This window comes from Massilia sp. W12 (genome assembly GCF_037300705.1).
Classification (GTDB): Bacteria; Pseudomonadota; Gammaproteobacteria; order Burkholderiales; family Burkholderiaceae_D; genus JACPVY01.
Window position 1 is genome coordinate 2,016,159 of sequence record NZ_CP147776.1, and the last position, 115,343, is coordinate 2,131,501.

Annotated in this window: 84 protein-coding genes (2 of these 84 cut by a window edge); 42 read left to right on the top strand and 42 right to left on the bottom strand. The window is 56.9% G+C overall.

Features of this window, described 5'->3' with window-relative positions; genetic code table 11:
• Window positions 1-1,324 carry the 5' portion of a PrkA family serine protein kinase gene (locus V8J88_RS08105; RefSeq protein ID WP_338848891.1) on the bottom strand. It extends 599 nt beyond the left edge of the window, so only the first 1,324 of its 1,923 coding nucleotides appear in the window; the start codon lies at window positions 1,322-1,324; its stop codon lies beyond the left edge, outside the window.
• 424 nt (window positions 1,325-1,748) lie between these two features.
• Between V8J88_RS08105 and V8J88_RS08110 the strand changes: the two genes are divergently transcribed.
• The 4 genes from V8J88_RS08110 (at window position 1,749) to V8J88_RS08125 (ending at window position 4,827) form a co-directional block, all read left to right on the top strand.
• Window positions 1,749-2,768, top strand: coding sequence for an adenosine deaminase (locus tag V8J88_RS08110; RefSeq protein WP_338848892.1), 1,020 nt, complete (start codon window positions 1,749-1,751; stop codon window positions 2,766-2,768).
• A gap of 6 nt (window positions 2,769-2,774) precedes the next feature.
• Window positions 2,775-3,482 (top strand): SOS response-associated peptidase family protein, encoded by a 708-nt coding sequence (locus V8J88_RS08115; RefSeq protein WP_338848893.1) that lies wholly within the window; start codon window positions 2,775-2,777, stop codon window positions 3,480-3,482.
• Window positions 3,483-3,490: 8 nt separating this feature from the next.
• Window positions 3,491-4,462, top strand: a complete 972-nt coding sequence (locus V8J88_RS08120; RefSeq protein ID WP_338848894.1) for a D-glycerate dehydrogenase — start codon at window positions 3,491-3,493, stop codon at window positions 4,460-4,462.
• Window positions 4,463-4,542: 80 nt separating this feature from the next.
• Window positions 4,543-4,827, top strand: a complete 285-nt coding sequence (locus V8J88_RS08125; protein ID WP_338848895.1) for a polyhydroxyalkanoic acid system family protein — start codon at window positions 4,543-4,545, stop codon at window positions 4,825-4,827.
• On the opposite strand, the gene V8J88_RS08130 is transcribed toward V8J88_RS08125, so the two are convergent.
• From V8J88_RS08130 to V8J88_RS08140, 3 genes are read right to left on the bottom strand one after another with little or no spacing between them, the layout of a single operon-like run.
• On the bottom strand, window positions 4,824-6,002 hold the full coding sequence (locus tag V8J88_RS08130) for a GNAT family N-acetyltransferase (protein WP_338848896.1): 1,179 nt from the start codon (window positions 6,000-6,002) through the stop codon (window positions 4,824-4,826). The genes V8J88_RS08125 and V8J88_RS08130 overlap by 4 nt on opposite strands.
• Window positions 5,983-6,408, bottom strand: coding sequence for a hypothetical protein (locus tag V8J88_RS08135; RefSeq protein WP_338848897.1), 426 nt, complete (start codon window positions 6,406-6,408; stop codon window positions 5,983-5,985). Before V8J88_RS08135 ends, V8J88_RS08130 begins: the two co-directional genes overlap by 20 nt.
• 37 nt (window positions 6,409-6,445) lie before the next feature.
• Complete coding sequence (locus tag V8J88_RS08140; protein WP_338848898.1) at window positions 6,446-7,321, bottom strand: universal stress protein; 876 nt, start codon at window positions 7,319-7,321, stop codon at window positions 6,446-6,448.
• Window positions 7,322-7,648: 327 nt separating this feature from the next.
• Between V8J88_RS08140 and V8J88_RS08145 the strand changes: the two genes are divergently transcribed.
• From V8J88_RS08145 to V8J88_RS08175, 7 genes are all read left to right on the top strand, one after another.
• Complete coding sequence (locus tag V8J88_RS08145; RefSeq protein ID WP_338848899.1) at window positions 7,649-8,011, top strand: hypothetical protein; 363 nt, start codon at window positions 7,649-7,651, stop codon at window positions 8,009-8,011.
• Window positions 8,012-8,277: 266 nt separating this feature from the next.
• The gene (locus tag V8J88_RS08150) at window positions 8,278-10,875 is read left to right on the top strand and encodes a hypothetical protein (protein ID WP_338848900.1); all 2,598 of its coding nucleotides are present in this window, start codon (window positions 8,278-8,280) and stop codon (window positions 10,873-10,875) included.
• 3 nt (window positions 10,876-10,878) lie between these two features.
• Window positions 10,879-14,088: a poly-gamma-glutamate biosynthesis protein PgsC/CapC gene (locus tag V8J88_RS08155; protein ID WP_338848901.1), complete on the top strand. Its 3,210-nt coding sequence runs from the start codon at window positions 10,879-10,881 to the stop codon at window positions 14,086-14,088.
• A 1-nt stretch (window position 14,089) separates the two neighbouring features.
• Window positions 14,090-16,606 (top strand): hypothetical protein, encoded by a 2,517-nt coding sequence (locus V8J88_RS08160; RefSeq protein WP_338848902.1) that lies wholly within the window; start codon window positions 14,090-14,092, stop codon window positions 16,604-16,606.
• Window positions 16,587-17,573, top strand: a complete 987-nt coding sequence (locus V8J88_RS08165; RefSeq protein WP_338848903.1) for a hypothetical protein — start codon at window positions 16,587-16,589, stop codon at window positions 17,571-17,573. The genes V8J88_RS08160 and V8J88_RS08165 overlap by 20 nt, the downstream gene beginning before the upstream one ends.
• 8 nt (window positions 17,574-17,581) lie before the next feature.
• A complete protein-coding gene (locus tag V8J88_RS08170) occupies window positions 17,582-23,134 on the top strand; it encodes a hypothetical protein (RefSeq protein ID WP_338848904.1) in 5,553 nt (1,850 codons plus the stop codon).
• A gap of 2 nt (window positions 23,135-23,136) precedes the next feature.
• The gene (locus V8J88_RS08175; RefSeq protein ID WP_338848905.1) at window positions 23,137-27,381 is read left to right on the top strand and encodes a hypothetical protein; all 4,245 of its coding nucleotides are present in this window, start codon (window positions 23,137-23,139) and stop codon (window positions 27,379-27,381) included.
• A 97-nt stretch (window positions 27,382-27,478) separates the two neighbouring features.
• Here the strand turns inward: V8J88_RS08175 and V8J88_RS08180 are convergent, their stop codons facing one another.
• The 8 genes from V8J88_RS08180 to V8J88_RS08215 form a co-directional block, all read right to left on the bottom strand.
• Window positions 27,479-27,700: a hypothetical protein gene (locus V8J88_RS08180; RefSeq protein WP_338848906.1), complete on the bottom strand. Its 222-nt coding sequence runs from the start codon at window positions 27,698-27,700 to the stop codon at window positions 27,479-27,481.
• A 247-nt stretch (window positions 27,701-27,947) separates the two neighbouring features.
• Complete coding sequence (locus V8J88_RS08185) at window positions 27,948-28,664, bottom strand: SprT family zinc-dependent metalloprotease (protein ID WP_338848907.1); 717 nt, start codon at window positions 28,662-28,664, stop codon at window positions 27,948-27,950.
• Entirely contained in the window at window positions 28,664-31,771 is a 3,108-nt protein-coding gene (locus V8J88_RS08190) for an HsdR family type I site-specific deoxyribonuclease (protein ID WP_338848908.1), read from the bottom strand. Before V8J88_RS08190 ends, V8J88_RS08185 begins: the two co-directional genes overlap by 1 nt.
• 2 nt (window positions 31,772-31,773) lie before the next feature.
• Window positions 31,774-33,048 (bottom strand): restriction endonuclease subunit S, encoded by a 1,275-nt coding sequence (locus tag V8J88_RS08195; protein ID WP_338848909.1) that lies wholly within the window; start codon window positions 33,046-33,048, stop codon window positions 31,774-31,776.
• Window positions 33,042-35,750, bottom strand: coding sequence for a type I restriction-modification system subunit M (locus V8J88_RS08200; RefSeq protein WP_338848910.1), 2,709 nt, complete (start codon window positions 35,748-35,750; stop codon window positions 33,042-33,044). Before V8J88_RS08200 ends, V8J88_RS08195 begins: the two co-directional genes overlap by 7 nt.
• A gap of 322 nt (window positions 35,751-36,072) precedes the next feature.
• The gene (locus V8J88_RS08205; protein WP_338848911.1) at window positions 36,073-37,041 is read right to left on the bottom strand and encodes a histone deacetylase; all 969 of its coding nucleotides are present in this window, start codon (window positions 37,039-37,041) and stop codon (window positions 36,073-36,075) included.
• 11 nt (window positions 37,042-37,052) lie between these two features.
• Window positions 37,053-38,006, bottom strand: a complete 954-nt coding sequence (locus tag V8J88_RS08210) for a hypothetical protein (RefSeq protein WP_338848912.1) — start codon at window positions 38,004-38,006, stop codon at window positions 37,053-37,055.
• The gene (locus V8J88_RS08215) at window positions 38,003-38,554 is read right to left on the bottom strand and encodes a hypothetical protein (RefSeq protein WP_338848913.1); all 552 of its coding nucleotides are present in this window, start codon (window positions 38,552-38,554) and stop codon (window positions 38,003-38,005) included. The genes V8J88_RS08210 and V8J88_RS08215 overlap by 4 nt, the downstream gene beginning before the upstream one ends.
• 154 nt (window positions 38,555-38,708) lie before the next feature.
• On the opposite strand from V8J88_RS08215, the gene hmgA reads away from it, so the two are divergent.
• The 3 genes from hmgA (at window position 38,709) to V8J88_RS08230 (ending at window position 42,340) form a co-directional block, all read left to right on the top strand.
• Window positions 38,709-40,007, top strand: coding sequence for a homogentisate 1,2-dioxygenase (hmgA, locus tag V8J88_RS08220; protein ID WP_338848914.1), 1,299 nt, complete (start codon window positions 38,709-38,711; stop codon window positions 40,005-40,007).
• A 4-nt stretch (window positions 40,008-40,011) separates the two neighbouring features.
• Window positions 40,012-41,328: a fumarylacetoacetase gene (fahA, locus tag V8J88_RS08225; RefSeq protein ID WP_338848915.1), complete on the top strand. Its 1,317-nt coding sequence runs from the start codon at window positions 40,012-40,014 to the stop codon at window positions 41,326-41,328.
• A gap of 196 nt (window positions 41,329-41,524) precedes the next feature.
• A complete protein-coding gene (locus tag V8J88_RS08230; RefSeq protein WP_338848916.1) occupies window positions 41,525-42,340 on the top strand; it encodes an isocitrate lyase/phosphoenolpyruvate mutase family protein in 816 nt (271 codons plus the stop codon).
• Between the two features lie 63 nt (window positions 42,341-42,403).
• Here V8J88_RS08230 and V8J88_RS08235 read toward each other — a convergent pair whose 3' ends face one another.
• The 8 genes from V8J88_RS08235 to V8J88_RS08270 form a co-directional block, all read right to left on the bottom strand.
• Complete coding sequence (locus V8J88_RS08235) at window positions 42,404-42,565, bottom strand: hypothetical protein (protein ID WP_338848917.1); 162 nt, start codon at window positions 42,563-42,565, stop codon at window positions 42,404-42,406.
• Between the two features lie 22 nt (window positions 42,566-42,587).
• Complete coding sequence (locus tag V8J88_RS08240; RefSeq protein ID WP_338848918.1) at window positions 42,588-43,943, bottom strand: hypothetical protein; 1,356 nt, start codon at window positions 43,941-43,943, stop codon at window positions 42,588-42,590.
• Window positions 43,940-44,821, bottom strand: a complete 882-nt coding sequence (locus V8J88_RS08245) for an ABC transporter ATP-binding protein (protein ID WP_338848919.1) — start codon at window positions 44,819-44,821, stop codon at window positions 43,940-43,942. The genes V8J88_RS08240 and V8J88_RS08245 overlap by 4 nt, the downstream gene beginning before the upstream one ends.
• A complete protein-coding gene (locus V8J88_RS08250) occupies window positions 44,818-45,210 on the bottom strand; it encodes a GntR family transcriptional regulator (protein ID WP_338848920.1) in 393 nt (130 codons plus the stop codon). The genes V8J88_RS08245 and V8J88_RS08250 overlap by 4 nt, the downstream gene beginning before the upstream one ends.
• A 234-nt stretch (window positions 45,211-45,444) precedes the next feature.
• Entirely contained in the window at window positions 45,445-45,879 is a 435-nt protein-coding gene (locus V8J88_RS08255) for a hypothetical protein (protein WP_338848921.1), read from the bottom strand.
• Between the two features lie 309 nt (window positions 45,880-46,188).
• Window positions 46,189-48,267, bottom strand: a complete 2,079-nt coding sequence (locus V8J88_RS08260; protein ID WP_338848922.1) for a DUF4214 domain-containing protein — start codon at window positions 48,265-48,267, stop codon at window positions 46,189-46,191.
• A 240-nt stretch (window positions 48,268-48,507) separates the two neighbouring features.
• Entirely contained in the window at window positions 48,508-49,092 is a 585-nt protein-coding gene (locus V8J88_RS08265) for a hypothetical protein (protein WP_338848923.1), read from the bottom strand.
• Between the two features lie 82 nt (window positions 49,093-49,174).
• On the bottom strand, window positions 49,175-49,453 hold the full coding sequence (locus V8J88_RS08270; protein WP_338848924.1) for a hypothetical protein: 279 nt from the start codon (window positions 49,451-49,453) through the stop codon (window positions 49,175-49,177).
• Window positions 49,454-49,719: 266 nt separating this feature from the next.
• On the opposite strand from V8J88_RS08270, the gene V8J88_RS08275 reads away from it, so the two are divergent.
• Window positions 49,720-50,406, top strand: coding sequence for a hypothetical protein (locus tag V8J88_RS08275; protein WP_338848925.1), 687 nt, complete (start codon window positions 49,720-49,722; stop codon window positions 50,404-50,406).
• A 3-nt stretch (window positions 50,407-50,409) separates the two neighbouring features.
• A complete protein-coding gene (locus tag V8J88_RS08280) occupies window positions 50,410-51,321 on the top strand; it encodes a hypothetical protein (RefSeq protein ID WP_338848926.1) in 912 nt (303 codons plus the stop codon).
• A gap of 51 nt (window positions 51,322-51,372) precedes the next feature.
• On the opposite strand, the gene V8J88_RS08285 is transcribed toward V8J88_RS08280, so the two are convergent.
• Window positions 51,373-52,380 (bottom strand): hypothetical protein, encoded by a 1,008-nt coding sequence (locus tag V8J88_RS08285; protein ID WP_338848927.1) that lies wholly within the window; start codon window positions 52,378-52,380, stop codon window positions 51,373-51,375.
• Window positions 52,381-52,543: 163 nt separating this feature from the next.
• The gene (locus V8J88_RS08290; protein WP_338848928.1) at window positions 52,544-53,230 is read right to left on the bottom strand and encodes a hypothetical protein; all 687 of its coding nucleotides are present in this window, start codon (window positions 53,228-53,230) and stop codon (window positions 52,544-52,546) included.
• Window positions 53,231-53,250: 20 nt separating this feature from the next.
• Between V8J88_RS08290 and V8J88_RS08295 the strand changes: the two genes are divergently transcribed.
• From V8J88_RS08295 to V8J88_RS08310, 4 genes are all read left to right on the top strand, one after another.
• On the top strand, window positions 53,251-53,793 hold the full coding sequence (locus tag V8J88_RS08295) for a hypothetical protein (RefSeq protein ID WP_338848929.1): 543 nt from the start codon (window positions 53,251-53,253) through the stop codon (window positions 53,791-53,793).
• A 194-nt stretch (window positions 53,794-53,987) separates the two neighbouring features.
• Entirely contained in the window at window positions 53,988-60,029 is a 6,042-nt protein-coding gene (locus tag V8J88_RS08300) for an alpha-2-macroglobulin (protein WP_338848930.1), read from the top strand.
• Window positions 60,026-62,431 (top strand): penicillin-binding protein 1C, encoded by a 2,406-nt coding sequence (gene pbpC / locus V8J88_RS08305; protein ID WP_338848931.1) that lies wholly within the window; start codon window positions 60,026-60,028, stop codon window positions 62,429-62,431. Before V8J88_RS08300 ends, pbpC begins: the two co-directional genes overlap by 4 nt.
• A gap of 120 nt (window positions 62,432-62,551) precedes the next feature.
• Window positions 62,552-62,839 (top strand): KTSC domain-containing protein, encoded by a 288-nt coding sequence (locus V8J88_RS08310; RefSeq protein ID WP_338848932.1) that lies wholly within the window; start codon window positions 62,552-62,554, stop codon window positions 62,837-62,839.
• A 336-nt stretch (window positions 62,840-63,175) separates the two neighbouring features.
• Here the strand turns inward: V8J88_RS08310 and V8J88_RS08315 are convergent, their stop codons facing one another.
• Complete coding sequence (locus V8J88_RS08315; protein WP_338848933.1) at window positions 63,176-63,412, bottom strand: hypothetical protein; 237 nt, start codon at window positions 63,410-63,412, stop codon at window positions 63,176-63,178.
• Between the two features lie 194 nt (window positions 63,413-63,606).
• Here V8J88_RS08315 and V8J88_RS08320 point away from each other — a divergent pair, with 194 nt between their 5' ends.
• From V8J88_RS08320 to V8J88_RS08360, 9 genes are all read left to right on the top strand, one after another.
• A complete protein-coding gene (locus V8J88_RS08320; protein WP_338848934.1) occupies window positions 63,607-63,882 on the top strand; it encodes a hypothetical protein in 276 nt (91 codons plus the stop codon).
• Between the two features lie 464 nt (window positions 63,883-64,346).
• The gene (locus V8J88_RS08325) at window positions 64,347-64,643 is read left to right on the top strand and encodes a hypothetical protein (RefSeq protein ID WP_338848935.1); all 297 of its coding nucleotides are present in this window, start codon (window positions 64,347-64,349) and stop codon (window positions 64,641-64,643) included.
• A 113-nt stretch (window positions 64,644-64,756) separates the two neighbouring features.
• Window positions 64,757-74,083: an amino acid adenylation domain-containing protein gene (locus V8J88_RS08330; protein WP_338848936.1), complete on the top strand. Its 9,327-nt coding sequence runs from the start codon at window positions 64,757-64,759 to the stop codon at window positions 74,081-74,083.
• 420 nt (window positions 74,084-74,503) lie between these two features.
• Entirely contained in the window at window positions 74,504-75,733 is a 1,230-nt protein-coding gene (locus tag V8J88_RS08335; protein WP_338848937.1) for an MFS transporter, read from the top strand.
• A gap of 98 nt (window positions 75,734-75,831) precedes the next feature.
• Entirely contained in the window at window positions 75,832-77,523 is a 1,692-nt protein-coding gene (locus tag V8J88_RS08340) for an NAD(P)/FAD-dependent oxidoreductase (RefSeq protein ID WP_338848938.1), read from the top strand.
• A 94-nt stretch (window positions 77,524-77,617) separates the two neighbouring features.
• Window positions 77,618-79,333: an NAD(P)/FAD-dependent oxidoreductase gene (locus V8J88_RS08345; RefSeq protein ID WP_338848939.1), complete on the top strand. Its 1,716-nt coding sequence runs from the start codon at window positions 77,618-77,620 to the stop codon at window positions 79,331-79,333.
• Window positions 79,334-80,024: 691 nt separating this feature from the next.
• Window positions 80,025-80,519 (top strand): hypothetical protein, encoded by a 495-nt coding sequence (locus V8J88_RS08350; protein ID WP_338848940.1) that lies wholly within the window; start codon window positions 80,025-80,027, stop codon window positions 80,517-80,519.
• 13 nt (window positions 80,520-80,532) lie between these two features.
• Window positions 80,533-81,150: a hypothetical protein gene (locus V8J88_RS08355; RefSeq protein WP_338848941.1), complete on the top strand. Its 618-nt coding sequence runs from the start codon at window positions 80,533-80,535 to the stop codon at window positions 81,148-81,150.
• 11 nt (window positions 81,151-81,161) lie between these two features.
• Window positions 81,162-84,437: a hypothetical protein gene (locus tag V8J88_RS08360; RefSeq protein WP_338848942.1), complete on the top strand. Its 3,276-nt coding sequence runs from the start codon at window positions 81,162-81,164 to the stop codon at window positions 84,435-84,437.
• A gap of 51 nt (window positions 84,438-84,488) precedes the next feature.
• Here V8J88_RS08360 and V8J88_RS08365 read toward each other — a convergent pair whose 3' ends face one another.
• On the bottom strand, window positions 84,489-84,884 hold the full coding sequence (locus V8J88_RS08365) for a hypothetical protein (protein WP_338848943.1): 396 nt from the start codon (window positions 84,882-84,884) through the stop codon (window positions 84,489-84,491).
• A 135-nt stretch (window positions 84,885-85,019) separates the two neighbouring features.
• Here V8J88_RS08365 and V8J88_RS08370 point away from each other — a divergent pair, with 135 nt between their 5' ends.
• A complete protein-coding gene (locus V8J88_RS08370; RefSeq protein ID WP_338848944.1) occupies window positions 85,020-85,310 on the top strand; it encodes a putative quinol monooxygenase in 291 nt (96 codons plus the stop codon).
• Window positions 85,311-85,341: 31 nt separating this feature from the next.
• Here V8J88_RS08370 and bamE read toward each other — a convergent pair whose 3' ends face one another.
• Window positions 85,342-85,866: an outer membrane protein assembly factor BamE gene (gene bamE / locus V8J88_RS08375; protein ID WP_338848945.1), complete on the bottom strand. Its 525-nt coding sequence runs from the start codon at window positions 85,864-85,866 to the stop codon at window positions 85,342-85,344.
• On the opposite strand from bamE, the gene V8J88_RS08380 reads away from it, so the two are divergent.
• From V8J88_RS08380 to V8J88_RS08395, 4 genes are all read left to right on the top strand, one after another.
• A complete protein-coding gene (locus tag V8J88_RS08380) occupies window positions 85,865-86,080 on the top strand; it encodes a hypothetical protein (RefSeq protein ID WP_338848946.1) in 216 nt (71 codons plus the stop codon). The two genes, bamE and V8J88_RS08380, sit on opposite strands and share 2 nt — an antisense overlap.
• Before the next feature lie 45 nt (window positions 86,081-86,125).
• Complete coding sequence (rpsO, locus tag V8J88_RS08385) at window positions 86,126-86,395, top strand: 30S ribosomal protein S15 (protein ID WP_338848947.1); 270 nt, start codon at window positions 86,126-86,128, stop codon at window positions 86,393-86,395.
• Window positions 86,396-86,614: 219 nt separating this feature from the next.
• Window positions 86,615-88,714, top strand: coding sequence for a polyribonucleotide nucleotidyltransferase (pnp, locus tag V8J88_RS08390; protein WP_338848948.1), 2,100 nt, complete (start codon window positions 86,615-86,617; stop codon window positions 88,712-88,714).
• 78 nt (window positions 88,715-88,792) lie between these two features.
• Entirely contained in the window at window positions 88,793-89,386 is a 594-nt protein-coding gene (locus V8J88_RS08395) for a thermonuclease family protein (protein WP_338848949.1), read from the top strand.
• 5 nt (window positions 89,387-89,391) lie between these two features.
• On the opposite strand, the gene V8J88_RS08400 is transcribed toward V8J88_RS08395, so the two are convergent.
• The 4 genes from V8J88_RS08400 to V8J88_RS08415 all read right to left on the bottom strand — a co-directional run bounded on the left by V8J88_RS08400 (window position 89,392) and on the right by V8J88_RS08415 (window position 93,201).
• Window positions 89,392-90,648, bottom strand: a complete 1,257-nt coding sequence (locus V8J88_RS08400; RefSeq protein WP_338848950.1) for a glycerate kinase — start codon at window positions 90,646-90,648, stop codon at window positions 89,392-89,394.
• A gap of 183 nt (window positions 90,649-90,831) precedes the next feature.
• On the bottom strand, window positions 90,832-91,383 hold the full coding sequence (locus tag V8J88_RS08405) for a hypothetical protein (RefSeq protein ID WP_338848951.1): 552 nt from the start codon (window positions 91,381-91,383) through the stop codon (window positions 90,832-90,834).
• Between the two features lie 7 nt (window positions 91,384-91,390).
• On the bottom strand, window positions 91,391-91,987 hold the full coding sequence (locus V8J88_RS08410) for an AHH domain-containing protein (RefSeq protein WP_338848952.1): 597 nt from the start codon (window positions 91,985-91,987) through the stop codon (window positions 91,391-91,393).
• A 476-nt stretch (window positions 91,988-92,463) separates the two neighbouring features.
• Window positions 92,464-93,201 carry a hypothetical protein gene (locus V8J88_RS08415; RefSeq protein ID WP_338848953.1) on the bottom strand — a complete coding sequence of 246 codons (738 nt, stop codon included), beginning with the start codon at window positions 93,199-93,201 and terminating at the stop codon, window positions 92,464-92,466.
• Between the two features lie 780 nt (window positions 93,202-93,981).
• Between V8J88_RS08415 and V8J88_RS08420 the strand changes: the two genes are divergently transcribed.
• The 3 genes from V8J88_RS08420 to V8J88_RS08430 all read left to right on the top strand — a co-directional run bounded on the left by V8J88_RS08420 (window position 93,982) and on the right by V8J88_RS08430 (window position 96,862).
• Window positions 93,982-95,463, top strand: coding sequence for a hypothetical protein (locus V8J88_RS08420; protein WP_338848954.1), 1,482 nt, complete (start codon window positions 93,982-93,984; stop codon window positions 95,461-95,463).
• Window positions 95,464-95,553: 90 nt separating this feature from the next.
• A complete protein-coding gene (dcd, locus tag V8J88_RS08425) occupies window positions 95,554-96,120 on the top strand; it encodes a dCTP deaminase (protein WP_338848955.1) in 567 nt (188 codons plus the stop codon).
• Between the two features lies 1 nt (window position 96,121).
• Complete coding sequence (locus V8J88_RS08430) at window positions 96,122-96,862, top strand: YoaK family protein (RefSeq protein WP_338848956.1); 741 nt, start codon at window positions 96,122-96,124, stop codon at window positions 96,860-96,862.
• On the opposite strand, the gene V8J88_RS08435 is transcribed toward V8J88_RS08430, so the two are convergent.
• Window positions 96,753-97,889, bottom strand: a complete 1,137-nt coding sequence (locus V8J88_RS08435; protein WP_338848957.1) for a histidine kinase — start codon at window positions 97,887-97,889, stop codon at window positions 96,753-96,755. The genes V8J88_RS08430 and V8J88_RS08435 overlap by 110 nt on opposite strands.
• On the bottom strand, window positions 97,886-98,041 hold the full coding sequence (locus V8J88_RS08440) for a hypothetical protein (protein WP_338848959.1): 156 nt from the start codon (window positions 98,039-98,041) through the stop codon (window positions 97,886-97,888). The genes V8J88_RS08435 and V8J88_RS08440 overlap by 4 nt, the downstream gene beginning before the upstream one ends.
• A gap of 210 nt (window positions 98,042-98,251) precedes the next feature.
• Here V8J88_RS08440 and V8J88_RS08445 point away from each other — a divergent pair, with 210 nt between their 5' ends.
• The 3 genes from V8J88_RS08445 to V8J88_RS08455 all read left to right on the top strand — a co-directional run bounded on the left by V8J88_RS08445 (window position 98,252) and on the right by V8J88_RS08455 (window position 100,326).
• The gene (locus V8J88_RS08445; RefSeq protein ID WP_338848960.1) at window positions 98,252-99,190 is read left to right on the top strand and encodes a glutaminase; all 939 of its coding nucleotides are present in this window, start codon (window positions 98,252-98,254) and stop codon (window positions 99,188-99,190) included.
• Between the two features lie 3 nt (window positions 99,191-99,193).
• A complete protein-coding gene (locus tag V8J88_RS08450) occupies window positions 99,194-99,868 on the top strand; it encodes an HAD family phosphatase (protein WP_338848961.1) in 675 nt (224 codons plus the stop codon).
• A gap of 203 nt (window positions 99,869-100,071) precedes the next feature.
• Entirely contained in the window at window positions 100,072-100,326 is a 255-nt protein-coding gene (locus tag V8J88_RS08455) for a hypothetical protein (RefSeq protein WP_338848962.1), read from the top strand.
• A 64-nt stretch (window positions 100,327-100,390) separates the two neighbouring features.
• Here the strand turns inward: V8J88_RS08455 and V8J88_RS08460 are convergent, their stop codons facing one another.
• The 11 genes from V8J88_RS08460 to V8J88_RS08510 form a co-directional block, all read right to left on the bottom strand.
• Entirely contained in the window at window positions 100,391-101,812 is a 1,422-nt protein-coding gene (locus V8J88_RS08460; protein ID WP_338848963.1) for a DUF1501 domain-containing protein, read from the bottom strand.
• A 37-nt stretch (window positions 101,813-101,849) separates the two neighbouring features.
• Window positions 101,850-103,604: a DUF1800 domain-containing protein gene (locus V8J88_RS08465; RefSeq protein WP_338848964.1), complete on the bottom strand. Its 1,755-nt coding sequence runs from the start codon at window positions 103,602-103,604 to the stop codon at window positions 101,850-101,852.
• 456 nt (window positions 103,605-104,060) lie between these two features.
• On the bottom strand, window positions 104,061-104,537 hold the full coding sequence (locus V8J88_RS08470) for a cache domain-containing protein (RefSeq protein WP_338848965.1): 477 nt from the start codon (window positions 104,535-104,537) through the stop codon (window positions 104,061-104,063).
• Between the two features lie 249 nt (window positions 104,538-104,786).
• Complete coding sequence (locus V8J88_RS08475) at window positions 104,787-107,039, bottom strand: arginine/lysine/ornithine decarboxylase (protein ID WP_338848966.1); 2,253 nt, start codon at window positions 107,037-107,039, stop codon at window positions 104,787-104,789.
• 170 nt (window positions 107,040-107,209) lie between these two features.
• Window positions 107,210-108,040 carry a hypothetical protein gene (locus V8J88_RS08480; protein ID WP_338848967.1) on the bottom strand — a complete coding sequence of 277 codons (831 nt, stop codon included), beginning with the start codon at window positions 108,038-108,040 and terminating at the stop codon, window positions 107,210-107,212.
• A 103-nt stretch (window positions 108,041-108,143) separates the two neighbouring features.
• Window positions 108,144-108,758: a DUF4337 domain-containing protein gene (locus tag V8J88_RS08485; protein ID WP_338848969.1), complete on the bottom strand. Its 615-nt coding sequence runs from the start codon at window positions 108,756-108,758 to the stop codon at window positions 108,144-108,146.
• A gap of 32 nt (window positions 108,759-108,790) precedes the next feature.
• Window positions 108,791-109,282: a dihydrofolate reductase gene (locus V8J88_RS08490; RefSeq protein WP_338848970.1), complete on the bottom strand. Its 492-nt coding sequence runs from the start codon at window positions 109,280-109,282 to the stop codon at window positions 108,791-108,793.
• A gap of 5 nt (window positions 109,283-109,287) precedes the next feature.
• Complete coding sequence (locus V8J88_RS08495) at window positions 109,288-110,082, bottom strand: thymidylate synthase (RefSeq protein WP_338848972.1); 795 nt, start codon at window positions 110,080-110,082, stop codon at window positions 109,288-109,290.
• 258 nt (window positions 110,083-110,340) lie between these two features.
• Entirely contained in the window at window positions 110,341-111,081 is a 741-nt protein-coding gene (locus V8J88_RS08500) for a GntR family transcriptional regulator (RefSeq protein WP_338848973.1), read from the bottom strand.
• Window positions 111,078-111,233, bottom strand: a complete 156-nt coding sequence (locus V8J88_RS08505; protein ID WP_338848975.1) for a hypothetical protein — start codon at window positions 111,231-111,233, stop codon at window positions 111,078-111,080. Before V8J88_RS08505 ends, V8J88_RS08500 begins: the two co-directional genes overlap by 4 nt.
• Window positions 111,223-111,351, bottom strand: coding sequence for a hypothetical protein (locus V8J88_RS08510; protein WP_338848977.1), 129 nt, complete (start codon window positions 111,349-111,351; stop codon window positions 111,223-111,225). The genes V8J88_RS08505 and V8J88_RS08510 overlap by 11 nt, the downstream gene beginning before the upstream one ends.
• Window positions 111,352-111,701: 350 nt before the next feature.
• On the opposite strand from V8J88_RS08510, the gene V8J88_RS08515 reads away from it, so the two are divergent.
• Together V8J88_RS08515 and V8J88_RS08520 are read left to right on the top strand one after the other, a co-directional pair.
• Window positions 111,702-114,407: a TonB-dependent receptor gene (locus V8J88_RS08515; protein ID WP_338848978.1), complete on the top strand. Its 2,706-nt coding sequence runs from the start codon at window positions 111,702-111,704 to the stop codon at window positions 114,405-114,407.
• A gap of 194 nt (window positions 114,408-114,601) precedes the next feature.
• On the top strand, window positions 114,602-115,343 hold the 5' portion of the coding sequence (locus tag V8J88_RS08520; RefSeq protein WP_338848980.1) for a heparan-alpha-glucosaminide N-acetyltransferase domain-containing protein. It continues 389 nt past the right edge of the window; 742 of the gene's 1,131 nt are visible here — the first part of the coding sequence; its start codon is at window positions 114,602-114,604; its stop codon lies beyond the right edge, outside the window.

The window sequence follows — 115,343 nt, forward strand, 5'->3', positions numbered from 1 at the left end:
GATGCACCGGATTGGCTGCGACTTCAGTGGTGTCGAAGTTGAACACTTTCGACAAAATCTTGAAGGCGAAGCGGGTCGATAAGCCATTCATACCCTCATCCACCCCGGCGTAATCCATATATTCATGGATGGATTTGGCCTTGGGGTCGGTGTCTTTCAGGTTTTCCCCGTCATACACCTGCATTTTTGAGAACAGGCTGGAGTTTTCCGGCTCTTTCAAGCGTGACAGCACAGCAAACTGCGCCATCATCTTCAGCGTGCCCGGGGCGCATGGCGCTTGCGAGAGTGAGGAATTGCGCAGAAGCTTGTCATAAATCTTGACTTCATCGCCCACCCGCAGGCAGTACGGCACTTTGACGATGTAGATACGGTCAAGAAAAGCTTCGTTATTGCGATTGTTTTTAAACGACTTCCATTCCGACTCATTCGAGTGGGCCAGAATCACGCCTTCAAACGGAATTGCGCCAAAGCCCTCGGTGCCTTTGTAATTGCCTTCCTGGGTCGCCGTCAGCAAGGGGTGCAAGACCTTGATCGGCGCCTTGAACATTTCGACAAATTCCATCAAGCCCTGATTGGCCAGACACAGGCCGCCGGAATAGCTGTAAGCATCCGGGTCATCCTGGGCATACTCTTCCAGCTTGCGGATATCGACCTTGCCCACCAGCGAGGAAATATCCTGATTGTTTTCATCGCCCGGCTCAGTCTTGGAAATGCCGATTTGCTTGAGCACGGAGGGATAGCGTTTGACCACCCGGAAGCGGTTGATATCGCCATTGAATTCATGCAAACGCTTCACCGCCCATGGGCTGGGGATGGTGCGCAGATAGCGGCGCGGGATGCCGAAATCCTCTTCCAGAATAGGCCCATCCTCATCTTCATTAAACAGGCCCAGCGGCGACTCATTCACCGGCGAGCCTTTGAGACAGTAAAACGGCACATGCTCCATGAGGAGCTTGAGTTTTTCCGCAATGGAGGATTTGCCGCCGCCCACCGGCCCCAACAGATACAGAATCTGTTTGCGCTCTTCCAGGCCTTGCGCGGCATGGCGGAAATACGACACCACCTGCTCAATCACTTCCTCCATGCCGTAAAACTCACGGAAGGCCGGATAGATTTTGATGACTTTATTGGAAAAAATGCGGGAGAGGCGGGGATCGTGCCGGGTATCGACAATTTCCGGTTCCCCGATCGCCGCCAGCATGCGTTCTGCTGCGCTGGCGTAGGTGAGTTTGTCACGCCGGCACATCTCCAGATATTCCTGCATCGAGTATTCTTCTTCCCGGGTGCGTTCATACCGTGCCGCGTAGTTTTCAAAAATGCTCATATACTTGTCCTTTGAAGTGAAGCCAAGTTCTGGCGCCGCCGTCACGCTGTGCGCAACGATCCTGCAAGCATTCTTTTTGTTTTCCGCCTGATTGCATCTTGAACCCGGCGCGCCGTGCTGGCAAGGCTTTTCTGCCGCCAGTGCGGCAGCCGTCTCATACCGGCAACTTGGCGCAGACATGTCCCGATGACAGCTTGCGTTTGACTTCACTATATACCTTTTGCGCTTTCTCCGTGCGTGATCTGTGTTGCGTGAACAGATTTTTCATTGTGCAATGCGCAATCTTTCATCCGCGATGCGCAAACCTGCACGCACTGTGCGCACAAGCGCAAATGATGTCAAAATAACCGCCCCCCGCATGCTTGCGTTATGCTTTACCGATCGCGCAAGTCATGGCTTTTGCCAGCAACACAAAGGAATTCAAATGAGCGTCCCCAGCCAAATGCAAGATATCCTCTGCCGCATGCCCAAGGCAGAGCTGCACATTCATATTGAAGGTTCGCTCGAACCGGAACGTATTTTCGCGCTGGCCCGGCGCAATGGCGTCACGCTGCCGTATGCTGATGTGGAAAGCCTGCGCCGCGCCTACGCCTTCACCGATTTGCAATCTTTCCTCGATATTTATTATGCCGGCGCCAGCGTTTTGCTGACTGAGCAGGATTTTTACGACATGACGCGCGATTACCTGGAACGCGCGCTGGCCGATAATGTGCGCCACACCGAAATCTTTTTTGATCCGCAAACCCATACTGCACGCGGCGTGCCGTTTGGCGTGGTGATTGATGGCATTTTGCGCGCCTGCCAGGACATGCAAGGGCAGATTTCCAGCAGCCTGATCATGTGCTTTTTGCGGCATTTGAGTGAAGAAGACGCCTTTCTCACCTTGGATGCCGCTATGCCGCATCTGGCAAAAATCATCGGCGTCGGACTTGATTCATCAGAACGCGGCCACCCGCCGGAAAAATTCGCGCGCGTGTTCGCCCGCTGCCGTGAGCTGGGCTTGCGCATCGTCGCCCACGCCGGCGAAGAAGGCCCGCCGGAATACATCCGCAATGCGCTGGATATTTTGCATGCCGAGCGCATCGACCATGGCGTGCGTTGCCTGGAAGACGCCGAACTTACTGCAAGATTGGCGCGGGAGCAGATCCCGCTCACGGTCTGCCCGCTGTCGAATCTGAAATTATGCGTGGTCAAGGATATGGCGCAGCATAATTTGCCGCAATTGCTCGACGCCGGGCTGTTGGCCATGGTCAACTCAGATGACCCGGCGTATTTCGGCGGCTATCTGAACCAAAACTTCCTGGCGCTGTTTGCCGCTTTGCCGCTGGAAATCAGGCATGCGCAGGTATTGGCGCGCAACAGTTTCGCCGCCAGCTTTTTGCCGGCGGCGCGCAAACAAGCTTTGCTCGACGAAGTGGATGCTTTTTTCGCCAAGATCGCCTGATACATCATGTGCGCAAATTTTCAGGCCAGCCGCTTAGTCCGTCTGGCGGAATGGATGGAAGCCATGGGCTGGGCCGATCCGCCTGACGATGGCGCATATTTGGCTGATATTTACCCCGGCGACGCGGCCCCGGTCTTGGCCGGCGAACCATTCGGGCGCCGCGAGCCGGTGTGGCGCTTTGCCGATTTTGGCATGGCCCCGGACTGGGCCAAGCCTGAGATTGTGCGCCACACCTACAATGCGCGCAGTGAAACCGTGGCGCAAAAACCGAGTTTTCGCCAAGCCTGGCGCAAACGCCAATTCGGCCTGGTGTTCGCCGATGCTTTTTTCGAGCCGCGCTACACAGATCAGGGCATTGAGCGCTGCAGAATTGAAGCGGCGGATGGCCAGCCGCTGGCCCTGGCCGCGCTGTGGGATTACGCGCCCAGCCGGCGCCAGCATTCATTTACCCTGTTGACGGTCAACGCCGACCAGCATGCCGTGATGCAGCAATTTCATGCGCCGCAGGATGAAAAGCGCATGCCGCTGTTATTGCCGCAAGATGCCTGGCAAGACTGGCTGCAGGCCAGCCCGCAGCAAGCGCAAGACATGTTGCAAACCGCATTTGACTGGCCTGTGATGCAAGTCTGCGTACAGCCGCGCGCGGCGCGCCGCAAACCGGCCCAAGCCGACGCCGCAGCCCCCGATTTGCCCCAACAAGCCTCACTGTTTTAGGACGCCCCATGTCACAACCTCCCCGCCTGTTTTTTACGCGCGCCTGTTTTCCTGAAATCGCCAATTATTTGCGCAGCGCATTTGAGGTGACAGAAAACCCGGCAGACCGCATCCTGAGTCGCGCCGAATTGGCCGCCAGACTGGATGAATACGATGCCGTGTTCGCCATGCCTTCTGACCAGTTCGACGCAGAACTTTTACAACAGTCCAAGCGCTTGCGCATGCTGGGCTTGATGGCGGTCGGTTTTAATAATGTCGATCTGGCAGCGGCCAATGCGCGCCGCATCATGGTCAGCAACACGCCGGATGTCTTGACCGAAACCACCGCCGACTTTGGCTTTGCGCTCTTGCTGGCGGCCGCGCGCCATGTGACGCGCGCAGAACACTGGCTGCGCGCCGGCAAATGGCAACGCTGGGCGTATGATGGTTTTTTAGGGATGGACGTGCATCACAGCACCCTGGGCATTATCGGCATGGGACGCATAGGCCAGGCCTTGGCGCGCCGCGCCGCCGGCTTTTCCATGCGCGTGGTGTACTGCAACCGGCGTCGCCTGGCGCCGCAGGTGGAGCAGGCCTGCGGCGCCAGCTATCTCAGTCAGGCCGAATTGCTGGCGCAAGCCGATCACCTCATTTTGACGGTGCCGTATGAGGCGCAAACCCGGCACTTGATCGGTGCGGCGGAACTGGCGCAAATGAAGCCCGGCGCCGTCCTGGTGAATCTGGCGCGCGGCGGCGTGGTGGATGACGCCGCGCTGGCGCAAGCGCTGCAAAGCGGCCATCTCGGCGCCGCCGGCCTGGATGTGTTTGAAAACGAGCCGGCCTTGCATCCGGCCTTGTTGGAATTGGAGAATGTGGTGCTGACACCGCATATCGCCAGCGCTTCAAACGCCACCCGGCGCGCCATGGCCAAGCGTGCGGCGGATAATCTTTTGGCCATGGCGCAAGGGCGGCCGCTGGATTGGGTCAATCCCTGGGAATGATGCAGCGCGCCGATTTTGCGCGATAATGGCGGCCTTGCCGCGCATGGGTTGCGCGGCGCGCATTGAATAAAGGAAAAACCATGGCTGACATCAGCTACACCGTCGATCACACGCTTTCCCATGATGAAGCGCTCAAAGCCGCGCAAAAAGTCGCTGACGATCTGGCGCGCGAATATGAATTGAGCTGTGAATGGGATGGCGATGTGCTCAACTTCTCACGCAGCGGCGTCAAGGGCAATCTGACCGTCACCCCGGATCAGGCCTGTATCGAAATCAAGCTCGGCTTTTTGCTTTCGGCCTTCTCCGGCAAAATCGAAGAGCAAGTCAGCAAAAATATGCGCAAAGTGTTTTGCGGCGAGGCTTAAGCCCCGCTCTTGGGCTGTTTGAAAGGCTGATGCGCTTGCAAATAGCCGGCATATTCCGCCATCCTGTGCTGTTCATGCTGCAAAGATTGTTCAACTGCGGCGAAAAAACCGGGATGGCGCAAATCATGCGCAGACCAGGTGGTGTGCGGCAAAAAGCCGCGCGCCAATTTGTGTTCGCCTTGCGCCCCGCCTTCAAAGCGGCGCAGTCCATGCGCGATGCAAAATTCCAAGGCTTGATAATAAGCCGTCTCAAAATGCAGGCAGGCAATCTGCCGCACACATCCCCAATAGCGCCCATAGATTACGCCATTTGCATGCAACAACAGCGAAGCGGCGACATCTTCGCCATCCTGGCTGGCGATAATCAATAACAATTGCTGCGGCATTCCCTGCGCCAGACGCAAAAAGAAATCCAGATTCAGATAGGGACTGGAATGATGTGAGGCATAGGTGGCTTGATAGCAGCGCGTGAAAAAACGCCAATCCGCTTCATGAGCGCTGTTTCCATCCAGCCAGCGGAAAAGCACGCCCGCCTGACGCACCCGGCGCCGTTCAGCAGCGATATTTTTGCGCTTTTTTTGTTCCAAACTGCGCATAAAATCATCAAACGAGGCATAACCGGGGTTATCCCAATGGAATTGCAAGCCCTGGCGCAATAACATGCCCTGGGTTTGCATCAGCTGCGCCTCCTCTTCGCGCAAAAACAGAATATGGCTGGAAGAAATGCCTTGCTCTTGCTGCATCTGCTTGCGCCAGTCATGCCAGGCGGCGTGCAGGGCTTGCAGACTGGCTTCATCACGCGCCAGAAAGCGCCGCCCGGCCACCGGCGTAAAGGGCAGGGCGGATAAGAGTTTCGGGTAGTAGTGCAAGCCGTGCCGCGCATAGGCTTCCGCCCAGCCCCAGTCAAACACATATTCGCCATAGGAATGCGACTTTAAAAACAGCGGCATCAATGCCTGCAATGTGTCATCGCGCCACAAGCTCAAATGACAAGCCTGCCAGCCGCTCTCAGCGCAGGCCGCGCCGCTGTCTTGCAGCGCGCGCAAGTAGCACAAACTGTGAAACGGCGTATCGCGGCTGCCCTGCAGCGCATCCCACTGGTCTGGCGCAATCTCATGCAAATCGTGCAGGATGCGGCGCTGCCAGGGGCCGGACTCAGTCGGCGGAAGTGACATAATCGGTGATAATGACTTGATTGACTTTGACTTGCGGGAATTTTTCATTCACCGCTTGCGTCAGCATGCCTTGCATCTTGGTGAATTTGGCCACATCCGGTGAATTCAGTGTGGCCGGATCATAATTTTCCAGCGTCTGTTGCAGAAAATTCGACAGCGCATTGCGCATTTTGCCGATTTGCTCGCTGTCCTTGGCCTCAATTTTCAGCGAAAAGCTGGCGCGCATCGTGAATTCGCGCGATTGCAGGCTGATCGGGCCGATATGCGAGTAGCGCGCCGCCAGGGCGGCTTCGAGCGCCGGGTCAAGCGGCGGCTTGGCGAAACGCCAGGCCAACACCAGACCCAACACCAGTAATGCCGCCAAACTCACTGCAATTGCAACGCTATTGTCGTTATCTGTTTTCATCGCCATCCTGCCAAAAGGCACTGACAGGAGGCGCAGATCAATGCGCCATCAGCACCGGGATTGTCATCGATTCAAGAATGGTCTTGGTGACGCCGCCCAAAAAGGTTTCGCGCCAGCGCGAATGCCCATACGCGCCCATCACCAGCATATCCGAGCCGAAATCATTGGCCAGCGACAAGAGCGCATTGCCGACATCAAGCTTGCGTTTTTCGACCCGGTCTTCATCCGTATAGTGTACCGAGGCTTCCGCTTTTACGCCATGGCGCGCCAGATACAGCGCAATATCCGCGCCCGGCTCATCGCCATGGATGCCCGGCTTCTCATCCGGATCAAACACCGCGATTTGCACCAGCTCCGCCTGCTGCAAGATCGGCAGCGCATAGGTCACGGCGCGCACCGCTTCTTTGCCGCCATTCCAGGCCAGCAAAATGCGCTTGCCGATTGGATGTTGCGCTGTATCAAATTCGCCCACATAAGGCAGCACCAGCACCGGACGTTGCGCATGCAACACCACTTGTTGCGGGAAGTCGGGCAGCACCGAAGGACTGACTTCATCCAGATCGGTCTGGCCGATGATCACCAGATCGGCATAGCGCGCATGCAGGCACAAACCGGCGCCGGCTTCGTCATCGACGATATGGGTTTCCACCGAATCCACCCCCAGGGCGCGCATTTCCGGCTCAAACGCCGCCAGCGCTTTTTTGGCGCGTTCGCGTAAAAAGTCCAGATGCAAAGACAGGTTGGGATCGCAATCCTCAAAGCGCGCATTTTGATAGATGAAGCGTGAAATACCCGTCATCGCCACCCCAACCACATGCGCCTGCTCACGCTGCGCCATATGCGCCGCCAGCGCCAGCCGCGCCTTGCAGCGCTTGGTTTCATCGACGTGCACCAGAATTGTTTTGTAAGACATGATGATCTCCGCTGAGATAGGGGGATGCCTGTTGAGGCAAGCTGATTTCTGCTACACGCATTATAGCTGCCCCGGGGGACAGTGAGGGGCTGCAATGGCAGGAGTGGGGGTAGTTCTGATGGGGGGTGTTGCTCTGCCGCTGGCGATGCGGAAAAGGATGTCAGGCAGACGGGGCCATGTTGTTGGCCGCCGCTTCTTTGCGCTGATGCAGTCTGGATGTTCCCGGCCCTGAGCCGGCGCAAGAGGGGCGCGCGATTGAACTCGCGTTTGGATGAAACCAGCTGCAGGCGCTGGCAATGCGCTTGAGCCAGACGTTCTGCGCCAAACATGGCCACAGGCAATAAAACATTTGTAATCTTTTTGTCTGGAAACAATGTGCAAAAGGAAGGTATGTTGCAGCGCACCGTCAACAAACAAAACGATCTTCCGTCAATTCCACATAAAACCAAGCATCATTTGCCATCCTGCCTTGTCGGCTCGCAAATCTTCCAAAGATTGCCATATGGCATCCGGCGGCTTCTTGCTGAAAATCAAGATGATGCTGTTTTCGCCGAAAATGTTGGAAAATGTCGTATGATTCATGTAATATGCGCGAAGTTTGCAAGATGTCGCAATAACTCTGCGCATTTTGACAAATTCAGCAATCGCACCCACCAGGCGCGCGGCCCCCGTTGCGCAGACCTGGCATAAGGCCACAGGCAGGCCGCATCTGCGCCGCCGCAAGATTGTCTTTGTGTCTGCTATACAGCATGCAAGCTTGGCAATGTTTCAATTTCTTACGCATTGCAGTCTATTCAATACTGCCTGGAAAATATTAAAATAATAAAATTCCACGCATAAATATGTATTTTTTCTCATCTCTGAGCCATTGCCTTATGGGCTGCTCAGATCAGCCAGCGCTTTTCTGCGCCTGCCACTGAACAAATGCTGTAAATCGCGACCACAGGGAGACCCGCATGAGCACGATGACCTCGCGCGCCGCCGGCGCGCATGCTGCGCCAAGGCAGGCCACGCCACAGCGGCCTGGGCGTGTCCCTGCTATGCGGGCGCTGCGGGCGTTGGGCTTGATGCCCGGAAGCCGGGCGGTATTGCTGTGCGCGTTGCTGCTCTGGCTGGCGCACAGCCTGCAAGCCTTGCAAGCCGCCGACGCCTGGTTGCAGCACGTGATCTGGCGCCTGGCGCCGCAGGCCCATCGCAGCCCGCAAGTACTCTTGATTGAAATTCCTTACGCGCAATTGCATGCCAGTCTGCCCGCCTTGCCGGCCTTGAGCGCGCAATGGCGCCAGGCGGGGGCGCGGGCGGTGGCGGCGGATCTGCCGGCGCCGGTGACAGGCGATATCATCCAAGCCGGCGGCGCGGCCGGCAGCCATGCAAGCACCCGGCAATGGTTGGCGCAATTGGCCGGAGTGAGCCAGCAGCAAGCCCATTTTTTACCCGACCATGCCTACCGCAGCGATGAATTGCCGCGCATCGCCTTGGCGCGCGCGCAGCAAGAAGGAATTCCGTCTGCGCTGCTGCGTGATCGCGTGGTGCTGCTCGGCTTGCAAGGCGAAGCCGTCTTGCGCAGCTATGCCTTGCCGGGACAAAGCGCTGCCGTCTCAGCCCTGCAATATCAGGGATTTCTGCTCGATTCATTGTTGCAACACGGGCGCATCGCGCCAACCGGGGTGTGGGCCAGCGGCGCACTCTTGCTGCTGTGCGGCTTACTCTGCTGCCTGGTGCTGCAAGGCGTCAGCCTGCGTCTGGCCGGCTGGCTGACCTTGTGCAGCCTGCCATTCTGGCTCGCGCTGGGCGCGCTGCTCTTACTCTGCGCCAAAACCTGGCTGCCTTTGAGCGCCCTGATTCTGCTGGGTTTTGCCACATCTTTTTGCGTACTGCAAGCGCGCAACCGGCGCGCTGAAATCCATACCCAAAGCCTGATCGCCAATCTGTCCGGCAAATTGCAAAGAATGAGCATGCCGCCGGCCCTGATTGAAAGCGATGAGCACTGGCAGTTTTTATTGCGCCTGCTCGATCAAACCTTGCATGTGCAATGCGCGATTTTGCTGGAAGCCCCGGCCAAGGGCTGGCATCTGCGCGAAGTGCAGGCGCAGGGCTGCGCCCTGGGGGCGATTTCAGAATTGCGGCGCGATTACCGCCGCCAGCCTTATGCGCAAGCGCTGCAAAGCGGCGCTTTGCACGAAGTGCGCGATTTCCTGGGCGGCGATTGCGCATCCGCGCGCCAGTTTGTGTACGCCTTGCAAAATAATGGCGTGGTGCAAGGCTTTCTGGTGTTTGGCGTCGCTGCGCAGCAAGAGCAGCATTTTTTATCGCAGCAGGATGCGCTGCAGGCGATTGCCGCGCAAATTGCCGTTTTGCTGTCGCAGCGGCGCGCCTGGCTGGCGCAGCAGGCGCGCGCGAATGCGCCCTGGCGCCAATGGTTTGCCGATGCGCGCCAGGGCGCCTTGCAGCAATTGCAGCAAGCCGTGGCCGATATGCAAGCGCGCGCCCAGGTATTGGAGCAAAGCCTGCAACAAGCCAGCCACGCCAGTATTTTGTTTGATGTGTTTGGCCGCGTGCTGTTGATCAATCAAGCCATGCGCGCCCATCTGCAAGAACAAGGCTTGAGTCCGCAAGGGCAGGGCGCCAGCGGCCTGTTGACCCAATTGGCCGGCAAGAGCCGCGAAGAAGTGCGGCTGGCGATGCAGGATTTGATTTTAGCCCGGCGCGAACTGTTGTGGCCGCTGGCGGGGCGGCGCAGCCAGGTCTTGCGCGCCAGCGCCTTGCATGCGGCCAAGGCGCGCGCCGATATGCCGTTTGCCCTGGTCGGCATTCAGCTTGAAATTCTCGATGTCAGCGAATTGGCGTTGCAGCAAGACGCCAGCGCCGAAATCCGGCGCCAGATGTTGCAGCTGCTGCATGACGATCTGCGCAAACTGCCGGCCTTGGCGCGCAGCGCCATCAGCGCCTTGCAAAGCGGGCAGGGCGCAGCGCGCCAGCTGCAGCTGTGGCAATGGCTGCAGCACAAAACCGAAAATCTTGCGCGCCTGGAACAGCGTTCGCAATTGCTGCTGGCCTCGGTCGAGCAGGGCGCGTATATCTGCTATCCGCTCGACCTGGCCTTGCAATGCCGCCAGACACTACACAATCTGGCCCCGCAACTGCAAGCGCGCAGCTTGACATACGCCATCAAACAGAGCGCTCCGGTGTATGGCTTTGCCCTGCCGCCAGCCTTGCAAACCTGCTTGCACGCCATGCTCCTGGCCTTGATTGCCGATGCGGCGGAAGAATCGGCATTGCAGATTGAGATCATCAGCGAAGGCGGGCGCGCCGGGCTGCATTTGCACAACCAGGGTTTTGGCATGCGCAGCAGCCGCTTGCAGCAGGGCATGCAGGGCAATGATCCGGCCTTCGCCGCCCTGCGCAGCGCGCGCGACCAGCTGGCGCAGTGGGATGGCGCGCTCGAACTCGATTCCGCCCCCGGCAAAGGCAGCCGCGCCAGCCTGTACTTGCAAGCCTTTGATTGGCTGGGCGAGGATGCCGACAGCCTGTTGGCGCAGATGGCGAAGGCATAAGAGATGGATTTCGCCGCCGCTTGGCTCCCCCTGCAGATTTTCCCGCCCGGCGGCCTGGCCAGCTCGGTGGTGACCACCGTCTGGCTCGGGGTGTGGGTGGTGGCGCTGCTGAATTTGCGTCTGGGCTGGGTCATGTCCGGGCTGATTGTGCCGGGCTATCTCGTGCCGCTGATGTTGATCAAGCCGCAAGCTGCGCTGGTGGTTTTGCTTGAAGGCGTGCTTACTTATTGGCTGGTGTGGCTGTATTCCGAATGGTTTGCCATGCGCGTCGGCATGGCGCGCTTTTTTGGGCGCGACCGTTTTTTTGCCCTGGTCTTAATCAGCGTCGCGGTGCGGGTTGTGATGGATGGCTGGCTGTTGCCCATGTTTGGCGCCTGGCTTAACCGCCAGCCCGGCTGGGAATTTGATTATCAAAACAATTTGCACAGCTTCGGCCTGATCATCTCCGCCCTGGTGGCCAATAATTTCTGGAAAACCGGCCTGCGGCGCGGCGCTTTGATGATGTGCGTCACCATCGGCGTCACCTGGTTGCTGGTGCGCTTTGTTTTGCTTGAATACAGCAATTTCTCCCTGGGCAGCGTGGGCTTTTTATATGAAGACATCGCCAGCTCATTTTTGGCCAGTCCCAAGTCGTATATTATTTTGCTGATCACCGCCTATCTGGCCTCGCGCATGAATTTGCATTATGGCTGGGACTTCAGCGGTATTTTGATTCCCTCCCTGCTTGCGCTGCAGTGGTTTGAACCGCTCAAAATTCTCACATCCTTTATTGAAGCCGCCTGTATTTTGCTGCTCGCCGAGCTGGTCTTGCGCCTGCCTGTGTTTCAGCGCATCACCATCGAAGGCGCGCGCAAAGTCTTATTGTTTTTCAATCTGAGTTTTCTCTACAAGCTGGCGCTGGGCTGGGCCGTGGCCTGGCAGTGGCCGCACTTGCAAGTCAGCGATTACTATGGCTTTGGCTATCTGCTGCCGACCCTGGTGGCGATCAAAATGCATGATAAAAAAATCGTCGCCCGCATGTCGGTGGCGATTGTGCAAACTTCGCTGCTGGCCTCCCTGCTTGCCGCCGTCACCGGCTTTGCGCTCACCTTGCTGCCATTGAGCGGCGGCTACACTGAGCACAGCGCCGCCATCAGCGCGCCGGCGCGCATCCTGCCGCTGGCCGGCGATGTGCGGCAAGCGTTGTGGCAGGAAAAGCAGGCCGCTTATCAAAGTCTGATCGCAGAGGGCGGCGCAGCCTGGCGCGCGCCGGATGCGGCGCATATGCAAGCCTTTGCGCAAGGCCTGCGCCTGTTGCAATCGGCCACGGCAAACAGCAGCGATGCGCAACTCTTGCCCGCCGCCAAACACTTGCAACAAGCGCGCTATACGGTGCGGCGCCAGGGCGCTTATCTGCTGTTGACCGAACAAAGCCCGCGCCAATACTGGGGCGCGTATCTGCTGCGGCTTGATGCGCCGGGACAAACCATGATCCAAGTCCCGCTCACGGTGGATGAAGCGCCCGCGCTGGAAGCCGGTCTGCACCTGTTCCAACTGCAGCAGGCGCGCTATCTGGCCATCGGCGGCAGCGCGCGCCAGGCCGGCGCAGACGGGCGCGCCAATCCGCTGCAAGCCGCCAATACCCTGTTCCAAGTCTTTCACCGCACCCTGTCCGGCAATGACACCCTGCAAGTGCGCAGTCAGGCATCAGCGCAAGCCGGCTTGTGGATCAAGGGCGAACTGCCGCAAGGCGTGCAACTCGGCCTGCTGCAACACGATGCGCCCGGCCTGCCGGTATGGTGGCGCGCACGCCCAGAGAGCCGCATCAATTTGCAGCGCGACACCATGCACAGCGGCTTTGCCGAATTGCATGTCAGCGCACCGCACCTGCAGCGCTTGCGCGAACGCGCGCTGGCGGCGCAGCACCCCTTAGGCGCGCTGGCCCCGCTGCTGCAAGTGGAAAGCGGCTTGCCGCCGGAATTGCGCCTGCCGCCGGCCAGCGCAATTGCCGCCAGCGGCAGCAATGCCTACCGCGCGCCGGGCAGCGCTGAATTGATTTTCCTCGACCGCGAAGTGCTCACCCCGCTGGTGCAATTAGCGCGCAGCGGCCAGCCGCAAGCCGCGGATGGCGCTTTTGCGCTGCGCCTGCAAAGCGTGCAACAGGCCGCCTGGAGCATGGGTTACCGGGTGCGCTGGCTGCAAGACGGCGCGCAACATTATCTGGCGCTGCAAGAGCAGGCCGGCGCCGCGCGCTACTGGGGCGGCATACTGCTGCGCGTGCAATCCGGCCAGCCCTGGCGCAATGTGCTGCTGCAGGCCCCGCGTCCCTATTTTGAAGCCAACAGCCTGGAGCTGGCGGCGCAACTGTTTCACAGCCTGCAGGCCGGCGGCCTGATCATCGCCGGCGCCAGTCCGCTGGCGAATCAGGATTACAGCGCGGATCTCTTGCTGCCGGCGAATAAGGCGAATCTGATGAATTTGCTGACCCAGGTGTTTTTGCGCGAACAGGACAAACAAAACTGGCTCTTGCTGCAGGTGCGCGCGCTGAGTGCGCAACCCGGCCAGCAGCTGCCGCCGGCCGATATGGTGCTGGCCTTGGCTGATGGGGCCAACGCCAGCGCGCAATTAAGCCCGCTGGCGCAAACCGTGCGCCAGGTTTTACAGCAACAGGGACGCAGCGTGCACCTGGCCGGGGCCGGGGCGCAAGACCTCGCGTTCACGCCCCCGGCCAGCAGCCAGAATCTGTATTTAAGCACGCGCCAGAATAAGGAACTGGCCTTGCTCTGGGCCACCCCGCAAGCCGGGACCGGCTTGCGCCAGCGCGAAGAGGGCGATTCGCAACATGCGCAAATGCAAGCCCTGGGCATAGCCAGCCGCAACGCCGATCTGCGCCAACTGCTTGAGACCATGCCGCACGCCAGCCAGGCCCTGCCGGCAGAATTCAAGCGCCAGCTCGACGCCTGGCTGCAAACGCGCGATGTGGTGCGCCTGCATCAAGCCATGCGCCAGCAGCCCGATTTGCGCCTGCAATATGTGCTCGACCAGCCCAGCCAGCGCGCGTATCTGCTGATCAGCCGGCAAACCGAGGCGGGTGAGGCCTGGCTGGCGCTGCTGGATGTGGCCGCGAGCGACCCGCAGCGGGTGCAAATCTATGCGCCGGGACAAAGCATGGCGAGCCAGACGCACAGATTTGTGACACACCACAACAGCTGGTGGCTGGCAAGGAGCGAATGAGATGCGCATCACAAAAATCATCGGCTGGCTGATGTGCGGCAGCGCGCTGGCGCTGCTGGCTGTGGCCGGCGCCCAATACGCCGCACAAGGCGCACAGCAGCGCCAGGCCGCCGCCAGCGCGCTCGACCCGGCCCGCCTGAAACTGGCGCAACACGCCAAACCGGGACAAGCCTTTATCCTGGCCGATAGCCGCAAGCTGGAATTTGCGGTGCAGCCGGCCCCCTTGCGCCTGGTGACGAATGCGAATGTGCGCGACTTGCAGCCGATCCGCCAGGCGCTGCAAGCCGACCCCAGGCGGCGTTGGGAATACAGCTTGCAGCTGGAATTGCTGGACGCCGCCGGGCGCGTGCTGGAAAGCCGCGCATTGCATATGCAAGCCGGCTTGCAGGAAGTCAAACGGGCTGATGGCAGCATAGGCGGGGCCGCGTTTTATCTGGAAAAAGAGCGTTTTCCGCTGAGTGCGCAAAGCCTGAATCTGGCGCTGCAAGCCTGGCCGCAAGTCAGCAAACTGCGTCTGCGTTTGAGCGGCCTCGAACCTGAATTGGCCGATATCGCCTTGCGCCTGTACCAGGCGCGCGCAGACAGCCTGAGCGGCATGGAACAACGCTGGCGCCGCTTATCGGCGCAGCAAAAAGAAGAGCTGGCGCGCGGCAGCGTGCACCACCAAGCCTTGTTAGAGGAAGAAGAAAAACAAAATCTGCTGCGCAACGCGCATCAAGCCATCGGGCCGCAGGGACAGCCCGGGCGCGACTACCAGCTGCGCAATATCTACTTGCTGCACGAAAACGAGGGCGAATTGCAAGCCGCCCCGGCGCTGCCGCCCGGCATGCCGTTTGATGCGCGCCAATATGTCACCGTCCCCACGCCGGCGCAGGGCGGCGCACTGCGCCTGGAACTGCAAGCCAATCCGCGCGCGCCGCACAATACAGATACGCGCATCCTGTGGCGCTGGCGCGGCCCCGGCCTGTATCAGCAAAAACAGGGCGCGCTGGATTGGCCGGCGGCGCACAGCCGGATGCAAGCCAGCCTGCAGCTGGAAGGCGGTTTGCTGGAACTGCAGATTCCGCGCGCCGGCCTGCTGCGCGTCTGGCATCAAGCGCCGGGACAGTCCGGCGAGCAGGAAATCACGCCGCCGCACACCTGGCAGCGCGCGTATCTGGCGCAAGAGGGACGCAGCCTGACGTTTCCGCTGGCCGAATCTGAACAGCACAGCGGTTTGCGGCTCTCGCTCTACAGCCTGCAGCAAGGCGCGGGCGCAGCGCAAAGCGCGCATTACGCCATTCTCGACGCCAGCGGCGCCGAATTGGCGCAAGGCGGCTTGACGCTGTCCGCCGCACCCGAACATTACGCCGCCATACCCGCTGACTTGAGCGCGGCGCAGCAAGGGCGCTATCTGGGCGAACTACAGCAACGTTATTTGCTCTTGCCGCCGCGCGCGGCCAGCGTGCGCATCAGCGCCGGCCCCGCCTCCAGCATACTGGCGGCGGCGCACAGCCGGCCCTATGCGCTGGCGCGCGAAGTGCGGGCCCCGGATGATTACTACAGCTTCGACGCCAAGGGCAAACGGATTCCCGGCTGGTTTGCCCTGACCCCGCAAGACAGCGCCAGCCTGATCGCGCAAGACCGCAGCCGCAGCCTGCTGCTGCAAACCCGTCCCGCTGAGGTGCGCGAAGACCAGGCGCAAATCCTGGCCGGCGACTACGACTGGCAGGAAGTGCGCCCGCAAGGGGCCTGGCTGGCGCGCCCGATTCTGGCCGCGCGCGAGCCGGGCAGCCCGTTCCGCCCGGAAATGCTGCCCGTCACCTTCACCCCGCTGGCAGGCGCAGTGCGCCAGACCATCATCGTGCCGGCATGGCAGGGCCGCCAGCAATTGCAAGCCAGCCTGCTGTGGCTGGGACAGGGCGGCAGCGACATCCGGATCGAGCTTAATGGCCAGCCTTTCTACTCAGGCCGCCTGCATGGCCCGATGGCCGAACAAGTCTTGCCGCCGATCAGCGCAGGCCGGCACACTCTGCGCGTGCACAGCAGCAACGGCGGGCAGTTTTTGCTCAACCACATTCAACCCGGCCCGGGCGCCCTGGTGCGCCGCTTGGCGCAGCGTTTTCAGGGGCAGATCGTGTTTGATTACCAGCGCAGCCAGGCGGTGGCCGAAACCTTGAGCTTGCGCGTGTACCAGACTCCCGGCGGACAGGCTGATTTGCGCCTGCGCATCGAAGGCCCGCCCTTGCCGGTCGGCAAACCGCTGGCGGCCTGGCTGTTTGCCGAACGGGTGGCGCAGATCAAACCCGGGGCCGGGCCGCGCGCGCGCATTTTGGGTGCGGCTGACGAATTAAGCGATGGCGGCCAGAGCCTGTATCTGCCATTTCCCGCCGAGGCCCCGGCCGGACGCTATCGCATCCACATCAGCGGCAGCAGCCAAACGCGCTACCTGGCTTTATCACGCCTCAGCGCAGGACGCCAGGCGCGCACCGATTTTCATTTTCAAGCCGAATCCAGCCATGAACAACATGCACAATAAAACCCCCATGCTGATTTGCTTTGCCTTGTGCCCGGCATTGCTCGCGCCCCTCTCCGCAGCTTTGGCCGCGCCACTTGCCGCCCCTCTTGCCGCGCCAAGCCAGAGCGCGCCTGGCGCCGCCAGCGCCAGCGCCAGCGCGCCGGCCCTGTTGCGCCAGATCAAACAAGCCAGCCAGGCGCGCCATTTCAGCGCGCCCGACGCACAGGAAATGGCGCAGGCCGAACGCCTGTTCGCCCAGCTGTTCGCAGGCGCCGCCTTCAAGCAGGTGCAAAACACAGCGCAAGCCCTGCAAATGGAACTCACGCAGCAGGGCGATTTATGGTTGCTGCAAGAAGCCGCCGAGGCCCGGCGCGGACGCGGTTTTTACGCATTCCGCAGCAGCGGCCAGACCATCTTGCAAATGCCGCACAGCTTTAAAGATGAAATGACGCGCGAGATCGGCGTGCAATTATGCATAGAAGCCGGCGCGGCAGTGCGCGCCGCCGCCTGGAACAGCGTACCGCGCCGCTTTGAAGCCGAAGACGGGACACAAATCAATGCCGACCTGGCGCATTTGCCGCACAGCTGGCTGATCGCCTTCACCCGCGCCGCCGCCGCCAGCGGCAAAGCGCAGCGCATCTTGCAACTGCACGGTTTTGAACAAGGCAAGCGCAAACAAAGCGCGCTGCAAGACGCGGACATGATTTTAAGCGCCGGCCATGCCGCCCCGCCGCCAGCCTTGCGCCAGGCGCGCGCGGAACTGGCCAAACGCCTGCAGCGCAAGATAGCCCTGTATGGCGAAGATGCGCACGAACTGGGCGCCACCACCAATCAGCAAGCCGCCGCGCTGCGCGCCCAGCCTGGCTTTGCCGCGCAAATGCAATTTGTGCACATCGAAATGAGCCGCGAATTGCGCGCCGATTTACAAGCGCAAGCCGGATTGCGCGCGCACTGGCTGGCGGCTTTGCTGGCGCAAGGGGGACAATGATGGCGCGCATGCACTACCGCCGCCGCGTTGCGCGCATTCATAGCGCACACGCCGGCAGCGCGCCGGCCCGCCGGCATGGCCCGGCGCTGCAAGCATTCAGCGCGCTGAGCGCCTTGTGCGCGCTGCCGGCCCAGGCCCAGGTCGGCCTCGCCGACAGCCGCATGTTGAGCGGAATTGATGCGCGCGCGCTGGAGGCGGCGGCGCAATTGCCGCTGCCGCAGCAGCTTGAGCGCGTGCATCCCGGTGCACCGTTTTGGCGCGGCCATAGCGCCGGCGTGCAATGGACGCAACAACACATCCAGATCGCAGCGGGACACCAGCTGTGGCTTTTAGTGCCCGCCGGGGCCGCCTTGCACATAGAGCAGGCGCAGCCCGGCAGCGCGCTGCAATTCTGGCGCAGCAATGGCAGCGGCTTGCTGCTGGCCCAGCAGATCGCCGCCGTCCCCGGCGGCGGCTGGCGCCTGCAGGAAGCGGGACAAAGCGATGACAGCATGCAGCAAGCCCGCTTGTATCTGGTGGAATTGCCCGCCAGCGCGCCGCAGGCCGAATCGCTCAGCTTAGCGCTGCGCCGGCCACAAGCCTTCGCCAATCTGGCGCTGTACCCGGAATTAGTGGCCGCCGCCAGTCCCTCGCGCGTCCTGCGCATGGAGCAGGAAGCCGTGGCCCAATCGTATTGGCAAGTCGGGCCGGAACAGCGCCAGGAATTCATGGTGCAAGGCCCGGCCCGCCTGGCGGTGCGCAGCCGCGCCCTGTTTGGCGCGCCAGCCGTGGCCAGCGCGCAGGCGGAGTGGCAATTGCAGGTGCAATTGGCCGACGCCGCCGCGCCGCTCTCCGGCCCGCTCTGGCAGGCCAGGGCGGAAAGCCGGCAAATGCTGTATCTGGATGAACAGCCGGCCTTGCTGTCCGAAGCGCGCCAGGCCTGGCTTGATCTGCCCGCCGGCGCACACCGCCTGCAATTGCGCGCCAGCCAGCCGGCCTTGCTGCAAATCTGGAAAAGCCGGGCCGAACCTTATTTGCATGCCGCCAATGCCGGCCACCGCTTGCCGCAAGACGATGCGGCGCAAGCCCGGTTTGTCACTGATCCCTGGACGCTCGATGAAGCCAAGCTGGAACAAGCCGCGCAGGCCGGTCTGGCCGCCTGGGCGCACGCCGCCCCCAGATTGGCGCAGGATATGCGACGGCGCGGCAGCAGCAGCGCCGCCGCTGCGATTTGGCGCAGCCTGGGCGCGGCGCGTCCCGATGTTCCCGCCGCACAACAGGCCGCGCGCGAAGCAGCGCAGGAATTGGGCTTTTGGCGCGACCTCCTGCCGCACAATAAACCGCTGCCGCAGGCCGAACGCTATGCCTGGTTTTTGCAACAGCGCTTGCGCGAACCGGGCGAGCGCGAGTGGGGCCGCATCATCGCCAGCGCACATGAACAAGCCTGGCTGGATGGCTTGCAAGGAGTGCGTCTGGCGGCGCTGGGCGTGGGGCAGGAACAGGCCTTGCGCTACCACTTGCCGGCGCGCGAAGCCGCCAGCAGCCTGCGTCTGGCGCTGCCGGCGGGACAAGCCGGGGCCGGCCACAAACTGTGGCTGCAATTTGATCAGCAGCCCCCGTTCGTCCTGCAGTTGCAAGACAGCGCGCCCGCCCAGCACTTTGCGCCGGACGCCGTGGCCGCCGCCTTGCAGGCGCAAGCCCTGCGGCTGGGACAGGACGGCGCGCCGGCCCCAGCGCTGCAAGCCGGCAGCACCTGGTCGGCCCTGTTTGCGCATGGCGGCGCACAGCCGCGCGAAAGCGCTGCGCTGATACAGGCGCAACATCTGGACATCGCGCTGCCGGCGCAAGTGCGCGAAGTGCGCCTGTGGCGTGAGCAAGCCGCCGCGCAAAACAGCCCCGCCGTGTTGTACGCCGGCGTGCAATGGCGCGCCGGACGCCAGTGGCGCATGCAGGAAAGCGACTGGCTGGCCGCCTGGCAAGCCGGCGACAGCGAGCAGGGCTTGCATGATTTGCAACAGGCCTTGCGCGGCCAGGTCCCGCACGGGCCGGCGGCGCAACGCGACAGCCAATTGCAAGAATTGGCGCGCCTGATCGGCAGTGAAAACAATCTCTTCAGTCAAAGCGTGAGTCCGCCCCCGGTCACGCCAGAAATCAAACCGCAGCATGTGCAAAAACTGGCGCAGGCGCGCAGCCTGCTGGCGCAACAGCAATGGCTGCCGGCGCTGGAATTGTGGAGTCCGCTGACGCATCACCCGGAGCCTGGCTTGCAGCTGGAGGCGCGCGCGGCGCAATGGCAAGCCATGCTGGCCTTGGGCGAACTCAACCTGGCCGAACAGCTGGCGCGGCAGCGTCTTTTATATGACACGCAGGGGGCCGCACGCGAACAGGCGCGCGCCCACTTGCAGCAGCTGTATGCATTCCGTCAGGATGCGCCGGCCCGGCTCACCTTGGCGGCGGTGGCGCTGGCGCAGTTGCGCCGCGCCGATGGCGCCAGCGATCCGCGCCTGCTGCAGGAATTCGTGCACGCCCTGCAGGCCAATGATCAGAGCGAATCCGCGCTGCAAGCCGCCAGCCTGCTGCCGCGCGCATGGCAACCCCATAATCTGCTGCTCGGCTGGTGTCTGGAGCGCCAATGGCAAGCAGCGTTTGAGGTACTGCAAAGCAAGCAAAAACACGCCGCCGCACGCGAATATTGGCAAGCCTTGGCGCATGCGCGCAACGCACAGTGGCAGGCCGCCATGCAAGGTTTTTCTCTGGCGCACGATCTGGCCGCGCTGCACCCCGGCGCGCTGGAGCCTGCATATGGCGAACCCGCCGCCTGGCGCGACTGGCTGCGCGAGGGTTTGCAGCTGCAACAATCCTTGCAAGCCGCACGCGCCGACGCCGCCGCGCTGCGCGACTTGCGCCGCGCCTGGGGCGCATGGCAGGACAAGGCGCCCGGCCCCTGGCGCTGGCGCGATGCGCCGGGCTTGCTGCAAGACCATGACGGCGCGCAAACCCTGTACGCCAGCCAGCGCGACCATTACCAATACGCCTGGCGCAGCACAGCGCAACGGGCGCTGCAGCTCAAGGTGCACGGCCCGGTGCGCCTGCGCATCAGCGCGCGCGCCCTGCATGCCCAGCCTGAGCGCCAGCAAGCATTGCAAGCCTGGTTCAAGCTGCATGTGCACAGCCTGCACGAGGGCGAACAGCAACGCGCCCTGTACACCCTGCCGCTGCGCCATGACCGCGCCTTGCCGCAATGGCGCCTGGCAGGCGAGGAGGGCCTGGGCGTGGGACAGGCCGTGTGGCGTGAACTGGAATTGGGCGCGGGCGAACATCGCCTGGAATTGAGCGGGCAGGGCGCGGATGTGCTGTGGCAGGTGCAGCAAGCCAGACCGCAAATCGAAGTTCCGCTCTTACCCTGGTTGCAAGCCGATACGCCGCTGGCCCCGGCGCCGCTGTTTGACCCCCAGACATTTTCACTGGTGCGCGAAGCCGGCTGGTTTGGCTGCCGCACCTGTCACCAGATCTTGCAGCCGCAAGGCGCCGGCGCGGCAGGCGCGCGCGCCCTGCTGCAAGCGGCCTGGCCGCGCAGCGCCGGCTTGCCGGCCACACCGCCGCCGCCGTCGCCAGCGCAGCCGACCCCACTGGCGCAAGGGCGCAGCGCACCGCAACTGCTGGCGCGCGGCGCAGACATCGCGGCAATCGCCGCCTTGCCGGCGCCAGCCGAACGCAACGCCGCGCGCGATTGGCTGCAAGCCCTGCTGTGGCGGCTGGAGCAGGGCGACAGCCTGCCCAAAAGCCTGCTGGCCAAAGCCTTCGCCTTGCAGCAAGCCCATCCGGATTGGCTGGAACTGGGCGCCCTGGTTGACGCGCTGACCCATAACAGCGACTGGGAATTGCAAACCAGCGTGCAGGGCAGCGCCGGCATGCGCAGCCGCGCCCTGACCCATTGGCAGCCGGAAGCGCCCGCCATGCGCGTGCGCCGCGCCTTGCTGGGCCAGAGCGTGGACGGCGAATACCTGCTCAGCGGCGATACGCGCCTGCTCTTGAATCTGGAGAGCCGCGCCGCGCAAACCATGGAATTGCTCTTGCAACAGCGCGATGTGGCGCGCCAGCCGGCGCAAGCCCTGCGCGCCGCCATGCAAATCGGCAATGGCGAAGTGCGCGAATTTGTCTTGCAAGCCGGCGCGCCGCAACGCATCAGCCTGGCGCTGACACGCGGCCAGCAAGTGCTCAAGCTGTGGCTCAAACAAGGCTGGGCCAATCAATTTTTATCCGTGCGCGCAATCCACCATCCCGGACTCGGGGTGCAAGCCGAAAACGAACGCTTTTATCATGTCGCCAGCGCGCGCGAACCGCTGCGCCTGCTGCTGCCCGGCCCGGCCTGGGTGCGCCTGGACAGCTGGCGCGAGGGCCAGACCCACAGCCAATACCTGTTATTGAACGAAGCTGAAAACAAACTCAAACTCGGCCCGCCGCCCGGCGAAAAAGAAGGCTTGTACCGCGTCTTTGTGCGCCAGGCTGGCGCGCCGCGCATGCCGGCCACGCCGCGTCCGCAAACGGCGCAATTGCTGGCCGCGCCAGCGCCCATGTTCAGCGCGGCCTGGCTGGCGCAACTGGACGCCGGCGCCCGGGCCGCAGCGGCCCCGGACAGCGCGCCGGCCCCGCTCAGCGCGCAAGCGGGGCCTCATCTGGCCCCGGCCTTATCCCATCGCGCCGTCACACGCGGCACCGGCAGCCTGTACGCCAGCCTGCTGCCGCGCCAGGGCCAGCCGCTGTCATTTGAGAGCGGCGCCAGCTATCGCTATTTTGATGAAGACGGTCACAACTGGTATCGCGCCGAACTGTTTGCCCGGCGCGACAACGCAGCAAGCGGGGCCAGCCAGGCGCGCGCCCATCTGCTCGGCTTGCAGGGACACTATCTGCATGATCCGGGCTGGCGCGGCTGGCAGTGGGGCGCCCAGGCCGCGCTCTTATGGCGGCAGGAAAACGGCAGCCAAAAACTGCAAGGCGGCGCGCAAGCCTTTGTGCGCCAAAGCCGGGTCTTGCACCCGGATTGGATGCATCAACCCCAGGCGCGCATCTTCATCCGCCAGAGCGCCAGCGCGCAAGACGCCGCGCTGCTGGGCGGCGACGCCACGCAAAGCAGCACGCCAGCGCGCAATCTGGGCTTGGAAATCAGCGATAAATTGAGCTACCGCCCCTGGCAGGACGCCATCGCCAGCGCCCAGCTGCGTTTGCAAAGCGGGGCCAGCCTGCTGCCCGACACCGCCCATGTGCAAGCGCAATGGCAGCAAATGCGCGGCGCCCACCGCTTCGGCCTGCGCTACGACAGCAGCCTGCTGCGCGAAGGCGGGCGCTTGCGCAACAGCAATCACAGCGTGCGCATGCAACTCAATAGCGAACATTGGCTGGCGCAACAGCAGCGCCTCGAATTGGGCGTGTTTGTGCAGCGCGACTTGAGCCGGCGCGCCTGGTCTGCCGGCATCGGTCTGACCCTGCACTTAAACGGCGGACGCGATTTGCGCGACTTCAGCCCGGATGAACTGGCCTGGCGCGAATTGCGCCGGCGCCGCCAAGTCAGCAGTGGAGAATGAGCATGGCAAGGATGCGTCAAGCAGTGGATGACAGTCTGTTCAGCGCCGGCCTGGCTGCGCATGAATTGCGGATTGAGGCGCAGCGTTTAGCGCAGATCGGCCAAGCCTGGCGCGTCTGGCGCGCGCAACAAAGCGCCTGGGACGCCGGGGATGCCGATTTGCCCTGTCACTTCATGCGCGAATTCTGTTTGCAATGCCTGCAGCAATGGCAAGCGATGGCCGCCGCGCACAGCGAATTCACACAAGCCCTGCAAGCATGTGACAGTCCCGCCGCGCAAAAACGCCTGATGTTGGACTACGCCGCGCAACTCGGGGCCAGCCCGGCCCGGCTGCGCGGCGATGCGCGCGCCTTTGCGCGCTGGTTTGGCCCGGATGCGCTGGAAGACCGCTACCAGCGCGCGCAGGGTTTGCAAGAACGCCTCTTGCGCCTGGCATTGCGCCAATGCGGCCAGCTGGCGGCCTGGCGCTTGCAGCAGGAAACCGCAGCGGCAGATCAGGCGCTGGCATGCTGGCGCCGCCTGCGTCTGGAAGATTGCCTGCATGCGCTGCTGCAAGCCGGGGCCAACCAGACCTTGCGCAGCCTGGCCCTGCAAGCGCTGGCCACAGCCGGCAGCGCGCTGGCGCCGCAGTTGCAAGAAGACATCTTGCAGACACCCAGCTTGCAATTCGTGTATCAAAGCGCAGCCAATGCGCGCCTTGACGCCTGGTTGCAAATTCACGCCCTGGAATTGCTCTTGCGCATGGCGCCGGCCTCGTTTGTCGAGCTGGCCGCAGTGCGCCTGCGCAGCGCGCAAAGCCTGCAGCGCGCGCGCGCACAAAGCGGGGAGGGCGCGCCGGACCCGCGCGACGCTGATTTATTCGTGCGCCGCCGCATCGTTGACGCCTGCGCCAAACTCACGCGCAGCGCGCGCGCCTATCTGGCGCGCATCGCCGCCGCCGATCCCAGCCCCTGGGTGCGCCAGGGACTGGCGATCTTACTCAGTGAACAAGCATGCGCCGGGCAAAACGGCTTGATCCAGGAATTGTTTTTCCCGCTCTTGCAAAACGATGTCGAAAGCAAGGTGCGCGCGCAGGCCGCCTGCCAGCTGCCGGCCTTGCTCAGCTTGCAGCTGCGCCAGACCGGCCCGTCCCTGCCGCTGCAACGCTGGCTGGCGCAAGCGCTCAGCACCGAGCGCCAGGAATTTGTCTTGCGCTGCCTGCTGGCGGCGCTGGAACAATGCGTGCAAATCCTGGCGCAGGCCGGCAGCGCGCACGCCGCCAGCCTGCCGCGCTGGCTGGAAGCGGTCAACCCGGCGCTGGATGTGCTGCATTGCGAAGCCGGCTATAAAGTGCGGCGCTGGGCCGCGCACTGCGCCGAAACCCTCTGGCTGTACGCCGACGCGCGCCAGGCCGCCTTGCTGCCGGACTTGCAAAGCGCCATCGCCGCCTGCGCGCCCGGCCACGCAGTGCTGCTGCCGGCGCACTTTGGCGAATTGTCCGCCGCGCGCCTGGCGCGCATGCTGGCCTTGCTCACGCGCCAGGATTTCGGGCTGTCGCTGGAAAAAACCGCATCCGGCTGGCGCTTGTGGCGCGGCGAGCGTTTCGCCTTTCGCCTGTGGCGCTGGCTGCATGAAATGCGCCACCCCTCGCCCGACAAACGGCAAGCTTTCCGTCACACCGTGGGCCGGGTCTTCAAAGGCGAATTGCGCATCCCCTCGCCGATTCTGGCGGAAATGTCCGAAACCAAGGTGCCGGGCGAACCGCTGCAAATCGACAGCGAAGGCGGCTGGCGCCCCTATCTGCCCTTGGCCGACGAATTGCTGTCCCTGCTTGATCAAGACGCCGCCTCAGAAGCGCTGCGCATCGTCAGCAGCGAAGGCGTGACCGAATTGCGGCCGCCGCGCGGAGCCTGGGCGCGCATCAAAGCGCGGCTGTGGCTGAGCCGCAATTTCGCCACCATCGCACGCCTGCGCAACTGGCGCGAAGACAGCCAGGCCAGCCCGAACAGCTATTTGCAACAAATCCGCGCGCTGGGCTTTTCAGTCAAATTCCACGCCCACCGCTACGCCAAAAACTGGCAATGGCGGATTGATCCGGCGGTCAGCCGCTTTTTCGCCTTCGCCGCCGTGCCCTGGAGCATCAGCGCAGATTTGCCCAGCCCGCAAGATTTGTACTTGCGCTTTTCCAATTACTTCTTTTCCGCCTACGACAATTCGCTGCTGGATCTGGCCTTGTTCACCGCCGCCGCGATGGCCTTTTTCTTTGGCAACCACATCTGGCAAAACCGCCTGATGCAACAAGCGCGCCGCCGCGTGCCGCTGGTGGTGGGCGGCTGGGGCACGCGCGGCAAATCCGGCACCGAACGCATCAAAGCCGCACTCTTCAATGGCCTGGGCTATACCGTGGTCAGCAAAACCACCGGCTGCGAAGCCATGTTTTTATATGGCCACCCGCTGCAGCGCCTGCGCGAAATGTTTTTATTCCGTCCCTACGACAAAGCGACGATCTGGGAGCAGCAACATTTAGTGCGCCTCTCCACCCGCCTGGGCTGTGAAGTGTTTCTATGGGAATGCATGGCCTTGACGCCCGACTTTGTGCAACTCTTGCAACGCAGTTGGATGCGCGATGATATTTCCACCATCACCAACACCTTCCCAGACCATGAAGACTTGCAAGGCCCGGCCGGCATCAATATTCCGCAAGTGATGTGCAATTTCATTCCCAAAGGCGGGGTCTTGCTCACCAGCGAAGAACAAATGCGGCCGATTTTGCAGCAAGCCGCGCAGCAGCTGGGGACACGCATGAGCGGCGTCGGCTGGCGCGAATCGGGCTTGCTGCCGCCCGATGTGCTAGCCCGTTTTCCCTACCAGGAACACCCGGACAATATCGCCTTGGTGCTGGCCTTGGCGCGCGAACTGGGCGTGGCGCCCGATTTCGCCTTGAAAGAAATGGCCGACCGCGTGGTGGCCGATCTGGGCGTGCTGAAAACCTATCCCTATGCCAGCGTGGCCGGACGGCGTTTGATGTTTGTGAATGGCATGTCAGCCAATGAGCGCTTCGGCTGCCTGGGCAATTGGACCCGCCTGGGCTTTGACAAAATGGAGCCGGACGCGCTGCCCGGCGTGTTTTTGAGCACCGTGGTCAACAACCGTGGCGACCGCATTGCCCGCTCGCGCGTATTCGCCAACATCCTGGTGGAAGACTTGCGCGCCGATTTCCATGTGCTGATCGGCTCCAATCTGGCCGGCCTGCAAGGCTATATCCGCGCAGCCTGGGATGCCCAAGCCGCCAAAATCACCCTCTGGCCGGAGCAGGGCGAGGCGCTGCAAGTCTTGCAGCAATTCGCGCGCCATCTGCGCATCTGCCACAGCGCGGCGCAATTGCAAGCGCGCCTGCAAGCCAGCTGGCAGGGCATGGGCTTGCCGGCGACCGGCTGCAACTGGGCCGAACTGGCCGCCAATCCGGCCGCGCTGCAAGCTGCGCTGGAGGCGCTGCACTGTCCCCACAGCCAGGCGCTGTTGCAGGCCATGCAAGCGCAGCGGCAAAGCCTGCAAGAATATGAGGACTTCGCGCGCCGCCTGCAGCAAAGCGCAGACCAAGCCACGCTGGACGCTGAATTCCGCGCGCTGTTATGGCAATGGTTTGCGCGCAAGCTGATTGTGGTGGAAGACTATTACGCCAGCGGCGACAGCATCATCCAACGCTTAGCCGAACTGATCCCGCCCGGCTGTGAAAACCGCGTGATGGGAATTCAAAACATCAAGGGCACAGGCTTGGGCTTTATTTATTGCTGGCAAGCCTGGGACGCCTGCTGGCAAGCCTGCCGCGACTTGCTCGCACGCGATGGACAAAGCCAGGAACAGGGGTTGCAAGACTTGCTGCAGATGCAGGATTTCGGCGTGTTATCAGAACAGCATCTGCGCCACACATTGGAGCAGGCGCGCGCCCAGCCCGCGATGCAAACTGACGCCCGCCGCGCCGCCCTGGCGCGCATCGAACAGCAACTCAATGTGCGCATGCAGGAAGTGCGCGCCGCGATGGGCGCACAGGCCGCCGCCTCCTGGCAGGAAACGCTGTGCGCCTGGCTCGAATCCTGGCTGGACGCGCCCGACGCCATCCTGCGCCGCCGCCGCGCCAACCGCATCTACACCGACCTCGCGGCAGAGCGCATCAGCCACGCCCGCGCCGCGCGTGAATTGCAAGACTTGACGCAAAGACAAAAGGGCGGCTGGTTATATCAGCACTGGAAGCGCTGGCGCGCGGGGTGAGGGGGGGGACTGGTTGATTGAAATGCAAAAATGGCAGGGATTCTTGCGAATCACCTGCCATTTTTTCGTTTCTGAACGCGAAGTTCAGAAGCGGGAATTACTTGGAAGCGGAAGCAGAAGCTGCAGCAGCGGAAGCCGATGCGGAAGCGGAAGCTTCTTTCTTAGCTTTCTTGGCTTTTTTCGGCTTGGCGGAAGCGTCAGCGGAAGCAGCGGCGGAAGCCATTGCGGAAGCGGAAGCGGAAGCAGCCGGAGCGGAAGCGCTGGCGAAAGCGGACACGGAGAACAGGGTGGCTACCAGAGCGGCGATCAGTTTGGACATGTTAAAACTCCTCAAGGTTAGACAGATATACTGTGTTGTAAGTCCACTCATGCGAGTGCAGACCTGTCCGTAACGCGATGCTTTGCAAGCCGGTTGACAGCATTTGCATAAATTTTTTTCAGGCCGATGACAGACGGCAAATTCATCCTGAAAACAGCTGCAGGCATAGGCAAGCGCAGCTATCGGGCGGATGAAGTTTATTTACGCAGGCGCCATCTGCGGTGCGCCGGACAAGCATGATTGCGATTCAATAATCCCAATCCTCATGCCGAACCGGCAGGCGGTTTAACTCCTGCCGCACATGTTTCCAGTTTGGCAAAAACTGATCCATCAGCCGCACAAAGCGCGTGTTGTGGGTTGGCTCGATCAAATGCGCCAATTCATGCACCACAATGTATTCGAGGCACTCAGGCGGTTTTTTTGCCAGTTCCGAATTCAAGCGGATGTAAGCTGCAGCCGGGTTGCAACTGCCCCATTTCGTCTTCATGTGCTGTACAAAGACGCGCGCCGCTTGCACCCCCATCAATGGCTGCCACTTTTGCAATAAGCCGGGTATTTCAGCCTTAATCAGCTCGCGATACCAGCCGTTGAGCAATTCTTCCTTGCGCGCTTCCGGGGTGTCGGGGCGCCAGCGCAGCAGTAAATGGCTGTGTTGCAACTCCAGCGCCGGCGCTGCATCATGCTCTTGCACGCGCAGCAAGTAGCGCTTACCCCAGACATAATGGCTTTCGCGCTCCAGAAATTCATGCGGGGCTTCACGCACCTGGTCCAGAATTTTGCGTTGTTCACGCTTAATCCAATCCAATTTGCTGATGACAAACAGCCGGATCGTTTCCAACTCCATATACAGCGGCGCGGCAATGCGCACCCGGCCCAGCGGCGGATAGACACTCAGGTGGATGTTTTTAATATTCTTTTTGACCACCTCAATCGACAAATCACCAAGCGCGATATGGGTTTGCATCAGTATTCAGGATCGCCTTTGAGGATCAAAAAAATCTGGTTCAATTCATTTTCGTCAGAAAACAATTCCGCCAGCGTTGCTTTGATCACATTTTCCTTGGCAGGTGAGTCGCGCCAGCTATCGGGGCGGCGCTCTTTTACCAAGCGGTCAATGCGCAATGCCCGCAACATCGCCGGATCATCAAACGCCACTTCGTCTTGCGCCAGTATGCCCTCGGTCGCCGGGGGCGCTTTCATGTTCTGCAAGGCTTGGTACAGCTTGCGCTTGCCGGGAGTGTCGAGCAGTTTTGGCAAATCATTGTCCTGCCCGGCCTGCACCAGGCTGGCCAGTGCAGCGATGCGCGCCAGATAATCTTCATACTCAATCGCCTTTTCCCGGCGCAGCGCGATAATTTCACTCAGCAGCGCCGACATGCGGGCAAAATAAGCCGGGTCGGTCAGACTTTCGCGGATGATGGTGCTGCGCACATTGTTTTCAATCGCCTCGGCAATCGCGGCCCGGTTGCCGTTCATATTGCTTAACTTTGCGGCGATGGCGTCAGCAATGCCGGTGTTGACGATGACTTCCAGCAAGCCCATGCCGTCAAAATCGGAAATCGTGCGCGGCTCCTCAGCTTCGATATAGGTGTCGATTAAATACCGCATACCCGCTTCAAACGGTTTTAAATCCAGCGTCTCATTGCTGGCCTGGCGGATCAGCTCGCGCAACTTCACATAGTGCGCCAATTGTGCGCGCATCTGCAGCACATCGCCTTCGCTGTAGCCAGCCGACTGGGCCTCATCGGCAATATTGCCCCAGGCGCGCAACAGCGCCACCACCGCCCGGTACAAGGCGATGCGGCGCGGCGCATGGTCTTCCAGATCGGTGGGAATTTCGGTATTGCCGCAAAAATAGTGAATGTGCGCCAACTCATCCTTGGGCGGGGCCACCGGCTCACACAGCAGGGCCAGCGCCATCAGCGCATTATCCAGGCGCTCACGGCCAATACTGAGCCGGTTATGCATTAAGACCTGCGGATTGGCCACTACGCTTTGATCAAGTTCGGTGGTGTACACCGCAATCGCCTTTTCCACCTTTTTAAACAAATCCTTGAAATCGACAATGTAGCCAAATTGCTTGTCTTCGCCATCGAGCCGGTTGGTGCGGCAAATCGCTTGAAACAGTCCATGATCCTGCATCGTTTTGTCGATATACAAATAGGTGCAGGAAGGCGCGTCAAAGCCGGTCAGCAGCTTGTCCACCACAATCAAGAGCTTCATCAAACCCGGCTCTTTGACAAAGCGGCGCTTGGCCAGTGCTTCATAGCTCTCGGTTTTGCTTTGCCCGGGGCGCGCTTCCACCTCTTTTAACAGTGTGTTGTAAGTGTTGTAGATGAATTGTTTTTCGGTTTCGGTGTTATCGCCAATTTCTTCCAGCGTCACATCGCGCGCCTGCGGATTGTAGGAAGTGATCAGGGCGCAGCGATCACGGAAGATGGTTTGCTGAAAAAGGCCAAAATATTTGCACGCCTCATAGATGCTGGAGGCGACCAGAATGGCATTGCCGCGCCCGTTTTTCAGGCGCTCCACCAGCTCAAAATCGAAGATGATGTTTTCCACCACCCTATCCATGCGCGACTTGGAGCTGAGCACTTTTTGCAGCGTGCCCCATTGTTTTTTCAGCTCATCTTTTTGCCATGCATTCAAGCCCTGGGTGCGCGACTCGAACCAGCGGTCGATTTTGTCGGTTGAGCCAAGGCGCTGGTCAATATCGCGCGCTTCATAGATCAGATCGAGCACCACCCCGTCCGCCACCGCTTCGGGGAAGATATAAGTGTGGATGTAGCTGCCAAAGGTTTCGACCGAGCTGGCCTTGTCAGCCTTGTACAGCGGCGTGCCGGTAAAGCCGATGAAGACGGCATTCGGCAAAATCGCCTTCATGATCTGGTTGAACTTGCCGCTTTGGGTGCGGTGGCACTCATCCACAAACACAAAAATCTCGCCCGAGGTGCGGCTGGGCTGTGCCCGCAAGTCTTTGAGGAAGGCTTCAAAATCATCCACGCCACGGCGGCCAAATTTATGCACCAGCGAGCACAGCAGGCGCGGCGCGGGTTGCGCCAGGCGGGCCAGCAAATCGCGTCCGCTGCTGGTGCGGTACAGGTCTTCACCGGCATCGCTAAACACATCTTTGATTTGCGCATCGAGTTCGCTGCGGTCGGTGATAATGGCCACACGCGCTTGCGGCAGGTTTTCCAAAATCCACTTGGCCAACCATACCATCATCAAGCTTTTGCCTGCCCCCTGGGTGTGCCAGATGATGCCGCCCTGGCGCTTCATCACATGCGCTTGCGCCGCCTTGATGCCGAAATACTGGTGCGGCCTGGGCAGTTTCTTGATGCCGCCATCAAACAGCACAAAATCGTGCAGCAATTCGATCAGGCGCGTCTTATTGCACAACTTGAGCAGATATTTATCCAGTTTGTAGCGGCTGTTGTCGGCTTCGTCTTCTTTCCAGCTCAGAAAGAATTTCTCTTCGGTTTTGATCGTGCCATAGCGCAAGCCCTGGGTATCATTGCCGGCTAACACCAGTTGCACGGTGCTGAAAAAATCGGCGTGAAATTCTGCGCGTTGGTTGGACAGATTTTGCCGTATGCCTTCGCCTATCTCGGTGGTGCTCTTTTTCAGTTCCAGCACGCCGATGGCGATGCCATTCACATACAAGACCAGATCAGGGCGGCGCTCGTGCTTGCCGCGCAGGGTGACTTCTTCGGCAATCGCGAAATCATTCGCCTGTGGATTGTCCCAGTCGATCAGGCGCAGCGTGATGTCCTTGCTGCTTTTGCCGGTGGCGACCGTGACGCCATAGCGCAGCAAGCCATACACGGCTTTATTGTTATCGTATAACTCACCCTGTTTATTGGCGGCTTGCCGCAGTTGCAACAGCGCCGCGCTGATGTGTTCCGGCGCATAGCCGCTGCGGCTTAAAAAGTCGTTTAGCAAGCCGGCTTCGATATTGCTATTGTCGCGGCGCTCAGACCAGTCACCCAAAAAGGTGTAGCCCAATTCATCATGAAACAGCTTGATCACACGCGCTTGCGTGATGTGCTCCGGCTTGCCGATATGGCTCATGGTTACGCTTCCTCTGTGTTTGGTGGGACGAGGCGGATTTGGCCCGTCAGCAGTTTTTGCATCATGGCTTGCTTTAGTTGGCGGGCTTTGCTGAGTTTGGCTTCGAGGGCGGTGATTTCGGTGTCCATGTTAAACAAGATCTTAGCTATTGCAGCTTGTTCGCCGCTATTGACCGGGAAATTTAACAATGTCGAATTAATTAACACAGTGTTTAGATTCATTTGCGATCCAGTTTGACCATGCTTCGACCATTCTGATTCTAATGCTTGCAATTTATAGTAAAGGAAATATTGATCAATCTTTAAATTTTCAAAAACTACAAAACCGTCATGAATACATGTTTCAATTCGTGTGATAATCGCTCGCCCTACGGTTGCGCAAATACTCATAATAAGGCTTCCAGCGGCAACAGGTCGGCTATACTTAACACCAAATTGAGATAGATGCTGAGTAGTATCATCTAAATACATGCCTGATTTAGTTACATCGCTGATGCGAACCCACCCGATTGGTGAGTTTTCATCAAACCAAATCGGGTCATCAATCGGGCGGGGAGATGCGCCACGCTGAATTGTTGCGATTTCGCTTATTTTGAGCACTTTCCATTGATCTTCCGCATTAGACAGGCGCTTCTTTCCTGTTAGCAAATTTTGCATTGCGCCTTGCTTAATTTGCCGTTTTTTTGCGAGAAGTTGCTCCAACGCACCTACGAGTGCATCTGCATCGGACAAGGCCTCTGCAATAGCTTCTTGCTCTAGCAAGGTTGGTGGACATGGTAAGTGGATTGTTTTTAACGCATTTGCGCTAATGTGAACAACGGCATCGCCTTGTCCCATGCTTGACTTTTGCTTATTTGTAGTTGGTGAGTTTAATGCGTACCCCAGGAATGTGGAATTATAGTTTTCAGGACGCAAAATAATAATATCGCTGCCAGCATATGTCTCGTTAGTCGCAAGGAATGAGGCACATTTGCCAATATCTTGTTTTGTTTCACCCGAGCACGCAAACAAAATATCGCCTTGCTTGAGTTGTTTGCTCCTCTTTGCCACATCTTCCGAGATGTAACTGTGAAAAAAGCGGATTATATTATGATGATGTGTGTATATCTCACCGTATCTTATACATGGTATCGATCCGCTATTTGCTTCAGCCTTAAGAATTCCTGCGCCTTTGCTAAAAGGCCCAATTTTCGCCAACGGAATCACCTGCCAATCTATTGGGATGAGTCCAAATTCTGTTTGACGGACAAGTGACAATCTGGCCTCTGTTATCACCATACAAACCCCATCTTCGCCAAATGTGCATTCACCTGCGCTTCCATCTCCGCCACCTGCGCATTAATTTCCGGCAAGCTCGTCCCATAGCGCTGCGCCAATTCCTTGACCCGTTGCGCCAGCGCCTGACTCACCCTGTCCATTTCCCCATGAATATCACGATCCAACTGCGCCAGCCATTTGTCGCGCACGACCAAATCTTTGATGTCGTCTTCAGTCAGATCGGCATATTTGTCATGCGCCAGCTTATCCAGCGCCTTATCCTTGTCCTTGATCTGCTTTTTCAGGTGCGCAATCTCGTCCTGCAAATGCAAATACGTATTCAGCGCTTGCAATTCGCGCAGGTCTTCGTGTTCCGGCTCCTGCGCGATGCGGATAGAGGCATGGTTGCGCGCGCGGGACAGGCCATCGGCCAATTTTTCGCGCAGCAGTTTGATTGCCGCCAGATTGGCGCGCCAGGTTTCCAGTGCGCTGCGTTCTTCATCCCCTATGTTTTTACACAGGCGTTCTGAAACGGCAGCCTGGGAAATCCGCCCCAGCCTTTGCATAGCCGGGCCGGCTTCCAGCGCGCTTTGCGCGTCCTGCAAGGTCTCCAGTTGCATCTGTGCGCTGGCATAGGCCATGAAGCCTGCGCCATCTGCCTGCCGCCACAAAGCCAGCACCGCCTCTTGTTGCGCCTTGCTCGCGTCGGCGCGGTTTTCCACATCCTGCAAGGCGCCGCCTTCGCTGCTGTGTTCATCAATCAACTCAGTCAGCGCCGCTTCGTGTTCTTCCTGTTTTGCCGCCAAAGCGTCGATTTCACGCTGCTTGGCGGCAAAGTAACGCGCCACAATCAAGGGCTTGGGCAAGAGATCGCAGGCCCAGCCCCGGTCGATTTGCTTACTTTCTTTGCCATCCTTGCTTTTTTTACTTTCAAACACGCGCTGCGGCTTGGCCACCCAGCCTTCCGCCGCAATCTGGTAGCAATCATCCTGCATGGTTTCGGCCCAGTAATCGAGCAAATGCTGGTACACGTCATAGGCATTGATCAAGGGCCGATCTGCATAATGCGCGAGCAAGCCCTCGGCCACTTCCACAATCAGCGCCTTGGGCTTGAAGCCGGCTTGCAGGGATTTGAGGCGGATTTCCGCCGTCTGGCGCCAGTGCTCAAAATGCGTATTCATGCCAGCAATATAGGCGGCAAATTCGGGATGGTGATAGATGCCGGGCTTGATCTGGGCAATTTCGAGCGCCAGATCAAAATAGCCCTCGCGCCTGGGCGCAAATAAAGTCGCTTGCAACTGCGGGCACACATCCCAATAGGCTTGTAAAGCCTGAATGTCGGCTGCGGGAATGCCGCCTTGCAGATGGCCGGCAATGTCTTGCACATCTTCCGCCTTGGCCGAGTCGATGTAGCGCGGCAGGTTCAAATTGAAATCGTTTTTTTCGATTTCATCCAAGCTCACGCGGCGCGCATAGCTCGGGTCGGATTCATCTTGCCGGGTGAATACATCCACAATTTTGTGCAAATCCTGCTCGCGCAAGCGGTTTTTCGGGCCATCTTTCATGAAGCCGGCACTGGCGTCGATCATAAAAATGCTTTTGCGCGCCTGCGCGTCTTCTTTATCGAGCACGATGATGCAGGCCGGGATGCCGGTGCCGAAAAACAGATTGGCAGGCAAGCCGATAATGCCCTTGATCAAGCCGCGCCGGATCAGGTTTTTGCGGATATCGGCCTCGGCATTGCCGCGAAACAAGACCCCGTGCGGCAAAATGCAGGCGCCTTTGCCGTTTGGCTTGAGCGAACGCACGATGTGCAGCAGATAGGCAAAATCACCCTGTTTGGCGGGCGGGATGCCAAAGGCGGAAAAACGGTCGAATTCGTCATTTTCCGCGTGCATGCCATTGCTCCATGCTTTGTCAGAAAAGGGCGGATTGGCCACCACATAATCAAAGGTTTTGAGGCTGCCGTTTTCTTTGAAAAGGGGCGTCGTCAGGGTATTGCCCTGCACAATGGTGGCGGTGGGCATATTGTGCAACACCATATTCATATAGGCTAAGCCGCTGGTGGCTTCGTCCTTTTCCTGCCCGTACAGCGAAACCGGGGTTGGCGCTTCGTCGGCCACTTTCAACAATAATGAGCCGGAACCGCAGGTGGGGTCGTACACGGTGGTGCTGCTGCTGGTGCGTGCGCTGCCAATGCCAATCACCTTGGCCATGATGCGGCTGACTTCGGCAGGGGTGTAAAACTGGCCCTTGCTTTTGCCGCTATCTTTGGCGAAATGCTGCATCAGATATTCGTAGGCGTCGCCCAAAATATCGTCGCCTTCGGCGCGGTTTTTGCTGAAATCGAGTTCCGGACGCTCAAAAATGGCGACCAATTTGGTGAGACGGTCAATTTTTTCCTTGCCGTCGCCCAGCAATTCGGACTTATTGAAGTCGGCCTTGATGCTTATCCGGTTGGCTTTTTCCAGTGGCGCGATAACTTTGGTGTTGATGTATTCGCCAATGTGCGGGCTGCCCTTGAGCGCAACCATGTCCTTGAAGTTGGCCCCTTCGGGCACGATGACGCTGGCATAGCGCTGCCCGGCGTATTTGTCGCTGACGTATTTGATAAACAGCAGGGCCAGCACATAGTCTTTGTACTGGCTGGCATCCATGCCGCCGCGCAATTCATCGCAGGAAGCCCACAGCGAGGAATACAGTTCTGATTTTTTAATCGCCATGGTGCGTGACTCCAGGTAAGAAGCGCAGAATGGCGCAGCTTGCGCGCAGTGCAGGGGAAGTGAAGATCATAAAAACGGACAGCAAGAAATGAATAAGGCGAAAGTATGCCGCATTTCCTTGTGGAATTTGCTGATGACGTAAAGAAATCAAAGCATCAGTCCGATACGGGAAAGCAGTCATATGCGGCGCGCTTTCGTACCCAAAAAAAGCAATTTTACCTTGCCAATGACGTCTGAACAGATACCAACAACATAAAGGAGCAACATCAGTCGCGATAATCGGCGGATGATATGGCTCCGCGCCGCGCCGCGCCGTTCGCGGCTAAAGCCGCTCCAAGGAACGCGCCCCCGCCACCTCTTGCTCCAGCCTGTACAGCGCGCGCAATGCGCCGGCGATGGTTTGCGCGCTCTGTTTGCCATAGCCGCCGCCGCCCAGCCATACGGCAGGCACTTGCATGCAGTGCAGGCAGCGCCAGATGCGTTCTTCCCGCGCGATGCAGTCTTGTATGGTCAAGGCCATGCCGCCCAGTGGGTCGCTTTCCAGCACATCGCTGCCGGCGATCACAAAGGCGAGCGCAAACGGGCGGCTGGCGTGTTGCGCCGGCAGTTGCGCCAAGGCCTGGTCGAGCGCGCGCAGGTAGTCGCCGCCATCCACCCCGCTGCGCAGCGGCACGGCCAGATCAAGCCGTTGGCGCGAGCGTTCGCCATAGGGGTAGATCTGGCTGTTGAACTGGTCGAGAATAAACACGCTGCGGTCAGTTTCAAACGCTTCCGCATTGCCATTACCGTGGTGCGCATCCACATCAATCAATAACACGCGCTGTTGCTGGCCCAGACTGCCGGCGCCGCGCAGCTCTTGCAGCGCAGTGTAAATATCGTTGTAAACGCAAAAACCTTCGCTGTTGAGTGCGCTGGCGTGGTGGTAGCCGCCCGCCAGATTCCAATAAGACTGTCCCTGCAATGCGCCTTGCGCGGCATACAGGGTGGCGGCGCAGGCGCGCCGCATCGGTAAGAGAATTTTGCGGTCTATCCAGGAAAAGGGCAGCGGCAGGGCTGGCAGTTCGAGCGCGCGCAAAATGTATTCTTTTTGCGTGCATTGCGCGGCATGGCGCGCGCCCATATGCGCTTGCAGGCGCGCCAGCTCCAGGGCTGGCGGCGGGGTTTGAAAACTGGCAGACGGTAAATCCGCCAACATGCGCCGCACTTTGCGGAATTTACAGCCATCAAAGGGGTGTAAATAATTCAGCAAACCGAAATCGATATTCAAGCCTTCGTCGTACAAAATATGCATGGCGCCCTCGTTCAGTGTGCAGCCGGCGTCAGCAGGCGGCGTATGCTGGCGGCCTGGGCTTGCGCGGCTTCCGGGCCATAGCCGCCACCGCCTAAAAACACAGCGGGAATTTGTGCTTGCTTTAACATGGCGTGGATGCGCCAATCGCGCTCCGCACAGTCTTGCACTTCCAGCGCCAGCCGCGCATAGCGGTCACTCGCTAACACATTCGCACCGGCGATCACAAACGCCAGTTTGAAAGCGCCATGCGCGGCGATGCGGGCGCGCAATTGCGCTAAACCGCTCTCCAGCAGGGACAGGTAGGCGGGGCCTTCGCTGCCGCTGGGGAGGGGCAGGGCGATATCGATGCGCTTCTTGGAATATCTATCAATGGGATAGATGCCATCATTGTATAAATCCAGAATCGTCACGCGCTCATCCTCAAAAAAATCATAGGCAATGCCATTGCCATGGCAGGCATCGACGTCAATGATCAAAATCCTGTCATTTTCAGATAACTTCCCATCGGCGCGCAGCGAAAAAACTGCAGTTGAAATGTCGTTGTAAATGCAAAAACCTTCGCATGATGTGCTGCTGGCGTGATGGTAGCCGCCGCTTGTGTTCCATGCAGATTCTCCTTGCAGCGCTGCGCTTGCTGCCTGCAATGTCGCCGCGCAAGCCCAGCGCATAGGCAACAGAAAATGCTGATCCAGCCAGGAAAGTGACAGAAACGGGAGGTTGGGCAGGCCCAAGGCGCGGGTGATCCATGTCTTGCTGCGCGATTTGGCGCGTCCCTGCAACATCATTGGCTCTTGCAAGACATCAAGTGAAAGTGCTTGTGCTGGCGCAACATATTCTATTGCGCTCAAATCAGCTAACAATTCTTTTGTGTGGCGGAATTTGGCGTAATCAAAGCGGTACCAATCCGCTAATTTGCTGGCCATGCCCAAGTCAAAATTGTATTGCGCGGAATAATAAATTTTCATAGGTACTTAAGTTCGTTGGCAAACTTCAAGATTTGATCTGGCGTCCAGACCCCTATCCCTAAAATCCGCGCCAAGTTGCCATAGTGACCAGCGTTCGGCGTGAAGCTTGGTTTGCGTCCGCCAGCCATGAGGCAATTTGCCACCACATGAGAGCAGTTATTTCTCACTATTTGATAGCGTGGCTGCATTTGCACATAGTCGTTATAGAAAGACAGAACGGCTTCTTCATCCAGATTGTATAGCTCAATCACTTCGGGTTGCCTTCCTCCCTCACTGTGGATGTCTTTGCCCAAACTGGCGACCCAAGCCCCGGTTTGGCTGCGCTTGGTTTTGATATCTTTCGCGTCGGCGCCGCCCTCCGGCCAAAAGCTGATATATTGCCCACGCACCAACAAAGCAGTATGCCCCACCATTTGCTCATGCGGCAGCCAAATAAATACTTTTATCATGACGCTTCCTATTTCTTTTTGGAAATAATCTTGGTAAATTACTACTCGCAAAGCGCGCATCTTAGCACGCGCTCTGGCGCTTTGGCTTGAAATATTCATATGATTCTGTGCTGGCAAGCCGGCCCCTTCTTATCAGATTCTGTCTCACCGTATTCCCCATCCCCCCGCAAAATCCGCTACCATGTCGCGCCATAGAGCGCCGCCTCTAAACAGCAGGCGGCCTTGGCAAACGCACACCACAAGAGGAGTTTTCATGTCCGAATTGCAATATATGAGCGGCTTTGGCAATGAGTTCGCCACCGAGGCGCTGCCGGGCGCTTTGCCGCAGGGGCAAAATTCGCCGCAGAAATGCGCCTATGGCTTGTATGCCGAGCAGATTTCCGGCACCGCTTTCACCGCGCCGCGCGCGCATAACCGCCGCACCTGGATGTATCGCATCCGTCCGGCGGTGGTGCATGGGCGTTTTGCGCGTATCGATAACGGCAAGATGCTGTCCCATTTTGACGCGATTGAGGCAAATCCCAATCAAATGCGCTGGAGTCCGCAGCCTATGCCGGCTGAGGCCACCGACTTTATTGCCGGCTGGACCACCATGGCCGGCAATGGCTCGCCGGAGTCGCAAACCGGGCTGGCGGTGCATCTGTATGCGGCGAATGCCGATATGGGACAGCGCTTTTTTTATAACGCCGATGGCGAACTGTTGATTGTGCCGCAGGCCGGGCGCTTGCATATCGCCACTGAATTGGGGCGTCTGGACGTGGCGCCGCAGGAAATCTGTGTGATTCCGCGCGGCGTGCGTTTTCAAGTCAGCCTGCCGGATGGCCAGGCGCGCGGCTATATCTGCGAAAACTTTGGCGCTCATTTGCGTCTGCCTGATCTGGGTGTGATCGGCTCGAATGGCCTGGCCAATCCGCGCGATTTTCAAACTCCGGTGGCGGCCTGGGAAGACCGCGCGGGCGATTTCACCCTGGTCGCCAAAATGGGCGGCAATCTGTGGGCTGCGTCTATCGGCCACAGCCCGCTGGATGTGGTGGCCTGGCATGGCAATATGGCGCCGTATAAATATGATTTGCGCCACTTCAACACCATCGGCTCGATCAGCTATGACCATCCTGACCCGTCGATTTTCCTGGTGCTGCAATCGCCCTCGAATACGCCGGGCGTCGATGTGATTGATTTTGTGATTTTCCCGCCGCGCTGGTTAGCCGCTGAAAACACCTTCCGCCCGCCCTGGTTCCATCGCAATATCGCTGCCGAATTTATGGGGCTGATCCATGGCGAATACGACGCCAAGGCGGATGGTTTTGTACCGGGCGGGGCCAGTCTGCATAACACCATGAGCGGCCACGGGCCGGATGCGGCGACCTTTGAAAAAGCCTCGAATATCAGCACCGCCACCCCGCATAAAGTGGCTGACACCATGGCGTTTATGTTTGAGTCTTGCAATATGATGAAGGCCACGCCGCACGCCACCCAATCGGCGCAGTTGCAGGCGGACTATGCGCAATGCTGGCAGAGCATACAAAAACATTTCAACCCGGATCAGGCATAAAAATATGAGCGCACATTTGCAAGCGGCCCTGGCCGCCAACCCGACTTTACACCCGTCCCTGCGTTCCTGGCTGGCTTGCGCCAATGAGCCGGGCTGCGATTTTCCGATTCAAAACCTGCCGTTTGGCGTGTTCGCGCCAGCCGATGGCGCGCCGCGCGTGGGCGTGGCGATTGGCAATCTGGTGCTGGATTTGGCGGCGCTGCAGGCTGCTGGCCTGTTGTCCGTCCCTGGACTGGAAGCCGGCGTATTTGCGCAAGCTTCTTTGAATGCTTTCATCGGCCTGGGGCCGCAAGTCTGGCGCGCGCTGCGCTCGCAACTCTCGGCTTTGCTTGCGCAAGATACGCCGACCCTGCGCGATGATGCCGCGCTGCGGGCGCAAGCCTTGCATGCGCAAAACGCGGTGCGCATGCTGCTGCCGGTGGAAATTCCGGGCTATACCGATTTCTATTCCTCCAAAGAGCATGCCACCAATGTCGGCTGTATGTTCCGCGACCCGAAAAACGCGCTGTTGCCGAATTGGCTGGAAATTCCGATTGGCTACAATGGCCGCGCTTCTTCGGTGGTGGTGTCAGGTACGCCGATTCATCGCCCGATGGGACAGATTAAAGGCCCGACCATGGAACGCCCGGTGTTGGCGCCGTGCGGCAAACTGGATTTTGAGCTGGAAACCGGCTTCATCATTGGCCGCGCCACCGCTTTGGGCGACGCCGTGCCGCTGGCCCGGGCGGAAGAGCATATTTTCGGCATGGTGCTGCTGAATGACTGGAGCGCGCGCGATATTCAAGCCTGGGAATATGTGCCGCTGGGGCCTTTTAACGCTAAAACCTTCGGCACCACGATTTCGCCCTGGGTGGTGACGATGGAAGCGCTGGAGCCTTTCCGCGTTATGCAACCGCAGCAGGAGCCGCAGCCGCTGGCGTATTTGCACGATGGCGCGGCGCATGGTTTTGATATTGCGCTGGAAGTCGATTTGCAGCCGGGCTATGGAGCGGGACACACGATTTGCCGCACCAATTTCAAGCATATGTATTGGAGCATGGCGCAGCAGCTCACCCATCACACGGTGTCGGGTTGCAATCTGAAAGTGGGCGATTTGATGGGTTCCGGCACCATCAGCGGGCCTGATAAAGATGCTTTCGGCTCGCTCTTGGAATTGACTTGGAACGGCGCCAATCCCTTGCGTTGGGGGCAGGGCGATGGCGTGATTGAGCGCAAATTCCTGGAAGATGGCGACACCCTGATCATGCGCGGCTGGTGCGATGCGGGCGCGTTCCGCATCGGTTTTGGCGAGTGCAGCGGGCAAGTCTTGCCGGTGAAATAAGCCGGCGTGCGGGCGCCGCTGTGATTGCGGCGCCCGCCAATGGCGTTTCATGCGGCCACATCGAACACCCTGTCCAAAAAAGAATCCGGACATCACACAAGATGATGATGTCCGGATTCAGCCAGACAACGCGCCTTGCTGGCATGCATACTGCTGTTTTTACGCACATCCGATCGCCAAACACAGGAGAAAATGCATGCCACACGCCCTTTTGCAATCCAATATCGCCACCTTCAAAGCCTTGCATCAGCAAGGCCGCCTCTTATTGCCGAATGCATGGGACGGCATGAGCGTGCGCATGGCGCAGCAATGCGGCGCGCAGGCGCTTGCCACCACCAGCGCCGGGATTGCCTGGGCGCTTGGCATGCAAGATGGGCATCGCGCGCGGCGCAAGCAGATCATGCAATATCTGCACATTATTTTGAGCGGCTGCGCTTTGCCTGTGAGCGTTGATATCGAAGATGGTTTGTTGCAAGAGGGGGAAAGCATGGCCGATCTGGCCGCCGATCTGCTGGCCTTGTCTTGCGCCGGCGTGAATCTGGAAGATAGCCGGCAGGGGCGTTCGCTGCCGCTGGAAGAAGGAGCGGCGCGGATTGCGGCTTTGCGTGCAGCGGTCGGTGCGCTGGATTATCCGCTGTTTATCAATGCCAGAATTGACGCCTGGCTGCGCGGCGAAACACGCGCGGCGCAAGATTTGATTGCGCGCGCGAATGCATATTTTGCCGCTGGCGCGGATTGTGTTTTTATGCCGGGCTTGCTGGATCTGGACGTGATCCGCACGGTGGCGGCGAGTATCGACGGGCCTTTGAGTGTGATGGCGCGCCCCGGCGGGCCGGATGCGGCAGCCTTGTTTGCCGCCGGCGCCTGCCGCGTCAGCGCCGGTTCCTTTTTCCCCGAGCAGGCATACAGCATGACGCAGCGTGAAATGGCAGACTTTATGCGCGATGGCAGCTTGCAAGCGCAGTTTGCGCCGGCCATTTCGTATGCCGATTTGAATGCCGTGCTGGCTTGATCGGCCCCTTGTTTGATCATGGCGGCGCTGACGCCGCCTTGCATTGACAGCGCTGCGCCGCCATCAAGCCTGGAACACCTCGTAAGGCACGCCGCCTTGTATCACGCCGACTAAGGCGGCTTTGTTTTCAGCGCTCTCGGCAAAGACTGCCAACACGCTGGCGGGTGTGCCTTTTTGCTGATTTCTGCCGCGTCTGGAAAATGCGGCGCAGGTATCGGGACGCATCAGCACCGTTCAAACCCGCGCCTTAAACCCGAGCGCCTGATGCAAACTGGCGGCGTCCCCACCAGTAGCGCAAGCCTCCCAGAAGCAGCCCAATCATAATCATCAGGCTGATGCTTAAGTTTTCATCCGCCAGGTACAGATGCAGCAGATAAAACAGCAGGCATAAGATTAAAGGCTGTAAGCCGATCAATACTTTTCCGACAAAGCCCGGGCCGGTATTGCGCCAAAAGTGGTACAGCGAAAACCAATGCATTTGCATCATGGCGAAAAAAAGCAGGGACGACTTTTCCATCACCAGCAAGCCTATGACCAAGCTGCACAACCAGATACTGACGAAGCCCCGCATGCCATAATGCGCCAGCTCTGCCTTTATATTGTTGTTTGCGCCCGGCAAGAGATGGAAAAATTTTTGTTCCTCCCGGCTTGCATCCAAACTGCCCAGAAAGCGCACTATATATGCAGTGGGCAGGAGTAAGCTGAACGACATGGTAAAGCCGATCAAGCCCGCTTGGCCTGTATAGAAATAGTGAAGTATGTCAGCTACGACGCCAAGGCATAAATAAAACGCGGTTTGCAACCAATTGATTTCGGGCGGCAGCCCTGCGCACATGCGGTTTGCGAAGTGCTTGCTTTGTAATTGTCTTTTGAAGCCTGCGGTTTGCGGAGTGTCGAGATCAAAATACACTTGCCGGTTTTCCCATTTTTTGGGGCCTGCCTTCATTCCTTCTATGTCTTTTTTGAAATTCTGGATGATCCTCACTAAAGAATAGTGATGCATGCCTCCACGCGGAAATTGATGCCAGATCAATAATATTGCGCACAGCAGGATAATTCCCAGCCCAAGCGCTATATTTGTTGCTGTTTGCGGCAAAGCGCTCACAAAATCGATGAGCATTTGGATCTTAATTTTGCCAAGAAAATTAAGCAGGGCAAGAGTCAAAATAAAGCCAGTCAGCCATTTGGATGTAAATGCTGCAGGGACTGCCAAAATCATTAAAAAGATTGCCGCAATACATAACATCGCATGCATAAAACTTCCGATGGCAGCGCTCAGCAATAAAACGCACGGCAGTTGCAGGGTGATAAATCCAAGAAGGGCGACTCGCCTGACTGCTGGATTCAAGCCCGGTAGCAGACATGCGGCTATCGGGTTATTTTGCTGATGTAATTGTATTATCAGATAAATCCAATAGCATAAACTGAGAAAAGGCATCACTATACATAGCATCAGCAGAGCCGTTATATGCAATCCTTCTTTGAATCCATAGGTGATGCTGAAAACAGGGATGCACAGAGCTGCCAGCAGCATAACTCCCAGCAAGATCGATTTTTTGCGTGCAGCCCAGACCTGAAGCAGAATGGCGCTGTATTGTTTCATGCCGTCACCTCAATAAAAAAATCTTCCAGCGTAATGTTTTCCAGGTGCAAATGGGGAAATTTGCTGCGCGCAGACTGCATTTGTCCGTGCTCAAACCACAGCAATGCGCGCATGCCGGTGCTTGTAATCTGGCTCTGCTTTAATAATCGCACCCCGATTCCCTGCAGAGCTTGTGCTTCGCTCTGACTCAGATTGACGTGAAAAACCTGTTCATGAAGCGCATCCAAGGGAGCTTGCAACTGAATTTTTCCATGCGCCATAAAAGCACAATCCATCGCCACCCGTTCCAAATCTGACAAAATATGAGTGGAATATAGCAACGTGGTTTCCTGTTGCGTCAAAATATCAACAATTTCACGCAAAAATTCACGTCGCGCGCCTGGGTCTAAACTGGCTGCGGGTTCATCCAGAATCAATAACTCAGGATCATGCGCTACCGCGCGGATGATTGATAAACGCTGTTTTTGCCCTGGCGATAAGGTGCAGATCAAGCGCTCGCCAATATCATGCAAATCCCAACGATGCAATAAACTCTCGACTCTGTTGCGATTCCAGCGCGGATAAAAATTCTCAAAATATTGCAACATCATGCGCGGACTGAGCCAGCCATATAAGTCAGGGTTTTGCGGCACAAAGCCGATTTTGGCGCGTGTCGCATCCGACATTTTCTTGATATCTTCGCCAAATATACGCACCTGTCCGCCATCTGCGTCTTGCAAACCCAGTATGGTTTCAAACAACGTCGATTTACCTGCGCCATTGCGTGCTAATAATCCAATTGCCTGCCCGGCCTGAATATTCCAATTCAGGTTTTTCAATATCTGAGTCGGGCCATATGATTTTTGCAGCCCTTGAATTTCAATCACATCATGTTTCATGGATTTTCCTTGAGGATTTGAGCAAACAGTGTCAGTGCTTCACTGTCTGTAAGTTCGAGTTGTCGGACTTCTTGCGCCGCCCTTTGCAAAGTGGGGCGCAATAAGTGGCCGCGCTCAGGGGTTTGCATATGCGAATGTTGCGCCACGCTCATGCCTTGACCACGGCGGCGCACAATCAACCCTTCCATTTCCAGCAAATTCCAGGCCTTGGAAACGGTCATGGGATTGACTGCCAGAAATTGCGCCAGCTCACGGACCGAAGGCATGTCTGCTCCTGGAGGCAGCTGACCGCTGGCGATCAGGCGGCGTACTTGATCCATCAATTGACGATAGATGGGATCTGCGCTGCCTGTCGCTATCGAGTACAGCGAAAGGTTTTTATCAGTCATATTGCGCTGCTTCGCATACGGGTTGGGCAGGTTATCTGCACTGGTGTATTAGTTACGTAATACAGTATAGTTTGATAAAGTCGGCTTGGCAAGCATGCTTGCCAATTTTTTTGCATCATAGTTAGCGTTGGTTGGAGGAGGAGTGAAGCGGGAGGGATTTGGCGCAGCCGGACAGGGGCAAAAAAAACGGCGCGCTCATCAAGAGCGCGCCGCTGATGTCAGCTCAGGCTGGACTTAGAAGTAATAGCTGGCGAACAGGCCGGCATGGTTGCCGCTGAAGCTCGCATTGCTGTTTTCCAGGGTGTACTTCTCGTTCACCAGGCGGAAAGACACGCCCCAGTTTTTCGCGCCCATGTATTCCACCGCCAGCACGCCGCCGGTGGTGTTGCCGTAGTTGCCGTTCAGATTCGCCGCTGCGCCGCTGCCGCTCAAGCGGGCAACATGGTAGCCAACGGTGGCTTGCAGCGACACTTGCGGTGCAACGCGGTATTCCACGCCGCCCTTGAGATCCAGACCGGAGCCGGCGCGGATGTTGACCGAGCTGCAGTCAGTGTATTCCGCGGTGGCCAGTGTGTCGCCGCCATAGGTGGCGCTTACGTGCAATACCGGACGCCGAGCGCCAGTGTTTGCGGCGCCGGCCAACAGCGTCTGATACCGGTGGCGCTTCAAAGGAGTTGCAGCGGGCTGATCTTAGCCCGGTGGACACACTAAGCAAGCGGCGTGTGCGCATCCGCCCCAAGAGCAAGAACAATGACGGCGCCACGCAAGCTTTGATGTTCGAATCCGGCCAGACTCCGCGAACAGGCATCCAGCATGACAAGGCGTGAAATGGCAGACTTTATGCGCGATGGCAGCTTGCAAGCGCAGTTTGCGCCGGCCATTTCGTATGCCGATTTGAATGCCGTGCTGGCTTGATCGGCGCCTTGTTTGATCATGGCGGCGCTGACGCCGCCTTGCATTGACAGCGCTGCGCCGCCATCAAGCCTGGAACACCTCGTAAGGCACGCCGGCTTGTATCACGCCGACTAAGGCGGCTTGGTTTTCCGCGCTCTCGGCAAAGGCTGCCAACACGCTGGCGGGTGTGCCTTTTTGCTGATCCAGGATATCCAGCCAAAACGCGCGCCCGCCGGCGTCCGGCGCACGGTGTAATACATTTTGGTAAAACTGATCCACCATTGCAGCATTGCCGGGCGCATCGCCATACATAGATTTAAATTCGGCGGATTGCATAAATCCCTGCGCCACCTGTTCCACACTTACGCCTTGATCAAAGCGGCTGATCCAATACCCCAGACCGCCGGCATCCGGCGCGCGGTTAAATGCGGCTTGATAAATGCGAAAGGCTTGCTCAGCGTGCGTGTCGCCCGGGAGGAAAAACCCTTTTTTGTCGCCTTCCACCCTTTCCACATTCACAAAGCTGAGCGTGGAGCCATGTCCGGTAGCGGCGTTGAAACGGCCATTGGCAAAACTGACTTTGCCATCAAACAATCTGCCGGCTTTGATGATGTCAAAGCCATTGCCGCCATCAACAAAATCATTGCCGCTGTTGAGATAGAGCATATCGTCAATCCTGACATGCATGATGTCATCGCCATCCGCGCCATATAAGTGATCATCCTGCGAGCTGCCGGTGATCTGATTATTCAGCGCATTGCCGCGCCCGATATGCAGATTGCGTTCTGCCAGCCCTTGTCCGGCAGGGTTGCCTTTTAGCAGCATGATCAGATTTTCCACATTCCCGGGCAGCGTGTAATCGCTCAGAGAGGTATACACGCTGTCTGTTCCGGCTGCCGGATCTTCCTGCACAATGCTGCCTGCTGCTTCAAGCCAGTAATGATCATTGCCCGCACCGCCGGCCAGGGTGGCGGCTTGCATCATGTCGCTCAAAGTGTTGGCGCCATCAAGATTCAGCCCGCCATCCAGAGATAGCACATGCAAATATTCCGGCCAGGGGCCATGTTGGTAGGGCTTGGCCAGACTGGCCCAGAATTCTGCATAGGAGCTGGTTTTCAGCAGAACTTGCTTGCCATCGCTGCTAAATCCGGAGAATCTCAGATAGCTTGATGCGTCTGCCGAATAGGGGGTAATTTGACGGGTTGCGCCGCTTTGCATGTCCCTGATGTAAGCAACATCTTGCTCCGGACCGTCGCTATATAACAGGTGGCGCCCATCCGCACTGATATAATGCAATTTTACATAGCTGAATTCGCTGTCCGAGCCGCGCAAGACTTCCTTGAGTTCGCCGCTGATCAAGTCTTTTTCCATGATCAGGGGGTAGTAGCGATTGCTGCCGGTGTAAGATGATTGGAAGAAAACCTTGCTGCCATCCGCAGTCATCACGACGCGTTCAATATGAGTGTAAATTTTGCCATTGGCGTCAATATCAAGATATTGCATATCCCCGCTCTTGAGATTTTTCGCCACCAGGCGCGCCTGGGATATTGGCTTGTTCTGGCTTGGAGGCAGCAGATTACTGGCGTAGCTGGAAAATACGATGATGTTGCCATCCACGCTAAGTTGTTCTTCATATGAATCTTCATCGCCAGCGACGCCGGCGCTGGTTTGCGATACCAGAGTCATCGCGCCGCTTAAGGTGTCTTTGATATATACATCCATTTTGCCGTTTTGATCATTTGGCGCCCAGCCATCTGTTTTCAAATTCAAGCTCAGATAGCGTCCGTCCTGGCTCACGACCGGCATTTGAAGGGTAGGGGAGGCGTTTTTTTCTTGCCAAATCAGCTTGGATGAACCTTGCTTGATGTCGTACATCATCAGGTCGCTGCTTACTGATTGCTCCGTATTTGAATGTGTAACATAAGAAAACAGCAATTTGCTGCTGTCTGGGGAGAATTTCAAAAAATTGGTGTAATAGTTCCCTTCAGCCAGCTTGCGCGTGTCACCTGTTTGCAGATCTTTTAATAACAGTTGATAAGGTGGGTCGCCAGTCAGCAGGGAGCTTTGAATGTAGCGGAATATCGCCAGATATCTTCCATCCGGGGACATGCTTGTAGTATCGCCATTGACGTGGCTCAAAATTTCCTGGGTAATAACGGACATGGTATTTTTATATTGAAATAGTTAAATTTTCTGTATTTCCTGAAATAGTATGCGTGAATTTAACATAAAGCAGGGATGAAACACGCTTTACGCCAGACTGGAATAAGCAATCCAATCGTAGAGCCTCATCATGCCTTGGCTGGAGGAGGCGTGAAGCGGGAGGGATTTGGCGCAGCCGGACAGGGGCAAAAAACGGCGCGCTCATCAAGAGCGCGCCGCTGATGTCAGCTCAGGCTGGACTTAGAAGTAATAGCTGGCGAACAGGCCGGCATGGTTGCCGCTGAAGCTCGCATTGCTGTTTTCCAGGGTGTACTTCTCGTTCACCAGGCGGAAAGACACGCCCCAGTTTTTCGCACCCATGTATTCCACCGCCAGCACGCCGCCGGTGGTGTTGCCGTAGTTGCCGTTCAGATTCGCCGCTGCGCCGCTGCCGCTCAAGCGGGCATTGCGCACGAAACGCACGCCGCCGCCGACGCGCCATTGTTCATTGATGTGGTAAAACGCCAGCAATTCGATAGGGATACGGTTGAAGTTGGCGTCGCCATTCGAGGCTTCCGGCGTGAAGTGGACATGGTAGCCAACAGTGGCTTGCAGGGACACTTGCGGCGCAACGCGATATTCCACGCCACCTTTCATATCCAGGCCGGAACCGGCGCGGATGTTGACCGAGCTGCCGTCAGTGTATTTGGCGGTGGCCAGTGTGTCGCCGCCATAGGTGACGCCTACGCTCAACACCGGACGCAGGGCTCCAGTGTTTGCATCAGCAGCCTGGGCGGCGCCCATCAGGGACAGGGGCAGGGCGAGGGCAAGAAGAATTTTTTTCATAATGCTTAATGGTCAGTGTGTTGTGTCAAAAAATATTGGAGCGCAATTGTACAGCATACTTATTAAAAACCTGGCCTTCAGATCAAAAAAATTTCCTGATGGAAAAATAACAGGGCGCAGCGCAGACCGGTGCGCCCTGTGTATGGTGAAGCGGGCATGGCATGCGCCAGGATGATGGCGCGCCGTCCCAGATGATGTCGGCCGCCGCAAACTGGCAGCCGACAGACTGCCATCCACGCCCAAGATTTGGAATACATCCTGGATCGATTGCATCGCCATTAAATTGCCGGCCGATTGTGATTGAAATCGCGACCATACCCGATTCGTCATTGCGCACCAGGGCATAGACCTTGGCAGCCACTGCCTGCCATCACATTCCAATAAACCTTGTTGTGACAGGGCTTCATCATGTGCAGAGCGCCAGAAATTCATAAAATCGCTTTGATTTACTTGGATGAAGCATTTATGTGTATAAAAACCGCATAAAAATGATCTTGCCACAGCGAATATTCATTGTGTTTATTGTTTCCAGATGGCAAGATTGCGCCGTTTTCGCAAGTGATCTGACGCAACCCGCGCCTGACCGCTGCAATGCTTATCCCTTACTATTGATTATTGGAGAACCACATGAGTTTTACCCGCCTTGCTTCCATCAGCGCCATTGCCATGGTTTTGAGCGCCTGCGCCACTGGCCCGAAAGGCCCGATTGCATTGGAAAAGGACGCATTGGCGCCTGGTAAAAACGTTGGTGTGGCGATGTCCGCCTTGCCGACCCCTGACACCTATTTCCCCGGCGCTGACTGTCTGTTGTGTTATGCCGCCGCCAGCGTCATGCACACCAATCTGACGGCGCATACCAAGACCTTGAAGGTGGATGAGCTGGCAGGCGTGAAGGCGCAAGTCATGGATAAACTGCGCAAGCGCGGTTTGAATGTGGTGGATATCGCCCAGCCGATTGACCTCAAAGAACTGCCTGATTTCTCCGGCAATGAAAATCAGCCGCGCAAAGATTTCAGCAGTTTAAAGGCGAAATACAATATTGATAAACTGGTGATGCTGGATTTGAAGCTGGCCGGTTTTTCGCGCGGTTTTGCTGCCTATGTGCCAGTGGCGGAACCCAAGGCCATCGTTGGCGGCGTGGGCTATCTGCTTGATTTGCAAAGCAATACTTATCAATGGTACAAGCCTTTGAGCGTGATGAAGGCTGCGCAGGGCAGCTGGGATGAGCCGCCGCAATACCCCGGTCTGACCAATGCGTATTACCAGGCGCTGGAAATCAGCAAAGACGAACTGAGCATGCCGCTGGCGCAATAAATCATGCTGGCAGCGCGTTTTCTGACTGTGGCCATACTGCTCGCGTATGGCGTCGCGCAGGCGCGGGAAGTGGCGACCATCGCTGAACCGCAAGCGCAGCCGGCCGCGCCGGCGCAAGCGTCTGCGCAGGCTTTAAGCAGCGGTAAATGGGTGTTGTCCCTGCCCAGCGAAGGGACGGTTCCTTTTGATGGCATTGTCACCTTTGACCATTATGGCAATAACAAGGGTGAACATGTGCAGGTGACGGCGCCGAATATCGCCACCGGGATCGCCGGTCTGATCCTTGGCGGTTTGCTGGTCAAAGGCATTTCTGACGCCGGCAAAGAGAAGGTGCGTGAGGAGGCCAATCTGGTCTTGCAGCCGTTTCGTCCGGTATTGGATAAATTCAATTATGCGCGCTTGACTGCGCCGCTGGAGCAGCCGGGCGCATCCGCCAAATTGCGCTTAGCCAGCGGGGCCCAGGCCGGCATAGATGAATTGGTGATGGAGTCGCGTCCGCTGTTTTCATTGACGCAGGATAAGCGCAGTCTGGTCTTATCGAATCTGGTGCAAATCCAAAGCGCGGGCCGGCTGCTGTGGGAAAATCAGGTGCGCGTGGTGTCCCCGGTGTTTGCGGCAGAAGATATGAATGCGTTTTGGAATGAGCAGGAAGGCCGTAAATTGCTCGATGAAAGCCAGCGTTTGTATCTGCAATCGGTGCAAGCTGTGATGGCGCACTGGCGCACCAGCCAAACTACTGACAGCGCGCAATTCAAAACTGTGCGTTATCAAGAGGGTGGGGTGGAGCAATTTGAGCGCGCCCTGGTCTTACAGGAACATTGCGACCGGCGCATTTTCAAAAATCTGCGCGGCCAATGGCTGATTTTGCCTGCCAGTCCCGGCGCCGATGCGGCAGCTTGCAAGCCGGCTGCATAAATAGTGTCCCTCAACCCCGTTTTTGGGCGCTCTGCCTGAAAACGGGGTTTTTTACGCCTTGGCCGGACGCGCATCCGTCGTGCTGGCGGAGAGCATGAAAAACAGCAGCAGCGGCAACAGCGCAATATACATGCGACTTTCATTGACCAGGCCGAAAATCAGAATATTCAACATGATGCCCAGATAAATCAGCATGCCTTTGAATTGGGCCTGGCTGTAGTGCTTGCAGCGCGCCAGTAAAAACGCGCAGGAGCCGAGCACAAAAGCGCTGTTGAGCACATCGGTCGAAGTGAAATTCTGATACAGCAGGTTTTTCAGGTTGTCCACGAAATACACATGATTGCCAAGCGTGCGATGCGCGCTGTCATCGCCGCCATTAATCGTGCTGATGAATAAATAACTGCGTATCCATTTGGTGTACAAGGCGCCGCCAATCAAGAGCAGGATGCCGCACAGCAGGCGGGTGCGCGATTCCAGCCGCAGGCGCAATGTGCTCAGATCAAAGGTGAATGCATCCAGCACAATGTATAAGGCGATGAACAGGGCGGCTTCACGGTTGATGATTTCCACCGCATACAAGGCCAGGAAAAAACCGATCGGCTTGGCTTGCAGCACGCCATACGCAAACAGGGTGAAGATCAGGGCGTCGATGCAATCCCAGGGGTAAAACCAGTAATGCTGCAGCAGTAAAAATCCGAGCAGATACAGGCCCAGCCAGCGCAGTGCGGCAGCGGCCCCGGTCTGTTTTTGCAACAGGGCAAACAAAACAAAGCTTTGCGCTTGCAACATCAGGAATATAAACAGCTTGTAAGCGGCGCCCCAGTCCAGCCCGAAACAGCTGATCAGCTTGATCAGGGCCGGCCCCAGCAAGCGGTTTTGATACGCCAGCCAATGCGGTTTGCGCTCAAACACCGCCTGTGCGGCTTGTGTGAGTTCGGCAAAATGCGCGCCGTGAATTTGCAAGAGGACTTTGTATACCGCCAGCGCCAGGAAAAAAATCAGCGCGCCATATTGGCATTTGGCAGACAGGGACAGTCGCGGCGCTGTGTGCGGGATCATAGCGGACAACCTTTCACAAACAGCTGGCATGCCGGCGCCGCGAAGCGCCAGATGCGGCCAGCGCATCGCCTGGCCGCAAGGGGGAGGAGGTCAAACATACTCAAATCAATCAATTTCGCGCCCGGCTTGCCAGGCTGCGCCTGTGCGCAGTCCGGCGCAGCGCTCAGTTCTCAGGCTCCACCACTTGCTGCAGCAATTTGGTGGTTTTGGCCAGGATAGGCCCGGCAATCACATCCTGTTGCAGCGTGGCGAAGGCGCCCTGGCCGAAATACAGGCCGTCGGACACCACAAAGGTGATGCGGATATTGCCCGGCGGCGGCGGGGCCAGACGCGGCCTGTGCCAGGGGCCAAGTTTGTTGAGCAGGGTTTGCGCGGCGCCGACCAGGTCTTTGGCCTGCACTTCGAGCGGATTGCCGGGGCCGTCAAAAATCGAGACTTTGCCGCTTTGGCTCAGATAGCGCACGCCGCCGTCAGCAAATGCGGCCAGCACGTCCAGCCCGTGTTGCATTTGCGCTTCGACGATCACGCCTAATAAGAGTTTGCGCGGGGTTGGCGCGCCGATCTCGCGCAAACGGTGGCAAGCCAGCGCGCGCAGCCGGCCATCTTCTGCCGCGTCTTGCGCAATCTGGTTGAGCATGCTGCGTTTGGGCGCATGCGCGGTCAATTCATGCCAAAGCGGGTGGTCTTCTTGCGGCGGCTGCTCAGCAAACAGCGCATAGTTATCGCAAAACAGCAGATTGTAGTGCGCGTTGACATGCGCTTGCGCATAAGGCTGGTGAAAAACCGGCTCAGCCGGCGCGGCCGGGGGCGGCGACTTGCGGCCCAGCGCCGCCATGATTTTGCCTAACATGCTTATCAGTGCCCGATCAGATGGTGAAAGGCGTCGTGCGCTTTGGAAAATGCCTGATCAGCTTGCTCCGGTTTGTCCTGGCATGTGCTTTTGAAGGTTTGCAAGGCTTGCGTGAGTTGCTCTGCGGACTGGCTCTTGATTTGTGCGGCGGCGTTGAGCAGCGCATCGCTTTGGGCGCAGGCTTTGCCGGCGCGTTCTGCTTTGGCGCTATGCCACAAGGGGGAAAGCACTTGGTGGAAGGCTTTGACATCTTCAGCCATTTTGTGCTTGTGGCCGTGCTTTTGCCCGTGTTTGTGTTCATCGGCAAAAGCCGTTGCGTTGACACAGAGGGTGGCAAGGGCAAAGCAGGTGCAAAGCAGGGTTTTCATTATTTTCCTTTCAAGCAAAACATCATGATATCACCAGCGCAGTATGCACAGCACAGTCACGGGTTCTGCAAAGCATGGCGCAATCTGCTGCGCAAGACGCAAGGCGCATGCCGCTTTGGGCGGCAGATGTGGTTTTTTTGTCGTGAACCTTTCTTCACAGGGCGCCATCCTGGCGCCGTTTTGCGCCCGCTATAGACACAGGGGCAGCGCTATGCTCACATTGATTCAGATGGCGCGGCGTCGCTTCATATAATACAAACACATCAGCCGCAAGCTGCAGCATGGCGTCAGTAAGCGGGGCGTCAGAGCGCACGCTCCGGCGGCTGAATTTTTGAATCAGGCAGGCTGTTTTGCGCCGCAGTCCGGCGCGCTAACTTGGAAAGCGCAAGATGGACAGATTACATGCTTTAGTCGCCAATTGTGTGCGCATGCCCTGGCGCTTTTTTTATGCGTGCAGCCGCATCCTGCTCATGCCCTTTGCCTGGCTCGTGCGCATCTTGTTGGGCAGCTGGCAGGCGCCGCCCTGGCATGGCTGGCTGGCGCTTCGTATGCAGCGCGCTGGCGAGTGGGCCGCCCTGCGCGCGGCTTGGGTGGCCCTGTTTGTCATCGGCGGCGCAGGCTTGGCGGCGGCGCCGCATCTGAAAAAAGCCGATTGGCAGGAATGGTTTGACCGTTATCGCGATGTGCGTCCCGACCGTCCGGGCAAGGCGCAGGCGCTGCAAGGCGGGATTCAAATCAGCGCGCCGACGGCGATGAATCTGGAGCATGACAGCAAGCCGCGTCCGCTGGTTTTGCAATTCGCGCAGTCCGTTGCGCCATTGAGCGCTGCCGGCGCGGAAGGCGGCGACCTGAAGCTCACGCCCGCCTTGCCCGGCAAATGGATCTGGAAAGACGCCAGACAGCTGGAATTTCATCCACAGCAGGAATGGCCCATCGATGTCGCGTATCGCGTCAGCTTCGGCCCAAAAGCCCTGGCGCCGCATATTCAAACCCCGCCCGAACTCAGCTTTCATTCACCACGGTTTGTGATCCAGGCCCAAGACGGCGGTTTTTATCAAGATCCTGAGCAATACAGCTTGCGCAAAGCGGTGTTCGAGCTGCATTTTTCCCATCCGGTGGAGCCGGCGGCGCTTGAGAAAAAGCTGCAACTCAGTTTTGACGGCAGCGAAAGCGCCTTGTTTGTGCATCCGGGCGCGGCCAGAAAATTCAATGTGATTTGGGATAAATATAAAACCCGCGCCGCGATTCACTCTGAAGCGCTGAAAATTCCGGCGCAAAGTCTGGCGCTGAATTTGCAGATTGAGGCCGGCCTGCAGGCGGCGCGCGGCGGCAACCGGATTGAGGAAAAAATCAGCAAAGCCGTGCAAATCCCCGGCTTGTACAGCCTGGATATCAGCGAGGTCAAGTATGCCGTGGTCAGCAATAATCTGGGCGAGCCGGAAAACGTTTTATTGATCACGGCGGGCATGGCGGTGCATGAAAAAGAAATCAAGCGCGCGCTGCAAGCCTGGCTGCTGCCGGAGCGCGGCAAACAGGATGAAGCCTGGAGCGATGTCGATGCCGTGCGCGAGGAGGATTTGAAAGCTGGCGGCGCGCTGAAATTGGAGCTGTTGCCGGCAGAGCGGGATAACGGGCAAACCCACCGTTTCAAATTCCAGGCAGAAGCCGGCCGCCAGGTGTTTATCCGTGTGCAAAAAGGCTTGAAGTCGCTTGGCGGCTATCAATTGGGACAGGAGCGCAAAGACATTTTGCGCATCAAACATTCCGCCCCGGAATTGGCGATTATGAGCCGTGGTTCCTTGATGGCGCTGTCAGGCGATAAAAAATTGCCCTTGCTGGTGCGCGATTTGCCGGCGGTGCGGGTCGAAATCGGGCGTTTGCTGCCGCAGCAATTGCAACATCTGGTTGCGTTGAGTCAGGGCGATATGAGCAAGCCCGAGTTTTATCACGGTATGAATCAGGACAGCTTGAGCGAGCGCTTTGTGAAAGATTTCACCTTCGCCAAAAAGCGCGGCAAAACCCGTTATGAAAGTGTGGATTTTTCACAATATCTGCATAGCGATGAAAAAGACAGGCGCGGCGTGTTTTTGCTAACCGTGCAAGGCTATGACCCGGCGGCCAAGCCTGATCAAGCGGCTTATTTGCAGCCCGATTTTGCGCTGCAGCCGCACGAAGCGGACAGCGGCGAGCACGGCGGCGAGGACGGCGCGCAAGATGAAGAGCAAATCAATTGGGCGCGCATGCGCGACCGCCGCCTGGTGCTGGTGACGGATATGGCGCTGCTGGCCAAGCGCGCCGCCGATGGCAGCCAGGATGTGTTTGTGCAATCGATTCAAAGCGGGCAGCCGGTGGCCGGCGCGCAGATTGAAGTCTGGGGCAGAAACGGTCAGGTGTTGCAAAGCCAGCAAAGCAATGCCCAGGGGCATGTGCGCCTGCCTTCTACCGAAGGTTTTAAGCGCGAAAAAGCGCCGGCTGTGCTGGTCGCCAAAAAAGGCGGCGATTTGAGTTTTCTGCCGCTGGGCGGCAATCAACGGAATTTGGATTTATCGCGCTTTGATGTCGGCGGCGTGCAAATGGCGGCCTTGCCGAATCAAATCCAGGCCATGCTGTTTTCTGATCGCGGCATGTACCGTCCCGGCGACACAATGCATATCGGCATCATCGCCAAAGCCGCCGGCTGGAACCAGAAATTGAACGATTTGCCGGTTGAGGCGGAAGTGATTGATGCGCGCGGCCTGACTGTGAAAAAACAAAAATTCAAACTCGGCGCGGGCGGCATGGCGGAATTTTCCTACGCCACTCAAGACAGTTCGCCTACCGGCAACTACACCATCAAATTGAATCTGGCGCATGACAATGGCAGTGCGGACCCGGCAGCGCCTGACAGCAATGCCCTGCAATTGGGCAGCGTCACGGTCAAAGTGCAGGAATTCATGCCCGATCGCAGCAAGCTGGCGCTGCGTTTGTCGAAATCGGCAGAGCAGGGCTGGATCAGCCCGCAAGACCTTAAGCTGTTGATCAATGTGCAAAATCTGTTCGGCGCGCCGGGACAGAACCGCCGCGTCAGCGGCAAACTGACCTTGACCCCGGCCTGGCCTGCATTTGACAAATTCCCGGAATACACCTTTACCGATCCAGGCCGCAAAAAAGAGCAGCGCCAGGAAGATCTGGCCGAGACCAAAACCGATCAGGACGGCAATGCGCAAATCGAACTGCCGCTGCAGCAATATGAGGGTGCGGTGTACCGTTTGCATGCCTTGGTCAAAGCGTTTGAGCCGGAAGGCGGGCGCAGCGTCGCCGCCGAAGTCGCAACCCTGGTTTCTGAGCGCCCCTTCATGCTGGGCTGGAAGGCGGATGGCGATTTGAGCTATGTCAAACGGAATGCGGTGCGCAATTTGTCCTGGCTGGCGCTGAAAGCCAATTTGCAAAAAGTGGCGGCCAAAGATTTACGTCTGCAGCGCATCGAACGCAATGTCTTATCGGTGCTGGTCAAGCAAAGCAATGGCACGCTCAAATATGAGTCGCGCGCCAGTGAGAAAGTGCTGAGTGAGACGCCGTTTGCGCTAGCTGCTGACGGCGCCAAACACATTCTGGCCAGTCACACCCCGGGCAATTTCGCGTATGTGATCCGGGATCAGGCCGGGCTGGAATTGGCGCGCGTCTTATACAGCGTGGCGGGGGAGGCGAATGTGGCGCGCGAACTCGACCGCAATGCCGAGCTGCAACTGAGCTTGAACAAAAAGGATTACAACCCCGGCGAAGAAATTGAAATCAGCCTGCGTGCGCCCTACAAAGGCATGGGCTTGATCACGATTGAACGCGACAAAGTGTATGCGCATAAATGGTTCAGCGCGGACACCAGCGCCTCGCTGCAAAAAATCACACTGCCGAAAGATTTTGACGGCAATGGCTATGTTTCGGTGCAATTCGCGCGCGATTTGGCTTCCGATGAAATCTATATGAGTCCACTGAGTTATGGCGTGGCGCCATTTGCCGTCAATCTGGCGCGCCGCAGCAACAGCATCAAGCTCAGTTCCACAGAAAAACTGCAGCCGGGACAGAACGTTAAAATCAGGCTGGAACTCAAGCAGCCGGGACGGGCCTTTGTATTTGCGGTGGATGAGGGGATTTTGCAGGTGGCGCGCTATCAAACGCCAGATCCTTTGAAGTTCTTTTTCCAAAAGCGCGCACTGGAAGTCAGCACCAATCAATCGCTGGATTTGATCTTGCCTGAATTTAAGAAATTGATGGCGGCGGCAGCGCCCGGCGGCGACGCCGAAGGCGCTTTGGGCAAGCATTTGAATCCTTTTAAGCGCAAAACCGATAAGCCGGTGGTGTTCTGGTCAGGCTTGATCGATGTCGCCGGCAGCAAGGAATTGAGCTATACCGTGCCGGACTATTTCAATGGCGCCTTGCGCGTGATGGCGGTGGTGGTGAATGATGACACGGTGGCCTCAGCCGCCAGCACCAGCCTGGTGCGCGGCGATTTGATCTTGCAGCCGAATGCGCCGCTGGCCTTAAGTCCGGGCGATCAGGTTGAGGTCGGCGTGGGCGTCTCCAACAATCTGGCCGGCAGCGGCAAACAAGCGCCGGTGCTGCTGAACTTGCAGGTCGCGCCAGGGCTTGAGGTGGTAGGCGCGGCGCAGCAAACAATCAAGGTGAATGAAGCGGGTGAAGCCAGCACAAAATTCATCGTCAAAGCGCGCGCCGGGGCGCAAGCCCGCCTGGGTTCGGCTGCGCTGGTGTTTTCGGCCCAACTAAAAGGGGCCAAAGCGCGCCATGCCAGCGAAATTTCAGTGCGTCCCGCCTCTGCGCATGTGACGCTGGTGCAAAGCGGGCGCTTTAAAGGCAGCGGTGAGATTGCCGCGCAGGGCAACTTCTACGCCACCCTGCACAGCAGTGAAATCGCGATTTCCAGCACGCCCTGGGCCATCAGCTCCGCTCTGCTGCAATACCTTAACGCCTATCCTTATGGCTGCACGGAGCAGATCAGCAGCCAGGCGGCGCCGGCGATTTTGCTTGGCGCGCGCGCCGATTTGCTCAAGCAATTGCAGCAATACAGCAAAGGCCAGACGATAGAGCCGAAAAAGACCGTCGAGCGCTGGTTGGGACAGGTGCGCGCGCGCCAGAGCGCGGATGGCGGGATTGGCATGTGGCCGGGCGCGCAGCCGGATTTATTCGCCACCGCCTATGTCACCCATCTGGCGCTGGAAGCAAAAGAGCGCGGCATCGCCACAGCCAATGATCTGCTGCAAAAAAGCAATGCCTGGCTGCTGCGCGATCTGGCCAACAGCCGCAGCGATAAAGCGCATTGGCGCATGCAAACTTACGCCGCCTATCTGCTGACGCGGCAGGGCGTGAATGTGCAGGCCGCCTTGATGAATTTGCGCCAGACCCATGCGCACTTGATCAAGCAGGAAAAAGACAGCGCCCGGCGTCTGCAGATCACGCGCGATCTCGGCGCGGTGTATCTGGCCGCCGCCTTGCAAATCCAAAAACAGGACGCCGCCGCACTCGACTTGCTGAAACCGGCTTTGGATGGTTTGCAAGAATCTGCCGACGAAAAGAAAAACTGGTATTGGGAATATTATGCCGACCCCATGATTAACAGCAGTATGACAGTGGCCATCATCGGCAAGCATTTCCCGCAACGCATCAAAGAGGCGCCGCCCCAGTTCTGGGACGCGATGAGTCGCAAGATCCAGGATGGCTATTACCAAACCCACAGTTCAGCGGCGCTGATGCTGGCGATTGATGCGATGTCGCAAGCGGCCCAGACTTCCGCCAGCGGCAAGCTGGGAGTGAGCGCGGTCGATGCGCGCGGCGTCGCCAGCGTGCTGGATATACCGAAACAGCTCAGCCTGTTTGCGCTCGCGGTACCGGCGCAAAGCAAAAAATTGCGCCTGCAAAATGGCGGCGATTTGCCCATGTTTTACGCCTGGAGCGAATCCGGCTACGAGAGCGCAGCGCCGCAAGAAGCGATTCATTCCGGCCTGGAAATCATGCATGAATATCTGGATGAAAAAGGCAATCGCATTAATCAAGCCGAAATCGGCCAGGAAGTGACGGTGCGCTTGCGCCTGCGCGCCACCCGGAAATATCTGCCCCAGGTCGCGCTGGTCGATTTACTGCCCGGCGGCTTAGAGCCGGTCTTGAATACGCCGGCGGACGACGCCGACCCCGCAACGCCGCTCTGGCGCCAGCGCCTGGGACAGAGTAAAAACGCCTGGAATATTCACTATGCCGACATACGCGAAGACCGGGTGATTTTGTATGGCGATGTCAGCACAACGATGACCGAAATCAGCTACAAAGCGCGGGCCGCCAACGCCGGTAAATTTGTGGTTCCGCCCGCGTATGGCGAGGCGATGTATGAACGGCGCATTTTTGGCCGCTCCGCCGCCGACAGCTTTGAGGTCAAGGCCAAATGAGTGCGCACAGCCGTCTGCGCCGCAGCATGCAGGCGGCATGGCGCGCCGGCATGTATGGCGCGGCGCGTTTGACTGCGCGCCGCCGTCCGCCGGCGCCGCGCGTGCGGCCATACCGGCGCGCGATACTGGTTTTTGCGCTGTTTGTGCTGAGCCTGGCCGGCTTGCGTCTGTGGCCGCATGCGCCGCTGGCTGACCATTTCGCCTCTTCGCGCAGCGTGTTGGCCGCCGATGGCCGTTTATTGCGCCTGAGTCTGGCGGCAGATGGCCAATACCGGCTCTGGACGCCGTTGCCGCAGATTGCGCCATCCGTGCGCGAAGCGGTCTTGCTGTATGAAGACCGCTGGTTTGACTGGCATCCCGGCGTCAATCCGCTCGCCCTGGCGCGCGCAGCCTATAGCAGCGTCAGCGGCGGGCGGCGCATGGGGGCGTCCACCATCAGCATGCAATTGGCGCGCCGTCTGTATGGCATCGACAGCCGCAGCCTGCACGGCAAGCTGTGGCAAATCGGCGCGGCTTTGTGGCTGGAGGCGCGCTATGCCAAGCGCGAGATTCTGGAAGCTTATCTCAACAGTGCGCCCTATGGCGGCAATGTGGAAGGGGTGGCGGCGGCGGCGCTGATTTACTGGAATACGCCGGCGCATGCCTTGAATCTGGCGCAAGCGCTGAATCTGGCGGTGATTCCACAAAATCCGAATAAACGCCAGGGGCAAGCGCAAAGGCAAAGCAATCCGGCGCTGCAACAGGCGCGCCAACGGCTGGCGCAGCGCTGGCGCAGCCTTCATCCGCAAGATGCCGCCTGGCTCACGCCGGCCAGCCTGGAATTGCCATTCGCGCGCCGCAACAGCCTGCCTTTTCTGGCCCCGCATCTGAGCGATATGCTGTTGCGCGGCAATCCGGGACGCGTTTTGCACAGCACCATACAGCCGCAGCGCCAAGCCTTGTTGGAGCGCATCATGCGCGAGTATCTGAAAAGCCGCCGCAGCGACGGTTTGCGCAACGCCAGCGCGCTTTTGCTTGACGCCGCCACGATGCAAGTGCAAGCGCTGGTCGGCTCAAATGACTGGTTCGACCCGCATATCGAAGGGCAGGTGAATGGCGTGTTGGCGAAACGCTCGCCCGGCTCCACCTTAAAGCCTTTTATTTATGGGCTGGCGCTGGATCAGGGCATCATTCATGCCGGCAGCGTATTGAAAGACGCGCCGCGCCATTTCGGCGCATTCGCGCCGGAAAATTTTGATGGCCGCTACGCCGGCCCGCTGCCCGCCGGGCAAGCCCTGATCCGCAGCCGCAATGTGCCGGCGGTGGCGCTGGCGGCGCGCTTGCAGCAACCCGGTCTGTATCAGTTTCTGCGCATGGCCGGGGTGCGGAATATGCAAAGCGAAGCGCATTACGGCCTCGCGCTGGCGCTGGGCGGCGGCGATCTGAGCATGGAGGAATTGGCCGGCTTGTACGCCATGTTGTACAACCAGGGCCGCTGGCAAGCGCTGCGTTATTTGCAAGATGGTGGGGACAGGGCGCAGGCTTTGCCCTTGCTGTCAGCGGAAGCGGCGTATATCGTGCTCGATATGCTGCGGCAAACCCCGCGCCCGGACAGTTTTGCGCCGGCGCGCCCGGCGATTGCCTGGAAAACCGGCACCTCCTGGGGCTTTCATGACGCCTGGACGGCGGGCGTTTTCGGGCGCTATGTGCTGGTGGTGTGGGTCGGCAATTTTGATAATACGCCCAATCCGGCCCTGATCGGGGTGGAGGCGGCCGCGCCCCTGTTTTTGCGCATGGTGGACGCGCTGCGTGCGGAAAAACTCGATTCCGGCGAGCAAGCCTTCAGCCTGCCGCCGCGTCTGCAAAAAATCAGGGTGTGCAGCGCCAGCGGCGATTTGCCGGATCAAGACTGTCCAGCCACCAGCGAAGTGTGGAGCATCGCCGGCGTTTCGCCCATGCAGCAAAGCCGTTTGCACCGCCGCGTCTTGCTCGATATGCGCAGCGGGCAGCAGGTATGCGCTCCCTCGGCGCATACCCGCAGCGTGCTGCTGGAAAACTGGGGCACGGAAATGGCCAAGGTGTATCGTGACGCCGGCTTGCCGCTGCGCGCCGCCGCCGCGCCGGCCAGTCCCTGTCAAAACAGCGCCGCCACACCCGCCGTGGCGCCGGAAATCACCAGCCCGATACGCGGCGTCAGTCATATTTTGCGCAGCCGGCAAAGCAATGCGCCGCTGCAACTGCGCGCCGAAGCCAGTCCCGGGACAGAACTGCTGTGGTTTGCCGACGCCGCCTTGCTCGGACGCAGCAAGGCCGGGGCCAGTCTGGCATGGACGCCGCCGCAAGCCGGGCGCTATATTTTGCGGGTGCTGGATGAAAACGGGATGGCTGACAGCCGCGAGCTGGTGGTGGAGCAGATGGAATAGCTGCGCAAATTGGCTCAAGCCAGCGCACAGCCGGCCATACGTAAAAGAACAGGCCTGCAGCCGCCGTCAAATATGCCACAATGCCGCAGACATTCATTAAATAGGGACACTGCAATGGAAATGAAAAAAATCAACTCAGGCAAATTACGCGCAATCGGCTACGACCAAGGTCAGCGCATATTGCGGGTGGAATTGGAAAACGGCACAGCCTTGGAATACAGCGGCGTCGGCCTGGATTTGTGGCGGCGCTTTTCCAACAGCGGCGTGGCCTGGAGTTTTTACCGCGACAATATTGAAGAAGAATTCCCCGCCAAACGCGGCCCCGCCCGCCCGGCCTCATCCGCACAGCGCGCCGCCTTGGACGATTTGTTTGGCGGCGGCGAGAAAAAAGAGGATGGCGGGGAATAAAGCATTTTTGATGGCGCAGTCTGCTGCGCCGGGCGGATGGCATGTCAAACGCTATTCCGCTTGAATTACGCTGCGCCACGTTTATGGCAAGTGCTTTTCAACAAAACAGAGCCAAGGATGCTGACTGTTTTTTAGACAATATATTGCTGAAAAAACACTGTTTTTGCGGCGGTGAATTCAGAATTTGACTAAAATATTAATATTGTCTTAATTGGTATATTCATATCGCTTATGTGCATTATATGGATGACTCGTACCTGTTAACTTCTGCAATTTGCCATTTAAGCATAATATATTGCCATGCCAAAGTCTTGCACTGGTGAAAATTTGACGTTATTATGGCAACTGTTGTGCTGAACAAGATTCTTCAGTGCAAGCAATGTTGCTCTTGAGAAGCTTGGTTGCAATAAATATAAAGGCGCAAGATGCAGCAAAAATATCCGGACGTTTGCTCGGGAAGTAGGCAGCGTCTGCTTGTCGTTGTTGCATGAATGGCATCGATGTTAAAATAGCCAACTGCAATGGAGCGCCAAGCGACATCAATTGTGGATAATGCGGAGTTCTTGCCGTCATGCTTCCGTGTATCATCACCGCTGTATTGCCTCAGTATGCAGATAGTGTGGCGTTATAAGCGGCTTGGTTTATCCCGGTCTGATAAAAACCCCATGAAATAGCCATGTCTTTTTGATATGGATCAATGAGTTGTAATATGGTTTCACTGATAGCTGTTGTGCGCCCGGCTTGGAGCAGTCGGGAGTGGAATATGCTTGAGTGATGAAGCCGTCTATAATTCTGCGCCGCTGTATGTTGGAAAAATTCATTTGACAAGGAATTCTACTGACTTGCATTTTTGCAACGGGCAGCTTATTTCTCCACGGGCAAGAAATTGCTTGTGCCAAAAAGACAATTCAAAATTGCAGCCAGAGGAAACGGCGATTCGTCGTTGCTATCTTTCTGCGCCTTGTTTGCATATATTGATGCAAAATGGGCTTGCTTTTGCTCTTTTTGGTATGGGAATGGCATTTGTCCCGCTGCATGGTTAAGCATGGTGTTTGAAAAGCGCAGCGCTTGATTGGTTTTGCAATGCTTATCATTGCGTATTGTGCGCAGGATGTGGGTTGATTGGCATTGTGCAGTTTGGCATGCTGCTTGTAATATGCTGTATTTTTATTCCCGCTGCCTGGCTGGCGTATATTGATCGCCTGCCATAATCTGCTGCGCGCTTGAGATATTTATTGGCAATATTTGCAAAATACAGGCCGCTTCGCCGCGCGGGATAAAGTGTGATCAGTTTGCTTGCAGGTTTTATTTGATTTCGCTGTATTGATGATATATAGCTATGCTTATTGCATAGCTGGCTTGAACTGCATGCCGGAGCTGAGGCGCAGAATCAAGTGGTGGATGTTTTTTCATAATTCCGCTCAATCGTCCGGATAATTGCCGGGATGGCGGAGCATTGCTTACATTGGTTTTTTATCACGCTGCAAGAGTATGTGCGCATGTGAATATGCATTGGTGGAATTGCCAATGGTGTCGCAACTGCTTGCATTACAACCATTCGTTGCAGGAGGTCTGGCATTTCAGCACTGATATCACCTTGAAGGACGTTGTATTTGGAAGTTTTGTCTGGCGCTCTGCCGCAGTGACGCCGGCTGGAGGTTTGTTTCAACAGGAATTTTTCCGCGTGCTGGAAAATTCTGATCAATCCCATACATCAAAGGCGCAAATTACCCCACACCCCGGTATGCGCGCCGCCGTTTGTGTAACTCCCCCCATGTTTTTAAAAACACACAAACATAACTGATTGGGCAAGCTTAATTCACTGCCTGATTGATCCTGGGTCTGACATTCAAACGCGCTGTTCATCTTGCATGGACGGTGTGAGCATTTGCACTCTCACAGTATAGAAAGAAGAAGATGGAACACTGCAATCAACAAGAAAAAATCGCCATTATCGGCATTGGCTGTCGCTTTCCCGGCAGCGCGAATGATTATTCCCAATTCTGGGAAAATCTGGTGGGCGGCAAAGATTGCCTGGAACCGACGCCGGCTAACCGTTATAACGCGGCCAGTCTGTACAGTAAAGACAAGGCCAAGCCGGGCCGTCTGACTGGCGGGCGCGGCGGTTATATCGACGGTTTTGACGAGTTTGATCCAGCCTTCTTCGGCATTGGCCCGCGTGAAGCCGAATATATGGACCCGCAGCAGCGCAAATTGCTGGAAGTGGCCTGGGAAGCGCTGGAAGACGGCGGCCAGCGTCCTTATCAAATGGCGGGCAAAAATGTCGGCGTGTTCATCGGCGCCTTCACCCTCGATTACAAAATTGTGCAATTTGCCGACTTGGGCTTTAATGGTCTGGCTGCGCATACCGCAACCGGCACCATGATGACCATGGTTTCCAATCGTCTTTCATACAGCTTTGACTATGTTGGCCCGAGTATGTCGATTGACACCGCTTGCAGCTCTTCGCTGGTGGCGGTGCATCTGGCGTGCCAGAGCCTGCAGAGCGGCGAGAGCAGCCTGGCGCTGGCCGGCGGCGTGCTTTTGCATATGACGCCGCAATACACCATTACCGAATCCAAGGGCGGCTTTTTGTCGCCTGAAGGCTTGTCGCGCACCTATGACTCGGCAGCGAATGGTTATGTGCGCTCGGAAGGCGTGGGCGTGGTGGCCTTAAAACGTTTGTCCGATGCGCTGCGCGATGGCGACCGGATTCATGCTGTGATCATCGGTTCCGGCGTGAATCAGGATGGCCGCACCAATGGCATCACCGTGCCCAGCGGCGAAGCGCAGCAGCGCTTGATCCGTCAGGTGTGCGCGCAAGCCGGCGTGACGCCGGGCAGTTTGCAATATATCGAAGCGCATGGCACTTCAACTCCGGTGGGCGATCCGATTGAGGCGAATGCTTTGGGCCAGATCCTGGCCGATGGCCGTCAGCCCGGCAGCGCTTGCTATATCGGTTCGGTGAAAACGAATATCGGCCACACCGAAGCTGCGGCTGGCGTGGCGGGCCTGATCAAGACCACTCTGGCCTTGAAACACAAGCTGATTCCGCCTCATATCAATCTGCGCGAAGTCAATCCCAAGCTCAATCTGGACGATCAGCCGTTCGATATTCCGCGCCAGCCCACGGCCTGGCCGGAACATGAAGGCCCGGCGCGCGCTGGCGTTAATTCCTTTGGTTTTGGCGGCACCAATGCCCACGTACTGCTGGAAGAAGCCCCGGCCGCCGTGGCGCCGCAGGCGCCGGCGCAACATGCCGCGCGCGCTTTCATGCCGCTCACCACACGCGATGCAGCCGATATGCCGGCGCTGGTGGAAAAAATGCGCGCCCATTTGCAACAGCAGGAAGACAGCCCGCAAGTGCTGCGCAACATCGGTCACACGCTGGCCACGCGCCGTCAGCCGCTCGAAGCGCGTCTGGCGCTGGCCTATGCTGACCGCGCCAGCCTGCTGCAGCGTATGGATGATTATCTGGCCGGCGTGAGCCACCCCGATATCATCGCCGGCAGCCAGCTGGCGCCCGAACAGCGCCGCCTGGTGTGGGTGTTTACCGGCATGGGGCCGCAATGGTGGGGCATGGGGCGTCAGCTGTATCAGAGCGCGCCGGTGTTCTCCGCCATCATCGACGCCTGCGATGCGGAAATGCGCAAGCATGCCGACTGGTCGCTGGTGCAAGAATTGATGCGTGATGAAGCGCAATCGCAGATGGATCAAACCTGGCTGGCGCAACCGGCCAACTTCGCTTTGCAAATCGCCCTGGCGGCGCTGTGGCGCTCGTATGGCGTGACACCGGCGGCCATCGTCGGCCATAGCGCTGGCGAAGCGGCGGCGTTCTATGAAGCAGGGGTCTATAGTTTGCAGGATGCGGTGACGGTGATCATGCACCGCAGCCGCCTGCAACAATTACTGACCGGCACTGGCGCCATGCTCGCCGTCAGCCTGTCAGAAGCGGAGGCCTTAAAGCGCATTGCTGCGTATGACGGCAAGATTTCGATTGCCGCGATTAACAGTCCGACTGCGATGACGCTGGCGGGCGAAGAAGCCGCATTGCAGGATCTGGCCGGGCGTTTGAAGCAAGAACAGGTTTTTGCCAAATTCCTCGCTGTCAGCGTGCCGTATCACAGCGTGATGATGGAGCCGATTAAGGAAGAGTTGCTGCAAACGCTGTCTGGCATCACGCCGCAATGCGCGCGTTTGCCGCTGTATTTGACCGGGCGCGACGCTATGGCGCAGGGGCCGGAATTGGATGCCCATTACTGGTGGGACAATGTGCGCGACAGCGTGCGCTTCCACGCCGCCAGCTGTCGTCTGGCCGCTGATGGCTATCAATTATTCCTTGAAATCGGCCCGCATCCGGTGTTGGCGCACTCGATCAAGGAAAGTTTCACTTCGCTGGGCTTGAATGCGCAAGTGCTGCCTTCTATCCGCCGTCTGGAAGATGAGATGGCGCGCTTTACCCAATCGCTGGCCGCTTTGCACAATGCCGGCCTGGATTTGGATTGGACGCCGCTGTTTGGCGGCGGGGTGCAAGTCACGCTGCCGGCTTATCCGTGGAAGAAAACCCGTTATTGGGCCGAATCCAAGGCGGTGCAGCAAATCCGTCTGGGGCTGGTCGATCACGCCCTGCTGGGCCGCCGTTTGCCCAATAGCGAGCCGTCCTGGGAAGCTTTGCTGGATATTGAACACCAGCCATGGCTGGCCGATCACCGGATTGAGGGCAATGTGCTGTTCCCGGCTGCCGGCTATCTGGAAATGGCGGCGCAGGCTGTGCGCGCGCTCGGCGGCCCGTCGTATGTGCATCTGGCCGACATCCAATTGCGCAAAGCGCTGTATCTGCCGGATGGCGAAGCCAAGCCGGTGCAATGCAAGCTGGATGCGGAAAGCGCCGCCTTCCATGTCGCCACCCTGGGGGCGGATGGGCAGGAAGCGGCAATCCACGCCAGCGGCGTGGTGCGCGCCAGTCAGCCGCGCCGCCTGGCCGCGCTGGACCGCGCCGCAGTGCAAGCGCGTTGCCAGCGCATGCTCGATGGCCAATCCTGCTATGCAGTGTTGGCGAAAATGGGTTATCACTATGGCCCGGCGTTCCAACCGATTCAACAGATGTGGATTGGCGATGGCGAAACCCTGACCTGGATCGAACCCGGCGCAGCGCTGTTGGCCGGCAGTGAGGAATGGCATTTCCACCCGGCCTTGCTGGACGCCTGCTTCCAGACCATTCTCGGCGCCGAAATTCCTCACGCTGAGCAAGCCGGCAGCGCGATCCGTCTGCCTTTGACGATTGGCGCTTTGCGCAGCGCCGGCGTGGGTTGCCGTGGCATTTGGGCGCATGCCCGCATCACCAAGCGCGATAGCGATCAAATCACTGGCGATATCTATGTGTATGCCGAAGATGGCGCTGCGCTTGGCGTGATTGAAGCGTTCCATGCCGGCAATGTCGAAAAAGCCGCCAGCAAGGTCAGCTTGAATACGATTGACAGCTGGCTGACTGAAATCCAATGGCAAGCCAGCCCGCTGCCGCAAGCCGATGACGCCGAGGCGCTGCAGCCTGGGGCGGCATTGAGCAAGGGCGCCTGCTGCCTGGTGTTTGCCAATGCGGAAACCGAATTGAGCGAGCAGGTGGCGCAGCAACTGGCCGCGCAACACCATCATTACTACCTGGTGACGCCGGGTTCTGACTTCGCGTTTGACGCCAGCGCCCGTCTGGCCACCGTGGCCCCGGGTAAGCGCGAACATCTGCGCCAGTTGTTTGCCGCACTCAAAACCCATGCGCCGCAAATTAATTCGGTGCTGTATCTGTGGCATCTGGATGCCCCGGTGTTTGAAGACAGCGCGGCGGAAGATCTGTGCGCCAGCGGCAGCCATGCCGCCTATCCGCTGATCTGCCTGGGTCAGCAATTGCTCGAAGAGCGCAGTCATGCCCGTCTGCTGTTGGCCACCCGTGGCGCGCAGGCAGTGGGCGCGGACGATAGCGCCGAGCCGATGCAGGCCACGGTGTGGGGTGTGGGCCGCGTGTTGTGGCGTCAGGAATTGCCGGATTGCGTGGGCAAGCTGCTCGACCTGGATCCGCAAGCGCACGACGCCGCCAGCGAAGCAGCCTGTCTGTTGCAGGAATTGGCGCTGGAAGATGAAGATGAAATCGCCTGGCGCAATGGTCAGCGCTACACCAGCCGCTTGCAGCAAGCCGCCAATCTGAGCCGCCCGCTGCCCTTGCGTCTGCGCGCTGATGGCTGCTATCTGGTGACCGGCGCCATGGGCGCGCTGGGCCGCCTGGTGTGCCGCACGCTGGCCAAACGCGGCGCCCGCCGCATCATCCTGATGGGCCGCAGCCGTTTGCCGGCGCGTCAGGATTGGGCTGCGCTGGATCCGGCTTCCAACGCCGGACGCCAGGTCGCCTTCATTCGCGAACTCGAAGCGATGGGCGTGGATGCGATTCTGGCTTCGGTGGACGTGGCTGATGAAGCCGGCATGCGCGCCTGGCTGGCTGCGTTTGAACAAAAAGCGCTGCCGCCTATCCGTGGCGTGTTCCATCTGGCCGGTCAAGTCAAAGACACGCTGCTGGCGGAAATGCAAGCCGATGCGTTTGACGCGGCTTACCGTCCGAAAGTGATTGGCGGCTGGCTCTTGCACCACCTGCTGCAACAGCATCCGCTCGAACATTTTGTCATGTTCGCTTCGGTGGCCTCGATTTTGACCACCGCCGGACAAACCAACTACGCTGCCGGGAATGCCTTCCTGGATGCGCTGGCGCACCATCGCCGCGCACGCGGCTTGCCGGCATTGTCGATTGACTGGGGGCCATGGGCCACTGGCATGATCGAAGAACTCGGTTTGATCGAGCACTATCGCAACAGCCGTGGCATGAATTCACTTGCAGCCGACGCCGGCATGGACGTGATGGAACGCGTAATGGGCCAGGACAAGGCGCAGCTGGTGGTTTCCACTGTGGTTGATTGGCCGCAATTTATCGCCTGGTACCCCAGCATGCCGCCGCTGGTGCAGGCGCTTGCCGCCAGCCAGCGCAGCAATAATCGCGAAGAAGAGCATGGCAGCTTCTTTGAACGCTACAAAGGCGCTGACGAAGCCGCCCGCGCTCAGCTCTTGCAAGGACATTTCGTGCATGTGGTCAGCGATGTGCTGCGCATGCAGGGCGGGGCGTTTGAAACCAGCCGCAGCCTGAACGAACTCGGCCTGGATTCGCTGCTGGCGATTGAGTTGCGCGCCCGCATTCAGCGTGAATTGCGCGTCGCGCTGCCCGTGGTGACACTGCTCTCCGGGGCCAGCGTCGAAGAGTTGCTGCAACAAGCCGGCGACGATCTGGCGCGCCAGCTGGAACAAGACGGCGGCGCAGCGCAGGAAAGCAATGTGACGCTGTTCAATAATGAAAATGAATACCCGCTCACCCGCAATCAAAGCGCACTCTGGTTCTTGAAGCATTTGAATCCGGATGGCTTTGCCTACAACATCGGCGGCGCCGTGCATATCCGCACCCGCTTGCAGCCGGAATTGATGATGGATGCGGTGCGCACCCTGGTGCTGCGTCATCCCCAATTGCGCGCCAACTTCATGCAAGGCGCACAAGGCGCGCAGCAACGCATCCGCCCGGACGGACAAGCCGATCTGGCCATTGTGGATGTCAGCGGCCAGGCGTGGGAACAGGTGTATCAGACCATTATTGATGAATATCGCCGTCCGTATGATCTGGCGCATGACTCGCTGCTGCGGGTGCGTCTGTACCGCTTCGCCGATGATCACTGGGTGTTGATGAAGGCGGTGCATCACATCATTTCCGATGCTATCTCCACCTTCACCTTTATTGATGAGCTGTTAAAGTTGTACGAGAGCATGAAGCGCGGTGAAAATCTGCAATTGGCGCCGACTGCGGCGCGCTATCTGGATTTCCTGAATTGGCAAAACCGCTTCCTGGCCAGCGCGCAAGCGCAGAAAATGCAGGATTACTGGTTAAACCACCTGCCCAAGGAAATTCCGGCGCTCAATCTGCCCACCGATAAACCGCGTCCGGCAGTGCAGACCAATAACGGCGCTTCGCACTTCTTTGTGCTGGATCAGAACCTCAGCCAGGGCGTGCATCAGCTGGCCAAGCAGCAGGGCGCGACGGTGTTCATGGTCTTGCTCTCGGCTTACTATGTGCTGTTGCACCGTTACAGCGGGCAAAACAATATCATCGTCGGCAGCCCGGTGACCGGTCGCACGCAGCAGGAATTCGCTCAGGTGTATGGCTATTTCGTCAACCCCTTGCCGCTGCACGCTGATTTGTCCGGCGCCCCTGACACCCTGACCCTGTTGCAAAAAGTGCAGGAAATCGTGCTCAATGGTTTGGACAATCAGGAATATCCGCTGGTGTCGCTGGTGGAAAAACTGGGCATGAAACACGACCCGAGCCGCTCCGCGATTTTCCAGGCGATGTTTATTTTGCTGGCGCACAAAATCGCCACTGAGCAATATGGCTATCGTTTGGAATATATCGAGTTGCCGGAAGAAGAAGGCCAGTTCGATATCCTGCTCTCGGCATACGAAGAAGCGGAAGAAGGTCAGTTCCACTGCGTCTTCAAGTACAACACCGATCTGTTCCTGCCGGCCACCATGGCGCGTATGGCGGGGCACTATCAAAACCTGCTGCGCGCCATGATCGCCGCGCCGAATACGCCGGTGACGCAGCTCAATATGCTTGAGGCGGCGGAACAAAGCAGCCTGCTGCAAGACTGGAGCGGAGCGCAGCGCCGTCTGCCGCTGCAAGGCAATGTGCTGCAGATGATGGCCGCCAACGCCAAACCCGCCGATGTGGCGCTGGTAATGCCGCAAGCGGATGGCGCACGCCGCAGCATGACGCATGGCGAACTGGCCAGCGCCGCCGCCAACTTCGGCGCCAATCTGCGCGCCATGGGCGTGCAGCGCGGCGATGTGGTGGCCTTGTGTCTGCCCAAATCGATTGAGCTGGTGGTGGCCTTGCTGGGCGTGATGCATGCCGGCGCGACCTATTTGCCGCTTGATCCGGCCTACCCGCAAGAGCGTCTGCACTATATGTTAAGCCACGCCAAAGTGCGCTTGGCGCTGGCTGACGCCGAAGCGATGCCGCAATTGGAAAGCTGGCGCGCAGAGCAGGGCGAATGCCTGCTGCTGGATGATGCGCGGCTGTGGCAAGCCGCCAGCCCGCTCGGCGATGCCGGCCCGGCCAGCCTGGACGACCTGGCCTACATCATCTATACCTCGGGTTCGACCGGCAAACCGAAGGCGGTGCAAGTCAGCCACCGCAATCTGGCGGCGGTGTATCTGGGCTGGGAACAGGAATACGATTTGCGCGGCCAGATCCGCGTGCACGGCCAGCTCGCCAGCTTCGCCTTTGACGTGTTCGGCGGCGATATGCTGCGCGCCCTGTGCTCGGGCGGCGCCCTGGTCTTGATCGGGCGCGACATCCTGTTTAACAGCGCGCAACTGTACCGCACGCTCAAAGAAGAGCAGGTCGATTGCGTGGAATTTGTGCCGGCGCTGGTGCGCACAGTGCAGCGTTACTGTGAAGAACACCACTGCCGCCTGGACTTCCTGCGCATGCTGATCGTCGGTTCCGACGTCTGGAAAGTGGAAGAAATCGAGCGTCTGCGCCAACTCTGCCACCCTGCGCACCGTCTGATCAATTCCTATGGTTTGAGCGAAGCCACGATTGACTCGACCTGGTTTGAAGGCGATGTCAGCGCGCTGGAGCCGGGCCGTATGACGCCGATTGGCCGTCCTTTCCCCAACAGCGCAGCCTATGTGCTGGACGCGCACCAGCAGCCGGTTCCGGTTGGCGTGCCGGGCGAGCTGTGGATTGGCGGCGACGGTGTGGCGCAAGGTTATCTGGGCGCGCCTGAATTGACCCGTCAGCGCTTTGTTGAACTGACGCTGGGCGGCCAGAATCTGCGTCTGTACCGCACCGGCGATATGGGCTACTGGGATAGCAAGGGCGTCTTGCACCTGCTGGGCCGGGCGGATAATCAGATCAAGATCCGTGGTCACCGGATTGAGAGCGGGGAAATTGAAAGCCGCCTCAAATCCATGGCCGGCGTGCGCCATGCCGTGGTGGCCCCGCGTCAGGACAAACAGGGCGAATATCAGCTGTGCGCCTGGTATCAGGCCGATGCTGAATTGGATGTGAAAGAGATCCGCCAATTCTTAGGCGCCTGTTTGCCGACCTATATGCTGCCGACCTGGTTTGTGCAACTGCAAGCCATGCCGCTCTCGCCGAATGGCAAAGTGGATATGCAAGCCTTGCCGGCCCCGGCTCTGGAACAGGTGCAATTGCTGGAAGCGCCGCACACCCTGTATCAGCAGCGCATGGCCGCGCATTGGCAGGAATTGCTGGGCGCCGAGCAAATCGGTTTGCAGCATGACTTCTTTGAACTGGGCGGCAGCTCGATCAAATTGATCGAATTGATTTACCGCTTGCAAAGTGAGTTCAATGTTTCGCTGGCTGTGAATCAGCTCTTCAAATTCACGACCCTGTACGGCATGGCCAAGTCGCTCGAAGATGTGATCATCGGCCGCAGCAGCGGGGCGCAACCGTGGATGGAATTTAACCGTGAGCAAAGCACGCAAATCTTCTGTCTGCCGCCTGCCGGCGGCCACGGGCTGGTGTATCGCAAGCTGGCTGAAGTCATGCCGCAATATCGCCTGCTGGCCTTTAACTACATCACCGGCGAAGACAAGGTGGCGCAATATGCCGATTTGATGATCAGCTTGCGCAACAGCGATGCGCCATTGCTCTTGCTGGGCTACTCGCTGGGCGGCAATCTGGCCTTTGAAATCGCCAAAGTGCTGGAAGCGCGCGGCGTGCCGGTGGCGCAAGTGATCATCATTGACAGCTATCGCACGTCGAGCACCTTTGAATTGCAGCCGCAGCACTGGGCTGAGTTTGAGGCGGAATTGCAAGGCCACTTGAAGACCCATACCGGCTCGGACATGGTGGCGCAGGAAATCATGACGCAAGCGCGTGAGTATGTGATTTTCAACAGCCGCACCATCAATTCCGGCAAGATCAAGGCGCAATTGAATGTGCTGGCCGACAGCCACAAGCTGGCCTTCTATGCTTCCGGCCAGAGCGGTTCCTGGCACGGAGCTTCGACCAGCGCAACCCACTTGCTGCAGGGTTCGGGCGAGCATGCCGACATGCTCTCGAACGAGGCCGATGTGGCGCAAAACGCGGCCTTGATCATGCAAGTCCTGCAAAGCGGAACGGTGGATGCCTGAACGCGGCGCACCTGCTGTCCGTCCCGCCCTGATGAGGGCGGGGGCGGGCGGCGGGCGCGCATCAGATGAGCGGGCTTGCGCCCGCATCATTGCGTTCCGCCCTGCGCTGGAATCCAGGCGCGCATGCGCAAAGCCGGTTTGACGGTATCCGTACTGCCAGCCGGCTGGCCGGACTGTGTTTGCACAGGCGCAGCCCGCTTGTGCTTGCCGGGCGCGGCTGGCCAGTGTCCCCATCCCGCATATTTGCAAATCAAGGCCTGCAGATGGCAAACCATGCGGGCAAGCTGATTTTCTGCTGCAACGCCGCGCATTGCATGCCTGTCGTGCGCTATGCGCACAACAGGCGTCCTCATGCTTTCTGAGGGTGGCAAGCAGCCAGGCCGTCCGCAGCAATCGTTTCAGCCAACATTGGAATCATTCATGAATAAAGCAAGTACGGCAGAGTCAGTCAAACATGCCGATTTTTCCCCGCGCACCCATGCCAATGGCTTACGCATCGTCTTTTTTATTCTGGTGCTGGACGTTTTGGGCATCAGCTTGTTGTGGCCTGTCACTGCCTTCATTGTGCAGCGCTACAGCACCGATGCAGTGACGCTGACAATTCTCACTTCGCTGTATTCTTGCGCACAGTTTTTCGCCGCGCCGCTGTTGGGCAAAGTGAGCGACCGCCATGGCCGCCGCCCGGTGTTAATCATCAGCTTGCTGGGAAGTTGCATCGGCTATGTGATGTTTGGTGTGGGCGGCGCCTTGTGGGTGCTGCTGTTATCGCGCCTGATTGATGGCGTCACCGCCGGCAATCACGCCGTCGCGGCATCGTTTCTGGCCGATGTTTCCACGCCGGAAACGCGCACCAAAAATTTCAGTCTGTTTGGCATTGCCTGGGGCATCGGCCTGATTCTTGGCCCCGCCTTGGGGGCGGCGTCAGGACAAATTGATTTGTCTGCGCCGGCCTGGTTGGCCGCTGCGCTGTCACTCACGGCAATGGTGTTGGGGATTTTCTTTTTGCCGGAATCATTGCCAAAAGAAAAGCGCCAGAAAAGCGCGCTGACAGCGGCCGATTTCAACCCCTTTATCAGTATTTGGCAGATCATCCGCCAACCGGCATTGGGCGGTCTGTTCTTGATCATTGCCACCTACAACTTTGTTTACCATGGCTTTGCCAGCACCGAAGCGCTGTATCTGTTGCAAAAATTCGGCGCCCAGCCCTGGCAAATCGGCGTCATGCTGGCCGTTGGCGGCTTTCTCATGGTCGCCAGCTTCAAATTGCTGCCGGTGCTGACCGTGCGCTTCGGCGCGCGCAAGGTCATGATGGGCTGTCTGTTGGGCGTGGCCGGCACGATGCTGGCGTTCACCCTGGCCCCGGCCTTTAACTGGCTGTACCCTGTGGTGGGATTGCGCACCATTGCCGGCGCATTTTTATTTCCGACCATCGGCGCCTTGCTGGCGGCCAATGTCGATCCGCAGGAACAAGGCGCCATGATGGGCGTAAACACCGCTTTGCAAAGCGCGATGTGCGTGTTTGGCCCGCTCTGGGCCGGCATGCTGTATGACCACGTTACCCCCGACGCGGCATATTGGATGGGCGCACTGTTTCTGCTGTTTGCGGCGCTGTATGGCAAATCTCTGCGCATGAATGCGCAGACCCGATAAGCCGCCGCCATCGCACTTCTTATTTTGGGCCTGGATGTTTTACCCCTCTTGATACGACAGCATACCTGGCCCGTGATTTCAATTTGAAAGTGAATTTTATGTCAACCCAGAAACAATCCGTTATTATCATCGGTGCGGGAATGTCCGGTCTTTCCACGGGCGTCTATGCGCAGATGAATAACTACCAATGTTCGATTTACGAACTGCATGACCGCCCGGGCGGATGTTGCACGGCCTGGGATCAAAACGAATATATCTTCGATCCTTGCATCACCTGGCTCAATGGCTGCGGCGGCAATGGCGATGATGAAATGAGCCAGATCTGGCTGGAACTCAATGCATTGGATGGTAAAAAAATCACCCATGCCAAAGTCTTTAACACCTGCTATGGATTAAACGGCGAAGTTATCCGGTTTTATACCGACCCGGATCGCCTGCAACAGCACCTGATCGAATTTTCACCGGAAGATGAAAAGGAAATCAAAGACTTTTGCAAAATCATCCGTCATCTGCAAAAAGCGGCCAGACATTATCCGTTTTTAAAATCCCCCGGTCTGCAAAGCAAGACCGAGAAGGCATTGATGATCCTTAAGCTGCTGCCCTATATGCGCACGCTGATCAAAGCCTTGTCCAATAATCTGCATGATTATTCGCGACGTTTCCGCCATCCATTTTTGCGCGAAGCGATTAATTATGTGATGTATGACAAGCATGATAATTTCCCGGTTTTCCCCAGCTGCTTCTCACTGGCCTGCGCCGGCGCGGGCAATGCCGGGGTGCCGGAAGGCGGTTCGATGGGTCTGGTGCGCAGCATTGAACAGCGCTTTATTGAGCTGGGCGGACGCGTCTATTACGACAAAAAAGTGGCGGGGCTGATTATCAAAGAACACCGCGTTGTCGGCGTCAGAATGTGGGATGGGCAAGAGCATTATGCCGATAAAGTCGTCAATGCTGCCGATGGCTACAATCTGCTGTACAACATGCTCGAAGGCAAATACATTCCGCCCAAAGTCGCACAGTTATATGAAGCTGTGAAATCACAGCCGGAAGAAGTATTGTTCCCCAGTCTGGTGATGATGTTTTTGGGAGTGAACGCCGATTACAGCGAACTGCCGACTTCGGCCACCATTTTCCTGACGGAAGAAGAAAAGGCGCAACTCACCGGCCTGCAACACGATGTCATCAACATCCAGATCCGCAGCCAACCCTATCCGGAACTGGCGCCACAAGGTAAATCAGTGTTGTACGTCGAATATTTCAGCGACCGCGCCGTGTGGCAAGAGCTTGATGCGCGTGACAATGAGAATGTGGCTTGGCGCTCGGACAGCAATCACATCAGCCGCAAACGCTCCGCCGCATACAAGGCGGAGAAAAAGCGCCTGCGCGATGTTTTGATCGACATTATGGATAAATATTATCCCGGGCTGAAAGCCAACCTGGAAAAAACCGATGTCTCCACACCGCTTTCCTTTGAGCGTTACACCCAGAATCATCAAGGCACGATTTATGGCTGGAATCCATTCCACGAATTGATCAAGGAAATGGAAGACGAAACCGCAGTAACCGGGCCGAAATTGCCGGGGTTGCAAGGTTTATATATGGCCGGACACTGGACCCGCCAGGGCGGCGGTTTGATCAATGCCGCCGCCAGTGGCCGTCATGCCGTGCAATACATGTGCCGGGACGATGGCGTGAAATTCAAAGTGACATCACGTCAGAACGAGGATTTCAAGCACCGCTGGATCGACGAAACGCCGGCCATTCTGGGCAATGGGCTGAGATCGGTTTGAGCGCCGTCAGCGCCTTATGCGATGCGCACAGGGCGGGTGAACTCAATTGGCATAAAGACAAATGATGCGGCGCAAGCCGCTTGAATGGAAGAATATGAGCAATCGACAAACAATGTTAATCATCGGCGGCGGATTGGGGGGCTTATCCACCGGCTGCTATGCACAGATGAACGGCTATCAAAGCCATATCGTGGAAATGCACGAAATTCCGGGCGGCTGTTGCACCGCCTGGGAAAAGGGCGATTTCTGGTTTGACTGGTGCGTCAGCTGGCTCTTGGGCAGCGGCCCGGGTAATGAAATGCATCAAATCTGGCGCGAAATCGGCGCACTCGACGGCAAGGAAGTGCGCCACCCGGAAGTCTTTAACATCGTCACCTGCGCGGATGGGCGTTCGGTGCGCTTTTATTCCGACCCCGACCGCCTGCAAGCGCATTTGATCGAGCTGGCGCCGGAAGATGTGCGCCAGATCCGCCAATTTTGCCAGGGCTTGCGTCAGTTCATCAAAGCCTTGAAGGTCTATCCCTTCCTGCGTCCGGTGGGTTTGATGAGCACCTGGGAAAAAGTGCGCATGATGGCCTCATTTATTCCGCACTTTAATTTGATCCGCAAAACCATCACCGTCTTGATGCGCGACTATTCGGACAAATTCAAATCGCCCTTGCTGCGTGAAGCCTTCAATTTCATCTTGTATGAAAAGCACCCGAATTTTCCGGTGCTGCCGTTTTACTTCCAGCTCGCCGCCCACGCCATGCACTCCGCCGGCGTGCCGGAAGGTGGTTCGCTTGGCCTGGCCAGGTCGATTGAGGCGCGTTATCAAAAGCTCGGCGGGCAAGTCAGCTACAACGCCAAAGTGGAAGAGATTCTGGTGGAAAATGATTGCGCAGTCGGCGTGCGTTTAAGCGATGGGCGTGAATTGCGCGCCGATATCGTGGTTGGCGCCTGCGATGGTTATTCGGCGGTGATGAAAATGCTCAAGGGCCGTTATTTAAATGACACCTGGCGCAAGCTCTACACCGAAACCATCAAAAAACCGGAAATGGTGTTCCCCGGCTATTTCACCCTGTTTTTGGGCTTGAACCATGAATTCCCGCAGGCCGAATATTGCACCACCTATTTGCTGCCGGAAGAATTGATGGCCAAACTGCCCGGCATGCGTCATCCCAGCATCAATGTGCAAGTGCGCAATGCGCTCTACCCGGAACTGGCGCCGCCTGGCAAAACCATGCTGTACATCAGTTATTTCTGCGATATCGCGCCGTGGCGTGAATTAAGCCAGGGGCCGGAGCAGGCCAGCCGTATGGAAAAAGGGGTAGAAGTGCATACCCTGCCGGTGCGCCGTGGCCGCGCCTATCAATCGGCCAAGCGTGAAGCCAGTGACGCCTTGATCGACTTTTTAGAGCAAAAAATGCCGGGCTTGCGCGACGCCATCACCGTGCATGACGCCGCCACCCCGCTGACCCAGGTGCGCTACACCGACAATTATGACGGCTCGGTGTTGGGCTGGCAGCCTTTTGTGGAGAGCGGCGAAACATTGGAGGAGGAAGTCAAGCGCGGCGGTCCGGGTTTGCCGGGATTGAAGAATTTCTATTTCTCAGGCGTATGGATCACCACCGGCGGCTTGATCCGCGCCGCCACCGCCGGGCGGCATGTGATGCAATTCATTTGCAAAGACGATGGCAAAACCTTCCAGGCCCATGTTGACCCCGAAGCCAAAGCGCCAACCCACCGCGTGCTGCGTGAACGCAACCCGCACCGCAGCCACGGCGCCACGCCGGATGTGGTGTGGCAACCGGGCGGCAGCACGGTGTAAGCGGTTTGCGCAGGCGCAACTGAGCTTGCGCCTGCGCAACCCGTAAGTGAAATCGGATGCCGGCCTTGTGCTTGATCTCTTTAAAGCTCCGGGCTTTTCTCTTCATTACCTTCCCATTAGGTAGCCACATCTTCTCCCAGAATGTGTCTGCTGGTGACGTTTGCTATTCAAAAGCAGGTTTTAAGCACGAGCAGATTATCTACATGAAAATCACTTGCCAATACATCAATGGATTCTCATTTCACTTACCATATATCCTACATGTAAGTAACTCAACCACTTCAGATACTATTTAAAATTATTTTTTTAGCAATATTCACGAGTGAGATCTGCAATATTCCCTGCCATCTCTGATCGATAGCTTTTGCACTTAATTGAAGTTTGAATTTCATCGTCAATTAAACACAACATTTCCAGCATGAAATTCTTTCAATAGAATTTCCTTATTGAAACATTCAGGCAGAAAATATTTGTTAAAAACAATCTCCGAACTATCAAGGAGATACACTCGACTGTATGATCTGATTGAAAAAGCAACTGATTTGTTGATTTTAAAATGAAATGTTTCCTTTATGAAACCAAAGAGGAAGTAATACTTCACGAGTTCATGGTTTTGAAAGAAATTGCCTTACACTATGGCTGTTTTTTATTGTTACTTTGTTGAATATCTGATTTTCATGAAAGGGACAGTATGAGCAGCATTCATCTCAAAGACATGACAGGGACCGCTTTGGCGGCTGCTACTTTGTCGCCAGATAGCAATGAGCTTTCCATTATCTTTAAGCAAGCCGAATGCATCAATGACGCAAAAGACCAGCCGGGGCGGATTGAGTCTCTCGATATTCATCTTCATCTGGAATTACAGCTGGATGCGCCCAGCCTTGTGAAATGCGATGCGCGCGGCGCTTTCATCAATCTGGGACATGACAGCTGGTCTCAACTCAGCATTAATATGGCCGGGCGGCGTAAGCAAGAGCATGGCGGTGAAGAAAGCCGGAATTTTTCTGAAAGCCTGACTGTGGAAGTCAAGCACAGTTGTGTCTTGTACGTACGTATTCTGGCGCAAAGTTTGCGTGATGCAAGCGATGCGCAAGCCGTGGCCAGCGTGTACCTCGACACTCTGGACTTTGCCATTTTCCCAATACCGCAGCGCAAGTTGGCTGGAAAAAACTATCCCGGGCTTTAAGCTGGAGGTGCTTATGAATATTCGTATTTTCACAATAAGCGCATTGACGCTATCACTTAGCGCATGTTCGAGTTTAACCGTGGTTCAACGTAATAGCGCTATCGGCGCCGGCGTAGGCACTGTTGGCACGTTTGTGCCAGGCAGCAAAATGGAGCAAACCTATTATTTGGGCGTGTTTGATCCGCTTGAGCAATTGCCGCCCACTATTTATCGGGTGCGTGTCAAAGGCCAGTCAAGCTTTTGGAATCTGACCCGTTATGCCTCAGGCTGGGTGGCGGCGGAAGTGATTGATTCACTCACCAGCAATATCAGCTTCAATAGTAAAAATGGCAATATCAACTTGGAAAAGAATGAACCGCTCAGCAGAAATGCGCTGAATGGTCGTGGCCTGGTGCTATTTGGCCCGGAAGGCTTCCGTGAAGCGCCGCGCAACCACCGTCTGGTGATTACCATGGGAGCCAGTCCGGAGAAATTTTTTAATATCGCCAATGAGGCGATGGGTCTGGTCGCGGCTGCTAAGCAAGGTCAAGGCAGCATTGAATTGGAAAGGAATATGTTCAAAGAAATCCAATTGCTGCAGGCTGAACAGGATATTTTGGATAACATTTATTTTCCAAGCGATAAAGAATAAAACTATAGAGGATGATGATGAATTCTAAGAAAAGTATCTGGGCGGTGGCCGCAGCCTCATTATTGAGCGCTTGTTCTGCTTTGCAAGTGGATGTGGATGTTTATAAAGGACCTTTAAGCAATCAACAAGAGGTGGAGTATAAGCAATTTGCTGTGATGGCGATTGCGGCCAAACCCCTGATTGCCCATGTGTTGGAAACGGTCAGATTATCTTCAACCAACAAGAAAGATATGAATCTGAATTTTGTTTTTTTGAAAGGGATTTTGGAGCTTTACAATGATAATTGCCAGAGACATTTTGATAATGTTGACGGGTGCAATAATGATAAAAAGGTTGATGTTGAAAACTTCAAGAAAAATTACCAATCTCTGATTGAAGTTTTTAATCGGGAGTGTGGTGGTGCTGGAATTGTAAAAAATGGATGTAATATTGATCAGTATGCCAGAGAGAAGCTTTCGGTCATCATTCGATATGAGCAAATTCCTGTAAGTGATGAAAATCGGATTTATGATTTATTTTCTAAGAGGCTTCAGTTGTGTAAGGAGGAAGGCGCAAATAAAAATGCTTGCATTAGGATTGATGAGGAAATTCAGAAAGTAGTTTTCTTTTATAATAGTAATGCGTACTTTGATGTTCGGAGTCAGCATGGATTAGATAAATTGGTTAAAGTGTTGATACAGCATTGTGCTGCTGATATGGGGGCGAGAAATAAATTGGATATTGATGGTGAGAAGTTTAGCTGTGCGGATGTTAAATTAAGACTGGAAGATGCGCTGCTGATGTTTGCAGAAAAAATATTGTATATTGTAAATAATAAAGATTTGACTGAAATCGGGAATGTGTTGAACGAAAAGGAGAAGGCAAGCTTTGCCCAAAGCATGGCATTTTTGCAATCGCTTGGCAATAATCTGATGTTGCTGATTGATGATCTGAAGCGCCAGGAAAAATATTTGGAGAAGCAAAAAAATGCTGGCGCTGTAGAGAGGAATGCTTATAAGAGCGTGTTCGCCAGCGTCAGTTCTGTGCAGCTTTTTAATAATGTCAAAAACAAATTGCAAGGTAATCTGGAAAGATTAAATGCAAGATTGGAGGCTGATACAGGTGAAGATGCAGAGGGCAAGCTTGGCGCTACACAGGCTGACCTTGATAAAGAAAGCGAGCAGCTGGTGAATGCAAATAAAAATCTTGTGCTCGCATATAAAACAATCTCTGGTAATTTAAAAAATTTAAAAGGGCAGAGCGAATTGCTCGGTCAATTCGATTCAAGTGTGATCTCTGATTGGAAGGTTTTGGATAAGCTTGTTAAAGCTATGCCAAAGGATAAGGCTTATGCGGATTTTTTGAGCGAGATGAGTAATAAATTATCCCTGCTGAATCAAGGTGGCGGCGTGTCGACGATGGTGCGTGAACGTCGCCAAGCCTCTATTGATTTTCTGGCATTGAATGAAACCAAGGAATTGGCTATCGAAGGGCCCCCGACGGGGATGCTGCGTGCTCTGGCGCGCGAGTGGGAAAGGAAATTGGAAATAGATTTATTCAATCCTTATGCGGAAATTCAAAAAAAGAAAAAAGAAATGCTGGCGGTGAAAAATAGTGTAAATAAAAAGAAACATTCGAAGGAGGATATGAAGAGGGAAATTGCAAGCTATAATGAAGCGCTGACATTATTGCAAGCGCTTCATGTAAATGCACTGAGTAAAGAAAAAGAATTGAAATTTGAGAGTAAAGATGGTGTCTCACGGTATAAAGAGCAATTGACGGCTGACTTAAATGCGCTGCCTGAAGCTAAGACTGCAGGCGCAGGGTTGAATTTGCTGTTGGGGGAAATTAAGAACGTTAATTTGATTTTCTCTGATGTGGATACTTCATTGATAAAAAAACAAGGCGAGACAGGGAGGGAAGTATTTGATTTGGTCATAGCGCAATTGCGCTATCAATTACTGGATGCGACGCGGCGAGGGAATGGAGCGGAAGCGGATTTTTTGCAAAAGGCATTAACATTGGCGCAAGAGCAGCAGGCGAATATGGGTTTTTTACGTCCAGCCAGCAGCTACTTGCGCAATGCATTTGCAAATACGGCAATTCAAGGCAATAATCAAATGCCAAACAATCTTCTGTTTAAGTCAATGTTAAGCGGAATTGGTAAGTCTTACGATGATAAATTCTTTGAAACCAAGTTGGAGATGGATAAACAATACTGGCAAAATATCAACCAGATCAAGGTGGATGGTGGGGTTGCCAGTAATTTTGCCTTGGTCAAAGATGATGTTGGCAACTGGTACGTAAAAGGGTTATCCTCTGATCCGGAGGAAATGTTCAGAAGCGCACAAAGTTTAGCCATGTTTAATCTTGGCGGGAAGTTGGATTTGAATTTATTGGGGAATTTGGAGGATAGACGTAAATTAAACGATCCAGATTTATCCAGCACTGAGCGTCGGGAATTACAAGACAGGATAGATAAACGCCATGGCAGCAGCGGCGCGGCGACAGCCGGGATTGCGCGCGTTCATGAGCAGTATAAAAAAGAATATTTGGACGACACTGAGAAAAATCGAAGCAATTTTTTGCTTGCGCTCGCAGGCTTGTCTGAAAAAATCAGTAACCGCCATAGGAAATTGAGTTTCAGTAAAGATGTGGGTGAGAATCAGGCCAGCCAGAGTGCGTTGAAAGAAGATGCTACGGTAGAATCAAGGCGTTTTGAGCAGGTTTTGACTGATGCCGCGCCAGTGAAAAACAAGGCGAATTCCACCAAGCCGATTGATGATTTCAAGTTTGCACAAGAGCAGGGTAAGGCCATAATTGGCGTACTGCGCGAGTTGAAGATTGCCCGCCACAGCATCGCGCAGAAGGTGATGCGCGATGAGCGATTGACTGAACCACAGCTCAAAAAGGTTGAGGAGAACCAAAAAACATTGATCGCGGCCATGGAAAAACAAAAAAAATTGGATATTGACCTTGAAATCGCCAGGAAAACCGTTGAGATAAAAAAGGGATTGCAAAAAGAGGGTGAACCGGCAAGTAAAGAACTGCTTGATGCAGAAAAAGTATATGTCGATGCAAAAAACACGAGCAACATTAATGAGGGCGAAATCAATAAGATCAAGGAAGCGCTAAGCGCTGCTCAGGACAACCTGAGATTGGCGCAAAGGAGTCAGAATCAGGCGGCTGAAATCGTCAAAGAAGAGTTTGATGCCTTGATCCGTAAGCAACTGGCAGATCGGCGGGACGTGGTCAAAGCATTTTTATCCGCTGCCACCAAGCTTGGCGCAGCAGCAGCCAATCAGTAAAGCTTTAGCGATCCGGCCTTAAGACAGGCCCGGCGGAAGCGTTTGGAATCCTTAACCGGCTTGAAAAACAGCGCTCCCGCCAGGCGTCAACACCCCGCCAAACGCCAGCCGTCCCCCGGCTGGCGGCGCGTATTCCACATGCACCCGCGTCTCATCACAGCCCATGCCGGCGGCTACGCATGCGCTGATGGCTTGCGCCTGTTTGGCGCGCGTGGCCTCATCCGGCCAGACTCTGAGCAAAACGGTGACAAACACCGGCCATTGCGCCGGCGTCAGATTGACCTCATTTTCGGCATAGCAATCTGCAGGCAGGGCGCGCAAGCGCAGCCAGGTGTGGCCGGGCGCGCTGCCAAGCAGGGTGCCGAGGGCGTCGGCCAAGGCTTGGGCGTTGGCCGGCGGGGCGGCGTCGGCGCTGGCGGCGATCCATTCAATATCGATGATAGGCATGGTTGTGCATGGGCAGAGTGGGTGGTGATTGCGCCGAGCATACTGCATCCATGCGCAGCGGCAAAGCCCTTGCCAATCCGGCATTGCGCCCAGCTTCTGCTATGCTGTGCACAGCGTCACATCAAGGAGCCTGAGATGACTGTTCATGTGGTTGCACGGATTATCGCCCGTCCCGGCGCGCAAGATGCGCTCAAGCAGATTTTGCAAAGCTTGCTCGAACCCAGCCGTCAGGACGCTGGTTGCCTGTCTTATCATTTGCATGTGAATAAGGAAAATCCTTGCGAATTCGTGATGCTGGAAGAATGGCGCGATGATGTCGCAATTGATGCGCATTTCGGCACCCCGCATATTCAGTCCGCCTTGGCGCGGACGCAGGGCTTGCTGGCGGCGGCGCCTGAGATTTTGCGCTACCAGCGCTTGGGTTGAGCCGCGCAATATGCGGCGTGCGGCGCCTGTTTTAAGGCCGCATCAAACGGCGCATCATTCTCTCCTGGCGTTCGATGCGGTCGTCCGGGCCGTTTTCCATGCGCTGTAAGATTCCCTGTTTGTCAAAATACAAGTGCATCATGTTGTCCCACACCCCGCTTTCGCGATAGGGGTATGACCAGACTTCTTTATCAATCAGCGGCAGGCGGCTGACTTCATATGGCTGCCCCAGCAGGCGCAAGACCTGCTCCTGCCGGCTGTGGCCGATGTGCAAGCGGCTGAATTGCTCTGTGCTCAGGCTTTGTGTGAAGGAGAGCAGCACGCCGCCGGCGCCAAGGTGCGCCATCCAGGTTTGCTGCCCATGCGGCCAGCTGTTGTATTCCAGAATTTTTTGATTCTCAAAAGCGTAAATTGCACTGGGCTGACCGAGTCGCGCCAGCACCTCGCGCTCACTCGCGCCGGGCGGCAAGGCGGGCGGCTGGGCGCAGCCGGCCAGCAGGCAGAGCGCTGTGAGGCACAGGGCAAGGGGGCGGAAAGCGGCGGATGGCAGTCTCATGGCGCTGGAAAAAGCAGAAGATGACAGCGGCAGCTTACCATGGCGGCGTGGCGTTTTTACGATGCTATGCGCACATTGCGCCAAGCGGGATGGATTTTTTTTACACAAATTGCTGCTGCGCGCAGACACTTCGGTTATACTTGCGCGTCCGGTTTTTGAACCGGATTTTTTTAAACAGATAAACACGGCAACCCCGGTCGCATCGGCTGCTTGAAAAGCGATGCAAATGACTGGATTTGCCGCATGTGAAAGGTAAATCATGACTGTAGAAAACATCAACAAGGCCGCCATCATTGCCGACAATGCCCGTGGCGCCAACGACACCGGTTCTCCGGAAGTGCAAGTGGCCCTGCTGACCGCCCGCATCAACGAGCTCAACACCCACTTCAAGGCCCACACCAAAGATCATCATTCCCGCCGTGGTCTGATCATGATGGTTAACCGCCGTAAGAGCCTGTTGGCTTACCTGAAGAACAAGGATGCGACCCGTTATCGCGATCTGATTGCCAAGCTGGGCCTGCGTAAGTAATCCGCACTCCCGGTTGCAAGTGAACACAATGCCTGCGCCAGTCCTGCTGCCGCAGGCATTGTCACATCTGCGCGGCCCTGCGCGCAGGCGGTTTTGACCGCGAAGGCAGGGCAGGCCGGCTGGCTGCACCCGCGCCGGCAGAGTTGATCGCTTGCGGTCAGTGGTGAGGCGAACGACAGCGCCTGGAATTCTGTCGGCAAAATGAGAAAAGGAATACTTATGTTTAATAAAGTGACGAAGACTTTCCAATATGGCCAACATCAGGTCACCTTGGAAACCGGCGAAATTGCCCGCCAGGCATCCGGCGCAGTGATGGTCTCGGTGGAGGATACGGTGGTGTTGGCGACTGTGGTCGCCAAGAGTGACGTCAAACCGGGTCAGGATTTTTTCCCCCTGACCGTGGATTATGTTGAAAAAGCATATGCGGCTGGCCGCATCCCGGGCGGTTTCTTCAAGCGCGAAGGCCGTCCTTCGGAAAAAGAAACCCTGACTTCGCGCCTGATCGACCGTCCGATCCGCCCGCTGTTCCCCGAAGGTTATTTCAATGAAGTGCAAGTCATCGTGCACGTTTTGTCGGTCAATCCGGAAATCGATCCGGACATCGCCTCCATGATCGGCGCTTCCGCCGCCTTGTGCGTGGCCGGCATTCCTTTCAATGGCCCGCTGGGCGCTGCGCGCGTGGGCTATATCGATGGCCAATACATCCTCAACCCGACCATCAGCCAGCTGAAAACCTCGCAAATGGATCTGGTGGTGGCCGGCACCGAAAGCGCGGTCTTGATGGTGGAATCGGAAGCGCAGCAATTGTCCGAAGAAGTCATGCTGGGCGCAGTGGTGTATGGTCACGAGCAAATGCGCGTGGTGATCGATGCGATTCACGATCTGGTGCGCGACGGCGGCAAGCCGGAACAGCAATGGAGCCCGCCGGCCAAGAATGAAGCGCTGATCGCGCGCATTACCGATCTGGCCGAAGCCAATCTGCGCCAGGCCTATGGCATCAAAGACAAGCAAGCGCGCACCGTGCGTTTGAATGAAGTGTCGTCCGCTGTGATGGCCACGCTGCAAAGCGAAAATCCGGATATCGACAGTGTGGAAGTCGGCTCCATCATGTTTGATCTGGAAGCCAAAATCGTGCGTTCGCAAATTCTGGATGGCGAACCGCGCATCGACGGGCGCGACACGCAAACCGTGCGCCCCATCGAAATCCGCACCAGCGTTCTGCCGCGCACCCACGGTTCGGCCCTGTTCACCCGTGGCGAAACCCAGGCTTTGGTGATCGCCACGCTGGGCACCACGCGCGATTCGCAAAAAATCGACGCCCTGACCGGTGAGTACAGCGAAGGCTTCATGCTGCACTACAATATGCCGCCGTTCGCCACCGGCGAAACCGGCCGCGTCGGTTCGCCCAAGCGCCGCGAAATCGGCCATGGCCGTCTGGCCAAGCGCGCCCTGGTGGCCGCACTGCCGACCAGCGAAGAATTCTCCTACTCGGTGCGTCTGGTGTCGGAAATCACCGAATCCAATGGTTCTTCTTCCATGGCCTCGGTGTGCGGCGGCTGCCTGGCATTGATGGACGCCGGCGTGCCGATGAAGGCGCATGTGGCCGGCATCGCCATGGGCTTGATCAAGGAAGGCAATAAATTCGCCGTTCTGACCGACATCCTGGGCGATGAAGATCACCTGGGCGATATGGACTTCAAAGTGGCCGGCACCGCCAACGGCATCACCGCGCTGCAAATGGATATCAAGATCCAGGGCATCACCAAGGAAATCATGCAAGTGGCGCTGGCGCAAGCCAAAGATGGCCGTCTGCACATCCTGGAAAAGATGAAAGCCGCGATGCCGGAAGTCAAGACCGAGCTGTCTGACTTTGCGCCGCGTCTGATCACGATCAAGATCAATCCGGAGAAAATCCGTGACGTGATCGGCAAGGGCGGCGCAGTGATCCGCGCGCTGACCGAAGAAACCGGCACCCAGATCGACATCAGCGACGAAGGCGTGGTGACCATCGCTTCGGTGGACGCGGCTTGCGGCCAGGAAGCCAAACGCCGCATCGAAGAGCTGACCGCTTCGGTTGAAATCGGCAAGATCTACGAAGGCACCGTCCTCAAGCTGCTGGACTTCGGCGCCATCGTGCAAGTGCTGCCGGGCAAAGATGGCCTGCTGCACATCAGCCAGATCGCCAATGAGCGCGTGAATGCGGTCGCTGACTACCTCAAAGAAGGTCAGCAAGTGCGCGTTAAAGTGCTCGAAGCCGATGACCGTGGCCGTCTCAAGCTGTCGATGAAAGCCGCTGCTGCGGAAGAGGCTGCAGCGTAATTCTGCATCCTGTAAGATAAAAAACGCCGCATGCGCGCATGCGGCGTTTTTGCTTTTATCAACTCAAGAAGTGGAATCATGCGAGTCACAAAATCACAACAGCGCGCTTTACAGCAAGTGTTTACCGCTAAATCCTGGAGCGTGCGCGTCGGCGCCATTCTGGTGCTGCTGATTGCCGCCTTTGGCTGGTGGCAACAAAACCAGGTCAAACCCGGCCAGTTAAGCCGGGGCGGCCTGTTGCAAGGCGAGGTGGTGCAAGTCGCCGACGGCGACACCATCACCCTGCGCGATCAGGAGCGCAAGGAATACCGTTTGCGGCTGGCGTATATCGATGCGCCGGAAAAAGCCATGAGCGGCGGCTCTGCCGCGAAAAATCATCTGCAGGAATTGGTTTTAAACCAGCAGGTGCAGGCCAGGGTGGATGATGTTGACCGTTATGGGCGCGGCGTGGCGCGGATTGAGCGCGGCGGCCAGGATATCAATCTGGCGCAATTGCAAAGCGGGCACGCCTGGCACTATGCGCAATACGCCAAAAAGAGCCAGAGCGGGACAGAGTTTTCGCGCTACCAGCAGGCGCAACAACAGGCGCGCAAGCAAAAGAGCGGCTTGTGGCGCGAATCCAGCCCGACCCCGCCCTGGGAATGGCGCGCAGCGCGGCGCGAGCAGGAATAAGCGTTTTATAAAATCAAAATCGCGCGGAAATCATTCACATTGGTCAGACTCGGGCCGGTCACAATCAAATCGCCCAGGGCGCTGAAAAAGCCGTATGCGTCATGATTATTCAGATGCGCCAGGCCATTGATGCCCAGCGCCCTGGCGCGCGTCAGCGTGTCGGGGTGGCAGCCGGCCCCGGCGTTCTGCTCGGAGCCGTCAATGCCGTCGGTGTCGCAGGCGATGCCGTACACCGGCGCGCCTTCCGGCAGGGCCAGCGCAAGCGCCAATAAAAATTCGGTATTGCGCCCGCCGCGCCCATTGCCCTCCAGCGTAACCGTGGTTTCGCCGCCGGACAGCAAGAGGCAAGGGCGCTGGAAAGGGCAAAACGGATCATTGCGCAGGGCTTGCATGACCAGCGCGGCATGGATTTTGGCGACCTCGCGCGCTTCGCCTTCAAACGCATCCGACAAAATATAGGGCCGCACCCCGAATTGCTGCGCCACGCTGGCAGCAGCGTGCAAAGCATGCTGATTGCTGGCGATGATTTTCGCGCTGTGCTGCGGCGGCAATTGCTTGACGCTCTCATTTTGCGCCAGCACGCTTTGCACATGCGGCGGCAGCGGACACTTCCAGCGTTCACAAATCGCCAGCGCCTGGGCGCAGGTGGAGGCGTCGGCCAGGGTGGGGCCGCTGGCCACCATGGCCGGATCATCGCCCGGCACATCGGAAATAATCAGGGTCAATACTTGCGCGCCCCCGGCGGCCTGGGCCAGCCGCCCGCCCTTGATCGCCGATAAATGCTTGCGCACCACATTGATTTCAGCAATCGGCGCCCCGCATGAGAGTAAATGCCGGGTGATGGCTTGCTTATCCGCCAGCGTGATGCCGGCAGCCGGCAGGGGCAACAGGGCCGAGCCGCCGCCGGAAATCAGACACAGCAACAAATCGTCTTCGCCCAACTCCTGCGCCAGCGCCAGCATACGCGCGGCGGCTTGCTCACCCGCTTCATCCGGTGTCGGGTGCGCCGCTTCCACCACCTCGATGCGCTGGCAGGGCACGCGATGGCCATAACGCGTCACCACCAGGCCAGAGAGTTGGCTTTGCGGGTAGTGCAACTCAACTGCGCGCGCCATCGCGGCGGCAGCCTTGCCGGCCCCCAGCGCCAGAATCCGGCCACGCGGCGGCGGCGGCAGATGCGGCGGCAGACAATTTGCCGCCTGGGTGGCGGCAGTGGCTTTGGCAAACAGCATGGCCAGCAAGTGACCGGGTTCGATTTTCATGATGCGGGCGTAAGGGGAAAAAAACGATTATAGCGGCCTTGTTGCGCGAAGGCGCAACGCAAAAACGCGCCATCAACAATGGAATGCGCACCTCTCCCGCACTTGCGCAGGCTTGGGCTGTAACATGTCCTGTCCAGGGGATTCTGGCGCGTGCGCAATCCCGTCATCTGCGTGCTTTTTCGATCAAGGTGGCCAACTGCCAGGCGCTGAGAATTTAATCCCTGTTAAATTCTCTTGCGCAATAATGAGCGCAATGCGTTCTTTAGCCGCCTGGTTCACATACATCCTGTTGCGCACGGTTTCAGGTGCTTTGAAAATCAACGCTTCTTGCCCATCAAATTCTGGTGCGAAAGCTTCCCTTATTACTATGCCATTTTCATCAAATTCAGTCTTATCCTTATCAAGGCAATCCAATACATTAGTAATATTGTATTGATACTCAATTTTTCCTTGGCACTCCACTTCCAGCAGCTGGCCAAATGGAAGCAGTAATTTATGCAAAGCATCGTAAGCGCGCTGATTTAATACCAGCGATCCCGTCCATAAATAACTTACATCCGCGCGAGCGGCATTTTTTTTCTTTCTAGGCTCGCGTGATGGTTTTACCACCGGTCTTTCATGCCATGACTTCGCTTGCCCATCGCAAACAAAAATCTTTGACATAGGATCCAGTGAATCATCTGCAACTAAAGTGGCGTATGTATTCACATCAGCAACACGTATTTCAAATATCATAAAATCCTCAATATGGAAATATGCCGGAAATAATTTCCTGCCGGATTTTTCGCAGCTCTTTGCGACCCACAAGCGTGGGAAGATGCTGGATGCGATCCAATCTTTCGTTAACAGCTAAATAATAGATTGTTGTATGTATAGTTGAATGCGCTGTTGCCAATGGCAAACTGGGCACATTGGATGATAAATAACGCGGCAAGTATACTCCATTATCTGCGTCATTGATGGCAATGCCCCAACCATATAGGCACATGCGCGCAATTCTTGCATCTGCAGCCAAACGCGCCACAATATGATGCGCAGCGACATATTGAGGTCTGGTTTGGCCGGTGTTGCGATTGAGATTACGCGCAAGAATGCGGGAATGGTTGGCTGGACGGGCGGCATCCATTGCCAGCGAAACGGCTTGATTTGGACAAGTTTGACCCAATTTGTCGTAATGTGCTTGCAGCAGCTGCTTCTTTTGTTGCTGCAACATCAGGGTGTTAGCCGTCTGATAAGGATTGACGCCTGTATTGGCCAGCGTTTGATTTGCAACTATGCGTAAAGATTGAATTTGTTGTGCGTTGCTGTGTGAGCCGCCGCTGGTAGGTGGTTTTGCCATGAATTTGCTCCTGTTGGAAATGGATTTTTCTCAAGTGCAACAAAAAAAGGTGGGGTAAGAGAAATAGTTTGGTACTAACTGATCAAAAATGGATTGTGCCATGAGTCGCTGGATTGCTGGCTCGATGAACGGTTCTATCTGTGGGTGGCAAACAGTAAAATCTTCGGCTGCGTTTTTCCGTAAATTTTTGGCAGTCGTTGCCTCTCACCATACCAAATCAACAACCTGCAAAAGGCAAGGACTGCTCCGATTTTACTGACTCCATTGTTCCAATAATTACTTCCAGTCAGATCGATCAATTTTCTCACAGTCAGGATCTTTTGGGATTCTTCTGATATCTGAATCAGATCTATAGCAGGCTAGCAATTTTTCTTTGTGTTCCTCCGTAATCGGTGCTTTACCACTCTTTCCGTCCTTGTAGCCATCATAGTAGCCATAATCAAAATATTTTTTTGCTGTGGTGCGGACTGATACGCCTAAAAAAGGATTGACAGAATCAGTGCAATACCAAGTGATTTTGTCAAATATTTAAAAAGATCTCTACTTTGCGCTACCGCATCCAGGTCTGATTCTTGTGACTTGCTGACTACTGAGTCAATGGCGTCATCGCTTCTTTTTCGGTTCGAGAATTCTATTGCAATAAAAAACACTAGCAATACAACAGCAATTCCTGTAATACGCATTTTGTCTGTGTTGATGATGTAAATCAAAGTAAAAAATGGGATTGCGCAAACAATGAAAAGCGTTACTGTCAATCCATTAACGTAATTACTAAATGGACGCTTTTTGTTTGGAATAATGAGCTTAGTTTTTTCAATGAATGCAATAGCTGAAAATAGTGTCCGATCACCAAGATAAAATAAGCGGAATATGATTAGTGCATTTATGATTTTTACTGCAGTATTATGATAGATGGCTACCTGATAACCATGATAGTAGAAGGGTAGGTAAAGGAGATGGGCAACGGCAATGTAAGATATTAATGTATTTATATCTTTCCCAACCTTGCTATCGCCATAGAGCAAATCCAAAATGATAATTAATGTGACTGCAGAAAATATTGCTCCCCACATAGCTATGTATGGGTTAGCTGCAGCACTTGCAGAAATGAAATAGCGCGTAAATTCAAGTGATAAATAGTATGTTAAATATATGGTAATCCGTGATTTTATGTTTGCTGCGTCAGAAAAGAAAATGGCTCTAATTGATTGCATGAGTGCCTCAAATTGGATGAAATTAAAATCTAACTGCTTTAGGGTGTAATGTCTATTTGGGCTTTGGGGGGTCTGGGAAGTTGTCGTGCATGGTATTGTAGGTTGGGTAGAAATTTTCTCCGGAAAGACCAATGTTTGGCTTCACGGTTGCCGTAATGGGTAGTACTGCTGTTGTGGCATGCCAATCTTGAATAATGAAAAAGTCTTGCATGAGAACTCTCAGGAAATTGTGTGTGCGGTTCAGGCTGGCATCGACCGGAAATAATTTAAATTACTCCCAGCAGTCAAAGAGGATAGCGATGATAAATCAGGAAAGTTCCCGATATCAGGAAATTTTTAAAAAAAGCAAAGAGTGTTGGCGATTCGCAACGGGTAGTTTCCTTTGCTGTGATCCAGTCACAAGACTGGAGGCGCAGTTCTTGCCCTTGATATGCCAAATCTATAAGCTGCAAAAGGCAAGGACAGACCCCGTCTTCGATGGCGAACCATTCACCTGTAAAAATAGCCCACCACAGCCCAAGGTCAGGGCTTTTCCAAGTAACGGTTCAGATCCAGGCTTCGTTACGCTAGCCCGAATCTAAACGTAGTCCTCAGAACGCATGTGCGGCGGATTTTGTATAAATCCATATCATAATAATGCTTGGAAGAAATATTCCGTGCATTTTTTGCCAACATCAGCGAAAATACCGCCAGCAGCCCGCCGCTACAGTAAATAATGACACCGTCCAGCAGGCTGCTGACTTATCCCCCGCAATACATTACCTTCCCTTGGAGTGCCCCGTGTCTGTACGCGAAAAACTGGTTCGCAATATCGCCCTGTATTCAGGCCTGACCTTTGTGATTTGCTTTGGTTCGATGTGGCTGGCGGTATCCAGTTTGCAAGCGGCGTTTTTACTCGGCGTCATCGTCACCGCCCTGGCCACCGCCGGGCAAATCTGGCTGCAGGACAAACGCGTCAAGCAGGAATTGCTCAAAGGTTTGCAGGAAGATATCAGTTATCGCGAAATCGAATACGGCGCCACGCTGGACGATGAGCGTATCGAATGGCGCAGCTTTGATGAAGGGGTGGCGCAATTGGCTACCCGGCACTTTCAATTGCTGGGCTATTTCACCGTCGAGCCGGCCAAACCGCGTGTGACCCAGGCTTTTGCGCTGCTGCTTGACCCCAGCACTTGCACCATGGCTGAATTGATGTTTTACGAAGCGCATGGCGGCAGCCCCGAACATGACGGCGTGCATTACCGCTTCACCTCGATGGTGGGCGGCACGATCAAGCTGCACACCACCAATCAAATGCCGGATTCCCATATGCATTTGCTGCGCAGCGAATGCGAAGTCTGCAGCTGCTACCCGGCCATGGGTTTGATGGAATTGCTGGATAAACATCAGCGCATGCTGGCCACCGTGGAAAAGCGCAGCGGCTGGCAAGCCAGCGCCGGCTGGAATGTTGAGCGCTATGTGCTGCAAATGCGCGAACACCAGGCCGAACTCAAACGGCGTCTGCAGAAAAAGGGCGGTTTCGCCATGTTGCGCGAGATGGAGCGCTTTGACGCTGATCCCAAATTCAAATGGGCGCGCAGCACAGAAAAGCTGAAAAAACACGGCCAGCGCGAATTGACTGCCCTGGATGCGGCGCGCGATGACTTTTCCCGCCAGCCGCTGCTGGCCTTGCAACACAGCGAAATGCGCGGTTCCGCCTCTTTTCACAATTCGGCGCAATTGGTGATGGGCAATAATGCCGCCAACCATGGCGGCGACAATCCCTACGCCACCAGCGACAGCGCGTTTGACGCCCCGGAGTTGGATGATGAAGCCATGGAGCGCCTGCAAAACCTGCAAGTGCAGGTCGAACAATCCGCCAACTGGTGTTACTGGGTGGCCGGCCTGACCCTGGTGAATATGGTGCTCAGTTTTAGCGGCATGCATTGGGGTTTTGCACTCGGCTTGAGCCTGCCGGACTTGCTGAGCGCTTTTTCCACCGGTCAAAACGATATTTCCTTTGTCTTGCGCATCGTGCTCAATCTGGGCGGTTTATTGCTGGTGGCCTTGTTTGGCGTGCTCGGTTTGCAGGCGCGCAAGCCTTCGCTGATGGCGTTTGTCGCTGCGATCGGGGTGATGACGGTGGACAGTTTGCTGCAATTGCTGATTTATGTGAAGGTCGATGGCAGCAATCCGATTGGCTTGCTGTTGCATGCCTACGCCCTGTACGCGCTGGTGCGCGGCTGGCTGGCCGGGCGCGAGATGGAAAAAATGATGGCGTAACGCCGCTCAGCCAAAAGCGGGCGGCCCCGGCTTTTGGCGTACAATGCGCGCTGTGCGCGTCTGTGCGCGGTCACTTTCAGAAAAAACAAAATGAGCATCAAATCCGACAAATGGATACGCCGCATGGCGCAAGAACACGGCATGATCGAGCCGTTCGCACCCAACCAGGTGCGGGAAGTCGATGGCAAGAAAATCGTTTCCTACGGCACCTCTTCGTATGGCTACGATATCCGCTGCGCTGACGAATTCAAAATCTTCACCAATATCAACAGCACCATCGTGGACCCCAAGAATTTCGATGAAAATTCTTTCGTCGATGTCAAAAGCGATGTCTGCATTATTCCGCCCAACTCTTTTGCGCTGGCGCGCACGATTGAGTATTTCCGCATTCCGCGCACTGTGCTTACCATTTGCCTGGGCAAATCGACTTATGCGCGTTGCGGCATCATCGTCAATGTCACGCCGTTCGAGCCGGAATGGGAAGGGTATGTGACGCTGGAGTTTTCCAACACCACGCCGTTGCCGGCCAAGATTTACGCCGGCGAAGGTTGCGCCCAGGTCTTGTTCTTTGAGAGCGATGAAGTGTGCGAAACCTCGTACAAAGATCGCGGCGGCAAATATCAGCGCCAGCATGGCGTAACCCTGCCCAAGACTTGACATGCCGTTCGGCTGGCTGCGGCGCTTGAGCGGCAAACGCCGCAGTGCGGCGGCTAACCGCGACCTCGGCCTGTGTCTGGCCTTTGTCGCCGGCGCCGCCAATGCCGGCGGTTTTCTCGCCGTGCATCAATACACTTCGCACATGACCGGGATTGTCTCCGCGCTGGCCGACGATGTGGCTTTGGGCCATTGGCGCCTGGCCTGGGGCGCGCTGCTGGCGCTGGGCAGCTTTATCGCCGGCGCGGCGGCCTGCGCCTTGCTGGTGAATTGGGCGCGTCTGCGTAATCTGCAAAGCGAATTCGCCCTGGCCTTGTTATGCGAAGCGGTGTTGCTGCTGTTGTTTGGTCTGGTTGGCGCGTATTTATCCGCACATTGGGGCGTCTTGCTCACCATTGCCCTGTTGTGCTTCATCATGGGCTTGCAAAACGCCATCATCACCAAAATTTCCCAGGCGCAAATCCGCACCACCCATGTCACCGGCCTGGTGACTGATATTGGCATCGAATTGGGGCGCGCCCTGTATTGGAATCAGCCGGGCCAGCCGGCGGTGCGCGCCGATTGGGGAAAGTGCCGCTTGTTACTCTCGCTGCTGGCGATGTTTTTCATTGGCGGCGTGCTGGGGGCGCTGGGTTTTAAACATATCGGCTTCGCCGCCACCATCCCGCTGGCGATTTTTTTGCTGATTGCCGCCGTGGCGCCCGTGCTGGAAGATATGTTGGCGCGCTGGCGCGCCGGCGCCTGATATGCTGGCCGGCTGCCTCATGCCGGGGCCAGAATGGAACCGCCTTGCTGCAGGCGCAACACCCGATCCGCGCTCTTGATCGTTTCCTCGCGATGCGCAATCGAAATGCGGGTAATCGCCAGTTGCGCAAGGCGAATGCAGGCGGCGCATATTGCAGCAATTCGCCAAGCGCCGGATACAGCAGTAGCGGCGGGCAGTGCAGGGCATGCCAATCTTCTTCCCCGATATCCCATGTCACTTGCCAGGCGTTTTCGGGTCGAAGTTGATGCAGGCTGATGCAATTGCGCAAAAAATCAATCTCATCGGCCACGCTGTTGTGCTTGTCCTCCTGATTGCTCTGCAATACATAGCGCAATAACTGGCTTAATTTGCTGATGGCTTTAATGGCTTGTGCACGTTCGGCATACAAAATCTGTTCGTGTATGCCTTGCAGCGACGCCAGCAGAAAATAGGGTTCCAACTGACCTTGCAAGAGGCGCAAGCGCAGGCGCAGGTTTTCATGCGTCAAGGCATCCTGCGCGATTTGCTGGCGCCGCCGGCCACGGTTTACGCCCCATGCCAGGCAGGCCAGGCAGGTAAACAGATATAAGAGACTGTCCACCAGGATAAAACTGGCGGAAAAAAAATTGATGATTTCATGCAAAGCCGGCAGCGCGCGGCCACGCAGAAGTGGCGGCCAGTAAGCTTGCACCAGGATATTGAGCGGCTGAAAGACTAACAAAAAACCGCTTAACTGAAAAAATGTGCGCTTACTGAGTAATGCGGCGGGATCGCGATTGGCAAAGTGGAAAATCAAGCCTGTCGCCAAGAGCAGGGTTGGCGTCATTAAGCCGGCGAATAAGCGCAGATGCATCAAAACCGTGGCGTTGCCGCCCAGTTTGACGTTATCCGCCTGATTCGCCAGCGCCGCCAGCACCGATAACAGCAGCCAGGCGGCAAGCGCGCACAGCAGGGCCGGCAGCAATGAGTCCTTGCGCAGTACAAAGCGTGTGCGCAAATCGCGCAGCGCTGCCAGCGGCCGCCTCATGGCAGGCTGTCAGGCCCGTTTTCTGAGCGGTCATCACGGCGTGGCGCGAATGTCAGGTCATCGCTGACAGCGCCGCCGCAAACGTGTTGCAGTAATTCAGGCGGCAAGACCAACATGCTTGATTGCGGGGCTGTGTGCAGATCTGTTTTCATGGTCGATTTCCAGGTAAGTGTGAACGGATTGATCATAAAGCAGCGCTGCAGCTTTGGGCGGAAAATGGGATCAAGTCCGCTTACGCCGGGATGAAAGCGGGGGCCTGATTCCAGCATTGCGCTTTGTGAAGGCGCGCCGGCGAATCCTTCGCACCGTTGCGCAGTCTGAAGTGTTACCCTGTGGCCAGGCAAAAAATCAGGGGAAATACCATGTTCGCCAATGAGTCCGGCACGCCAGACTACGCCAGCATCTTGCATTGTATCGAAGAAGAAGTGCAGCCCATGCTCAGCCAGGGCAAAGTCGCCAGCTATATTCCGCAATTGGCCAAGGTCGAACGCGAACAGTTCGGCATGGCGGTGTATCTGCTGGATGGGCGCAGTTTTTCCTGCGGTGCGGCGCACACCCGTTTTTCCGCGCAAAGCGTGACCAAGCTGTTTGCGCTGGCCTTGGCATACCGGCGCGAAGGCCATGAAATCTGGCAGCGCGTGGGTAAGGAGCCGTCCGGCAATCCCTTCAATTCACTGGTGCAGCTCGAATACGAGCGCGGCAAACCGCGCAATCCCTTCATCAATGCCGGCGCGCTGGTGATCACGGATATTCTGGCCAGCCGCTTTGTCGAGTCGGAAATCGCGGTCTTGCAATTCATGCGCCAATTGGCCGATAGCAACAGCCTGGATTTTGACCGCGCGGTGGCGGAATCGGAAATCGAAACCGCGCACCGTAATTTTGCGATTGCGCATATGATCAAAGACTTTGGCAATTTGCATAATCCGGTCAAGCGCGTGGTCAGCAGTTATTGCCGGCAATGCTCGATTACCGTGAATTGTCTGGAATTGGCGCGCGCCGGCAGTTTTTTGGCCGGACATGGCAAAATTCCCTGGAGTGAGCAAGTGGTGCTGGATCAGAGCAGCGCGAAACGCATCAATGCTGTGATGCTGACTTGCGGCACCTATGACGCCGCCGGCGAATTCGCGTATCGCGTCGGGCTGCCGGCTAAAAGCGGGGTCGGCGGCGGCATCGTCGCCGTGCTGCCCGGCGTGGCTTGCGTGGCGGTCTGGTCGCCGGGACTTGATCCGACCGGCAATTCGCTGGCCGGCATGTATGCGCTGGAAAGATTCACCACCTTGACCAAACTTTCGATTTTTTAATGTATGAGCACGAGCAGCAAAGCGATTTTGTGGGACAACGATGGGGTGTTGGTGGATACCGAACACCTGTTTTTTGAAGCCAACCGCGAGATTTTAGCCCCGCTCGGGGTTGAATTGACGCCGCGCATGTTTCTCGACTGGTATTTGCTGGACAACTGCGGGGCCTGGCATTTGCTGTATGGGCGCGGCTATGGCCCGGCGGATATTCCGGCCTTGCGCCAGCAGCGCAATCAAATCCAAACCCGGCTCTTGCGTGAGCGGCTGGCGCAAAACAGCCAGCTGGCCATTCCCGGCATGCCGCAATTGGTGGCGCAATTAGCCAGCTGCGCACGCATGGGCGTGGTGACCAGCGCGATCCGCGAACATTTTGATTTGATCCATGCAGATTTACCCTTTAAGCAGCACATTGAGTTTGCGCTGACAGATGAATGCTATGTCAACAGCAAACCGGCCCCGGACCCCTATCTGGCCGGCCTGGCCCGGCTGAAAATGCCCGCCCGGGATTGTCTGGCGGTGGAAGATTCGCCGCGCGGCTTATTGGCCGCACGCGCCGCCGGCTTGCGTTGCGTGGTGTTGCAATCGGCATTGACATTGGATTACACCTTCCCTGGCGCGTATGCGGTGGCGCGCGATGTGACTGAGCTGGGGAATATCTTGCAGGATGTGCTGCGGGCCTGATGCACATCAGTTTTTCATCTTTTTAGACTGAGGATGTTTGCGTTTTTCAAGAAGCTTTATTTTGCAAAGTGCATATACCATGCCTGCATCTTGTTAATGCGCTGTGAAAACAGCTTGAAGCTATGCAAACATCCTCCACCACGCTGCAGAATCTGCGATATGTATTCATTGGCGCTGCCCTCAGCTTGCTCGGCGGCGGCTTATTGTTGTTATTTGCCTGGCCCTGGCATCCGTCTCACTGGTGGGGCTGGGGCGTGCTTTGTTTTATGTCCGTCCCCTTATTGACACTGTTTGCTTCATTCTGGCATGTGGTGGCGCAAGCCTTTGCGCGCTCGAAAGCAACAATGTATTTATCGGCCGGTGAAATTTTTTGGCGTCGCACCAAGTTTGCCATACTGCTGCTGTCGTATCTGACTTTGATTGGCCTGGTATCGCACTGGCTGGGCGGGTTTCTGTAAAGCTGGCGCTTGTGCGGCGCCAGCTAAGCGTAACGCTTGACGCTTTCTGCGGGATGCCGCCAGCTTACGCTTGCATAAAGCCCAGATTCGCCCCGCTAAAGCGCGACAGATTCGGAAACACCGTGGCAATCTGGCTGCCGGATAAGCCAAACCAGGCGGCCAGGGTCGCCGCATATTGTTCCACCGCCAGGGTGGGCAGCAAAGCGCCGGAACCCACATCCAAATCATGCCCGATGCCTGTCACCGGGAAGCTGCCATAAATATCTTTGCCGCGCACTGCGCCGCCAAACACAAAGTGATGGTTGCCCCAGCCATGGTCGCTGCCATCGCCATTGCTGGTAAAGGTGCGGCCAAATTCGCTGGCGGTGAAAGAGGTGACTTGATTGCGCAAATCGCTGCCCATCAAATTCCCCATCAAACCATCAAAATACGCCACTGCATGCGCCAGTTTGGCCATCAGGTCGGCATGTTGGGCGCGCTGCGCATCGTGGGTGTCAAAGCCGGGCAGGGAAACATAAAACACCTGGCGCCGCGCGCCCAGGCTGTTGCGTCCGGCAATAATGCGCGCCACCGCCTGTAATTGCTGCGCCAGGGGATTGCTGGCCCACACCCCGGTGACAGGATTTTGATACAGGGTTGGATCAGGCACGCCGGCGGCGCCGGCCGGGGCCATCGCCGCCGCCAGCGTGCTTTGTGCATTGATTGAGCGGTTGACGATATTTGCGTGATCCTTTTCAAACACATCGTTGCGGTTGCCGCTGATGATGGCGCGCAAGGTATTGTTCGCACCACGGGCGCCAAACAGATTGCCGTTCAAGTTGCGGATCGCCAGCGTGCCGCTGGGCGCGATTTGATAGGGGATGATGCTTTGCCCGGATAAAAATACCGCGCTGCCGGCCACAGAGACGCAGGTGAAGGTGGGATCGGTATTGTTGGCGGCCAGCAAATCGCCGATGCGCCCGCCCCAGCCGGTGCGCGCGCCTTCCGGCGCATACGCCTGCCACATGCTTTGCTGATCATTATGTGAAAACAGTTTGGACGGCACATACAGGCCGGCGCGGTATTGGGTGCGCGTGATCGGCGCCAACAGGGTGCCGACATTCGCCACAATCGCCATGCGGCCATTGTCAAACATATTTTGCATCACCCCCAGTTGCGGATGCAGGGCAAAACTCCTGCCTTGGCTGTTGACGGGATGAATCGGCAGCACGCCGCCGCTCGACTCGGCGCGCGGCAGCGCAATCGACAGGCTGCCATTATTGGTGGTGCGCAGCTTGCTGTACTGTTCCCAGGAATCGGGATCGGTCGCCAGCACTGTGTTAAACGGATCATTGCCGCCGGCCAGGAAGATGCAAACCAGGGCTTTGTAATCATTCACGGCATTGGCGGCGGCGGCTTGACCAAGCGCGGCCAGATTCAGGGCAAACGGGGTGGCGACAGTGGCGCTGGCTGCGCGCAGGAATGCACGACGGGAAAATTGGCTCATCACAGACTCCATATGGTGGACAGTGCGGTGGAAATGCTTACTTCTGCACGATGTATTCCGGTGACGCCATGGCCAGGAAAACGCCCAGCCGCACCCGGCTGATCTTGGCTAAAGCGATCGCGCTGTCATTGCTGCCATTCGGCGCTGGAATCGCCACTGAGTTGATCGCGCTGCTGATTTGCTCGCGCAAGCCGCCGGGCATTTGCCCATTTAATAACAAGAGGTCGATTCTGTCCAATAATTGCGTGGTGTTTTCAGATAAAGCCAGTTCCGCGCTGTAATCCGGCAACACATCGCGCACACTGCCGCTGCCCATGCCGTTTTCCACCACATCCATCATATAGTTCAGATAACCGGCAACCGTGACTTCATTGGTGGTTTGCATTTCCGGCGCGACTAAGCCGGCGTTCGCGATTTCGGTGTTCGGCGGCACATAGCCGGGCCGGTAGAAATTGAAGACTGAAGGCGAGCGCAGCGGATTTTGCCCAATTCCCACCACTTGATCATCTATATTGCCGATGATGAAGCGGCCTGAAGTCGAATACACATTGAAAGCGCGCATCCAGTGCGTCACACGGATAATCGGTTCGCGCAATTTGCGCGGTTGATTGGCCGGATCCAAACCTTGCGCTTCCGGGTCATTGAAAATCGCGCGCAATGTCGCTTTCATATCGCCGCGCACCCCGGCGCCATTATCGTTGAAGCTGCGCGCCACCCGCTGCACATAGGCCGGCGAGGGATTGCTGGTGACTAAGCGTTGAATCAACTGACGGCCAATGAAGGGGCCGACATTGGGGTGATTGAACAGGGTGTCAATCGCGATTTTGAGGTCTGCTTCGCCGCTGCTGGCGCCGCTGATGGTTTGGCCGAGGAATTTCTTTTCAGAAGTGGAATGCCAGTTGGGGTAATTTTGCATCGGCTTCCAATCGCGATCCGGGTCAGCCGTGTAACCCATGAAGCGGTTATCGCTTTTATCCGGGCCGGCCCAGCTCCAACCGGTCAGCGCTTTGGACAAGCCGACGATATCAGCATGGCTGTACGTTTCCACCGGCGCGCCGTTGACCAGCTTCATGCTGCCATCCTCATTTAATTCATACAGACCGATGGAAAACAGCTGCATGATTTCGCGCGCAAAATTTTCATCCGGTGCGCTGACTTCATTTTCCTTGCGATTGCCCAGCATTGACAGATATACGCCCATCATCGGGTGTGTCGCCACGCCTTCCAACAGATTGCGGAAATTGCCGAAAGCGTGCTGTCCCAGCATATCGTAGTAAGCAGCCACGCCGCGCGGGTAGGAAGTCAGCACGCTGTTTTGAAACGACACCACAAAAATCTCGGACAGGGCGAAAGTGACGCGTTGACGCAGGGGATCAGGCGCTGTTGCGGCCTGCTTCCAGAAAGATTGAAAGAAATCGACTTGTTGCAATTTGCCGCCGGGCGGCAGGCTGGCGGCGACTTGATCCAGATAGGTGCGGTGCAAGGTTTGCGGCTTGTTGAATTGCGCTTCCAGCCAGGCGCCGGTTCCGCTTTGCGCCACGCTTTCAATTTCGCTCATGGTCGGGCCGAAGCTGGCTTGCGCCAGAAAGCGCGATGCGGTTTTCTTGGCGGCGGGATCAGCCGCTAATCTCGGGGTCTGGCTGGAGCGTCGGGCTTTGGCTGCGGAGGAGTTGGATGTGCTGCCGCTGAAGATAGGCGTCTTGCTGTTTTGTTCCTGGACGGTGTCGCCGCCGCAGGCGCTCAATAGTGTGGCGGCGAACGCTGCCAACAGATGAGAATGAAAATTACGCATTTTTTCCCTCGATCAGGTGATGTCTGTCATTGCGGGAGCCGGTATGTCGCGCCGGCGGAGGATCTGCTTTACCACGGTGGCAGCTTGGAGGAATAGGGTGTTGCTGCTCACCTTTCCATGCAGCAACATGCGTGCCAGCTGTACCGCATCTCAGCCGGACTTTAAGGAAGTGAAACATTAGACAAGGTTTTGCGCAAAACGGCGAAAATTACCGCAAGGAAACGAAAATTTCCCTGTGGAAAATTTTAAACATGTCGCGGTAATCGGCACATGCTTGTCAGATGGTTATTGTTTATCGTGAGCAGAGAGCGACAATTCATGTCAGCCCGGGCTGGCAGATGACAAATTTGGGCTTGTGGAAAAGTGTGCACTGACAAAATCCGGTCAGTATGCAGGAGGGGCAGTACAAATAAAAACGCCAGCCCGGGGCTGGCGTTTTCAGTCGCATCAGAAAGCTTATTTCGGGGTCGGAATGCCTGTGCCGATGCACATCGAATTGCCTGCGCCATCCGTCATTTTTTCGACATAGCTGGATTTCAGATCAATGCCGGTGTTGTCCGGTTTCGGCCATTTGTAGTCAAACCAGCCGGCGCCTTTGGTTTCGCAAATCTTGTTCAGTTCTTTGATGATGAAGCGGCCGTCGGCATCTTTCAACTCACCCATCGTTTTGCCGCGGATTTTAGGATTTCTGTGGATGGGTTGGGTTGCGCCAGCGTCTAACAGTTGACCGAACATATAAGCGTCATCAGAGTTAAACGGGCTGGACTGATTGTTGAATTCCTCAATCGCCTTGTCTTTGCCGTTCTTTTTGTAAAAATCGTGTGCTTTTTTCACACGTTCCACAACCTGATCTTTAGTCAAGCCTGCATGGGCGCTGACACTCAAACCACCAGCTAACACACACAGAGCGATTTGACGGAACAATTTGCTCATTTGATGCCTCCTTTGGTTGAACGACGGGACAAATATACATTTATTTCAATTGATGTGCAAACCTCAGCACATGCTTTTCATAGAGCAGTAAGGCGGTATTGCTGACACTCCTGAATCAATGTTGCCACAAGGCATCACAGATGTGACAACGCGACATGACGGTGTCTGGTTGACAGCCTGGTTGATATTGCATCAGGAAAAAATGGAGCAACCCTCCGCTTTTTCCTGGATGCGGCTGTGCTCCAGCGTTTATTGCTTGACGCAATCCACGTAATAATCTTTGCGTCCCGCCACTTCACGCTTGACCAGGCCATGCACATCGGTCTCAAAGCCGGGGAATTTTTCGTTGAAGTCACGCACAAAACGCAAATAATCGACGATCGTCTTGTTAAAGCGCTCGCCCGGAATCAAGAGCGGAATGCCGGGCGGGTAGGGCGTCAACAGAATCGACGTGATGCGGCCTTCCAGATCATCAATCGCAACCCGCTCGATATCGCGGTGCGCCATGCTGGCGAAGGCATCCGACGGTTTCATGGCCGGGGTCATATCCGACAAATACATTTCCGTGGTCAGACGCGCCACATCGTATTGCTTGTAAAAATCATGGATCTGCTGGCACAAATCGCGCAGGCCGACTTGCTCATACACCGGATTGCGTGAAGAGAATTCAGGCAAAATGCGCCACATCGGCTGATTTTTGTCGTAGTCGTCTTTGAATTGCTGCAAGGCGCTCACCAGCGTGTTCCAGCGGCCCTTGGTGATGCCGATGGTAAACATGATGAAGAAGGAGTACAGGCCGCATTTTTCCACGATCACGCCATGTTCAGCCAGGTACTTGGTGACGATGGAGGCCGGAATCCCGCTGCCGGCGAAGCGCCCATCCAGCGACAGGCCGGGATTGATAATCGTGGCCTTGATCGGGTCGAGCATATTAAAGCCCGGCGCCAGCTTGCCAAAGCCATGCCAGTTATCGTCGCCATCCAACAGCCAGTCTTCGCGCGCGCCCACCCCGTCTTCGCTGATGTTTTCCGGCCCCCACACCTGGAACCACCAATCACGTCCCCATTCCTGGTCAATCTTGCGCATGGCGCGGCGGAAGTCCATCGCTTCCAGAATCGACTCTTCCACCAGGGCTGCGCCGCCGGGCGCTTCCATCATCGCCGCCGCCACGTCGCAGGAGGCAATAATCGCGTATTGCGGACTGGTTGAAGTGTGCATCAGATAGGCTTCATTGAAAGCGACCTGATCCAGCTGGCGTTGTTCAGACTCGCGCACCAGAATCTGCGAGGCCTGCGACAAGCCGGCCAAGAGCTTGTGCGTGGACTGGGTCGAGAAAATCATCGATTCTTTCGGGCGCGGGCGGTCTTTGCCTATCGCATGCATATCTTTATAGAAGTCATGGAAGGCGGCGTGCGGCAGCCAGGCTTCATCAAAATGCAGGGTGTCGATCTGGCCATCCAGCATTTCGCGCAGCGTTTCCACGTTGTACAGCACGCCGTCGTAAGTCGATTGGGTGATGGTCAGAATGCGCGGCTTTTTATGCGCCGCTTCACGCGCGAAAGGATTGGCTTCGATTTTCTTCTGGATGCTCTCCATGGTGAATTCTTCGAGCGGAATCGGGCCGATAATGCCCAGATGGTTGCGCGTGGGCTGCAAAAACACCGGAATCGCGGCGCACATGATGATGGAGTGCAAAATCGATTTGTGGCAATTGCGGTCCACCACCACGATATCGCCCGGCGCCACGGTGGAGTGCCACACCATCTTATTGCTGGTGCTGGTGCCGTTGGTGACAAAATAACAATGGTCGGCATTGAAAATGCGCGCCGCATTGCGCTCCGAAGCCGCCACCGGGCCGGTATGGTCGAGCAACTGACCGAGTTCTTCCACCGCATTGCAAACGTCGGCGCGCAACATGTTTTCGCCAAAGAACTGGTGGAACATCTGGCCGATCGGCGATTTCAAAAACGCCACGCCGCCGGAGTGGCCTGGACAGTGCCAGGAGTAAGAGCCGTCATTGGCGTATTCCACCAGGGCGCGGAAAAAGGGCGGGCTTAAACCGTCAAGATAGGATTTGGCTTCGCGGATGATGTGGCGCGCCACGAATTCCGGCGTGTCTTCAAACATATGAATGAAGCCGTGCAACTCGCGCAGGATGTCATTCGGGATATGGCGTGAAGTGCGGGTCTCGCCATACAGATAAATCGGGATGTCCGCGTTCTTGTGGCGGATTTCCAGCACAAAGGCGCGCAGCGCTTTCAAGGCGGAATCGGTTTCTTCCACGCTGCCGGCGCCGAATTCCTCATCGTCAATTGACATGATGAAGGCCGATGCGCGCGATTGCTGCTGGGCGAATTGCGCCATATCGCCATAGCTGGTCACACCCAGCACGCTCATGCCTTCTTTTTCAATCGCATCAGCCAAGGCGCGAATGCCTAAACCCGAAGTGTTTTCGGAGCGGAAATCTTCGTCAATGATGACGATAGGAAAGCGGAATTTCATGCAATTCTCCAAAACAGATGGGCGCCAATGACATGCTTCTTCAGGTATGGCAGGCGCGCCGGAAAAAACGAAAGCGGGATTCTCGCAGAAATGCGGCGGCAACGGGAAACAATTTTCAGCAAGTTTGCAGCCGCTGCCGGGCCTGTCCGGTCAAGCCCGGCGCAAAAAACTTATTCGCTCAAGCTGCTAAGCGCTTTCCAATTCTTTTCATCGGTGCGCCATTCTTTATCCGGGAAATTTTCATGGTCTTCGACCACCATGATAAATTTGGGATCCACCGCAAAGCGGGTGCGGATGGCGTTTGCATCGGATGGGTCTTGCATGGGCTGGATCAAATCTTTAATCAGGACCCGCAAAATCACCAGCTTATCACCGGACTCTCCGATGTCTTTTTTATAAGAGGCATAATTGCTGACCGCTTGCCCGGGTTTGGAAAAATAAATATGGGAGCAGGTTTGGATTTCTTCGATCCGGTAGTAGGCGTCAGTATGCTGGCGCGCCAAGCGCGTCAACACATGTTGCGGCGAGTTGAGCAGCAGCGTCGCGGTTGTGGCCAGATCGGAGTTGCGGAAGTAGGGCACTAATTTACCATCAGATTCGACCGCTTTATAGTCATCGCCGAGCTTCTTTTTGCACAAGACATCCAGGGTTTGACTCTCCATGTCATCCAGTTTTTCACGGTCATTTTCGCGAAATGCCGGCACATAATACAAATTGATGCCGTTCTCATCCCACTGCGCCACCTGGGCCAAGAATGTCTTGATCTCTTTGAGTTTGGTCTTGCTCAAGGTCTTGTTGGCGGCGCAGGCATACATCAGATTGCGCTTGAGGCGATTTTCCAAGCCGCCCGCATATTTCGCATTACGATTGGTGATGAAGGCCCCGTTCGGGTTGGCCTCATAGGTTTTGGTGCGCTCATAGGCGCTGGACATGCCGTTTTCTTTGATGCGCAGCGCGCTGCCCTTGGTGGTCAGGTGATAGCAATAATCTTCTTCAGCCATGATTGCTCCTTGTGAAGTAAGGCGGGGATATGGCCGGCGGGATGAGAATGCGCCGGATTACTTGATCGCGCCTGATTCTAGCAGGCGCGCGGCGCTATGTGGATTAATGTCCGCCTTTGCCAAGGAAGGCGAGGGGATCGAAATGGAACCAGGACAGGCCGCCCAGCACAATCCCGACCGCCGCCACCGCATACGTGGCGTACAGCATGGGCCGTTTGCGTGTCAGCAAGGTGATTGCCGCCAGCGAAATCGCCACCTGCACCGCAGTCGTGGCTTGCGCCCACTGGTGATGCGAGTGCATGGAGGCGTCGGATTTCTTTTCAAAATCGGCTGACTTGGCTTCCATGCCTTCCGCTTCTTTCTTGATGCCTTCTTTTTCCTTCTTGTAGCGGGCAATCTCTTTTTCGTAGCGCGCCTTTACTTCAGGCCGGTCTTGCGGGGCCAATTCCAGCGCCAGCTCAGACAGATTTTGCTTGGAAGATTTGGACTGATAATAATTCCACTGATTGGAGGCTGCGGTTTTAGCGATTGCCGCATCATTTTTGAACATCGCCGCATCGTTTTGCGTCTTCCCGCCCATATAGCCGAAAATCGCGCCGACTGTGGCCAGAATCGCAGTGGTGACCGCGATGCTGTTGGAAAAATCATCGCCGCCATGGCCTGCGTGCTCGACCGCGTGATCATGCGGGCCATGTACGTGAAAACCGTGTCCAGACATCTTGTGTGCTCCTTGTAATAAATGTGTGGGCTTTAACGCCGTTGGTAGCAAAGAAAGTGATAGGCGCAGCCGTTTTGTTCAGACCAGCCGTCTTGCTGCGCAGTGAGCTGCCAAACATCGTCGGGCAGCGCGGGGAAATGCGCATCGCAGTCAAAGCGCCGCTCAATCCGGGTCAGCAAAATGCGTTCAGCGTGCGGCATCGCGGCGGCGTAAATCTGGCTGCCGCCGATGATAAACAATTCCGTTTCACCGGCTGCTTGCGCGGCCGCAATCGCCTGCTCCAGCGAGGTATGCGCCGACACGCCCGCCGCCTGCCAGCCGGAATCGCGGCTGAGCACCAGATTGCGCCGCTGCGGCAGCGGACGGCCAATCGACTCAAAAGTCTTGCGCCCCATCAGCACCGCATGGCCGCTGGTGGTCTGCTTGAAAAAAGCCATATCCTCGGCCAGTTTCCAGGGCAAGCGGTTGTCAATGCCGATGCCGTTGGCGGCATCCGCCGCCACAATCATGGAAATCCGCATCATCACCCTCACACCGCCACCGGGGCCTTGATATGCGCATGGCTTTGGTAGTTTTCAATTGAAAAATCTTCAAAGCGGTAAGAAAACAAATCATCCGGGCGGCGCGCAATCTTCAATTGCGGCAGCGCCAGCGGTTCGCGCGTAAGTTGCAGCGCGGCTTGTTCCATATGATTGCTGTACAAATGGCAATCACCGCCAGTCCAGATGAATTCGCCCGCCTCCAGATCAGTCTGCTGCGCCACCATATGGGTCAGCAGGGCATACGAAGCGATATTAAATGGCACGCCTAAGAAAATATCCGCGCTGCGCTGATACAGCTGGCAGGATAACTTGCCTTCGCATACATAAAACTGGAAGAAAGCATGGCAGGGCGGCAGCTTCATGTGCTCAATTTCACCCACATTCCAAGCCGACACAATCAAACGGCGCGAATCCGGGTTATTGCGGATCTGCTGCACCACCTGGCTGATCTGATCGATATGACGGCCATCCGGCGTCGGCCAGCTGCGCCATTGATAGCCATACACCGGCCCCAGTTCGCCATTTTCATCGGCCCACTCATCCCAGATCGAGACCCCGTTTTCCTTCAGATAGACGATATTCGTCGAGCCGGATAAAAACCACAGCAATTCGTGAATGATGGAGCGCAGATGCAGTTTTTTAGTGGTCAGCAGGGGAAAACCCTGGCTTAAGTCAAACCGCATTTGATAGCCAAACACCGAGCGCGTGCCGGTGCCGGTGCGGTCGGTTTTGAGCTTGCCATGTTCTGCAACATGGCGCATAAAGTCGAGATATTGGCGCATTGCGTAATCGGGCTGGCAAAAACACGCCATTTTACCTTGAATGCGGCCGTACACCCGGCCTGGCGCCGCCGATAGCCTGGCGATTGAACAAAGAAAGAATGCGGCATGGCCGGTTTTGCGGTCAATTTTCTCAAGTCGGCATGGCCACTGCGCAAATAGGGCTATTTCGCCGCGCCGCCAGCCGCGCTTGCTTGCGCTGCGCAGGCGCTAACAAAATCCGCAATCCTGCCGGCCGGGGTGGCTGGCCGGGCGTGGGGTTCAGGTCGTGCTCAATTCGGCCACAAAATCATAAGTGTCGCCACGGAAGAAAGATTGGCAAAATTCAACCGCGCGGCCATCGCGCAAAAAGCCTAAGCGCTCGACCAGCAGACCGGCATCGCCTTCTTTGGCTTGCAAGAGTTTGGCCTGTTCCGCATTCAATAACAGTGCGCTCAAACGCTGCAGCGCGCGCACCGGGCGGTTGCCGGCTTTTTCCAGCGCCTCATACATGGAGTCATGCACCATCTCCAGCGAGGGCAGGCATTCTGCGGAAATGGTGGCGTACTCCAGGCACATCGGCATATCGTCGGCATAGCGGATGCGGTGGAAGCGGTACACCGGCGCGCCGGGCGACAGACGCAGGCGCAGCGCCTCATCCGGCGTCACCGTGCCCTCGACTTTCTTTAACCACTCGCTGTGCGGATTGCGCCCGCGTGAGCGCATATCTTCTGAAAAAGAAGTGAGCTTGGCGAAATTCTTTTCAATCCGGGTATTGATGAAATTGCCCGAACCCGGACGGCGCACCAATAAACCTTCCGCCACCAGGCCGTCTATCGCTTTGCGCACCGTGATGCGCGAGACTTCCAGCTCACTGGCCAGTTGCCGCTCTGCCGGCAGCGCCTCGTCATGGCGCAAAATGCGCTTATCAATTGCTTCGCGCAAGGCATGCTGCAATTGCTGATATAGCGGCATGCTGCTGGTTTGATTCATTTGCCGCATGATTTGCACGAGGGAACTCATACCACTCTCCATCCTGGCGTATCGCCTGTTAGCTTGTTTTCATTCGGAAAAGCACGCTGGCTTTCCGTATACGTAATGATACCAAAAAAAATACCAGTGCCATTTTTTTGCTTGCTTTCCGGCACTTCTGCTGATTTTTCTTCAGATTTCATGCGCAATCGCATCGCATGCGCGCCCTTGCGCCGCCTCGTCCGGGGCCGCTGCGGGCGGGCAGGGCGGTGCGGCGGCATGCGCCGGCGCGGCTGTTATGAATCCGGAGTGCTTTGTCAAGGCTTGTTGCAGCAAACCAACGCATAACCACTTTTGTGGCAGTGGTTTGTAGTGGTCTTGTATTGGCATCTTTCTTTTGATGCATAAAATATGCGTTTTTTAATTATCCTTTATACATTTTGCAAGCATTCATGCCAGAAACAGCATAGGGCAAGGGTAAAAATTGCAAGCGAACAAGGTTTTTTGTAAGAAATTGGTAGTCAGGTGGTATTGTTTAGGTGTATATTGGCGTTAGATTGGTTTTGTAGGTGGTTTTATCAACTTCACGCCAGCCAATACCAGCTGGCGCAGATTGAGACCGTGCTTGCATACCGATGCAAGCCATGAGGTCTATTACCAAGGAGGAGTGCATGAAAAAGTTGTCGTCGCCTGTGCCTAACAGCCTTACGCCGATCGCACTGGCGGTGGGGGTGATGGTGTTCGCTGGCGCTATCAGCAGCGTAAAAGCTGAAGAAGCCAAGCCCCAGGAAGTGGTTATTACCGGTGTCCGCGCCGCCCTGCAAAAATCGCTCGCGCAAAAGCGCAATGCGGATGGGCTGGTGGAAGTCGTCACCGCTGAAGATATCGGCAAAATGCCGGATAAAAACGTGGCTGACGCGGTGCAACGTCTGCCTGGCGTGACGATCAGCGCGGCCTCCGCCGGCGAAGGCGGCTTTGATGAGAATGACCGCGTCTCCATGCGCGGCACCAATCCCAGCCTGACCTTGACCATGATCAATGGTCATATGATCGCTTCCGGCGACTGGTTTGTGCTCAATCAGGTCGGCGATGTGGGCCGCAGCGTCTCGTATTCCCTGCTGCCCTCTGAATTGGTCGGCTCTGTGATCGTCAACAAGAGTTCGCAAGCGGATCTGGTGGAAGGCGGCGTGGCCGGCACGGTCAACATTATCACCCGCAAACCGCTGGACTTCAGCAAATCGCTGACGCTGGAAGGTTCGGTCGGCGCGGTGTACTCCGATTTGCCGAAAAAGACCGATCACCAGATTTCAGCCTTGTTGAACTGGAAAAATGAAGAGAAAACTTTCGGCATCATGCTGCAAGCCTTCTCTGAAAAACGCAGCCTGCGCCGCGACGGCCAGGAAATGCTGGGCTATGAAAAAATCGCCGCCGGCAGCAAGATCGCGCTGTCCAACCCGGATCTGGCCGGCGTCGCTTTCCCGAGCGCAATCGGCTCCGCACTGTTTGAGCAGACCCGTCACCGCAAAGGCGGCTTGATCGATCTGCAATTCAAACCGAACAAAGATTTGACCCTGGATTTCAGCGCCTTCCGTTCCGACATGGAAGCGACCAACTACAACCGCAACTACCTGGTGTGGATCAGCAAGGTCTTGAACAAGGGCGCCGGACAGGCCCCGGACCCTGGCTACACCGTGCGTAACGGCACCCTGGTCAGCGCCAAGTTCTCGCCGGTGGCCGGCAATCAATATGTGGTGGTGGATCAAATCTACCGTCCGGGCGCCAGCTCCTACACCTCGTTCTATAACTTTGACGCCAAGTTCCGCGCCAATGACGCCCTGACCTTCACCTCGAAACTGGGTTACACCAAGGGCGGCGGCGAAACCCCGTCGCAAGCCGTGTACGAAGGCGATGTGTTCAACACCGGCGCTTCCTACACCCTGCGCGGCATGAGCGGTGCAGCGGATGCGGCACTGTTAGCCGGCGACGCATCCAAATTCACCGGCTCCAAACTGGACTGGATCTTCGGCGCCAGCCCGTCCCGCACCAAGGATGAGGAATCGTGGGCGCAATTGGATGGCGAATATAAAATCGCTTCCGGCGTCTTCACCAATGTCAAATTCGGCGCACGCTTTGCTGAGCATAAGCGCTCCTCCGAACTGGTCTCGCAAGGCCCGTTGTGGTCGGCTGACCCGTTTGCCGACGCCAATGCGCCGGCCTGGAATGGCCAGACCTATCCGTCTGACTTTGCCTCCGGCCTGGGCGGCAACTTCCCGCGCAATGTGTGGCAGCTGGATAAGAATGTGCTGGAAGCCTGGGGTAATAAATTCTCCAACCGTGACCCGGTCACACGCCGCAATTGGACTGGCGAATTCTCGATGAAAGAGAAGAATACCGCCGCCTACATCATGACCGGTCTGGAAGGCGACAAATGGACGGGTAATATCGGCCTGCGCCTGGTGCAAACCAAGGAAAGCGTGCTGACCAATGTGGCGATTCCGGGTTCGGTGTGTGAAGCGCTGAAACCGTGCTCGGTGCCGGGCGCGATCACGACTTCCGCTTTTGGTTCTTACTACCAGAAGGAAATCAACAACACCTATAACGATGTGTTGCCAAGCGCCAGCTTCCGTATCGACCTGAACAAGGAAACCGTGTTGCGTCTGGCGGCCTCGCGCACCCTGACCCGTCCTGACTTCTCGGCCCTGGGCGGCTCGGTCTCGCTGGATGACACCAACAAGACCGGCAGCGGCGGCAATCCGAACTTGAAGCCGGTGGTCTCGAACAACTTCGACGCCACAGTGGAATGGTATTTCGCACCCAAGTCCATGGTTTCCGCCGGCGTGTTCTACATGGATCTGACCAGCTATATCAGCTATGGCGTGCAGAACATGGTGTTCAAGAACATCAAGACCAACAAAGACGAAACCTATGCGGTGACTTCGCCGGTCAACAGCAGCGGCAAAGTCAAGGGCTTGGAGCTGGCGTATCAACAACCGTTTGCGAATGGGTTTGGCGTGTTGGCCAACTACACCTTCGCCGATGGCAAAGAGAAGGGCGGCGGCGACCTGGTCGGCACTTCGCGCAATACCTATAACCTGACCGGTTATTACGAGAACGACAAGTTCAATGCGCGTCTGGCCTACACCTACCGTTCCAGCTTCTTCAATGGCTTGAACCGCAGCTCGGCGGCTTATCAGGATTCGATCGGCGTCTTGGCCGCGTCCCTGGGTTATAAGATCAATGACAATCTGTCTGTCTCGTTTGACGCATTGAATCTGAATAACCCGACGCTGAAATACTACGTCGATAATCCAGACCGTCCGAATGCTTTCTATCGCAATGGACGTCAGTACTATCTGAGCCTGCGCGGCAAGATGTAAGGCAAGCATGGCCCGCAAGCCGCCCGCAAGGCGGCTTGCGGCTGCAAAGCCGGCCCGCTGTGGATGGATCACGGCGGCCCCGCTTTGCACATGTGCAAACATCGGGCAGTGGGGACTGTCTGATGCGCTTTTCCAGGGGTGTAGTTCGGCAAGGTTTGCTTACGCAGCCTTGCCTTTTTTTTGGTGGAGGCAGTATGCAAGGGGAGCGCAATCTGGCGCTGGATGTGCTGCGCGGCTTAACCGTGGCCTGCATGATCGTGGTGAATACGCCGGGTTCCTGGTCGCATGTGTATGCGCCGCTGTTGCACGCCGACTGGCATGGCTTTAGCCCGACCGATCTGGTGTTTCCCGCATTTGTGTTTGTGCTGGGCAATGCCCTGGCCTTGAGCTGGGGCCGCTTGCAAGCCCTGGCCCCGGCCGTATTTTGGCGCAAAACCCTGCGTCGCAGTCTCTTGCTGTTCACCCTGGGCGTGGTATTGCACTGGATACCGTTTTACCGCTTCGGGCCGGATGGCGCAATGGTCTGGATCGGTCTGGAGCGGGTGCGCCTGCCCGGCGTCTTGCAAAGAATCGCCCTCTGTTATTTGCTCTGCAGCGCAGCCCTGTATCTGCTGGGTTGGCGCCGCAGCCTGCTGTTGGCCGGCGCGGGCCTGGCGGCGCACAGCGCGCTGCTGTTGACTTGGGGCGATATGAGCTTGCAACACAATCCGGCGCGCGCACTCGATCTGTGGTTGCTCGGCCCGCAGCATCTGTATCAGGGCGAAGGCTTGCCCTTTGACCCGGAAGGCTTGTTGGGCGTGCTCTCCAGTTGCACCAATCTCTTAGCCGGCTTTTACGCCGGGCAAATCCTGGCCGGCGGGCCAGGCGGCGCACGCAAATTGTGGATTGCGGTCTTGGGACTGACCCTGGCCGGCCTGCTGATCGCCCCCTGGCTGC

What these genes read in the sequence shown, in the direction of transcription:
- V8J88_RS08110 (WP_338848892.1), top strand. Translation starts at nt 1,749, where the DNA reads ATGAGCGTCCCCAGCCAAATGCAAGATATCCTCTGCCGCATGCCCAAG.
- V8J88_RS08115 (WP_338848893.1), top strand. Translation starts at nt 2,775, where the DNA reads ATGTGCGCAAATTTTCAGGCCAGCCGCTTAGTCCGTCTGGCGGAATGG.
- V8J88_RS08120 (WP_338848894.1), top strand. Translation starts at nt 3,491, where the DNA reads ATGTCACAACCTCCCCGCCTGTTTTTTACGCGCGCCTGTTTTCCTGAA.
- V8J88_RS08125 (WP_338848895.1), top strand. Translation starts at nt 4,543, where the DNA reads ATGGCTGACATCAGCTACACCGTCGATCACACGCTTTCCCATGATGAA.
- V8J88_RS08130 (WP_338848896.1), bottom strand. Translation starts at nt 6,002, where the DNA reads ATGTCACTTCCGCCGACTGAGTCCGGCCCCTGGCAGCGCCGCATCCTG.
- V8J88_RS08135 (WP_338848897.1), bottom strand. Translation starts at nt 6,408, where the DNA reads ATGAAAACAGATAACGACAATAGCGTTGCAATTGCAGTGAGTTTGGCG.
- V8J88_RS08140 (WP_338848898.1), bottom strand. Translation starts at nt 7,321, where the DNA reads ATGTCTTACAAAACAATTCTGGTGCACGTCGATGAAACCAAGCGCTGC.
- V8J88_RS08145 (WP_338848899.1), top strand. Translation starts at nt 7,649, where the DNA reads ATGGCCACAGGCAATAAAACATTTGTAATCTTTTTGTCTGGAAACAAT.
- V8J88_RS08150 (WP_338848900.1), top strand. Translation starts at nt 8,278, where the DNA reads ATGAGCACGATGACCTCGCGCGCCGCCGGCGCGCATGCTGCGCCAAGG.
- V8J88_RS08155 (WP_338848901.1), top strand. Translation starts at nt 10,879, where the DNA reads ATGGATTTCGCCGCCGCTTGGCTCCCCCTGCAGATTTTCCCGCCCGGC.
- V8J88_RS08160 (WP_338848902.1), top strand. Translation starts at nt 14,090, where the DNA reads ATGCGCATCACAAAAATCATCGGCTGGCTGATGTGCGGCAGCGCGCTG.
- V8J88_RS08165 (WP_338848903.1), top strand. Translation starts at nt 16,587, where the DNA reads ATGAACAACATGCACAATAAAACCCCCATGCTGATTTGCTTTGCCTTG.
- V8J88_RS08170 (WP_338848904.1), top strand. Translation starts at nt 17,582, where the DNA reads ATGCACTACCGCCGCCGCGTTGCGCGCATTCATAGCGCACACGCCGGC.
- V8J88_RS08175 (WP_338848905.1), top strand. Translation starts at nt 23,137, where the DNA reads ATGGCAAGGATGCGTCAAGCAGTGGATGACAGTCTGTTCAGCGCCGGC.
- V8J88_RS08180 (WP_338848906.1), bottom strand. Translation starts at nt 27,700, where the DNA reads ATGTCCAAACTGATCGCCGCTCTGGTAGCCACCCTGTTCTCCGTGTCC.
- V8J88_RS08185 (WP_338848907.1), bottom strand. Translation starts at nt 28,664, where the DNA reads ATGCAAACCCATATCGCGCTTGGTGATTTGTCGATTGAGGTGGTCAAA.
- V8J88_RS08190 (WP_338848908.1), bottom strand. Translation starts at nt 31,771, where the DNA reads ATGAGCCATATCGGCAAGCCGGAGCACATCACGCAAGCGCGTGTGATC.
- V8J88_RS08195 (WP_338848909.1), bottom strand. Translation starts at nt 33,048, where the DNA reads ATGGTGATAACAGAGGCCAGATTGTCACTTGTCCGTCAAACAGAATTT.
- V8J88_RS08200 (WP_338848910.1), bottom strand. Translation starts at nt 35,750, where the DNA reads ATGGCGATTAAAAAATCAGAACTGTATTCCTCGCTGTGGGCTTCCTGC.
- V8J88_RS08205 (WP_338848911.1), bottom strand. Translation starts at nt 37,041, where the DNA reads ATGCATATTTTGTACGACGAAGGCTTGAATATCGATTTCGGTTTGCTG.
- V8J88_RS08210 (WP_338848912.1), bottom strand. Translation starts at nt 38,006, where the DNA reads ATGAAAATTTATTATTCCGCGCAATACAATTTTGACTTGGGCATGGCC.
- V8J88_RS08215 (WP_338848913.1), bottom strand. Translation starts at nt 38,554, where the DNA reads ATGAATATTTCAAGCCAAAGCGCCAGAGCGCGTGCTAAGATGCGCGCT.
- hmgA (WP_338848914.1), top strand. Translation starts at nt 38,709, where the DNA reads ATGTCCGAATTGCAATATATGAGCGGCTTTGGCAATGAGTTCGCCACC.
- fahA (WP_338848915.1), top strand. Translation starts at nt 40,012, where the DNA reads ATGAGCGCACATTTGCAAGCGGCCCTGGCCGCCAACCCGACTTTACAC.
- V8J88_RS08230 (WP_338848916.1), top strand. Translation starts at nt 41,525, where the DNA reads ATGCCACACGCCCTTTTGCAATCCAATATCGCCACCTTCAAAGCCTTG.
- V8J88_RS08235 (WP_338848917.1), bottom strand. Translation starts at nt 42,565, where the DNA reads ATGCGTCCCGATACCTGCGCCGCATTTTCCAGACGCGGCAGAAATCAG.
- V8J88_RS08240 (WP_338848918.1), bottom strand. Translation starts at nt 43,943, where the DNA reads ATGAAACAATACAGCGCCATTCTGCTTCAGGTCTGGGCTGCACGCAAA.
- V8J88_RS08245 (WP_338848919.1), bottom strand. Translation starts at nt 44,821, where the DNA reads ATGAAACATGATGTGATTGAAATTCAAGGGCTGCAAAAATCATATGGC.
- V8J88_RS08250 (WP_338848920.1), bottom strand. Translation starts at nt 45,210, where the DNA reads ATGACTGATAAAAACCTTTCGCTGTACTCGATAGCGACAGGCAGCGCA.
- V8J88_RS08260 (WP_338848922.1), bottom strand. Translation starts at nt 48,267, where the DNA reads ATGTCCGTTATTACCCAGGAAATTTTGAGCCACGTCAATGGCGATACT.
- V8J88_RS08265 (WP_338848923.1), bottom strand. Translation starts at nt 49,092, where the DNA reads ATGAAAAAAATTCTTCTTGCCCTCGCCCTGCCCCTGTCCCTGATGGGC.
- V8J88_RS08275 (WP_338848925.1), top strand. Translation starts at nt 49,720, where the DNA reads ATGAGTTTTACCCGCCTTGCTTCCATCAGCGCCATTGCCATGGTTTTG.
- V8J88_RS08280 (WP_338848926.1), top strand. Translation starts at nt 50,410, where the DNA reads ATGCTGGCAGCGCGTTTTCTGACTGTGGCCATACTGCTCGCGTATGGC.
- V8J88_RS08285 (WP_338848927.1), bottom strand. Translation starts at nt 52,380, where the DNA reads ATGATCCCGCACACAGCGCCGCGACTGTCCCTGTCTGCCAAATGCCAA.
- V8J88_RS08290 (WP_338848928.1), bottom strand. Translation starts at nt 53,230, where the DNA reads ATGTTAGGCAAAATCATGGCGGCGCTGGGCCGCAAGTCGCCGCCCCCG.
- V8J88_RS08295 (WP_338848929.1), top strand. Translation starts at nt 53,251, where the DNA reads ATGGTGAAAGGCGTCGTGCGCTTTGGAAAATGCCTGATCAGCTTGCTC.
- V8J88_RS08300 (WP_338848930.1), top strand. Translation starts at nt 53,988, where the DNA reads ATGGACAGATTACATGCTTTAGTCGCCAATTGTGTGCGCATGCCCTGG.
- pbpC (WP_338848931.1), top strand. Translation starts at nt 60,026, where the DNA reads ATGAGTGCGCACAGCCGTCTGCGCCGCAGCATGCAGGCGGCATGGCGC.
- V8J88_RS08310 (WP_338848932.1), top strand. Translation starts at nt 62,552, where the DNA reads ATGAAAAAAATCAACTCAGGCAAATTACGCGCAATCGGCTACGACCAA.
- V8J88_RS08315 (WP_338848933.1), bottom strand. Translation starts at nt 63,412, where the DNA reads ATGACGGCAAGAACTCCGCATTATCCACAATTGATGTCGCTTGGCGCT.
- V8J88_RS08325 (WP_338848935.1), top strand. Translation starts at nt 64,347, where the DNA reads ATGCATTGGTGGAATTGCCAATGGTGTCGCAACTGCTTGCATTACAAC.
- V8J88_RS08330 (WP_338848936.1), top strand. Translation starts at nt 64,757, where the DNA reads ATGGAACACTGCAATCAACAAGAAAAAATCGCCATTATCGGCATTGGC.
- V8J88_RS08335 (WP_338848937.1), top strand. Translation starts at nt 74,504, where the DNA reads ATGAATAAAGCAAGTACGGCAGAGTCAGTCAAACATGCCGATTTTTCC.
- V8J88_RS08340 (WP_338848938.1), top strand. Translation starts at nt 75,832, where the DNA reads ATGTCAACCCAGAAACAATCCGTTATTATCATCGGTGCGGGAATGTCC.
- V8J88_RS08345 (WP_338848939.1), top strand. Translation starts at nt 77,618, where the DNA reads ATGAGCAATCGACAAACAATGTTAATCATCGGCGGCGGATTGGGGGGC.
- V8J88_RS08350 (WP_338848940.1), top strand. Translation starts at nt 80,025, where the DNA reads ATGAGCAGCATTCATCTCAAAGACATGACAGGGACCGCTTTGGCGGCT.
- V8J88_RS08355 (WP_338848941.1), top strand. Translation starts at nt 80,533, where the DNA reads ATGAATATTCGTATTTTCACAATAAGCGCATTGACGCTATCACTTAGC.
- V8J88_RS08360 (WP_338848942.1), top strand. Translation starts at nt 81,162, where the DNA reads ATGATGATGAATTCTAAGAAAAGTATCTGGGCGGTGGCCGCAGCCTCA.
- V8J88_RS08365 (WP_338848943.1), bottom strand. Translation starts at nt 84,884, where the DNA reads ATGCCTATCATCGATATTGAATGGATCGCCGCCAGCGCCGACGCCGCC.
- V8J88_RS08370 (WP_338848944.1), top strand. Translation starts at nt 85,020, where the DNA reads ATGACTGTTCATGTGGTTGCACGGATTATCGCCCGTCCCGGCGCGCAA.
- V8J88_RS08380 (WP_338848946.1), top strand. Translation starts at nt 85,865, where the DNA reads ATGGCGCTGGAAAAAGCAGAAGATGACAGCGGCAGCTTACCATGGCGG.
- bamE (WP_338848945.1), bottom strand. Translation starts at nt 85,866, where the DNA reads ATGAGACTGCCATCCGCCGCTTTCCGCCCCCTTGCCCTGTGCCTCACA.
- rpsO (WP_338848947.1), top strand. Translation starts at nt 86,126, where the DNA reads ATGACTGTAGAAAACATCAACAAGGCCGCCATCATTGCCGACAATGCC.
- pnp (WP_338848948.1), top strand. Translation starts at nt 86,615, where the DNA reads ATGTTTAATAAAGTGACGAAGACTTTCCAATATGGCCAACATCAGGTC.
- V8J88_RS08395 (WP_338848949.1), top strand. Translation starts at nt 88,793, where the DNA reads ATGCGAGTCACAAAATCACAACAGCGCGCTTTACAGCAAGTGTTTACC.
- V8J88_RS08400 (WP_338848950.1), bottom strand. Translation starts at nt 90,648, where the DNA reads ATGAAAATCGAACCCGGTCACTTGCTGGCCATGCTGTTTGCCAAAGCC.
- V8J88_RS08405 (WP_338848951.1), bottom strand. Translation starts at nt 91,383, where the DNA reads ATGATATTTGAAATACGTGTTGCTGATGTGAATACATACGCCACTTTA.
- V8J88_RS08410 (WP_338848952.1), bottom strand. Translation starts at nt 91,987, where the DNA reads ATGGCAAAACCACCTACCAGCGGCGGCTCACACAGCAACGCACAACAA.
- V8J88_RS08415 (WP_338848953.1), bottom strand. Translation starts at nt 93,201, where the DNA reads ATGCAATCAATTAGAGCCATTTTCTTTTCTGACGCAGCAAACATAAAA.
- dcd (WP_338848955.1), top strand. Translation starts at nt 95,554, where the DNA reads ATGAGCATCAAATCCGACAAATGGATACGCCGCATGGCGCAAGAACAC.
- V8J88_RS08430 (WP_338848956.1), top strand. Translation starts at nt 96,122, where the DNA reads ATGCCGTTCGGCTGGCTGCGGCGCTTGAGCGGCAAACGCCGCAGTGCG.
- V8J88_RS08435 (WP_338848957.1), bottom strand. Translation starts at nt 97,889, where the DNA reads ATGAGGCGGCCGCTGGCAGCGCTGCGCGATTTGCGCACACGCTTTGTA.
- V8J88_RS08440 (WP_338848959.1), bottom strand. Translation starts at nt 98,041, where the DNA reads ATGAAAACAGATCTGCACACAGCCCCGCAATCAAGCATGTTGGTCTTG.
- V8J88_RS08445 (WP_338848960.1), top strand. Translation starts at nt 98,252, where the DNA reads ATGTTCGCCAATGAGTCCGGCACGCCAGACTACGCCAGCATCTTGCAT.
- V8J88_RS08450 (WP_338848961.1), top strand. Translation starts at nt 99,194, where the DNA reads ATGAGCACGAGCAGCAAAGCGATTTTGTGGGACAACGATGGGGTGTTG.
- V8J88_RS08460 (WP_338848963.1), bottom strand. Translation starts at nt 101,812, where the DNA reads ATGAGCCAATTTTCCCGTCGTGCATTCCTGCGCGCAGCCAGCGCCACT.
- V8J88_RS08465 (WP_338848964.1), bottom strand. Translation starts at nt 103,604, where the DNA reads ATGCGTAATTTTCATTCTCATCTGTTGGCAGCGTTCGCCGCCACACTA.
- V8J88_RS08470 (WP_338848965.1), bottom strand. Translation starts at nt 104,537, where the DNA reads ATGAGCAAATTGTTCCGTCAAATCGCTCTGTGTGTGTTAGCTGGTGGT.
- V8J88_RS08475 (WP_338848966.1), bottom strand. Translation starts at nt 107,039, where the DNA reads ATGAAATTCCGCTTTCCTATCGTCATCATTGACGAAGATTTCCGCTCC.
- V8J88_RS08480 (WP_338848967.1), bottom strand. Translation starts at nt 108,040, where the DNA reads ATGGCTGAAGAAGATTATTGCTATCACCTGACCACCAAGGGCAGCGCG.
- V8J88_RS08485 (WP_338848969.1), bottom strand. Translation starts at nt 108,758, where the DNA reads ATGTCTGGACACGGTTTTCACGTACATGGCCCGCATGATCACGCGGTC.
- V8J88_RS08490 (WP_338848970.1), bottom strand. Translation starts at nt 109,282, where the DNA reads ATGATGCGGATTTCCATGATTGTGGCGGCGGATGCCGCCAACGGCATC.
- V8J88_RS08495 (WP_338848972.1), bottom strand. Translation starts at nt 110,082, where the DNA reads ATGCGCCAATATCTCGACTTTATGCGCCATGTTGCAGAACATGGCAAG.
- V8J88_RS08500 (WP_338848973.1), bottom strand. Translation starts at nt 111,081, where the DNA reads ATGAGTTCCCTCGTGCAAATCATGCGGCAAATGAATCAAACCAGCAGC.
- V8J88_RS08505 (WP_338848975.1), bottom strand. Translation starts at nt 111,233, where the DNA reads ATGAAATCTGAAGAAAAATCAGCAGAAGTGCCGGAAAGCAAGCAAAAA.
- V8J88_RS08515 (WP_338848978.1), top strand. Translation starts at nt 111,702, where the DNA reads ATGAAAAAGTTGTCGTCGCCTGTGCCTAACAGCCTTACGCCGATCGCA.